Here is a 115,343-nt window from a genome sequence, read left to right on the forward strand (position 1 = left end):
CTGGAGACGCACGGGCCCGAGCACCGGTCGGTCGCCAACCTGATCAGTGTCTGGGAGGTGCCGTTCGGTGTAGGTGCGGCTCAAGTGATGGATGCCTGGCTGCAGTTGGTGGCGGCACACGAATCGCTGCGGACCACCTACGACCTGAGCGGGCCGGCTCCGACCCAGACGGTCCACCGATATCACCCGTCCCGGGTGGCAGCGGTGGAGCTGGCCGAGGACAACTTCGGGGAGGCCCTCCGGCTGGGTGCGGAGGCGGCCGCCGAGCCGATCGACATCGAGGCCGAGCTGCCGTGGCGCGCGTTCGTCACCACCCATCAGGGGGATGCCCTCCACCTGGTCACGGTGATCCACCACGTGGCGGCCGACAACGGTGCGCTACGGGTGCTGGAGGAGCAGCTCGGCGTCCTCTTGGAGGGCGGGACGCTCGGGTCGGTGGTGCAGCCGCTGGAAATGGCGCAGGAGCAGCAGGAGGAGCCGGGCACCCGGAGCATCCGGCACTGGACCGAGGTCTGGGACCGACTCGTCCCGGGGGACCGGGATCCGGGGGACGCCAGTGAGCGCCGCCGGGCCTCGCTCTACAGCCTGGAGGGACTGACCGCCGCGCAGGAGCTCTCCGATCGGCTGAAGGTCTCGGTTCAGTCGGTGGTGCTCGGCGTCGGCGCGCTCGCGCTGTCCCGTCTCATGCGGACCGAGCAGGTGACCTTCGCGCTGATGGCCGCCAACCGGCTCACCACCCGGTGGGTGCCGCTGGTCAGCTCGCTCAACCAGTTCGCCCCGGTGACCATCACGGTCGACGAGGAGGCCGATCCGCTGGAATACCTGCGGGCCTGCTACGTCCAGTGCATGACGGCGTACATGAATGGCTGCTACGACGTCGACGCGCTGAAGGAGGGCCTCCGGGAGGCCGGCCTGCCGGAGGCGGACCCCACCGCCTTTGCCAAGCACTACAACTTCCTCGGCGAGGTGGACTCCGAGCCGGCCGCCGGATCGGCCCTGCGCACCGGGATCGAGTGGCGTCCGTCCACCCAGCGGTCAGGGCCGAACTTCCACCTGGCGGTGGCCACGGGGAAGGGAATCCTCATCGGAGTTGGCGCGAGCCGCGACTATCTCGAAGGGAATCTCCCAGCCGTTCTCGCGGCCTCGATCGAGGCTGGCCTGATCAATATCTCCAAGGGCTCCGAGAGAACCCTGGCCGATGTTTCGCTGGATAACCTCTGGCGGATTTTCTGAGGGTCAGCAGTTGCGGGGGGAATTTCTTCTCCCCCCGCACATCGGCTTCTTGAAAATGGGTCGCGCCAGTTCTAGAAGCCTGCGCAGATTCCGCGAAGCTGCTTCTTCATGATTAACACCTCCTTGTCTGTGGCGACTATAGCCACAGGCGCCCGGGACGTGGAAGAAAATTCTGGACAGGGCCTAGGAAAAGACGGTTAGGGTTTCACTCATGACGGATTCTTATGCCGACCCGGGAAATCCGGATCACCGGAGCGCCGCCCGCTACCTGTGGTGGCTGACCATGAGCCAGCGCCGACGGGTGGCGGCCGGTGCGGTGATTGGCACCCTCTGGATGGTCTGCCTCATGCTGCCGCCGTACCTGATGCAGCGTGCGATCGACGACGGGCTCCAGCCAGGGAAGACCGGAGTCCTGGGCGGCTGGGTGGCCGCACTGGTCGGTGCCGCGCTGCTCAACGCCTGGCTGGGCATCATGCGCCACCGCACCATGACACGGGTCCGGATGGACGCGACCTTCCGGACCATCAAGGTCGTGGTCGCGCACTCCACCCGGCTGGGCGCCGAACTGCCCCGCAAGGTGTCGGTCGGCGAGGTGGCCAACATCGGGGTGGGTGACGTCGCGCAGATGAGCCAGACGCTGACGATCACCGGCCCGGGCGTCGGCGCAGTCGTCGCATACCTGGTGGCGGCCGCGCTGCTGCTGTCGGTCTCCGTCCCACTCGCCCTGGTGGTCCTGCTGGGGGTGCCGTTGCTCGTGGTGGTGGTCGGGCCGCTGCTGGAGCGCCTCCAGGGCGCGGAGTCCAAATACCGCGAGCAGCAGGGATCGCTGACCACCCGGCTCGGGGACATAGTCGGCGGCATGCGCGTGCTCAACGGCATCGGTGGCAAGGAGCTGCTCGCCGGCCGCTACATGCGCGGATCGCAGGCCCTGCAGGACGAGGGCTACCGGGTCGGCGCCGTGACCAGCTGGATCCAGGCGCTCTCGGTCGGCCTCCCCGCCCTCTTCCTCGCGCTGGTGACCTGGCTGGCCGCCCGGATGGCCGCCGAGGGAACCATCACGATCGGCACGCTGGTCGCCGTCTACGGTTACGTCGCTGTCCTGGTGGTGCCGGTCTCCAACTTCATCGAGGGCGGATACGACCTCACCAGGGGCCTCGTGGCCGCCCGGCGGGTGGTCCGGATGCTCAGCCTGAGGCCCGCCGTCGAGGACGTCGCGACGCTCCGGCCGGCACCTGACGCCCCATCAACCCTGCACGACGCCGACACCGGTGTGGAGCTGGCCCCGGGCCGGCTGACCGCGATCGTGAGCGCCCGCCCTGCCGAGTCCGCAGCCGTCATCGACCGGCTCGGCCGGTACAGCGGATCGGCGGCGACCTGGGGCGACGTGCCGCTCGCCGAGATCGCCCTGGCCGAGATCCGCAGTCGGATCCTGGTGGCGGACAACGACGCCGACTTCTTCTCCGGCGCGCTGCGCACCGCGGTCGAAGGCAAGTCCGAGCACACCGGCCCGTCCATCGCCCGAGCCATCCAGGACGCCGCCGCGGAGGACATCGTGCAGGCGATGCCCGACGGCCTCGACACCACGATTCAGGCCCAGGGCAGCAACCTCTCCGGCGGCCAGCGCCAGCGACTGCGGCTGGTCCGTGCCCTGTTGGCGGCCCCGGAAGTGCTCCTGCTGGTCGAGCCCACCTCCGCCGTGGACGCTCACACCGAAGCCGCCATGGCCGCCGGGCTGCGACGGGCACGGGCCGGGCGCACCACCGCCCTCACCTCGACCTCCCCTGTCCTGCTGGAACAGGCCGACACCGTCTGCTACCTCGTCGACGGCCGTCTGGCGGCGGCCGCCCCGCACCGGGAACTGCTCGCCTCGGAGCCCGGCTACCGCGCACTGGTGGCCCGCACCCAGGAACCCGCCATCGAGTCCACGCCCGCCGAGGAGACCGTCCGATGACCGCTCAGACCGAGGCCGCCCCGGGGCGGCTCCCGATCGCCGGCCCGGCCGACGTCCGCCGGGCCGCCGTGCGCCTGATCGGCCAGGACGGCCGCGCGGTCATCACGATGCTGACCCTCAACGGACTGGCCGCGGCCGCCAGCCTGGGTGGCCCTTGGCTGCTCGGCCGGATCATCGACGACGTCCGGGGCGGCGCCGGGGTGGGACACGTGGACCGGCTCGCCCTGGGCATCCTCTGCTTCGCGGTGGCGCAGCTGCTCCTCGGCCGCTTCGCCCGCTACGCAGCCCATCGCTTCGGCGAGCGGACCCTGGCGCGAATTCGCGAGCGGTTCGTCGACCGTTCCCTCGCCCTGCCCGGCTCAGTGATCGAGCGCGCGGGCACCGGTGACCTGCTGACGCGCGGCACCGCAGACGTCTCCACCGTCGGCACCACCCTGCGCGACGCCGGGCCCGAGGTCTCCGTGGCGCTCGTCCAGGTCCTCCTGATCCTGGTCGCCATGCTCGTGGTCAACCCGTTCCTCGGCATCTGCGGGATGCTCTGCCTCTCCGGGATCTGGTTCGCCGCCCGCTGGTACCTACGCCGCGCCCACACGGGCTACCTTGCCGAGGGCGCCGCCAACTCCGAGCTCGTCGAGATCCTCACCTCCACCGCGGCGGGAGCCCGCACCGTCGAGGCGCTGAGCCTCCAGGACCGCCGGATCGCCGCCACCGCCGAGGCGGTCGAGCACTGCCGGGTCACCCGTACCTACACCCTCAACCTGCGCACCGTGCTCTTCCCGGTGGTCGAGTTCTCGTACATCGCCCCGGTCGCCGGCATCCTGCTGCTCGGCGCCGCTCTGCGCGACAGCGGCGCGGTCACCACCGGAGCGGTGGTCGCCTGCGCTCTCTACTTCTGGAAGCTCTCCGAGCCGCTGGACAAGGTCCTGCTCTGGCTCGACCAACTCCAGCGCAGCAACGCCTCCTTCGCGCGGGTCGAGGGCATCGGCCAGGTGGGTGCCCCGGCCGTGTCCGGTGGCGGGCAGCCCGAGGACGACCGGATCGACGTGGTCGGTGTCCGGTACGCCTACCAGGGCGAGCGGGACGTCCTGCACGGTGTCGACCTCACCATCCGCCCGGGCGAGCGGCTGGCGGTGGTCGGCCCGTCCGGAGCCGGCAAGTCCACCCTGGGCCGCCTGCTGGCCGGGGCGGAGGCACCCCGGACCGGACAGGTGACGGTGGGGCAGGTGCCGGTCACCGAGCTTGACCCGATCCAGTTGCGCCGGCACGTCGTCCTGGTCTCCCAGGAACACCACGTCTTCCTCGGCACCGTCCGGGACAACCTCCTGATCGCAGCGCCCGCCGCGACCGACAAGGACCTGCACGCGGTACTGGCCGCCGTCGACATCGACTGGGTGGACGAGCTGCCGGACGGGCTGGACACCAAGCTCGGTTCCGGCGGGCACCGCCTGGACGCCCAGCAGGCCCAGCAGCTCTCACTGGCCCGGGTCGTCCTGGCCGATCCGCACACGCTGATCCTGGACGAGGCGACCTCGCTGCTCGACCCGACCACGGCCCGGCACACCGAGCGCTCGCTGGCGGCCGTGCTCAAGGGGCGCACCGTGATCGCCATCGCCCACCGCCTGCACACCGCCCACGACGCGGACCGGGTGGCGGTCATGGACGGCGGCCGGGTGACCGAACTGGGCAGCCACGAGGAGCTCTTGGCGGCCAACGGCGGCTACGCCGCGCTGTGGAAATCCTGGCACGGCGCCTGAGCGCGCCCCATCCCCCTCGACCCCTCTCGACCAGTAGGAGCGGAACCCCATGCACTCGGCACCACCGCAGACGGCCCAGAGCTGGGTCCGGCCGATTCCCGGCCGGACCGAGCCCGGCGCCCTCCGGCTCTTCTGTTTCCCGTACGCCGGGGCAGGCGCCTCGGCCTTCCGGGGGTGGGGCGCCGGACTCCCGGAAGGAGTGGAGGCATTCGCCGTGCAGCTGCCGGGTCGGGAGGACCGGTTCTTCGACCGGCCGATCGCGGACCTGGAAGAGCTGCTGGACGTCCTTCTCCCCGCCCTGCTGCCCTACCTGGACCGGCCGTTCGCCTTCTTCGGGCACAGCATGGGCGCCATCGTCAGCTGGGAGCTCGCCCGCAGGCTGCAGCGTGAGCAGGGGCTGGAGCCGGTCCGGATCATGGTGTCCGGCTGCCGGGCGCTACCGGCCCACGAGTCCAGGAAGCTGAGTGAACTCGACCTCTCCGACGAGGGGCTGATCAACGAGCTCCGCCGTCTCAACGGCACGCCGGAGAAGTTGCTGCAGAACCCGGACTTCGTCACCTTCATCCTGCCGACCTTCCGGGCCGACCTCTCGCTGTTCGCCGGCTACGTCTACCGGCCGGGCGAGTTGCTCACCTGCCCGGTCTCGGTCTTCGGTGGTGACGCGGACCCCAGGGTCGCCGAGGAGCACCTTGAGGGCTGGGCCGATCTGACCACCGGCCGGACCGAGGTGGAGGTCTTCCCCGGTGGCCACCTCTTCCTCAATGACGAGCGGGAGGCCGTGCTCCGGAGCGTGTCCCGGGCGCTCCCGGTCGTCGGCCACTGACCAGTACTTCCTTTCGAACCTAGGGGGCTCGCGTGGAGACAGTGTGGAATGTCGTCCAGGCTCAGGTGGAGCGGACGCCCGAGGCCGTGGCCGCGCGGACGGCACGCACGTACACCTACCGTGACGTCGCCGCGCTGGCCGCAGACCTCGGCGAGCGGATAGCGGCGAAGGTCCGGCCGGGCTCCGTCGTGGCGCTCGACGCGTCCAGCCGGTTCAGTGGGGCCGTCGGCATCCTCGCCGCGAACGCCGCGGGCTGCGCCGTGCTGCCGCTCGACCGGCAGAGCCCGCCGGCCAGGCGGGCCCGGGTCCTCGACGACGCCCGCCCCGCCCTGCTGCTGCGCGAGCTGGCCGAGGGCGAGTTCGCCCTGGAGAGGAACGGACTTCCGTCGCCGCCGAGGGAACCGGACCTGGGTGAGATCGCCTACATCCTTTACACCTCCGGCTCGACCGGGCAGCCCAAGGGCGTGATGGTGGGCCACGAGGCCCTGATCGACCGCCTCGCCGCCCTGGCTGAGCGGCCGGGGCTGGCGGCCGGCGAGAGCGTGCTGGCGATGGCCGCGCTGTCCTTCGACATCTCGCTGGTGGAGCTGCTCCTTCCGCTGACCGTGGGGGCCTCCTTCACGGTAGTCCCGGAGGAGATCCGGGCGGATCCACTCGCCTTCGCGGAGCTGGTGGCGGGGGCCGCGCCGGACATCGTCCAGGCCACCCCCAGCTTCTGGCGGATGCTGACGGCCTCCGGCTGGACGGGTGCGCCCGGTAGCCGACTGTGGACCGGCGGAGAGACGCTCACCCCGAGCCTCGCCCGGGAGCTGCTGCCGCGGTGCGGTGAACTGTGGAACGTGTACGGCCCGACCGAGGGAGTCCTCTGGGCCACGGCGGCGCGGGTGGAATCCGCCGAGCGGATCTCGCTCGGCGAGCCGGTGGCCGGGGTGGGCCTCTTCACCGACGAGAGCGGTGAACTCCTGCTCTACGGGCAGGGGCTGGCGCACGGCTACCTCAACCGAGAGGAGCTGACGGCTGAGCGTTTCCTGCATGGTGACACCCCCGACGGCCGCCGCCGCGTCTACCGCACCGGGGACCGGGTCGGACGGGGGCCCGACGGCGCACTGGAGTTCCTCGGCCGCCTGGACAGCCAGGTCAAGCTGCGCGGACACCGGATCGAGCTGGGCGAGGTGGAGGCCGTTCTGGAGGAGCACCCGGAGGTCTCGCAGGCCGTCGTGTTGGTCCAGGACGCCGACCGGCCCGACGCCGCGGCGCTGGTGGCCTTCGTGGTACAGCGCGCCGAGGCGGACCTCCAGGGCTGGTTGAAGGACCGGCTGCCGTCGAGCCACCACCCCGCCAGGATCACTGCCCTGTCCGCGCTGCCCCGCACCACCACAGGAAAGGTGGACCGGATCGGGTTGGCGGCCGGCCTGGCCGTCGGCGACCAGGTGGTGCAGGCTGCCAAAGCGCCCGCCGCAGCGCCCTCGGGGGACGTCCGGGCACGCGTGGCCGAGGCGTGGCGGCAGACGCTCGCCGCGGACTCCGTCGACGAGGACACCAACTTCTTCGACGCCGGCGGGAATTCGGTCCTCCTGACGGTGCTCCAGAAGCGGCTCACCGACGGCCTCGGCATCCGGGTGCCGATCAAGGAGATCTTCCGGTACCCGACCGTCGCCTCGCTGACCGACTACATCCTCCGTACGGAGATGCCCCATTGAATCTCTACTGCATTCCTTACGCCGGGTGCTCGGCACGCGTCTACGACCCGTGGCAGCGCCACCTGCCGGACTTCGTCACCGTCGTGCCGCTGGAGCTCCCCGGCCGGGGCTCACGCTGCGTGGAGGAGCCGATTGACGAGCTGGCAGCCCTGCTCGCGGACCTGTACCAGCAGCTCGACCCGGGCTCGCCGTACGTGCTGTTCGGCCACAGCTACGGTGCTGTGATCGCCTTCGAGCTGACCAAGTTGCTCCGCTCCAAGGGTGCTCCGGAACCGTCGGCGCTGCTGGTCTCGGCCAGCCGCGCACCCCGGCTGCCGGCCGCCGACGCGGACAGCCACCGACTCTCCGACGCCGAACTCATCGAGCGACTGGCCGCGGTGGGCGGGACTCCGAAGGAGCTGCTGGAGAACGAGGAGCTGATGGAGATCTACCTCCCCGTCATCCGCGCCGACTACCGGATCCTCGGCGAGTACGGCACCGGCACCCCAGGTACGGTCGGCTGCCCGGTGGTGGCGTTCTACGGGGACACGGACCACGAGGCGGACCTGTCTTCGGTCGAGGCGTGGGCGGACTACACCGATGGTCCCTTCCGAGTGGAGCAAATCCGCGGCGGCCACTTCTTCCTGCACTCCGCCGAGCGTGAGCTCGTGGCCGCCGTCGAGGCGGTCTGTACGAAGGGGGAGCCTTGTTGAGTCCGGCCGTCGCACCGGTGGCCCTCGGCCAGTTGTCGGTCATCCGCGACCCGGAGCCGTCCGCGCCGGACGAGCAGAGCGACGGGATCCTGACGCAGTCCACGCGCTGCCGGCCACGGACCACCGCCGCCGAGGTCACGGCCGCCCGGTCGGCATTGCCGCTCCTGGACGGCATCGAACGGGCGCCGAACACCCTGGACGAGATCGAGTACGCCCCGCTGCGCCGGGTCGACCAGAACCCGGAGAGAACCAAGTGACCGTGACACAGGCCGCACGCTGCCCCTACCGCGACGACGACCGTCCGGCGGCCGACCCCTGCGCGGACTACCTCCCGCTGCGGGAGGAGGAGCCGGTCCGCTGGGACGAGGACCTGGAGGTGTGGATCGTCTCCGGGTTCCGCGAGACGACGGCCCTGCTGCGGCACCCCGCCCTGTCGGCTGCTTGGCCGCAGCGGGGCACCACCACCCTGCACCGCGAGGGAGAGGGCGGGGGGCGGGCCGCGGAGGTCGTGCGCAGGTGGTTCATGTTCAACGACGACCCCGAGCACGCGGCGGCCCGCCGGGTCGTCGCGCCGCTCTTCGCGGCCGACCGGCTCGCCGCGATGCGTCCCGTCGTCGAAGAGCTGGTCGACGAGCTCCTGGCGGGGCGGACGGACGGGCTGGAGGTGATGGCGGAACTCGCCGTCCCGCTCTCCAGCCGGGTCATCTGCCGGCTCCTGGGTCTGCCCGCGGAGGTCGCGCCCCGGCTGCACGACTGGTCTCCCGACATCGCGGCGCTGCTGATGGCGGACTACCTGCCGGAGGTCAGGACCAGGGGTCATCGCGCCTTGCGGGAAATCGCGGACGTGGTGGACGAGGCCCTGCGCTCGGAGGTCCGCGAGGGCACCGGGCTCTGGCTGCTGCGCAACGCCCGCGAGGAAGGCGTCATCGAGGCCGCCGACGTCTGGGCCACAGCGAGCCTGCTGATCTACGCCGGGTTCGAGACCACCTCGACCTTCATCGGCAAGGCCGTTCGGGCCGCGCTGCACGCCGATGCCTGGGCCGACCTGCGGAGCGGTGAACCGGGCTCGGTGGTCGACGAGCTGCTCCGATTCGACACCTCCGTCCAGCAGGTGGCCCGGGTGGCCACCGCGCCGGTGGAGGCGGCCGGTCACCTGATCGCGGAGGGGGACCTCGTCCTGCTGATGCTCGGCGTGGCCAACCGCGACCCGGCCGTCTTCGCCGACCCGGACCTTCTGGACTACGACCGCGAGATCAGGCGGCACCTCACCTTCGGCTTCGGCGCGCACTACTGCCTGGGGGCGGGGCTGGCGCGGATGGAGTCCGAGATCGTACTGGAGCGCCTCGCCGGCAGGTGGGCGGACCTCGCCCTCGACGGGCCGCCGGTGACGAGGCAGCACTTCGGCGTCACCGTCCTGGAACGCCTGGCCGTGCGCGGCACGGCCTCTTGACGGCCGACCGCACATCCCTGAAAGGAGAGTTTGATGCAGGGCATCGTGAACGAACGGACGGTGGTCCGGATGCTCGGCGCGATCGTCGACGCGCATCCGGACGTGGTTGCGGTCGAGTGCGGCGAGCAGAAGCTCACCTACCGTCAGTTCTGGGACGCGGCTGCCGCGGTGGCCGGACGCATACGGCAGGCCGAGGGGCACCGGAGCGGTTGCCTCGTCGGTCTGCTCTTCGAGCGCGGCATCGAGGGCATCGTGGCGCAGCTCGGAAGCTGGCTCGCGGGTGCCGCGTACCTGCCGCTCGATCCGGCACTGCCGGACGGCCGGGTGGAGGCGATCCTGCGAGACGCCCGGCCGGTGGCCGTGCTCGCGCAGGAGGGGCTCGCCGGACGGGTGCCCGCGGGTGTTCCGGTACTCGACAGCACCGGGGCGGCCCCGGCGTCGGTGTCGCCGGCCCCGCTGGCCTACGTCATCTACACCTCCGGTTCGACCGGTACGCCCAAGGGCGTCGAGGTCGGCCACGCGGGCCTGGCGAACCTGGTGTCCTGGCACCGGGAGACCTACGGCACCCGGCCCGGGGTGCGGGTCGGAGCCTTCGCCGGGCTGGGGTTCGACGCCACGGTCTGGGAGGTCTGGGCGGCGCTCGCGAGCGGGGCGACGCTGGTGCTGCCGACCGAGCGGCTGATCGTCGACAGCGCGGTGATCGCCGAGTTCATCGAGCGGAGCGCCATCACGCACTGCTTCCTGAGCACCCCGCTCGCCGAGCAACTGTTCGCCCTCCCGGCCCCGCCCGTCGGCCTGGCCGTCCTGCTGACCGGCGGGGACCGCCTTCGGGTGAGCCCGCCGGCCGGCTTCCCCGCCGCGGTCTTCAACCACTACGGGCCGACCGAGGCCACCGTGGTGACCACCGCCAGCGCGGACCTGCGCCGCTGCCCCACCGAGGGCGCGCCGGTGATCGGACGCCCCATCGCCGGCGCGAAGGTCCGGCTGGTGGATGCCGACGGGGTCGAGGTCGCCGAGCCCGGTGTGCCCGGGGAACTGCTGATCGGAGGCGATGTCCTGGCCTTCGGCTACCGGGGCGACCCGGAGCTCACCGGCAGCAAGTTCGTCGCCGACCAGGACGAGAACCGCTGGTACTCCTCCGGCGACCTCTGCCGCTGGACGGCCGACGGCGAGCTGGAGTTCGTCGAGCGGCGGGACGCCCAGGTCAGCATCCGCGGTCACCGGGTGGAGCCGGCCGAGGTCGAGCAGGAGATCCTGGCTGTTCCCGGAGTGGACCAGACGGCCGTCGTCCACGTGCCGGACCAGGACGGCGGATCGCTGCACGCCTTCTTCTGCGGCGAGGCCGAGCCGGGCGACATCCGCGCCGCACTGACCGGTCGGCTGCCCGCGTACATGCTCCCCACCGGGCTGCACCGGCTCGTCGCGATGCCGCTGACATCCAACGGCAAGATCGACCGGAAGGCCCTGCCGGACACTCCGGTCGCAGCCGCGGCCGAGCCCTCCCCCCTCGGCGCCACCGAGGCGCGGATCGCCGAGATCTGGTCTGAGCTGACCGGGAACCTCCCCCGCTCCGGGGACAGCTTCTTCGAGATCGGTGGGCACTCGCTGATCGCCGCCCGGGCGGTGTCCCGGACGCGTGAGCAGTTCGGCATCAAGATCGGGCTGCAGGCCATCTTCAACCATCCGGTCCTCGCGGACTTCTCCGCCGAGGTCGACGAAGCCGTCAGGAGTGCAGAGTGATGCAGGACCAACGGCCCCTCGTGATAATGGAGTTCGGGAACGAGGTGCCCCGCAGGACCTTCGGCGGCATCCTGCCCGACGGTTGGCGGGAGCGGACCCTCAGGATCGACCCGTTGCGCTACCCCGGCCTCGCCGACGGAGTCGTCGGGACGGCTGAGCAGGCCGCCCACTGGGCCGAGCGGATCACCGCCGCCGGGCCGCTCCCGGTCGCGGTGCTGGCCTACTGTTCGGCCGTCGGCCTGGCCTCGGCGCTGGTGGAGGCGCTGCCCGGGCCGGACGTCCCGCTCATCGTGCTCGACCCGGCACCGGGCGATCCCAAGGCGCCTCAGGAACTGCTGGACGACCTCGCCCTGGCGATGGACGAGTCCGCCGAGGTGCCCACGATCACCGGCCTGCCGTCCGGTGACGCGCTCACCCTGGCCGGCTCCTTCCTGCTCTCGGTGATCGTCGGCTGCTCGCCCGGGCTCGACGAGGAGATCCTGGTCGAACTCACCGAGGGGCAGCGGGCCTGGCTCAGCTTCACCCTGACCGCGGCGGTGCCCCCGCAGGCCCCGCCGGCTCCCACCCACGTCCTGCTGAGCGAGGCGCTCGACTGGCCGGGCTCCGGGGCGGTGCACCGGGTCGATGTGACGGCGGAGGAGCTGTTCCACGCGCCTGCCGTGAAGGTCCTGCTCACCAACCTGCTGGCCACCGGGGGGAAGGAGGAGCCGTGCAGCCTGCCCTCGTAGAGCGTGACGCCGTCGACCCCCTGGCGGCGGCCCAGCCGGCCGGCGCCGTGCGGGACGACCCCGCCGGCATCGCCCGCGCCCCCGGACCGGCGGCCGACTGGCCGGAGCTCGGCCTGCCGGACTACCGCCAGTACGCGGTGCCCGTCGGTCACTTCGAGATGATCGACCACGTACCCACCCTGGAAGCGGCGGAAGCCGTGATGGCCGAACTCGACGGGGCCGCCTCGTGATCACCCTCCTGCCGCCCGGCGTTGAGGTCGAGGAGGCGTACGGTGATCTGCCCGACGCCCCGCTGCAGCCGGGGGAGGCCGAGGCGGTTGCCCGGTCACCGGTCGCCAGGCGCCGCGAGTTCGCCACCGTCAGGCACTGTGCCCGAACCGCCCTCGGTCGGCTCGGCATCCCCCCGGCCCCGATCCTCCGGGGCACGGCGGGGGCACCGCAGTGGCCGTGCGGCGTGGTCGGCAGCATGACCCACTGCTCGGGCTACCGGGCGGCCGTGGTCGCCCGGGCCGGGGCATTCCGCTCCCTCGGCATCGACGCGGAGGTCCACCAGCCGCTGCCCGACGGGGGCCTGCGCCTGATCACGTCGCAAGCCGAACGGCGCCACCTCGCGGAGCTCCTCCGCCGGGACGCGGAGGTGCACTGGGACACGCTGCTCTTCGCCGTCAAGGAGAGCGTTTACAAGGCGTGGTACCCCCTGGGCGGCGTCGTGCTCGACTTCGTCGACGCCGAAGTCGTCCTCGACCCGGAGAACGGCACCTTCACCGCCCGGCTGCTGGCTCCGGAGGCGACGGCTGACGGGGCCGGCCCGGTCTTCTTCGAGGGGCGGTGGCGGGTGGCGGACGGGCTGGTCCAGGCCGCGAGCGCCGTTCCGGGTCGGATGTGCGCTTCCGGCCCGTCCCGTGAATTCCGGTAAACGGGAATCTTGACAGAGCGAAGGGAATCGAAAGAATGTGTGAGTCGCGGTGTGTGAATTGATTCATCTGTCGGGTGCTGTCCACGCCTGTTGAAGTCCTCGGAAGCGGTGGAAAGCCTCTCTGAATTGGTCTCGTCGGTCCGGGCATTTTGTAAACCATTGATTTGAAGATTGGCTGGCCAAGTGGAAGACCCCTACGATTTCGAGGACGATGGGGACTGGTTCGAACTGTGGAACGGTCAGAGGGGGATGTGGCTCCAGCATCAGCTGGACGAGAGCAGGGCGGATTCCAATCTTCCGCACTGGCAGCACTTGTACGAGGCGGTGGACATCGTCGCCGTGCGCCGCGCCGCAGCCTTCCTGATGGACCGGCACCAAGCGCTGCGGCTGTCCTTCCGGGACACTCCAGAGGGTCCGCGCCAGCGTGTCCTGTTTGATTTCGACCTGGACGTGCCGCTCGTCGACCTGACCGGCGCGGCTGATCCGACGGCCGAACTGAATCGGCGCGTCCGGGCCGAGGCCGCGACCCCCTTCGACGAACTCGCCACCCCGCCGGTGCGGCTCAAGGTGTTCAAGCTGGCCGCCGACCACCACTGCCTCTTCGTGAACGTGCACCACATCATCACGGACGGCACCAGCATGCGCATCTTCATACGCGAACTGCTGCTCTGTTACCGAGCTTTCGCCGCGGGCGGAGAGCCTGAGCTGCCCCCGCTCGCGACGACCTACGACGCCTTCGTGCGGGGTCGGCGGCAGTGGCTGGCGAGCGACCAGAGCAAGGCCATGGAGGTGTACTGGCTCGACCAGCTGGCCGCCCCGCTGCCGCGGCTGCGCATCGGGGACTACGATGCGCCCGCCGATGCGGTGGTGAACGAGACGCTGGAGTTCGACGTCGAGGCCGACACGGCCGCAGGGCTGGCGGCACTGGGCAAGAAGCTGCGCGTCACGCCGCACATCCTGTTGCTCAGCGCTTACGCGGTCGCGCTGCGAGACATCAGCGCCGACGACGACATCGTGGTCTGCGTCCCGTTCTCCGGCCGGGACACCAAGGAGCTCGACGGCGTGTTCGGCAGTTTCGTCAACCCGCTCTCCGTCCGGGTGCGGATGTCGGGTGCGGATCCCTTCGAGGAGGTCGTGCGCCGGACCAGGGCCGTGAGCGTCGCCGCCTATGCGCACAGCCGATATCCGTTCACCCTGCTGCTCGACAAGCTCGATGTGGAGTCCCGACCCGGCCGGAACCCGGTCTTCTCGACCTCCTTCCAGTTCGCGGACTTCCTGCCCCCGGCCCGGCAGACCTCGCAGCTCGACCTCTGCCTGTTCGGTAGGCCCGACGGGGACCGGCTCAGGCTGCGGCTCAACTACAACTCCCGGCGGCTGGCGAAGTCCGAGGCCGAGGAGGTCCGGTCGGCCTTTCTGGCTGTCCTGCGGACGGTCGTCGAGGACGTGACGGTCTCGCTGGCCGCCCTGGCGGAGCCGCTGGCGCGGGCCCGGCGGGCGACGCGGACCGTACCCGCCGGCCGTCGCCGCCTGGGGGCCCTGCGAGCTTCCCGGCCCGGGACGCCGAACGCCTGAGCCGGTATTGCGCCATCTCACCGAAAGGAAGGACCCATGGACGGACAGCGTGACGACGACGGCTATGTCGTGGTGATCAACTCCGAGGAGCAGTACTCCATCTGGCCGCAGGGTCGCGAGCTGCCCGCCGGCTGGCGGGAGACGGGCGAGCGGGGCTCGAAGGAGGCCTGTCTCGCGCACGTCGACGAGGTGTGGACGGACATGCGTCCGCTGGCCCTGCGCCGGGAGATGGCGCGCGGGACCGGCCGATGAGGGTGACGGTCAGGCCGCTCGCCGAGCGGCCACAGGCGGCCACGCGGCTGTTCTGCTTCCCGTACGCCGGCGGCGGTGCCTCGGCGTTCCGCGGCTGGGCCGCTGCCCTGCCCGCCGACATCGAGCCGTGGTCGGTACAACTTCCGGGCAGAGAAGACCAGTTGGGTGCTCCGCTGTTCGACCGGATGGGCGCCGTGCTCAACGTCCTGGTGCCCTCGGTCATCCCGCACCTGGACCGTCCGTTCGCATTCTTCGGGCACAGCATGGGCGCCTTGGTGGCCTGGAGCCTCACCCGTGCACTACAGCGGATGGAGATCGGCTCACCCACCCGGCTGTTCGTCTCGGGGTGCGTACCGCCCCAAGCCCGGGAGGAGACCGCGTACCACGCCGGTCCGGAGAAGGAGCTGATCGGGAAACTGCGCTCCTGGTCCGCGACACCGGAAGCGGTGCTGGCAGACCCGGAACTGATGCGCCTGATGCTCCCGGTGATCCGGGCCGACCTCGCGGTGGTCGAGACCTACCGGTTCACCGGCGGGCCGCTGCTGACCTGCCCGGTCACGGCGTTCGGCGGGACCGAGGACGATCCCGCGGGCACTGCGGTGATGCCGCGCTGGGGCGAGCTCACAGCCGGCGGCTTCGACCTGCGGATGTTCCCCGGCGGCCACTTCTTCCTGCACTCCGCCCGTCCGGCCGTGCTCGCCGAGATCGCCGGACGGCTCGCTGCCGTGCCCTGGCAGAACCGTCACTGACCCGAAGCCCTTCGAAACAACATCCTCTCGATTGACGGATTTAGGTGGAACGACATGTCGCAGCGGTCCGTGATGGACGTCGTCTCGGATGTGTGGACGGCTGTCCTGCACACCGAGATATCCGGTCCTGACGCCAATTTCTTCGCGCTGGGCGGGAATTCACTGAAAGGTGCCAGAGCGATCAGCCGGCTGCGCGAGGAGCTGGGCATCCGGATTCCGCTCAGCGTGCTCTTCGACGCGCAGACCCTCGCCGAGCTGACCGCGGCCATCGAGGCGATGCGGGAGACGGAGCCGGGGGCGGAACAGACCATCGAGCCGTTCGAGGGGCGCTCGGGCGAGGTTTTCCACGCGCCCACCTCCTTCGCCCAGCAGCGGCTGTGGGTCGACGAGCACGTCCAGGGGCCGAGCTCCCGCTACAACATCCCGGTGGCGAACGAGCTCGTGGGCCCGCTCGACATCACGGCCCTGGGGCAGGCCGTCCAGGCGCTGGTCGACCGGCACGAGGTCTTCCGCACCACCATCAAGGCGGTCGACGGCATCCCCGAGCAGGTGATTCAGGCCAAGGCCGAATTGCCGCTGACCGTGGTCGACCTCCGGGACGAGCCGGAGGAGAAGCAGGAGCAGGTTCTGGCCGGTCTGCTCCTCGACTCCGCCCAGCGGCCGTTCGACGTGGAGCGGGGGCCGCTGCTCCGGGTCGAGCTGTACCGGCTGGACGAGGACTGGCACGTCCTGCTCATCAACCTGCACCACATCATCACCGACGTGTACTCCTTCGAACTCGCCATGGCCGAGCTGCTGGAGCTTTACGCCGCCGCCGACGACGGCGGGATCCCGGCGGCCGTGAAGCCGCCGGTGCAGTACGCCGACTACGCCGCCTGGCAGCGGCGCACGGTCACCGGGACCACGCTCGAACGCCAACTCGACTACTGGAAGGACCGGCTGCGCGGCCCGCTGCCCGTGCTGGACCTTCCGACCGATCTGCCGCCCCGGGAGACCACCACGAGCCGGGGGGCGTCGGTGGACATCGAGCTGCCCCGAGCGGTGTCGCGCAGGATCCGCGAGCTGTCCAGGGAGCACAACGCCACTCCGTTCATGACCATGTTCACGCTGCTCAACGTGCTGCTCGGCCGGTACAGCGGCCAGACGGACATCGTGGTCGGCATCCCCAGCGCCAACCGTGATCTGCCGGAGCTCGACTCCATGCTCGGGTGCTTCCTCAACACCCTCGCCGTGCGCAGCGACCTGTCCGGCGACCCGACGCTGGCAGAGCTGCTCGGCCGGGTCCGGGGCAGGATCCTGGAGGCCTTCGCCCACCAGGACGTCCCCTACGAGCGGGTGGTCAACGCGGTCTCGACCGACCGTTCCTCCCGGCAGGGGCCGTTCCGGGTCATGCTGGCGTACCAGCACCAGGTGCCGGCGCCGGAGCTGGTCGGGATCGGCGTCAACGACGTCGAGTTGGGCCTGAACCTGAAGGCGGTCAAGTTCGACCTGGTGTTCCGGGTCGTCGAGACCGAATTCACGTACCGCCTCGCGGTCGACTACAACACCGACCTGTTCCTTGAGGACAAGGCCTGGCGCATCCTCGACCACTTTGCCGTGCTCGCGGCCGACGCGGTGGCCGCTCCCGCCAAGCGCCTCTCCGAGCTCACCATCCTTCCCGAGGAGGAGCGTCGTCAGCTCGAGGAGTGGTCCACCGCCGGCTGCGGCCCTTACCCCACGGACCTCTTCCTGCACCGGATGTTCGAGGCGCAGGCGCTCAGGACCCCGGACGCGGACGCGGTGGAGAGCGGCGACGAGCGGGTCAGCTACCACGAACTCGACGGCAGGGCATCCCGGTTGGCCGACGAGCTGACGGCGCGCGGCATCGGCACCGACGATCTGGTCGGCCTGTGCGCGGACCCGTCGGTGGACCTCATCGTCGGCATCCTCGGCATCCTGAAGTCCGGTGCCGCCTACGTGCCGATCGATCCGCTCGCCCCCGTCGACCGGATGTCGTACGTCGTCGCGGACAGCGGGATGAAGGTCCTGGTCACCACCCCGGAGCTGCGGGACCAGCTGCCGACGGCCCTCTTGGAGGGCGTGGACGTGGTGAGCGCCGCGCAGGACGGCGCGGGGGGCGGCGCCCCGGGGTCCGCGCTGCATCCCTCGCAGCTGGTGTACCTGATGTACACGTCCGGGACCACCGGCCGGCCCAAGGGCGTCGGCCTGCCGCACACCGCGATCACCCCGTGGATCCAGTGGGCCCAGGACATCCGTCCGATCGGGCCCGGCACCCGGGTGGTGCACAACCTCTCTTACCACTTCGACTGGTCTGTCGAGCAGATGTTCCACGCGCTGACCGCGGGCGCCTGCCTGGTCATGCTGCCCCGTGAGGTCAAGGCCGACGGCCGGGCCACCGCCCGGTTCATCAACGAGCAGTCGATCCACATGCTGTACCTGACGCCGACCCAGATGCGCGGCATCACCGACGCCGGCCTCGACATGCCGACGCTGCGGCACGTGTCCATGGGCGGCGAGAACCTGGACGCCGACCTGGTGGCGCGGACCCGTGCGGTCGTCTCCGCCGGGTGCGAGATCTGGAACGAGTACGGGCCGACGGAGACCGCGGGCGCGGCCCTGGTCGGCCGGATGGGCGACGAGCCGCTGGAGCGCAGCTCCATGCCGCTGGGTGAGCTGATCGCCAACGCCTCCTGCGCGGTGGTCGACCGCTGGGGGAACCTGCAGCCCATCGGCGTACCCGGCGAGCTCTGGATCGGCGGTGACGGCGTCGCTCGCGGCTACCGCAACCAGCCCGCCCTGACCGCCGACCGGTTCGCCCCGGATCCGGCCCGGCCCGACCGACGCCTCTATCGCACGGGTGACCTGGTGCGCCGCCTGCCCAATGGGGAGATGGAGTTCCTGGGCCGGGTCGACAATCAGGTCAAGATCCGCGGCGTGCGGGTCGAGCTGGAGGAGATCGAATCGGTGCTGCGCGGTCACCCCGAGGTGGCGAACGCCGTGGTGGTCCTGGAGCCCGACCAGCGGCTGGTCGCCCACGTGGTCAGGACACCGGGCAGCGGGCTCGACGAGGCCGCGCTCCGTGCCCACCTCGCCCCGAAGCTGCCCATCGTCATGCAGCCGGCCGTGTTCACGTGGCTCGAGGCCATGCCGCTCTCCCCGACCGGCAAGGTGGACCGCCAGCGGCTGCCCCGACCCGAGCCGATTCCCGTGCTTCCGACGGCCGTGACGCCGCCGAGCACGGAGACGGAGCGCACCGTCGCGGCGGCCTGGGCGGAGGTGCTCGGGATCGCCGAGGTGGACGTGCGGGCCAACTTCTTCGAGGCCGGCGGGGACTCGTTCTCCCTGCTGGCGGTCGTCAGCCGACTGCGGGCCGAGCTCGAGCTGGACATCCCGGTGCGCGCCCTGGTCGACGCGCCGACCGTGGAGACGCTGGCCGAGCACATCGAGGCACTGCGCCGGGCGGCCCTCCGTCCGGCCGCAGCGCCCCTTCCGCAGCCGACCTCAAGAGAGGACGATCCGCGTGAGTGGACACCCTGAGAACAGGCGTCACGGCGAACGAGGCCGGAGCGGTGGACTTCCTCGTTCCTCCGGGTGACATCCACGACGTCCGGAACTCGGCCAGTCACACCAGCGTGTCCATCCACGTGTAGGGAACCGGCCCGCGCAGGAGCGCTTCCGGCATCAGGCGCACCTACGGTCTCCCGGTGCGGGCGACGAATCTTTCTCGGCCTCGTCGGTGCCTGTCCCGGTCCGACGGTCAGTTCGACAACGATGGGAAGTGACGTCATGAGCGACACCGCGGCTCACGACATGGCGGCAGAGACCCTGCCCGATCTGTTTGCGGCCCAGGTGGCCCGTACCCCTGACGCCGTCGCGCTCGTCGGCGCCGACGCATCTCTCACGTACGCCGAGCTGGATGCCAGGGCCGGCCGACTGGCGCGGTTGCTCATGGCCAAGGGGGCGGGGCCCGAAACGATCGTGGCGGTCGCGGTGCCGCGATCCGTGGAACTGCTGGTCGCCCTCTACGCGGTGCACAAGGCCGGGGCCGCGTACCTGCCGGTCGATCCGCTGCTGCCCGCCGAGCGCGTACGGGAGATGACCGAGGATGCACGGCCCGTGCTGATGCTCGACGGCGAGGACGTCCGGCGGATGTCGGAGGAGGGCGCGCCCGAGGCAGACGAGACCGGGTGGCCCTCGCTGCACCCGTCGAACACCGCCTACGTCATCTTCACCTCGGGATCCACCGGCCGGCCCAAGGGGGTGGCCGTGTCCCACGAGGCCATCGTCAACCGCCTGCGCTGGATGCAGGCGGAGTATCCGCTGGGCCACGACGACCACGTCCTGCAGAAGACCCCCGCCGGATTCGACGTCTCCGTGTGGGAGTTCTTCTGGCCGCTGTGCGTCGGTGCGCGCCTCGTCCTGGCCGGGCCGGACGAGCACCGGGATCCCAGCCGGATCGCCGAGCTGATCCGGGCGGAGCGGATCACGACCGTGCACTTCGTCCCGTCCATGCTGCGGCACTTCCTCGAAGAGCCGACGGCGGCCCAATGTGATTCGCTGCGCCGGGTGTTCGCGAGCGGCGAGGCGCTCTCGGCCGATCTGCGGTCACGGTTCCTCCGCCTCCTGGACGCCGAACTGCACAACCTCTACGGGCCCACCGAGGCCGCGGTGGACGTGTCCTACTGGCGCTGTGGGCCCGGCGACCCACCCGGCCCGGTGCCGATCGGTGCGCCGGTGCGGAACACCCGGCTGTACGTTCTGGACGAGCAGCTGAACCAGGCCGCGCCCGGGGTGGCCGGCGAGCTCTACATCTCGGGTGTCCAGCTGGCCCGGGGGTACGTCAACCGACCGGGGCTGACAGCAGAGCGATTCGTCCCCGACCCCTACGGCCCTGAAGGCAGCCGGATGTACCGAACCGGGGATCTCGCCCGGCGGGACCCTGACGGCGTCCTGCACTACCTGGGCCGCAACGACCACCAGGTCAAGGTGGGAGGCGTGCGCATCGAACTCGGCGAGATCGAAGCGACGTTGGCCCGGCACGCCGCGGTCGCCGACGCGGTGGTGGCCGCGAGGCCCGACGAGGCCGGCGAGACGCGGCTGACCGCCTACCTCGTACCCGACCCCGTCGAGGCCGCCGCGCTGCGGAACCTGTGCCGCCTTGAAGAAGCCGGGCTCCTCGACCGGAAGGACCTGCAGACCCTGCCGAACGGCATGGCCGTCGTCGCGTCCAACCGGTCGGAGGCGGACTTCCTGTACCGCGAGATCTTCGAAGAGGGCGAGTACCTGCGGCACGGGATCACGCTGCCCGACACCGGGGCCTGCGTCTTCGACGTGGGCGCGCACATCGGGTTCTTCTCGCTCGCGGTGGCCCGCTCCCGTCCCGGCAGCGTGGTCCATTCGTTCGAGCCGATTCCGCAGCTGTTCCGCATGCTCGAACTCAACACCCGGCTGCACGGAGTCGACGCCAGGCTGTTCCCGTGTGGCCTCGCCGAAGCGGCGGGTACGGCGTCGTTCACCTACTACCCGCAACTTTCGATCATGTCGGGGCGATTCGGTGACATCGCCGAGGAGCGCGGTGTCCTGGAGGCCTTCGTCCGCAACGAGCAGCCGATGCGGGAAGCCCTTCCGCAGAGCGGTGCGGCGGATCTCGACGGTCTGCTCACAGAGCGGCTGCAACACACCGACGTGACCTGCGAGCTGCGCACGCTGTCGGACGTCATCGACGAGACCGGTGTGGAACGGATCGACCTGCTCAAGATCGATGCGGAGAAGAGCGAACGCGCGGTGCTTCTGGGGCTCCGTGAGGAGCACTGGAACCTGGTCCGCCAGCTGGTGATCGAAGCGCACAACACCCCGGGCCGGATCGACTGGATCCGGGGCCAACTGGAGGAGCGGGGGTACCGGGTCACCGTCGACGGGCTGGCGATGCTCTCGGAGACCGGCCTGGTCACCCTCTACGCAGTCCGCGGCGGGCAGCCGGCCTCCGGTGGCGGGGAGAGTGCCGCACCGGCGGACCGTGGGTCGGGTTGGTCGTCTCCGGATCTGTATGTCGAGGACGTGCGGCGAGAAGCGGAGCTCCGGCTCCCGCCACAGATGGTTCCGGACGACTTCGTGATCGTCGACGCGCTACCCCTGACGGCCAACGGCAAGCTCGACCGGGCGGCACTCCCTGCGCCCCGGCGCCGAACGACCGGGAGACCTTCCGCTCCGCGCGACACGACCGAGGTGCTGCTCTGCTCCTTGTTCGCCGACGTGCTTGCCGCACCCGACATGGGGATCCATGACGACTTCTTCCGTCTGGGCGGCAACTCGTTCGATGCGATCCGCCTGGTGGCCCGGATCCGTGAGGCGCTGGGTATCGGAGTGACCGTCCCGATGCTGTTCAAGGCCCCGACCGTGGCCGCCTTCGCCGAACTGCTGGCCCATGGATCCGAAGGAGCCCCGTTCTCGCTGGACGCGTAACCCTTCCGCGGTGCCGCACCGCCTTTCCGACTACGCGACGTGCCATGAAGGGCTTCGGCCCCACCACACCCGACACACGGTCAGGCACTCACACACTCAACAACCTGACAGCGGGGTCTGCTGCACCTCGGCGCCGTCCCCGTCGATGAACTGGCCGGAAGTACCGCTTGAATTGCCCCTCCCGTCCGGGCAGGGAGGGGCTCGCAGCACGGCGGACTCCTGGAAGCTGCCAGGGCCGGCACATCAACGTGGTGGTCATGCGGGAGCTTCCGAGGAGAAAGAGTGAGGCGGGGCCGACGGGGCGATTTCGGCGAGTTGGCTGTCGAAGGCGCGCAGCAGATCAGGGAGCCGTTGCGGCCAGGAACCGGTCAGCGGAGCCTGGACGATGCATTTCAGGGTCCCGTCGGGCAGTTCGCACACCTGGAGCTGTACCTCGGCGACCGCGCCGACCGGCGGCACCGGAACGGTGTGCATCCGCACCGGACCGGCCGAATGCTCGACGCGCCGCCAGTTCTCGAAGGCGAACAGCGCCTGGTAGACGGGCATCCGACCACCGGCGACAGTATGTACGGCCCGGACGATTTCGTAACGGGGCAGCGCGGAGCCCATGATGCTCTCCCGCACGGCACCCCAGACCCGCTCGACCACCCCGGGCGCGGACAGCTCGGGCATCCGCACCGGCAGGACGTTGATCAGGCAGCCGAGTTCGTCCTCCTGCCCTGCCGAGCGGGTGGCCACCGGTGTGCCGACGCAGAAGTCGGAGCCGCCGGTGATCTCGGCCAGAGCCCGGCCGTACGCGGCCAGCAGCACCGCGAACGGTGAGCAGGCGCTGCGCCTGGCCTGGTCGCGCACCGCCTGCGAGGTGGTGGGCGGACAGGTGGTTCGGAGCTCGGCCGACCCACCCACAGCGAGCTCGTGCTGGTTCGGCGCCGGGCCGCCGTCCGGGGTGGGCAGGTCGGCCGCCCCAGCCAGCAAGGTGCGCCAGTGTGTGGTGAGGTCGGCGTGTTGCGCCGGCGTGAGTTCTGCGGCCTCCACTCGTTCCAGTACGGGCAGATCGGTTGCGACGTCGTCGACGGCTCGTGCGTAGGCGCACGCCAGATCGGTGGCGAACACCTCCTGGGAGAGACCGTCGAAGGCGATGTGATGGACCGCCAGGAAGACGGTGGCACCCTGTGCGTCCGGGGCGACTGCGGCCCTGTAGACGCGGCCTGCGGCGAGATCGAAGGTGTCAGCGTTCAGCAGGGTGGCGGCCGCCTCCTCGAAGCCGGTGCCGGCCCCGAGGCGCAGCAGCGGCTCTGCGACCGGCTCCGCGAGGACCTTGCGGACCACCTGCTCATGCTCGAAGACGTAGGCGGTGCGCAGCGCCTCCTGGCGGCGCGCCACTGCCGACAGCGCTGCGTCGAGGGCAGGGAGATCGAGCGGGCCGTCGACGCGGACCTGGGCGAGGACCCAGCCGGCGTGGCTCGCCGGGTCGATCTGCTCACCGAGCCAGAACTGCATTTCCAGAGCGGAGGCCAGCTGAACCCGCACCGTCGCGTGGTCAGTCACAGGAAAGCTCCTTGCCCGCGCCTGCGGGGTTGTTGGTGCTGATCGGAACGTCTATGTCGCGCAGCTCGCGCTTGCGCAGGGCGATGAGGGCCAAGACGAGGTAACTGGCACCCAGGCGAGAAGGGGCCAACGCAGGCCGATGCCGTGGATCGCCCAGACCGCCACCAGGACGCCGACCGGTGCGGCGCTCATCGAGTTGCAACTGCAGCAGCCGGGCGAGGCGGTCGATGGTCCCGGGCTCGAACAGTGAGGTCCGGTCTCCCCGAGGTGTCGGCCGCGAGCAGGCGGGCGATCGCACCGGTCCCTGCGGCCTTGAGTGTGGCTGGATGTGCGACCTTCTGGCCGGTCGGCTCCGTCCAGTTTTCACGATCGCAGGATGCATGGCCTGCCTCAACGGTCTTCTCTACGCTACAGCGTTACAGGGAAAACGATCAATGTGACGCGGGCCACATTGTCCGGCTGTTGCTGCTTTTCTTAATTCCCCTCCTTTTCTTCTTGAATGTGGCCTCCGTGAAATTTCCCTGATCGAGATCAAAACGCCTTCAAGGCCTGACTCGACGAGTTCTGACGGGGGCTCACTCGGAGGGGCCCAGGCCTCCGGAAGCGGTCTCGGACGTACGCCGTCGCAACGCGGCGCTCATACGTTCCAGGGTCTCTTCCAGGACCTGCGGGGACGTACCGAAATTGAGCCGTACGAATCCATCGCCGCCAGCTCCGAAGGCCGGACCGGAGAAGAGGAGCACCTTGGCCTCGTCGCGGAAGAAGGGCATGGGGTCCGGACCGATCCCTAGCTGCCGGCAGTCGAGCCAGGCAAGAAAAGTGGCCTCCGGAGTCCGACAGCGGATCCTCTCCGGGAGCCGCTCGGCCAGCAGCCGCCGGTTCCGGTCCAAGATGGCCAGCACTTCGTCCAGCCAGGCATCGCCCGAGGTCCAGGCGGCCTTCAGTGCCTCGACCGCGAGCACTCCTACTTGGCCGAAGAGCAGCCCGCGCTGGGCGTCGACGGCATCCCGTACGGCCTGCGGCCCTATGTGTGCCAGCGCGCAGCGGATCCCGGCGAGGTTGAATGCCTTGCTCCCCGAGGTGAGGGTGACGGTGCGGGCAGCGATTTCCGGGCTGAGCGAGGCGAAGGGAATGTGCTGGTGCGGGGCATGGGTCAGATCCGCGTGCACCTCATCGGAGATCACCAACAGGTTGAACTTGAGCACGAGTTCCGCGAGTGACTCCAACTCGTCACGGCGGAACACCCGGCCGGTGGGGTTGTGGGGGTTGACGAGGAAAAGCACACGGCAGCGCCCCGAGCCCTCGTCCGCCGCGGTCCGCTCCATGAGCGCGGGATCGAACTCCCACCCGCCCTCGTCCTCCTGGATCGGAACGGTCAGCGCCCTGCGGCCGATCCTCTCGATGACATCGACGAACGGCGGGCAAACGGGGGTGTGCAGAAGTACCGCATCGCCGGGGTCGGTGGCGACCTGGAGCGTCGCGAGCATCGCCTGGTTGATGTCCGTGAACAGCCGGACGTGCGTGGGATCGGGCCTATGGCCATACCGGTGCCGCGTCCGCTCGGCGAACACCTCGCCGAGCGGGCCGCCGCGGCTCTCGTCGAACCATGGGGGATAGCCAAGATCGCCGTCGGCGCGGCGCAGCAGGGCCTGGCGTATCGCGGGTGCGGTCGGAAAGTCCATGTCCGCGACCCAAGAGGCCAGCATGCCGTCGCCCGCGGTGGCCCACTTCTCCCCGTCCCGCTGTGACAGGCGGCTCAGATCGAGGGAGTCGAGAGCAGCTAACGAAGTGTCGGCGTTCATAGTCCTGTTCCGTGTTGGTTGGATGGCGCGGCGCTGTGCGCACCAATGTCGGTGCGGTGCCGCACGACGGAGAGGAGGCCGGTACGGAAAGCCTGCGGCAGGAAACCGATCGCTCGGCAGAACTCCTGCGGGTCCCCTAGCCCTCCAGTCGCATCCCCACAGTCCTGTTGTCCTGTTGGGCCACAGGGGGAGTTCCCGAGTACGTCATGGTTGCCCTATGAGGGGAGCACACAAGGTTATGCGGCAGCCTTCGGCCGCGACGTGTGACGTCAGCCACATTGCGGCGTTCGCAACCCGCCGATACTGTCGCCAACAGCGCCTTCCTCGGCCCGGATTAGACGCTGAGGCTGGTCGCTCGCAATGCTTGGAGCTTCCTGGCCCGGCAGTCGGTGCGCATGTGCGCCCATCCGATATTCGCAGTCGAATTACATCTGCGATGTCGAGAATCTGTGACAGGAGACAGGAGACTGGAATTGTCCTCCCATGCCGCCCAAATCCCTGCGGACCGGCCGCGTGGCGTCGACGCACCCCGTTGCACGGGGGTAGTACGCCTAGACATTCCCGGTCTTTACGCCAGCGCCGTCAGGGATGTGGCGGTGTCCTGTGTGACCGCCCCGGAGAGTGTGCTGCTCGCTGGCTTCGCCGCACTGCTGTACCGGTATTCCGGCCAGAACCAGGTTGAGTTCCACGTGCGCCGCGAAGGAGGTGGGGACTCGCTGCTCCGCTTCTCCGTCACCGGGGAGAGCACGCTCCGCGAACTGACCAGTGCGGCCAGAACCGTGGCGGCCCCCGGGAAGGAGCCCGCGCGCATCGGCTTACGTTTCGGTGCGGATCGTGCCGCCGAGGGCGATCAGCCGTACGAGGTCGAGCTCGTGCTGCCTGTGGCCGAGGCGGCGTCCCGGTCGGTCGCTCTCCACTTCGACGAGCGACTCTTCGAAACGGCGACCGGCGACCAGCTGCTTGCCCACTTCCAGAACCTGCTTGAGGACGGCGCGAACCGGCCGGACCAGGCGCTGGCGGATCTCGTGCTTCTCACCGGGCCCGAGGTGCACCGGATCCTCATGGAATGGAACGACACCGCTGTCCAGCTGTCCCGCGAGGAAAGCTGTCTGCACGAGGTGTTCGAGGAGCGGGCCGCGCGGTCACCCGAAGCCGTCGCCGTGATCCAAGGAGCGACCCGGCTGACGTTCCAGGAGATCAACGTCGCGGCGAACCGGCTGGCACACCATCTGAGGGACCTGGGCGTCGGCCCCGACGACCGCGTCGGCCTCTACCTTGAGCACTCGCCCGATCTGCTGATCTCGATGCTCGGGGTACTCAAGGCCGGCGGGGCCTATGTGCCACTCGACCCCGGCTATCCGCAGGCCAGGGTGTCCACCATGATCACCGGTGCTTCCTGCGTGGCTCTGATCAGCCATGGCAAGCTCGCTGCGGCTCTGACCGGGGAAGACTCCGTACGGCAGGAACTCCTGGTGTTATTGGACCGCGAGACCGCCGCCCTGTCCGCTCAGCCCGATCACGATCCGAAGGCCCAGGCCGGGCCGGACAACCTCTGCTACGTCATCCATACTTCCGGTTCCACCGGAAAGCCCAAGCCGATCGCGCTGCGCCACCGGGGCGTGATGAACAACATCGAGGACCTCAACTCCCGCTTCGCCGTGGGCATCGGCGACAGCGTCCTCGGCCTGTCATCCCCGAGTTTCGACATGTCGGTCTACGAATACCTCGGGATGACGGCGGCAGGCGGCACTCTCATCCTTCCTGCGCCCGGCCGGGCCAAGGATCCGGCGCACTGGGCCGAACTGGCGGCGGACCACGGCGTCACGGTGTGGAACACCGCACCGGCGCTGCTGGAACTGGTACTCGATCATGTCGAGCGCGGCGGGGGTGGCGGGCCCTCACCGGTGAACGCACTGCGGCTGATCATGATCGCCGGAGACTGGATCCCGCTGAAGCTGCCCGGACGCGCCCGCGGAGCCGCGCCCGATGCCAGGTTCATCTCCCTCGGTGGGGCCACCGAGGCCTCGATCTATTCGACGATATTCGAGGTCGAGGCCACCGAACCTACCTGGAGGAGCATTCCGTACGGGCGCCCGATGGCCAATCAGCGCACATACATCCTGGACGAGTCACTCCAACCCGTTCCGCCGGGTGTAACAGGCGAGTTGTACCTCGCCGGCGTCGGCCTCGCGCTCGGTTACTTGGACCGGCCCGCCCTCACCGCCGAGCGATTCATCGAGTGGTCGTATGGCACTGTGGCCGACGAGCGGCTGTATCGCACCGGCGACTTGGCGAGGTTCGGTGCCGACGGACTGATCGAACTGATCGGCCGGGCCGACCTTCAGGTGAAAATTCACGGCCTGCGGGTGGAGCTGACCGAGATCGAGTCCGTGCTCCGCGACCATCCTCAGGTCAAAGAAGCGGCGGTGACCGCACAGACCGATACCGTCGGCGTCCCGGTCCTGGTCGGATATGCCGTGCCGCGCGACGGCGAAGTCCTGGACCCGGAGGACATCCGCAGGACCCTCGCGGCCAGCCTCCCGGCTCACATGGTCCCCGGCACTGTGCTCGTGTTGCCGGCCATGCCGCTGACCCCCAACGGGAAGCTGGACCGCAAGTCGCTTCCCACGGCCCCCTCACCGCAGGAGGAGCGCCGTGGCGGCACCCTGCCCGTGGATGCCGAGCCCAGCAATCCGTGGGAGAAGCGGATCGCCGCGGCATGGCAGGAGGTTCTGGGTATCGATGCGATCCGGCGTGACGACGACTTCTTCGCCCTGGGCGGCGACTCGATGAAGGCCATGCGCGGCATGGCGCAGGTGCCCGAGCTGACGTTGGTGGCTCTGTACCGCCATCCGACGCTGCAGAGCCTGGCCGCGTATCTCCAGGCCACGGCCGCTCTGCCCGGGGCGGGGAACTCTGACCCCGGGCAGAGCGGCGCCGCGTAACGGGACGGTCCTGGAGCCCTCGTCGGCCAGGCCGGTCGGCAGGTGCGGAGCGGTGCGGGCCACTTCTTCCGGCACGGCACGGCACGGACGGCTTCGGTGACCAGTTCCAGCCGGGTCGGGTCGCGCACCGCGGCCAGGACGTGGGTGGAGTCGGTGCGCTGCGTGGTGCGCGCGCACGAGTCCTCGTCGCACCACAGCCCGTCCCGCCGGTCTCTCACCCACATCGCCGTCGTACCGCCCGGGTTGCTCGCCCGCGCGATCTGCGCGGTCAGAGAAGGGACTTACTCACCGGAACGGGCACGGAGCGACAACGGACACCTCGACAACTGCATCGGTCTTCGAAACAGCCACGAACATGCCTGCTGATCATGCTGGCGCACCGGGAAGCCCCGAGATCCCCGACTGTGAGAGTGCGGAACGTGAGCTCTTGTCCCTTTCGTGGTTGAGGTGGGGGAAGGACCACTGGTCGCGGGTGGGTGGGGTGGTCCGGGTGCGTCGAGCCCGCCGAGCCGCCGGGTGAGTTCTTCGATGCGGGCCCGGAACTGCCTGGCTTGGTGGGCCAGTTCGCGTTCGCGGAAACCCCGGTCGAAGCCCTCGGGCCGGCGCGCGCACGTGAATGATTGAGGACTGATATTGACGTGACATTTGAAGTCACGACCTAGTAGGGTCGAGGAAGATCACGGATGAATTCGAGGTCGTGCCGGGTGAGGCCTCGATTGAAGAGTTGCTGGACCGGGAATGTCCATCGATGGCCCGCCGGAATGATTGCTTCATCGATGTCCGTGTTCGGGGATAAGACCCTGGAAGAACCAGAATCCGGAGGACTGATGGCCACGCACGCTATTCAGAAGATACACTCGGGGGGCGGCGGCATTCAGATGCATCGCCCGGGGGAAGTGTCCGATCTGGACGCGTTTCGGGAACGGCGTCTGACGCGCAGACGCCGGCTGTCAGAGGACCTGGCGAGTGCGGGAACGGACACCCGCTATTTCCCTGTGCTGTCGGTACTGGCGCCCGTCATGACCCAATCCGAGGGTGAAATCACCTATCCGGGCGACCCGATGTGTCTCTATACGGCGCTGAGCGCTGCCGTGCACCGTGCCGTGGCGGACGCCGGCCCGCTAGAGGACGCCGTGCACTACAGCGACCTCGCGCCCGAGTGGACCCGGTTCCCGTCCAAGGAGTACCGGCTCTCCGCCAGTGACGACGGATACCGGGCCTACGGCACGTCACCCAACACCGACCAGACGGTGTTCGACCCCCGGGTCTGGGACGACGCGGCGCGCACGAGATGGCTGCGGCTACTGCGCGAGGTCCAGCCCAGGGTCGTGCTCATCAGCGCCGTGTCACCCGCGCACCGCTACGCGCTCGAAATCGCGAGGTTGGTCAAGTGCGAGGTCCCGGACGCCTTCGTCATACTCGGAGGCCGTCATGTGGACGAGACCGTCACCTGCACCCCCGACGGCCAGGCCCTCGTGCTCCAACCCAGCAGCACGGTGACGGTCATTCAGGAGGGCAAGGTTCCCAGAGTGGTCGACGCCGTCGTCGGCGGCGAGGCCTACTTCGCTGTGGACCTGCTGATGCGGGCCCTCGCCCTTGCCACCGATCTCGACCGGCGTTGGGTGGACCGTGACCAGGTTCTGCCGTGCCTTCAGGGGCTGCTCGCCGAAGAGGGTCCCGTGCCCGGCACGTCGGTCGTCGTCCTGGCGGCGGGGGAGACCTTCGACGCCGTTCCGCTCCGTGGCCGAACGCTCGACCTCGCGTCTTTACCCTCGCCGTACGAGGCATTCGCGATCCGATCCCGATTCCCCATCTTCACGCGCCCCGGGACGGGGGAGGTGATGCGCACCGCGCACTTCATGGTATCCAACGCCTGTCCGTATCGATGTAATTTCTGCTCCGAGTCGTCGCAACTTGGCTCTGGGCTCAAGCGGTTCAAGGAAGATGCGATAGGTGCGGCGGCGGAGCGGGTCTGTGAATACGTCAGCTACGGCGCCGAGTCGCTCTTCTTCGACGACTCCGTCTTCTGGAGCGGTCGGTATCGGGACATTGAGAATTTCTGCGAAGAGCTCAGCCGGATCCGCCGGGACGAGAGCGGTTCACTCGAACCGCGTTACCGCAGGTTCGTTCGCGAGGAAGACGACGTCCAGCGGCTGCGCGACCTCCAGTGGGGTGCTCAGCTGACCGTGGACACCCTCGTCGCGCTGCATTCGGCTGAAGAGTCGTCGAAAATCCTGCGAAAGATGAAGGATGCCGGATGCAGCTACATCTACATCGGCATCGAGAGCATGTCGACGCAAGTCATGAACAACATTCACAAGAATATCCGCCGGGACGAACGGAAGCCCTGGGGGGAAAAGGTCAGGGAAGCTGCGGCCCTCGTCAAGGCGCTGGACCTGCAGCTGGGAACTTCCGTTCTTTTCGGCCTCGACGGTGAGACACGGGACAGTATCGACGAGACCATCCATGAGGTGGGCCGTCTCGTCGACGACAAGCTGATCGATCTGGCCAGCCCGAATATACTCACCTATCACCCCGCGACACCGGTCACGCGCCAGCACGGCATGCAGGACGAACTCGACTACCACTCCCCGCGCATCGACAACCGGAAGCCCTATATCTATTTCGAGGAAGCTTTTCCCGGTGTCGTCTCCGTCCTCCTCACCGAGGACGACATCTGGCACATTCACAGGGAGACCGAGAAGCGCTGGGGTGGGGCCCGCAATGATGCTGCCGTGGTCACTGTCCAGGAAGAGCAATCCGACAGTCCTCAGCATGTCCCCGCCGGACTATGACGAAGGCGTCGTGGAGTTCGGTCCGGCGTTCCCATCGGACGGCGAGGCGTTTGAAGTGGTTCGGGTTGGAGTCGTAGCCCTTGTCGCCGCCAGCATGCGTGGACCGGGTGAGTGGCGTGGCGGTCCGGGGGGCCTGTCTGGACGTGGAGCCCCCTCGGGCCGCCCGGCCGGCAGGTGCCGGCGTGCGCTGACCTTCGCCCCTCGCCGTGGCTCCGGTCACAGTGAGGGTGGTCCAGGACGGCTGTTGAAGGTCGTTGCGTAGGCTGGCGTTGTCGTCGTGGCGAGGGAGTGGGCGAGGCTACTCGATCCCACCGAAGCTAGCTGACGATCAGTCGGAAGAGTCGGTGATTGGTCAGCATCAATCCTGAAAAACTTGGAGAAAGCTGACCGAACTTACGACTCGTTGTAGGGTAGGGAAATCGCACTTGACCTGCAAAAATGCAGGCAGGGAGCCTAGATCCAGGGGTACCTCGATGATGCGCACCATGTTCAAGTCGAAGATCCACCGGGCGACCGTCACTCAGGCCGATCTGCATTACGTCGGGTCCGTGACCATCGACGCCGATCTGCTCGACGCGGCCGATCTGCTGCCCGGGGAGTTGGTGCACATCGTGGACATCACCAACGGGGCCCGGCTGGAGACCTACGTCATCGAGGGCGAGCGCGGGTCCGGGGTCATCGGGATCAACGGGGCCGCCGCGCATCTCGTGCACCCCGGGGATCTGGTGATCCTCATCAGCTACGCGCAGGTCGAGGACGCCGAGGCGCGGGTGTTGAAGCCCCGCGTCGTGCATGTCGACGGCGACAATCGGATCATCGAGCTGGGCGCGGATCCGTCCGCGCCGGTTCCGGGCACCGATCAGGAGCGCAGTCCCCACGCGGTGGCCGTCTGACGTGGTGGCGGCCCTGGTGCTGCTGCACACCTCGCCCGTGCACGTCCCGGTCTTCGAGGCGTTGCGCGACCGGGACCACCCGGGGGTCGTCCTGCGGCACGTGGTGGTTCCGGAACTGCTCGACCGGGCTCGGGCGGAGGGCCCGGACGCAGTGGCCCCGGCCCTGCGCGGGCTGCTGGCCGACGCCGGGGACGTGCCCGTGCTGGTCACCTGCTCGACCATCGGGGCCGTCGCGGAGTCCCTGGCTCCGGAGCGGGGCGCCCCGGTGCTGCGGGTGGACCGGCCGATGGCGGCCGAGGCCGTGCGCCTCGGCGAACGGATCGTCGTCCTCGCGGCCCTGGAGTCCACCCTCGCCCCGACCCGGGAGCTGCTGGCCGAGGAGGGCGCGGGGCGGCGCGTGTCCCCGCGTACGCAGGTGGTCGCCGGGGCCTGGGAGCGCTTCGAGGCGGGGGACACCGCCGGCTACCTCCGCCTCGTCGCCGAGGCGGCGGACGCCGTGACCGACGCGGACGTCATCGTCTTGGCCCAGGCCTCCATGGCCGACGCTGCGGACCTGGTCAGGACCCGTGTCCCGGTGCTGTCCAGCCCGGCCGCGGGACTGGCGGCCGCCCTGCGTGGAGCCCCCGCGTAGTCGTTCCTCGCTGGTCCGCTCGGGCGCCGACGGCACGCTCCGCTCCTTCCGGTCTCCGATGGCTGATCCGGTCGGCTGATCCGGAGGGCGTACCCGGCGGGATCCGGGGAAGGTGGGGCGTATGGTGCGAAACGTAGAGCAGACGCAGCCGCCCGTACCCGGACCGGGCCCGACCCCGGACCCGACTCCGGGCCCCGGACCGGCTCCCGGCCCCAACCCGTTCCCGTCTCCCCAGCCCGTCCCGCGGCCGGTGCCGCCCGAGCCGGCGCCGGTACCCGAGCCCGACCCGGTGCCCGCGCCGCCCGGGCCCGCTCCGATCCCGCAGCCCGGGCCCCTGAGCTGAGGCGGGGCGGCGGGCCGGGGTGAGCCCCGCACGGGACGCCGGCGTGCGCCCCGTGTGCCGGGTGTGCGACACCGGCCCGGAGCGGTCCGCCGTACGGCCGCCGGCCCATGAGAGAGCGTCAACTCCCTCACGTGTGCGCCCTGTTGTGCCCCTTGTCATGAACTGATCGCAGCGTTAGGTTGTGCGGTTCCTGATGTCTTCACTGGGGGCTCCCATGGGTGTACGGGGCCGGCACCGCCGGTACCAGCCGAGCAGCATCAACCGGGCGTCGCTGGCCGTCACCGCCGGTGGCGCCGGAATCGCGCTCCCTCTGATCGGGGCCGGCGTCGCCCACGGCGCCTCGGTGGACACCTGGAACAAGGTCGCCGCCTGCGAATCGACCCACAACTGGCACATCAACTCCGGCAACGGCTACTACGGCGGGCTCCAGTTCAGCCAGAGCACCTGGCGCGCCTTCGGCGGTACCGCGTATGCCGCGCGGGCCGACCTGGCCACCAAGGACCAGCAGATCGCGGTCGCCGAGAAGGTCCTCAAGGGGCAGGGCCCGCAGGCCTGGCCCGCATGCGGCAAGGAGGCCGGACTCAGTCGCGGCGGCCCGGCACCCGCCGCCGTCCCGCAGCAGAAGCAGGCGCCGCAGCCCACCGCGCAACAGGCAGCGGCGCAACAGCCCGCGGCGCTGCGGACCGAAGCCGAGCAGACCACGGCCGAGCAGCGGCAGAACGCACCGCGCCCCACCGGGACCTCGGTCCTCCCCAATCCGTACGTCGTCGCCCCCGGCGACTCGCTGTCGGCCATCGCCACGGAGCAGCACGTCGAGGGCGGCTGGCAGGCGCTGTACGAGACCAACCGGGCCACCATCGGCGGCAACCCCAACCTGATCTTCCCGGGCCAGCGGCTGACCCTGCGCATCACCGCGGCGCCGCCCGCGCAGAATCCGGAGAAGCCCCCGCGCACCGCCGAGCCGGTCAAGCCCGGGGAACCGGCGGCTACCAGGCCCAGGCCCAAGCCGGAGCAGGCCAAGCCCGCGCCCGCCAAGCCGGCCCCCGCCAAGCCCGCCCCACAGCCCGCCTCAGCGCAGCAGCAGCCGGCGGCCGGTGTCTTCTCCGCCCCCGTCGACGCCGGACTCGGCACCTCCTACCGCGTCGCGGGCTCCTCCTGGTCCAGCGGCTATCACACCGGGGTCGACTTCCCGGTGCCCACCGGCACGACCGTCAAGTCCGTCGGCTCCGGCCAGATCGTCTCGGCCGGCTGGGCCGGGGCGTACGGCTACCAGGTCGTCATCCGGCACTCCGACGGCCGCTACTCCCAGTACGCGCACCTCTCCGCGCTCAGCGTCAAGGCCGGCCAGCAGGTCTCCGGAGGCCAGCGGATCGGCCGCTCCGGTTCCACCGGCAACACCACCGGACCGCACCTGCACTTCGAGATGCGCACCGGCCCCGGCTACGGAACGGACATCGACCCGCTCGCGTATCTCCGCGGCCACGGCGTCCGGATCTGACCCGCGCGCGTGCGGCGGCACGGCCATGAGCAGGACGAGGCCGGCCGCCGCCACCGCGGCGCTCGCCAGCGCCGCCAGCGCGCCCACCGTCCCGTACCGGAAGCCCTCCTCGAAGAACGTGAGGCCCACCGCCGCCGCGACCACCGGGTTCACCACGGTCACCGTGGCCAGCGGAGCCGTCAGCCCCGCACCCCGGTAGGCCGCCTGTGACAGCAGCAGCCCGCCGACGGCCAGTACGGCGATCGCCCCGAGCTGCGGCCACAGCGCGCCCGCCCCGCTCGGCTGGTCCAGCCGGAAGTCCTCGGCCACCGACTTGGTGAACACGGAGGCCATGCCGAAGGAGGTGCCCGCCGCCGCGGCCAGCAGCACGCTGCGCAGCACCGGCCGGCGCATCCGGTGGGCCGCCAGGAACAGCAGGGCCACCCCGGCCCCGGTCGCGATCAGCAGCAGGCTCTGTTCGCCGCCCGCCAGCCCCTGCTCCGTCTCCCCGTCCCCGCCCGTCAGCGCCAGCAGCCCGGCCAGGCCCGCCGTGGCGAGCAGCGCCCCGCGCCAGGCCGCCGCGCCCGCCCGGCGCCGTACGAACACGGCCGACAGCGGGAGCGCGAAGACGATGGTGAGCGCGCCCAGCGGCTGGACCAGGCTCAGCGGCCCGTAGGCCAGCGCCACCACGTGCAGCAGCGCGCCGAGGCCGTTCAGCCCCACCGCCACCCACCACCCGGCGCGGTGCAGCGGGGCGTACGGGCGGTCCGGGGAGGTCGCGGCGACCCGCTCCTGGAAGATCGCCCCGCCGGCATAGGCGAGCGCGGACACCAGGCACAGGACGACGGACAGGGCCAAGGCACTCATGAATCCCACAATGCCCCACTCACCTGCACAATTCCTCCGCCCACAGGAGGTCACCGGTCGTACTCCGGGCGTAGTACGGGAGGAGGGGCCGCGGGCTCGCGGGCCCCGAGCCGCTCCCCGGAGTGACCCGCTCCTCGCGGTACGTGAACCCCGCGCACACGGGTTTGGACCCCGGCGTGTCGAATCCGTACACTCGCCCTTTTGGGGACTTCCGCAGCAGCGGGCGCGGACGAGTGATCAAGGAACGGGCAGCGGCCATGACGGTGACCGAAGACAACCACGTGACCGGGGAAGAGGACGCCTTCGGGCCGGGCATCGACCCCGACCGGCTGGCCCTCTGCCTCAGCGTGATCGACGAGCTCGACAAGCTCGACGTCGACCACCCGGACGCCATCACCGTACGCCGCGCCACCGCCGGCCTCTACCGCACGGTCAAGCAGCGCCGCCGCCAGGAGCGCCGCGCCGCCAAGACCGCCAACGACAAGGCCGTCACCGAGGCGACCGCGACCGGCTCCGCCGAGCGCATCGACGACGAGACCCAGGGCAACGCCCTGACCGCCGCCACCAAGGGCCCGATCGCCGGGATACTCCAGCGCCCGCGCTCCTGCTACATCTGCAAGACCCGCTACGTCGAGGTCGACGCGTTCTACCACCAGCTCTGCCAGGACTGCGCCGCCTTCAACCGCGCCCGCCGCGACGCCCGCACCGACCTGACCGGCCGCCGCGCGCTGCTCACCGGCGGCCGCGCCAAGATCGGCATGTACATCGCGCTGCGGCTGCTGCGCGACGGCGCGCACACCACCATCACCACCCGCTTCCCCAACGACGCGATCCGCCGCTTCAAGGCGATGCCCGACAGCTCCGAATGGCTGCACCGCCTGAAGATCGTCGGCATCGACCTGCGCGACCCGGCCCAGGTCGTCGCGCTCGCCGACTCGGTCGCCGCCGAGGGCCCGCTCGACATCCTGATCAACAACGCCGCGCAGACCGTGCGCCGCTCCCCGGGTGCCTACAGCGAGCTCGTCGCCGCCGAGAACGCCCCGCTCCCGGCCGGTGAGCTGCCGGCCGCCGAGGTCATCGGCACCTTCGGCAGCGGCACCGTCGACCGTGTCGCCGCGCTGCCCACCGGCCAGGGCGAGAAGCTCACCGCCCAGGACGTCACCGAGCTCGCGCTGGTCTCCGGCTCCGCCTCCCTGGAGCGGATCGCCGCCGGTACGGCCATCGACGCTGGCGGGCTGGTCCCGGACCTGCACGACACCAACAGCTGGATCCAGACGGTGTCCGAGGTGGACCCGATCGAGCTCCTCGAAGTGCAGCTCTGCAACTCCACCGCGCCGTTCATCCTGATCAGCCGGCTCCGCCCGGCCATGGCGGCCACCGAGGGCGGCCGCCGCTACGTCGTCAACGTCTCCGCGATGGAGGGCGTGTTCAGCCGCGGCTACAAGGGCGCCGGCCACCCGCACACCAACATGGCGAAGGCCGCGCTCAACATGCTGACGCGCACCAGCGCCCAGGAGATGTTCCAGAAGGACCAGATCCTGATGACCGCCGTGGACACCGGCTGGATCACCGACGAGCGTCCGCACCCGGACAAGATCCGCCTCGCCGAGGAGGGCTTCCACGCCCCGCTCGACCTGGTCGACGGCGCCGCCCGGGTCTACGACCCGATCGTCCGAGGCGAACTCGGCGAGGACCTGTACGGCGTCTTCCTCAAGGACTACGCGCCCGCCAACTGGTAGGCAGCTCAGGGCCTGTCTTTCGGATCATGCCGGGCTCGCCCGGCCGCGCGCCCCGGTCCCTCTTCGGAGGGGCCGGGGCGCGCCGCGTTCACGGCGTGCGCGCGTACGCCCCCGCCGCCACCCGTTCCAGAACCGGGCGCCAGTCCTCCATCACGCCCGCGTCCAGTCCGGCCACCTTGCCCGCGTCATCGGCCTGACGAAGCGTCACCGCGGCTTCCGCTTCGGGATCGGCCGCGAAAGCGCGGACCTCGCCCGCGCCCATCACCCCGCCCTGCGCCCGCAGGGTCAGCGCGCTCTGCGGTGACAGCGCCCGGGCCGGCTCGACGGCCGCCAGGTAGCGCTTCGCCGGCACGTGCAGCCGTACCAGCCGGGCCACCCGGTCGCCCAGCAGCGGGCGGAGCGCCCGGGCCGCGTGGTCGGCGTGGCCCGCGTCGTCCCCCGGGCACAGCAGGTGGCCCAGGTCGTGCACGAGGCCCGCGACTTGGAGCTCCTTGTCCGCGGGGTGCGAGCGGCGCAGCAGGGCCGCCGTCTGGAGTCCGTGGTCGTGCAGGTCGACCGGGTCGCCGCTGCGGTCGGGGGTGTCCCAGGCGCCCCGGCAGGCGCGCAGCAGATCCATCAACTCGTCGACGCTCCGGACCTCCGCCGCCCTGGACCTCGCCACCGCGTTTCCCTCCGTAGCCCGCCCGTCGCCCGTGTGTTGCCCGTCGAGCAGATCAGCCCGCACCGTCCGTCTGTCGGACGAGTGACTGAACTCGGGGCGAAAAACAGCGGTCCAGTGCGGATTTTACCGTTCCATCGAGCGGGGGTCCGCTCATATGTGTACTCTAAACCGCATGAGAGCCCCACCCGGGCCCTCGCTCCACCACGGCGCCACCGCGTCCGGAAACCTTTATTCCTGCCCGGCGCGGCGCTCCGCCCACCGGGTTACGCGACACTAAGGAGTGCGCGGTGACTGAAATGACGACGACCGAACCGAAGCTGCTGGAGCACCCCAACGGGCGAACCAAGACCCGTTCGGACGAGCTCGGCACGCTTGAGGTGTGGGCCCGATCCGCTCCCATCCGTCTGGCCGGGTACGAGGACGACCTGGCGGAGCCGCACATCCTGCCCGGTATCGACTGAGCCCCGGCAGTAGCTCCCCCCGCGCCCCCGCGCCGACACAGCGGCGACGGGGGCGCGGCATGTGCGGGCCGCCCCCCTCACCGCGCGCCGACCGCGCGCCGTACGCCCGCGGTTCCCGAACGGGCTAAGCCGTCAGCGTCATCGCTCAGGGCGATCAAGCCTTCCGGCGCCACCCGTCCCCGGGCAGGGTGAACGGCATGAGACTACTGATGCTGGGTGGGACCGAATTCGTCGGGCGCGCGATCACCGAAGACGCCGTGAGCAGGGGCTGGGAGGTGACCGTCTTCCACCGGGGCCGCCACGCGCCTCCGCCCGGCACCACCGCCGTGCACGGGGACCGGACGGCTCCCGGCGGACTCGCCGCCCTCGCCGACGGGGAGTGGGACCTCGTCGTCGACACCTGGGGCGACGCCCCCACCGCCGTGCGCGACAGCGCCCGGCTGCTGGCCGGCCGCGCCGGACACTACGCGTACGTCTCCAGCCGCTCCGTCTACTCCTACCCGGCCCCGGCCGGCCTCGGCGAGGACGGCCCGCTGGTCGAGGGCTCCGCCGACGCCGATGCCGTGGCCTACGCCCAGGACAAGCGCGGCGGGGAACTCGCCGCCGTCGAGGCCTTCGGGGACCGGGCCCTGCTGGTGCGCGCCGGCCTGATCCTCGGCCCGTACGAGAACGTCGGCCGGCTGCCCTGGTGGCTGAACCGCGCCGCCCGCGGCGGGCCGATGCTCGCCCCGGGTCCGCGTGACCTCCCGATCCAGTACATCGACGTACGCGACCTCGCGGCCTGGACCCTCGACGCCGCCGCGGCCGGACTGGGCGGCCCGTACAACCTGGTCTCCCCGGTCGGCCACGCCACGATGGCCGGTTTCCTGGAGGCCTGCGTCGCCGCCACGGGCAGCGACGCGGAACTGCGCTGGACCGACCCGGCCGTGCTCCTGGAAGCCGGCGTCGCGCCCTGGACCGAGCTGCCGGTGTGGACCGGGCCGGGCGAGGCCCACGACTACATGTACGGCGGCGACGTGACGAAGGCCCTGGCGGCGGGCCTGAACTGCCGCCCCGTGGCGCGGACGGTCGCCGACACCTGGGACTGGCTCCGCTCCCTCGACCGGGTCGCCCCGCAGCGCCCCGACCGGCCCGCCCCCGGCCTCGGCGCCGAGCGCGAGGCGGCGCTACTCGGCCTCTGACCCGGACACCCCGGAGAGACGGGTCGGCGGCAGGTACTCGCGCAGCAGCCGGCGGTGCCACCAAGCGCCCGTCTCGCGCAGCTCCCGCCAGGTAGTGAACCGGTACCGGTACAGCCTGGCCCGCACGTACACCGGCGGGGCGTCCGGGAACGGGTTGTGGCGCAGCAGCCGCAGCGTGTCCCGGTCGCCCGCCAGCAGCCGCTCCACGAACGGCCCGAACCAGTCCCGGGCGTAGTCGGGGGAGAGCGCGGCGAACCACATCAGCCAGTCGAGCCGCAGGTGGTACGGGGCGAACTGGCGCGGCATCCGGCCCGGTTCGCCGGGTTTGCCCTTGAACTCGTACGCGTACCACGCGCCGTCCTCGCGCGGCTGCCGGTCCGCGGTGCCCTCCACCACCACCTCGTCGCGGATCCGGCCCACCGTGCCGAAAGCCCCGTACGTGTTGACCAGGTGCAGGGAGTCGAAGGAGCGGTTCATCACCTGGCGGCGCGAGATCATGTTCAGCACCGGATGCCGGCTCAGCACCAGCACCAGCGCGGTCACCGCGCACACCGGTACGACGTACCAGAGCGGCGCCTCCCGGTAGGCCGCCGCCGGCGGGGGGCCGGCGAGCCCGGTGAAGTCCACCGCCGACAGGACGACCGTGATGGTGATCCAGTTCAGCCAGGCGAAATTGCCCGACAGCACCAGCCACAGCTGGGTGGCCACGATGATCCCGGCGGCGTACGAGGCCACCGGCTGCGGAGTGAACAGCAGCACCGGCACCACCAGTTGCGTCACGTGGTTGGCCGCGCACTCCACCCGGTGCACGCGCTTCGGCAGGTGGTGGAAGAACCAGCTCAGCGGCCCGGGCATCGGCTGCGTCTCGTGATGGTGGTACAGGCAGGTGAGCCGGCGCCAGCAGGGGTCGCCCCGCATCTTGATCAGCCCCGCGCCGAACTCCACCCGGAACGCCACCCACCGCAGCAGCCACAGCACCAGCACCGGCGGCCCCACCCGGGCGTTGCCGAGGAAGACCGCGAGGAAGCCCACCTCCAGCAGCAGCGACTCCCAGCCGAACGAGTACCAGGTCTGCCCCACGTTCACGATCGACAGGTAGAGCAGCCACAGCACCGCCCACATCCCCATCGCCGCGCCCAGCGGCACCGCGTCCCCGGCCCCCGCCGCGAGGGCCGCCGCCAGCAGCGCCCCGGCCCGGGCGCAGCCCGCGAAGAGGCCGTCGGAGTAGCGCAGTTGGAACAGGCTCGGGGCCTGCCGGAACGGCACGTACCGCACGTAGCGCGGGACGGGCAGCATGCCGTGCGCCCCGATCAGGGCCCGGAACTGCAGGGCGGCCCCGACGAAGGCGAAGAGGTAGACCCCGGCGAGGGCCCGCTGGAAGACCAGCCGGCCCAGCCAGTAGCCCGGCGCCGTGAACCAGTCCATCCCCTCCAGTATCAGGCCGGCCGGGCGGCGGCGGCCAGCCTGCGCAGGCGGTGCCCGAGCCAGCGCGCGTAGCGCAGCTGGAGGAAGGGGACCACCGGGCCGGCGAGCCGGGTGTACCAGGTGGCCGGGCGGCTGAAGGCGGTCACCTCGAACCAGACCGCGCCGTCCGGGTCGATGTCCACGAGGAAGGACTCCTCCCCGCACTCGGGGTGCCCGGCCAGCGTCCCGTACGCGAAGCCGATCCGGCGGGGTTCGTAGGCGGTCCAGACCACCTCGCACGGGGCCTCGATCCGCAGCGGCCCGATGCCGATGCCGATCACCACCCGGCTGCCCGGGCGGACGGCGCCCGCGTCGGCGCGGACCCGCACCCCCGAGGCCCGGTGCGCGTGGAAGGTGGTGACCGCGACCCCGGCGGCCTCGAAGGCGGCCCGGCCGTGCCCGATCCGGGTGCGGTGGCGCAGGTGGTGGTACCCGGCGGGCAGCGGCCGCCGCCGGGTCGCGCCCCGGTCGGGGTAGCTGACGGTGTCACGGCCGGCGCTGATGAGGCGGGTCATGGCGTGGTCTCCAATCGGCCGACGTCAGTCGGCGGTCAGCCGGCGCCAGGCCAGCACCGAGCACAGGGCGAAGCCGAGCGCGTTGCCGAGGCCGTGGGTGGCGGCCATCCAGGTCAGGGTGGGGTGGGTGATCCCGGTCGCCTCGCCGGCCGCCCACCACAGGGCCAGCAGCATGGTGGCCACCAGGACCGCGGCGGACGTGCCGAGCAGCGCCCCGGTGGTGCGGTCGCGGGCGCCGGGGCGGATGTCGCGCCAGGTCAGCAGTGCCACCGCCCACATCCCGGTGGTGAGCACGACCGCGCCCGCCAGCTCGGCCCAGTCGTCGACGAAGTAGCCGAGGAGCACCAGCAGGGTGCCGCCGGGGACGCTGTACGCGGCCCAGCGCGACAGCGTCGCGGCGCCCGGCGCGGTGGCGCCGGCCCGGCACACCAGGCCGGCGACCAGGGCGGCGGTGAACCCGGCGAAGTGGAAGTGGGGCACGGTGAGCGCCAGGATGTCGAGGTCGAAGCCGAAGAGCCGGTATCCGGCGCGCTCGGCGACCAGGGCGGTGCCGGCGATCGAGGGCGACACCAGCGCGGTGCACACGGCGACCTCGGCCGGGCCGGACGCGGTGGTCCGGGGCGGGGCTCCGCCCGCGTTCCCGCCCGCCCGGCCCGCGCTCCCGTGGGCCCCGCTCCTACGGCGGGCCGCCGGCAGCCGGGCCGGGGCCCGGGTCGCGAGGGCCAGGGCGGCCGCCGCGTACAGCGCGGCGAGCACCGTGGCCGGGATCCCGCGCGGCAGCCAGAGGCAGAGCGCCCCGAGGGCGGCCGGTACGGGCCAGAGGCGGGCGGCCGTACGCAGCCCGACCGGATCGATCAGGCGGAGACCGGCGGGGACCACGTAGAGCATGCCCAGGGTGACGATCAGGTTCACCAGTACCGTCACCGCGGACTCCCCTCCCAGGCGCGCTCGAACGCATTGAACGCGTTCAACTCACGGCCTGAGCCTACGTGCTTCCTTGAACATGTTCAAGACTGCTCAGGGGCTGCCCGACGCACCGCCGTCGCTCCGGTTGCGGCCGCCCCCGACATACGGCAGACAAGGAGGAGGAACCGGGGCCGAAAGGGAGATCCACGTGCACGCACCGACACCTCCGACACCTCGTCAGTCGCCGCGTCGTCACGCACCGGCCCACGCCGCCCTCTTTACCCTCCTCGGCCTGCTCGCCGCGGCCTGCGGGAGCTCCGAGCCCTCCGGCGGAACCCGGGGAGCGGGCTCCGAGAGCCAGGAGGTCCACCTCCAGCCCGTGGCCTCCGCCGGCCCCGAACCCTTCACCGCCTCCTCCGCCACCCACGAGTCCGCCCCCGTTCAGCCCCCGCTGCCCAATCCGACCGGCCAGGGCATCCGCACCGTCAACGCGGCCACCCCCGGCCTGTACGGAGGAACCCAGCGGCTCGGCAGCTGCGACGTGGAACAGCAGCTCCGCTCGCTCTCCGAGGACAGCGGCAAGGCCCTTGCCTTCGCCGAGGCCGCCGGCATCGAACCGGAGAAGACCGCGGACTTCCTGCGCGGCCTCACCCCCGTCGTGCTCCGCGCCGACGCCCGGGTGACCAACCACGGATTCCGCGACGGCCGCCCGGCCGCCTTCCAGTCCGTCCTCCAGGCCGGGACCGCCGTCCTCGTCGACGGCCACGGCATGCCCCGGGTCCGCTGCGCCTGCGGGAACCCGCTGCTCGCGCCGCGCGCCGCCAAGGGCTCCCCGGTCTACAAGGGCGACGCGTGGAACGGCTACCAGGCCAACCAGGTCGTGGTCATCGAGCCGACCATCCAGGCCATCGGCAACCTGGTCATCGTCAACATCGCCGACAACACCTGGATCGAGCGCAAGGCCGGCGACGACGGCGCCCAGGACCGCGTCCCCCAGGCCCCGCCCCCGTACGACCCGGCCGACGGCATCCCGGACGGCTCCGTCACCCCCGACTCGCCGGGGCAGGGCCGGCCCTGTACCCCGCCGGTCGGCAACAGCCTGGCGCGCACCGCGCCGCCCACCGCGCGCCCCTCCGCTCCCGACGGCCGCACCGGCGTCCCGGGCCCCGAGGCCACCGACTGCCCGCCGAGCCCGTCGTCCGCCCCGGCCGATCCGAGGGACCGGCAGCCGGACGCACCCGACGCGCCGAGCCTGCCGAACAGCCCGAACAGCCCGAACAGCCCGAACGCGCCGAGCACCCCGAACCTGCCGGACGGCCCGGCGGCCGTGCCGCCCGCGCAGCCGGGCGATCCCACGCAGCCGCTGCCCGACGCCCCCTGGATCCCACCGAACGACCTCCCCGCCGACCCCGTCCCGCAGGACCCCGGCGGCCCGGGGCTCCAGCCCGGCGACCCGGGGCTCCAGCCGGCGCCCGACGGCTCCCCGGCCCCGCCGCCCGGCCCGTACGACCCGGGCGCTCCGTACGACCCCTTCACCGTCCCGGGGCAGGACCCCGGGGCCTCCGATCCGGGGGTGTACCTGGAGAGCGCCTGACCCGCCGGTGTGTCATGGTGGATCGGTGCCGACCGCCGTATCGCTGCCGGACGACTGGCCCGCACACCCGGACCGGTCGCTCTCTCTGAACCGCATGGGCAGTTTCGACTGGGACCTGACCACGGGGCTCATGCACATGGACGACGCTGCCCTCGACGTGTTCGACACGCGCCCGGCCGAGTACGACGGGCGGCCCGAGTCGCTGGGCCCGCGCGTGCCGCCCGCCGAGTCCACCCGCCTCGACGCCCTGGTCTCCAGCGCCCTCAAGAGCGGCGTGGACAGCTACGGCGCCTACTTCCGGATCCGCTGCCGCGACGGCCGGCTCCGCTGGACCCACACCCAGGGCCGCGTCATGCGCGGTACCGACGGGCGCCCGCACCGGATCATCGGCATCGTCCGCGACGCCACCGAGGAGCTCAGCCACTCGGCGGAGCGGCTCGGCCTCGACGAGGAGCGGCGCCGCCAGACCTCGGTGGTCGAGAGCACCACCGCGGCCCTCGCGCACGCCCGTACCGTGCGGGACGTCATCGACGTCATCGGCGACGCGCACGGCCTGGAGCGGCTCGGCTCCATGGGCATGGTGATGGGCCTGGTCGAGGCCGGCCGGATCCACCTCGTCGCCGAGGGCCCGGCGGGCAGCTTCGTCCCCGGCACCCGCTACACCCGCATCGACGACCAGTACCCGATGAGCGAGGTCGTACGGTCGCTCCAGCCGCGGTTCCTCGACTCCGCGGCCGAGTTCGCCGCCGGGTATCCCGGCCTCTGGGCGAGGATCTCGTCGATGCACATCTCGGCGGCCGCGTACCTGCCGCTGATCGCCCAGGCCCGCCCCATCGGCGCGATCGGACTGCTGTACCAGGACAAGGACGGCTTCACCCAGGACGAGCGGAACCTGCTCGTCGCGCTCGGCAGCAGCATCGCGCAGAGCCTTCAGCGCGCCATGCTGCTGGAGCAGGAACACGATCTGGCGGAAGGCCTCCAGCAGGCGATGCTGCCGCGCCGGATCCCCTCCGTCCAGGGCGCGGAGATCGCGGTCCGCTACCGCTCCGCGCGGATGGGCCAGGACATCGGCGGCGACTGGTACGACGTCATCCCGCTGCCGGGCGGCCGGGTCGGGGCCGTCATCGGCGACGTCCAGGGCCACGACACCCATGCGGCGGCGGTGATGGGACAGCTCCGCATCGTGCTGCGGGCGTACGCGGCCGAGGGGCACTCGCCGGCCACCGTCATGGCGCGGGCCTCGGTGTTCCTGCACGAGCTGGACACCGACCGCTTCGCGACCTGCACGTACGTGGAGGCCGACCTGGCGACGGGCGTGCTCCAGGTGGTCCGCGCCGGGCACCTCGATCCGCTGGTGCGCGGGAGCGACGGGAGCTGCCGACGGCTGCTGGTGGACGGCGGGATGCCGCTCGGACTCTCGGCGGAGTTCGGCCCGCTGGAGTACGCGGTCACCACCCTGGAACTGGAACCCGGGGAAACGCTTCTGCTGTGCACCGACGGGCTGGTCGAACAGCCCGGCGCCGACCTGGACGACGGCATCAGGATCCTCATGGGGCTGATCTGCAGCGGCCCGGAGGACCTCCAGCAGCTGGCGGACCAGGTCTGCGGGGTGATCGACGACCGGGGCGGCGACGACGACATGGCCCTGCTGTTGCTGCGCCGCGACGCGGGGGAGACCCCGCAGGGCGGCGGCCGCCTGCAACAGCACGTGGCACCGGGCGACCCCGAGGCCCTGGTCGCGGCCCGGCACATGATCGGCACGGCGGTACGGGCATGGGGCGCGCGCGGCCGGGCCGACGAGATCGAACTGGTGGCGGACGAACTGATCGTGAACGCGCTGATGCACACCGACGGCCCCGCGATCGTGACCCTCCGGGTCCTGGCGGGCCCGCAACGCCGCCTCCGGGTGGAGGTCGAGGACCGCTCCAGCGCGCTTCCGCGCCGGCGCGAGGCGGGGGACTCGGGGGTCTCGGGACGGGGCCTGATGCTGGTGGACCGGCTGGCGGACGTCTGGGGCGTGGAGCCGCGGGGGAGCGGCAAGTGCGTGTGGTGCGAGTTCGTCGTGGACTGACCCGTCCGCCACGCCCGCCGGCGGGGCCGGGTCGCGCCACGGGCGGGGGATTGGCAGGCTGGGGGCATGCCCGAGTTGCCGGAGGTCGAGGCGCTGGGGGAGTTCCTCGACGAACACCTCACCGGGCGGGTGGTCGAACGCGTCCACCCGCTCGCCGTCAGCGTGCTGAAGACGTACGAGCCCCCGCTCACCGCCCTCGAAGGGCAGGCCGCCGGGACCACCGCCCGCCACGGCAAGTTCCTCGCCCTGCGCGTCGGCGAGCTCCACCTCGTCACCCACCTCGCCCGCGCCGGCTGGCTGCGCTGGCAGGACTCCTTCCCCGAGCAGCCCCCGCGCCCCGGCAAGGGCCCGCTCGCGCTGCGCCTCGTACTGGAGGGCGGCGGCGGCTTCGACCTCACCGAGGCGGGCACGCAAAAGCGCCTCGCCGTGTACGTCGTGCGCGACCCGCGGGAGGTGCCCGGGATCGCCCGCCTCGGCCCCGACCCGCTCGCCGACGCCTTCGACCGGGACGCCTTCGCCGCCCTCCTCGCCGGCGAGCGGCGCCAGATCAAGGGCGTGCTCCGCGACCAGGGCGTCATCGCGGGCATCGGCAATGCGTACAGCGACGAGATCCTGCACCGCGCCAAGGTCTCCCCGTTCAAGCTCGCCGCCTCCTTCGACGAGGAGCAGGTGACGCATCTCTACGGCGCCGTCCAGGACACCCTCCGCGAGGCCGTCGCCCGCTCGCACGGGGTCGCCGCCGGACGGCTCAAGGCCGAGAAGAAGAGCGCCCTGCGGGTGCACGGCCGCGACGGGGAGCCCTGTCCGGTGTGCGGGGACACCGTCCGCTCGGTGTCCTTCGCCGACTCCTCCCTCCAGTACTGCCCCACCTGCCAGACCGGCGGGAAGCCACTGGCCGACCGGAGGCTCTCGCGGCTCCTCAAGTGAGCTCGTAGACTCCCGCGCATGGCCGAGGAGCAGCAGGCACCGCCGCGGCGGGAGGTCGTCACCGGGGTGCCGCGCGGTACCCGCCGCCGGCCGCCCCCGCACACCCCCGCCCGATCGGAGATCTCCGAGCAGACCACCCTCGGCGCGACGTACGTCCGTGCCCTGATGCGCAGCCAGCTCCGGGCGGGCGCGGTGGCGCTGGCCGCGATGGCGCTGCTGATCGGCCTGCTGCCGCTGGTGTTCGTCGTGGCGCCGCGCGGATTCTCGGGCCCGCTGGTGTGGGTGGCGCTCGCGCTGGCGGTGTACCCGGTGATGTGGCTCATCGCCCGCTGGTACGTACGCCGGGCCGAGGCCAACGAGGCCGCCTTCACCGGGCTGGTCACCGACCCGGCCGAGTCGCCCCGCCCGCGCTGCCGCTAGGAGGCCCCGGGGGCCGTCCTCAGAACAGGTGCATCGCCAGGTGCCCCAGCGGCAGGCCCAGCTGCCAGGCCGGGGTCCACACGCGGACGTTCTCGTCGAGTCCCGGCGGGATGTCGTCGTCGAGGCCGGGCCGGCCCGGGTCGAGGTTCGTGGCGAACAGTTCGGTGCGGTCCAGCCAGCGCCACGCCGCCCGGGCCAGCTCCAGGTCCGGGTCCTCGCCCCCGCCGCGCTCGTGGGCCTCCTCGCCCAGCGCGAGGAACCGGGTGTGCACCCAGTCGCGCCAGGGGTGTCCGTACGCCGTCAGCGACAGCCACTCGTCGAGCTGCGAGACCACCCGGATCCCGGAGAGCTCGCCGGCCGCGTCGGAGAGGTAGATGGTGAGCGCGAGGGTGTCCCGCCCGGCGCGGAACTCCAGGGTGCCGGCGGGGATCAGCCTCCCCGTGCGCAGCAGTTCGTCGGCGATGTACTCCGCGTAGAGCCATGCCATGGGCACCGCGAGCCCGCCGTCACTGGTGCCGTTCATACCCTCGGGCTGCACCGTTCCACCTTCTCCCGCGCGTTCGAACCTGCCGCCGTCAGCCCTGAGCCTTCCGCGAGCGGCCGGCGGAGCGGGGAGTGTTTACTCAATTTGAACGGTCTGGTGCCGGATTTCATGCGCCAAGCGTCCGTTCCGTGCCCATTCGGGGCGTTCGCTGAGTGTTTCACGGTGGCGCCCCGGGGGAAACGAGTCTCCCGTCCCGTCCTGTCCCTCAGGCGCCGAGCCCGTACCCCTGGAGGCCCTTCTTCAGGGCGCGCAGGGCGTAGTAGGTCCGGGACTTGACGGTTCCGGCCGGGATCCCGAGTTCGGCGGCCGCCTCGGCCACCGAGCGGTCCCGGAAGTACACCTGCATCAGCACCTCGCGGTGCTCCTGCCCCAGGCTCCCCACCGCCCGCCGGACGTCGATCGCCGTGACCGAGCCGGCCACCGCGTCGTCGGGGGCGGGGGCCTGCTCCAGGCCCTCCGGGTCGACCTCCTGCGGCCGCGACAGCCGGGCCCGGCGGGCGTCGATCGCGAGCCGTCGCGCCACGGTGAACAGCCAGGGCCGCATGGACTCGTGACCGCTCGCCAGCACCTCCGGGTGCTGCCAGACGCGTACGAACGTCTCCTGTACGAGGTCCTCGGCGCGCTGGGCGTCCCCCGCGGTGAGGCCGAGCAGGAAACCGAACAGGGCCCGGCCGTGCTCGCGCTGGAGATCGGCCAGCGCCTCGGGGTCGGTGCGCTGGAGGGTGGGGGAGAGCGGCACGAGGGGCTCCTTCCGAGGTCCGGTCTGGTCCGACGCCCTCACCCTCACCTGCGCGGCGCCACCCGGGAACCGTCGTGCCGCGCCGGTGCGCCGAGCGTCCGGGGTCGTCCGGTGGGCGGGCGCGCGGGGCGGTGAACGGTCGAACGGCACGGCGAACGGCAGCGCCGCCATCGGGGTGGGGCCGGACAGCGGGGCGGCGCGGCTCCTTGACGCGCAACGCCTCCTTCTGTCAATTCATGAATTCAGATGATCCGATAGTCGTACTAATAGGGATGGCGCCATGACCCAGCGCACCCAGCGCACCCGGCGGGCCCTCGGGATCCTGTCGGCCGTTCTCCTGCCGGCGGTCGCGGTCGCCGGCTGCTCCGCCGCGGACGGACCGGGGAAGTCCGCACCCGCACGCCTCGGGCGGTCGTCCACCCCGGCCCCGTCCAGCGCCGCCGGGCCCACCGCGGCCCCCGCCGCGTCCGCCGGGGCCACCGCGTCCGCCGGGTCCGGCAAGGGCTTCACCCTGGTCGCGAGCGGAGACGTACTGCCCCACACCTCCGTCATCAGCCAGGGCGCGGCCGACGCGGGCGGCGACGGCTACGACTTCAGGCCGATGTTCTCCGGGGTCAAACCGGTGGTCTCCGCCGCCGACCTGGCCCTCTGCCACATGGAGACCGTCTACGGGGAGGAAGACGGCCCGTTCAGCGGCTACCCGGCGTTCACCTCGCCGCCGCAGATCGCCGACGGGCTGAAGGACGCCGGATACGACGGCTGCTCCACCGCCTCCAACCACACGCTGGACGACGGGGCCGAGGGGATCAAACGCACCCTCGACGCCTTCGACAAGGCCGGCCTGGGACACGCGGGTTCGGCCCGCAGCGCCGCCGAGGCGGCCAAGCCCACGGTGTACACGGCGGGTTCCGCGAAGGTCGCGCACCTCGCGTACACCTTCGACACCAACGGCTACCCGATGCCCGAGGGCCGGCCGTGGGCGGTCAACCTGATGCGGGAGGAGAAGATCGTCGCCGACGCCCGGGCCGCCCGGAAGGCGGGTGCGGACGTGGTCCTGGTGAGCCTGCACTGGGGTACCGAATGGCAGACCGAGCCGGACGAGAAACAGCTCTCGCTCGGCAAGGCGCTGACCGCCTCGCGGACCGGCGGCCGCCCCGACATCGATCTGATCCTGGGCACGCACGCGCACATCCCGCAGGCCTACGAGAAGGTCAACGGGACCTGGATCATCTACGGCATGGGCGACCAGGTCGCGGGCCAGATGTTCAACCACTCGGGAGCGGAGGACCCGCGCGGCGGCTACGGATCCATCGGCCGCTTCACCTTCGCCCCGCCGGCGGCCGCCGGCGAGCGCTGGCGGGTCACCAAGGCGGAGTACATCCCGCAGTGGATGGACCGCGGCGCGGGCCGGGTGGTCAACCTCTCCGAGGGCCTCGAACGGCACCCCGACCGCGAGGACTACGAGAGCGCGAGCGAGGCCATCAGCGAAGCCGTCCTCAGCCGCGGCGCCGCCAAGGACGGCCTGACCCAGGGCACCTGACCCACCGGCCGTCGGCCCGCCGCGACGGGCGGCGCGGGCCGTCGGCCCCGTTCCGCCCGTCGCGGGGATCCCGCCGGGCCGGCCGGGCCGCCGGGGCCGGCAGACCGCGCCGTCCCGTCCGGCCATTGGCCCCCTACGGCACCACCGTGACGGGCCAGCGGCCCGCCTTGACCAGGCGGACCGCCACCGAGCCCACGATCCGGTGCCCCGCCTGCTCGGAGGCGCCCACCACCACCGCGTCCGCCGTCAACTCCTGCGCCGCGCTCACCAGCCCCGCGTACGGATCGCCGCGGAAGGTGTGGAACTCCCAGCGGACGTCGAAGATGCCCTTGAGCCGCTCCGCCGCCTCGCGGATCCCGGTCACGATCTCCTCCGCGACCTCCCCGGTGGCCTCCGCCACCGGCGCGCCCAGCGAGGCGCCGGCCGTCATCACCGGCTGGACGTACACCAGCGCCAGCAGCGCGTTCTGCCTCCGGGCCAGCCCCGCCGCGTACGCCACCGCCCGCAGCGAGGACTCCGACCCGTCGACCCCGGCGAGGATCACCTTCGGGCCGTCCGTACCGCGTTCGAACCCCGTGTTCACATGCTCCGTCACACCCGCGAGGCTATCCGGCTCGACGCGCGGACCGACGCCGCCCTCCCTACAGTGCGAACCATGAGTGTGACCGTGGAGCAGACGCGCGGAACCAGGAACCGCTTCCTGAAGCGGGTTCCCGACGCGTTCGGCGCGTTCTTCGCGGCGCTCGGCGTCCTCTGCGTCCTGCTGTCGGTCTCGCCGGCCCTGCGAAGGCTGCTGCGCCACATCGTCCGCTTCCTGGACCTGTACATCGTCCCGGTCAGCGCGAACCTCGCGTACGCCGTCTTCCTCTTCCTGCTCGCCGCCGCCCTCGCCGCCTGCAAGAAGGTCGCCTGGTGGATCGTCGTCACCTATCTGGCCCTGCTGATCCTGGTCGACGTACTGATCATCGCCGACGAGGACTACTGGATCGGCTTCCCGTCCATGGCCATCTCGGTCGCGGCCCTCGGCATCCTGATCGCCGCCCGCGCCGAGTTCTACGCCGCCTCCCGCCCCGGCGCCCTCTGGCGGGCCCTGCTCGTCCTGGGCCTCGGCCTGCTCGCCGCGGTGCTCCTCGGCTGGGGCCTGGTCGCACTGTTCCCCGGCACCCTGCCCAAGGGGCAGTGGCTGGACTGGGCCGCCAAGGAGGTCTTCGGCGGTCTCTTCTCGGACCGCGAGTTCGACGGCCGCCCGCCCCGCCCGCTGTCCTTCCTGTGCGGCCTCTTCGGCGCCCTCGCCCTGCTGAACGCGGCCGCCACCCTCTTCCGGTCCCAGCGGCTGACCGCCGCCCTGCACGGGGACGAGGAACCCCGCATCCGCGCCCTGCTCGGCGCCTACGGACGCCACGACTCCCTCGGCTACTTCGCGACCCGCCGCGACAAGGCCGTCATCTTCGCCCCCAACGGCAAGGCCGGCGTCACCTACCGCGTCGAGGCCGGAGTCTGCCTGGCCAGCGGCGACCCCGTCGGTGACCCGGCGGCCTGGACCCCCGCCGTCGACGCCTGGCTGGCCGTCGCCCGCCGCTACGGCTGGCAGCCCGCCGTCATGGGCGCATCCGAGGAGGGGGCCACCGCGTACGCCCGCTCGGGGCTCAGCGCCCTCCAGCTCGGCGACGAGGCGATCCTGCACGTGGCCCACTTCGACCTCGACGGCCGCGACATGCGCGTCACCCGCCAGGCGGTCAACCGGGTCAAGCGGGCCGGCGCCACCACCCTCATCAGACGCCACTCCGCCCTCACCGACGAGGAGATGCGGCACATCGTCGACCGGGCCGACACCTGGCGCGACACCGAGACCGAACGCGGCTTCTCCATGGCCCTGGACCGGCTCGGCGACCCCGCCGACGGGGACTGCCTGCTGGTGGAGGCCTTCGACGACGAGGGTACGCTGATCGCCCTGCTCTCCTTCGTCCCCTGGGGCAAGGACGGCATCTCCCTCGACCTGATGCGCCGCGACCGCGCCGCCCCCAACGGGATCATGGAGTTCATGGTCGCCCAGCTCTGCGCCGCCGCCCCCGGCCTCGGCGTACGGCGGATCTCCCTCAACTTCGCCGTGTTCCGCTCCGCCTTCGAGGAGGGCGGCCGGATCGGCGCCGGCCCCGTACTGAAGCTGTGGCGCCGGCTGCTGCTGTTCTTCTCCCGCTGGTGGCAGCTGGAGGCCCTGTACCGCTCGAACGTCAAGTACGGCCCCGAGTGGTACCCGCGCTTCCTCTGCTACCAGGACGCCGGCTCGCTCGCCCGCGTCAGCCTCGCCTCCGGCATCGCCGAGGGCTTCGTCTCCGTACCCAGCATGCGCAAGCTGTGGGGCAAGGGCCACGCCAAGGGGCTCACCGCGCCCGTCACCACCGAGGGGCTGCCCTCCATCGACTCCCTCGGGCTGGACCTCGTAGCCGACGAGGCCGGGGGCGCGCCCGCCGAGAGGCTGCCCGAGCAGGTCCGGGTCCGGCACGACAAGCTGGAGCGGATCCGCGCCGCCGGCACCGACCCGTATCCCGTCGGCATCCCGCAGCGGACCCACACCGTCGCCCAGCTCAAAGCCGCCCACCCCGGGCACCCGCCCGGCACCCGGACCGGCGAGGAGGTCACCCTCGCCGGGCGCGTGATGGTCGTACGGGACCTCGGCGGCGTCGTCTTCGCCGTGCTGCGCGACTGGTCCGGCGACACGCAGCTGATGCTCACCCGCGAGGAGGCGGGCGCCGACGTCCTTGACTCCTTCACCTCCCAGGTCGACTTCGGCGACCACGTCCTCGCGCGCGGCGAGGTCGGCGCCAGCAGGAGCGGCGAGCTGTCCCTCGTCGTCCGCTCCTGGCAGCTCACCGGCAAGTGCCTGCGCCCGCTCCCCGACAAGCGCAAGGGGCTCGCCGACCCGGAGGCGCGGGTCCGGCGCCGCTACCTCGACCTGGTCGCGAGCCCCGAGGCGCGCGACGTCGTACGGGCCCGCTCGGCGGCCGTGCAGGCGCTGCGCCAGGGGCTGCTGGACCGCGGCTACCTGGAGGTCGAGACCCCGATGCTCCAGCAGATTCACGGCGGGGCCAACGCCCGGCCGTTCCGCACCCACATCAACGCCTACGACCTCGACCTGTACCTGCGCATCGCCCCCGAGCTGTACCTGAAGCGGCTGTGCGTCGGCGGGATGGAGAAGGTCTTCGAGATGGGCCGCACCTTCCGCAACGAGGGCGTCTCCTACAAGCACAACCCCGAGTTCACGATGCTGGAGGCGTACCAGGCCTTCGCCGACTACGACGTGATGCTCGACCTGACGCGCGAGCTGATCCAGGGCGCCGCCACCGCCGCCTACGGCTCGCCCATCGCCCACAAGGCCGGCCCGGACGGCAAGCTCGTCGTGCACGACATCTCCGGGACCTGGCCGGTCAAGACGATGTACGGGGCGATCGGCGAGGCCCTCGGCGAGGAGGTCGACGCCGACACCGCCGAACCCGTGCTGCGCCGGCTCTGCGACCGGGCCGGCGTGCCGCACGGGCGCGAGGACACCCGCGGTGACGTGGTGCTGGAGATGTACGAGCGGCTGGTCGAGGAGAGGACCAAGCTGCCCACCTTCTACAAGGACTTCCCCACCGACGTGTCCCCGCTGACCCGGCAGCACCGCAGGGACCCGCGGCTCGCCGAGCGCTGGGACCTGGTGGCCTTCGGGACCGAACTGGGCACGGCCTACTCGGAGCTGACCGACCCCGTCGAACAGCGGCGCCGGCTCACCGCGCAGTCGCTGCTGGCGGCGGGCGGCGACCCGGAGGCGATGGAGCTCGACAACGACTTCCTGGACGCGCTGGAGTACGCCATGCCGCCGACCGGCGGCCTGGGCATCGGTGTGGACCGGCTGGTCATGTTCCTCACCGGTCTGACGATCCGCGAGACGCTTCCGTTCCCCCTGGTGCGGCGCGGCTGATCGGGTGAGGGGCACAAGGAGCGTCCGCGCCTCCCGACATCCGCGGGGATGTCGTTGATACGTAGTAATAATGAAAAACGACGAACCGACAGTAGGGCGGCGCGTGCTCCTGCGCACCGCCGTCTTCCTCGGAGTCGCCGCCGCCTCGGGACTGCTCTCCGGGGGCGAGACCGGCGCGCCCGGACCGAGCGCGGCCGGGGGCGGCCTCCCGGGTGCCCCGGGCACCCCGGGTGCCCCAGGTGGCGCGGCCGGAGCGGGAGCCGGGGCCGCCGGGCCGGGCGGGGGAGCGGCGGGAGCCGGCGGAGCGCCCGCGATGAGCCTCCAGGGTCCGCCCCCCACGGCGTACCGGCTCCAGCCCATGACCTCCGAGGCGCCGGCCCGGCAGGCCGCGGCGAAACCCGCCGTCCGCACCCGGCCCATCCTGGAACTGCCCGCCGGCACCACCCCGGCCCACGCGATGACGCTCACCTTCGACGACGGCCCCGACCCCCGCTACACCCCCGCCATCCTCGACACCCTCGCCCGCTACGGGGTGCGCGCCATGTTCTTCGTCTGCGGGGAGATGGCCACCGAACACCGCGACCTGCTGCGCCGGATGGTCGCTGAGGGCCATGTCATCGGCAACCACACCTGGACCCACCCGCACATCCCGGGGCTCAGCCGGCCCGCCCTCGCCTCCGAGATCGGCCGCACGAGCGACGTCGTACACGAGGCCGTCGGAGAGGCGCCCGTCTGGTTCCGCGCGCCGTACGGGGAGTGGAACAGGGCCACGTTCGAGATCGGGGCCGAGCTGGGCATGGAGCCGCTCGCCTGGACCGTGGACACCCTGGACTGGAAGGAACCCGGCACCTCCGCCATCGTCTCCCGGGCCCTCAAGGGGGCCGCGCCCGGCGTGATCGTCCTGTCCCACGACGCGGGCGGCGACCGGTCACAGACCGTCCAGGCCCTCGGCACGTACCTGCCCCAACTCATCGGGCGGGGCTACCGGATGACCCTGCCGACCCTGCCGCCCCGCTGAGGAAACGCTCCCCGGCGGGGCGGCGGCGCCGTCCTCAGCGGGTCGCCACCATCCGGGCGAAGACCACCACGTTGCCGTCGTAGCCCTTCGCCTTCGAATAGCCGCCGCCACACGTGATCACCCGGAGTTCGGCGTGCCCGGTGTCCCCGTACACCCGGGCTCCGGGGAAGGACTCCTTCGAGAAGACCTCCACCCCGTACACCTCGAACACCGCGGTGCGCCCGTCGTACCGCTCCACCTCGATGTGGTTGCCCTTGCGGACCGACCCGAGGCCGTAGAAGACCGCCGGGCCCTGCGCGTTGTCCACGTGGCCCACGAGCACCGCCGAACCGCGCTGCCCCGGCGAAATGCCGTTGAGGTACCAGCCCGCCAGGTTCGGGTCCTGCGGCGGCGGGGCGTCGATCCAGCCCTGCGCGTCCAGCCCGACCGTCATCACCGGCGCGTCCACCTTGATCGCCGGGATCCGCACGCGCTGCACCGACGAGTGCTCCAGCACCTCCATGTCCTGCGGCGGCTCGGGCGGCTTCACCGGCAGCTGATCGGAGCTCACCGCGACCGCCGCGGCCGCGGCGGGCTGCGGCGGACCGTCCTGCGCCATCGCCCCGTTGCGCATCATGGCGAGGCCGCTGAGCATGACCAGCGCGAGCACACCCCAGGGGGCGCGTCTTCTCGGTGGCTGCTCGCTCTCGTCCTCGGTCATGGCTCTCCCTTCCCGACGCGGGGGTCCCGACCCGCGTTCCAGTCCCACCCCTGTACGCCCTTCCTCCCGCACGTTAAGCGCGCGCGGTGGGTCCGGCGATCGGTGAGGGGCGAACGGGTGGTGCGCCCGGTTGGGGTGCGCCCATCCAGGTATTCGTCACATAAATGCCTGACGGGTCGTGACCTGCGGATCCGTCAGCAAACGCGAACGCGCTTCGGCGTGTCGCTCAACCGGGCGGCCCAAAGCCGGACATGCGCCGGTTGCACCGCGCCCTGAGGGTTCGACGTGGGAGGCGTTCTCGTCGATCATCCCGGGCGACCGCTCCGGGGCGCTTCCCGTTGGAGGTTCCACCATGCGTGTTCTCCGCGCCCTCACCGTGGCCGCGGCGACCTGCGTCGCCCTCGGCCTCAGTACTACGCTCGCCGTCGCGGACGCGGCGGGTGGCCCGCCACCGGGCAACGGCCGCGGCGGCAACGGCTCCGGCAACGGGCCCAGCAACGTCACGGTCAACCCGTACTCCGTGCACCAGGGCGCCACGATGCAGGTCAGCGCGGCCGGCTGCGGCCACGGCGGCACGGTCTGGTCGCACGGCAACTTTCCGCAGACGAACCTGTCCGCCGGCTCCATCGGGTTCGCGACCGTGCGGATCTTCAACCACGCCTCGCCGGGCAACCACACGCTGTCGGTCAAGTGCCACGACAACAGCCTGGTCGCCACCCACCGCTTCACGATCCTGCGGGGCAACGGCGCCCAGGGCGGCATCGGCGGATCCATCGGCCCGTCCGCCGCCGAGACCGCCATCGGTGCGGGCCTCGTCGGTACGGCGGCCCTGGGCGCGGGCATCCACGTGATGCGCCGTCGCCGCCCGGCCGGTGCCACGGGCTGACCGGCCGACCTCCCCGGGCAGCCCCGAAACCGCCGGTCGCCCCGAGTCCTGGCCAGGACTCGGGGCGACCGGCGATTGAGCGGCGGTGCGTACGCGGGGACGGGCGCGGAAGGGGAGCCCGCGCGGCCCCGGGGTGCGCACGGGAAGCGGGAGCGTGCCGGCCGCGCTCAATGGCTGCGGGCGGTTCCGCGCCGCCGGACCACGTACGCCGTACCGGCGGCCGCGGCGAGGAAGAACGCGGCGCCCGCGCCGAGTTCCAGGGGATCCATGCCGGCCACGCTGCCGCCGAGTCCGCCGCGCACCCCCAGGGCGCCGCTGCCGGATGGCGCGGGAGCGGAGGGCGCGGGCGCCGAGGCCGCGGGGACGGAGGGCGCCGGGACGGAGCCGCGCGGGACCGGGGCCGTGGAGTTGCGCGAGACGCCGGCCGTGGAGCTGGTGGTCGGCCGGGTGGTGCCGCCGGCGATGGTGACATCGGCCGAGCCGGTCTCGCCGTTGCAGGTGAAGGAGACGGAGTACACGGCTCCGCGCCGGGCGTCCCGGTCCACGGTCACCCGCGCCGTCTGGCCGCGCGCGATGCTCACGGTGTCGAAGATCCCGGAGGAGGCCGTCGCGTAGGCGGCGTTGCAGCCGCTCACGGAGAGGACCGCCTGACCGCCGGGGGCCACTGTCGACGGGGTGACGGTGAAGCCGAACGAGGCGACGGCGGGCTGGGCCTCGGCCGCCGTCGCGGAGGGCATGCCGAGAGCGCCGAGCGCGAGAGCGGCGCCCGTGGCGCCGGCGCTCAGCAGGGCTGTGGCGGAGCTGCGTATCGCACCCATGGTTGATTCTCCGGATCCCCGAGGAGCAGCCGCGGAACGTTTTCCGCACGTGGGAGGTCGTGCGCCTCGATGTCCGCCACGCTAGGTGCGGGCCCGGTCACCCGCGATCAGTAACGGGCGAATGGGGCATGGCCGTAGGCCGAACCGGGGACGGGAGGCCCGCCCCCGGTTTGCCGGGCCGCCGGGACCCGGCTCAGTCGCCGAGGCCGAGGTGCGGGAATTGGCTGAGGAAGGGCTCGGCGGTCGCCGAGAAGCCCCGGCCGAACGGGGCGTCGAAGTCCCAGATGAGGAACAGCAGGAACGCGATCAGGGCACTGAACAGGCCCGCCAGCAGCAGCTCGCGGAACGAGCGCCGGATCTGCAGGGTGAAGATCAGGCCGACCGTCACCAGCGCCCCCGCGATCAGCCCGAACCAGACCACCCCCGGCATCGTCGCCCCCGCGCCCGCGCCACGGGCGCTACGGGCGTCGTCCACCGCGGCGACCTGGTCCACGAGGGGCTGGTAGGCCTGCCCCTCGTGGTCGGTCTGCGGGTCGTAGTCCGTCACGTCCCGTCGGATGCGTTCCAGCAGTTCCCCGCCTTGGTCGGTGAGAGTGCCGCTCTCCGCCATCTCCGCCCACTCGGTGCGCACCACGTACGTCACGTACGCGTCGACGTCGGCGCGGATCTTCTTGCGCACCTCGACCGGATAGACCTCGGAACGGACACTGACCTCGTGCAGGGCCTGCGCCTCCTGGCGCACGTACTCCTGGGCGGCGCCGCGGCCCTCCCAGACGCCCGCGATCGCCAGGCCCAGCACGATCGCGTAGATCACCCCGATCATCATCGTCATGTACTCGATGACGTCCGGGGTTTCGTTCGGATCGTCGTTGTCGCCGATCCGCCGGTGGTTGAAGAAGGCGATGGACAGCACCACGGCGCACGCGGCTGCCATCGCGATGGAAAGGACGAGCCATTCCGACAAGATGACTCCAAATCGGTCGGACGGGCGCTGACCGCCGCGGGGCAGGGCGGCGGTGGCGCGGCTAGCGCGGGCGCAGCGCGACGATCGCGAGCACCGCGGGGGCCGAGGTCAGCAGGGTGAAGGTGACGGGCGAGATGTGGTGCTCGACCGGCTTGCGGGCCGGCGCGTGGTACGTCGGGCGCGCCACCGGCTTGGGCGGTGGCGGCGGGGTCACCACCGGGGCGGGGGGTGGCGGTGGTGCCGGTGGTGGTGGCGGTGCCGGGGCCCGCTGGACGCGGAGCGGGGCCGGCTTCGGTGCGGGCGGTGCGGGCGGCGTGGGCCGGGGCTTGGGCGGCGGCGCCGGAGGCGGCGCGGGCTCGGGCGGCGGTGGCGTCGGCTTGGGGGGCGGCGTCGGTTTCGGCGGGGTCGGCTTCGGGGTGGGCGTGGGCGTGGGCTTCGGCGGCGTGGGCGTGGGCGTCGGTGTCGGCTTCGGTGGGCACGGCGGGGGAGGCGGCGGCGGGCAGTGGGGGTGGCCGTGGCCATGCCCGCTGCCGTGGGCATGGCCGTTCCCGTGGGCGTTTCCATGACCGTTTCCATGACTGCCGCCGTGATGTCCGCCACCCCGGAAGGCTCCGCCCCCGCCATCGGCGACGGCCGCGAGCACCCTGGCGACGGTCGCTTCGTCGCCGGTGTCGATCGTCGCGTAGGCACGGCTGTCAGCCACGGCCGGTGTGGTGGCGAGCGCCGCCCACAGCAGGACCGGGACCGCCAGCAGGCGCCGGGCACAGGCTCTGTTCACCCGGGGAGCATGGGCCCGCGCGCGCCCGCGCACGCTCGGCCCCGCCTCGGTTCGCCTGAACGGGCGGAGTTGGGACCCTATGGGTTTGAGCCAGTCTTCGATGGGGTTCGGTCACGAGTCGATCAATCCGCAAAAGGGATGTGTCGGATTCGCTCATAGGTGGTGCGGAGTGCCTCGCCCGCCTTTGATGTGTGACCAAGAACGGATCGCCAATTTCCGCTTTGGCTCGCTCCGTTGGTCAATGATCAGTACATTCGGCTCGGACAGGAGTCCGACACGAGTCCGACACGTCCGGACCACGGAATCACTACGGCTTGGAGACCCCGATGGAGCGCCCCGCCTGGGCCCCGCCAGGCATCGACATATCGGTGCCGAGCGTGTCCCGCATCTACGATTACTACCTGGGCGGCTCGCACAATTTCGAGGTCGACCGCCAGGCCGCCCGACGCGCCATGGAATTCATGCCGGGACTCCCCAAGATCATGCAGGCGAACCGGGCATTCATGCGCCGCGCCGTCCGCTACGCCGTCGGCCAGGGCGTCACCCAGTTCCTCGACATCGGCTCCGGCATCCCCACCTTCGGCAATGTCCACGAGATCGCCCGGGCCGCAAGCCCCGGGGCGCGCGTGGTCTACGTCGACCACGACCCGGTCGCCGTCGCGCACAGCCGCGCCGTCCTGGCCGGGGACGACCACGCCGACATCGTCGCCGCCGACCTGCGCAAGCCCCAGGAGATCCTGGCCGCCCCCGAGGTCGGCCGGCTCCTGGACCTCGGCCGCCCCGTCGCGCTCCTGCTCGTCGCCGTCCTGCACTTCCTGGAGGACGCGGACGACCCCTACGCCGCCGTCGCCGGACTGCGTGACGCGCTCGCCCCGGGAAGCCTGCTGGTCCTCACCCACGCCTCGTACGAGGGGATCCCGCTCACCGAGGAGGTCGCGGCCGGCACCGTCGGCGTCTACCGCGACATCCGCAACCCGCTCGTCATGCGCAGCGGAGCGGAGATCACCCGGTTCTTCGACGGCTTCGAGCTGGTCGAGCCCGGCGTCGTGGCGATGCCGAACTGGCGGCCCGACGGCGCGGCCGGCGCCGCGGACGGCGACCCGGCGGACGGCGAGGCGGCGGAAGACCCGTACGCCTTCTCCGGCTTCGGTGCTGTGGGGCGCAAGGCGTGAGACTCTCGGCCGCGGTGCCTGCCGGCACGCCGACACCCGACCCGGACTGCGCGCTGGAGGACCGGATCGGGCGGTTCGCCACCATCTGGGGGCGCGCCATCTTCCCCGTCACGGCGACCTCGCTGACCCGGCCCGAGTTCGAGCGCCACCTGGTGCCGCTCACCCGGACCCTCGTCGACGCCCTCCACGCCCGGCCCTTCGACGCCGCCGTCGCCCAGCGCGTCGGCGCCGACCTCGTCGCCGTGCACTGCACCGACCCCGAGGCGCTCGCGGGCACCCTCGGCGTGGTCGAGTCGTACCTGGTGCTCTACTGCGGGCCCGACGGCTCCGACGCCGAGGGCACCGAGGAGTACCGCTCCCGCTGCGCCCGCCTCCAGCACGGCATCGCGGCGGGATTCGCCCGGGCCCTGCGCGAGCGCACCCTGGGCGAGCAGGAGGCGATCGCCCGCTCCGCGCAGACCGCGCGCACCGATGCCCAGCAGGCCCTGCACGCCAGCGAGGCCCGCTTCCGCGCCGTCTTCGAGGGCGCCGCCATCGGCATCGGCATCGCCGACCTGGACGGCAACGTCCTGGAGGTCAACGACACCCTGCTGCAGATGTTCGGCGGCCTCGGCGGACACGTCCGCAGCCGCAACGTCAGCGAGTGGGGACACCCCGACGACACCCCGCACGTCTGGCAGATGTACGCCGAACTCGTACGCGGCGAGCGCGAGCACTACCGCGTGGAGAAGCCGTACTACCGGCACGACGGCACCGTGCTCTGGACCAACCTGACGGTCTCGCTGCTGCGCGACGCCGAGGGCCGGCCGCAGTACCAGCTGGCCCTGATGGAGGACACCACCGAGCGCCGGCTGCTGAACCTCCGGCTGCGCTACGAGGCCACCCACGACGCGCTGACCGGACTGCCCAACCGGACGCTGTTCTTCGAACGCCTGGAGAAGGCCCTGGGCGGCGCCGGCGGAAACCACTTCGGCCTGTGCTACCTGGACCTCGACGGCTTCAAGGCGGTCAACGACAGCCTCGGCCACTCGGCGGGAGACCGGCTGCTCGTCGAGGTCGCGGACCGGCTGCAGAGCTGCGCGACCGGCCCCGGCGAGGTCGTCGCCCGGCTCGGCGGTGACGAGTTCGTGGCGCTCACCACCGGCTCCGACACCGACGAGAAGGCGACCGAACTCGCCGTCCGCATCCTGTCGGCGCTCTCCACCCCGATCCGGCTGGACGGCCGGGAGCTGACGGTCCGGGGCAGCATTGGCATCGTCGAGGGCCCGGCCGGCGAGCGGACCCCGGCGGAGGTGCTGCGCAGCGCCGACATCACCATGTACCGCGCCAAGGCGGCAGGCGGCAACCGCTTCGAGTTCGCCGACGCGGAAGCCGACGCCCGGGCCATCACCCGGCACGGCCTGACCAACGCCCTGCCCGCAGCGCTGGAACGCGGCGAGTTCTTCATCGAGTACCAGCCGCTGGTGCACCTGCACGACGGCAGCGTGCACGGCGCGGAGGCCCTCGTCCGCTGGTCCCACCCGCAGTACGGGGTGCTCGGCCCGGACCGCTTCATTCCCCTCGCCGAACGGACCGGGCTGATCGTGCCGCTCGGCCGCTGGGTCCTGGAGGAGGCCGTCCGCCAGGCCCGCAACTGGCAGCGCCAGCACGGCGGCTCCGCCCTGCGGGTCAACGTCAACCTCTCGCCGACACAGCTGCACCACCCCGGCCTGGTCGCCGACACCGTCGCCGTCCTGGAGAACTCGGGCCTGGCCCCCGGCGCACTGTGCCTGGAGGTCACCGAGTCGGCCCTGATAGGCGCCGACGACGAACTCCTGGAACCGCTGCGCCGGCTCGCCGCCCTCGGGGTGGACATCGCGCTCGACGACTTCGGCACCGGCTACTCGAACCTGGCGAACCTGCGGCGCCTGCCCGTCAGCGTCCTGAAGCTGGACCGCTCCTTCACCCAGGGGATGCAGCAGCAGCCGGCCGACCCCGTCGACGTCAAGATCGTGGAGGGCATCGTCGCCCTGGCCCACAGCCTCGAACTCGCCGTCACGGTCGAGGGCGTGGAAACCGGCGCCCAGGCGGCCCAACTCCGCGAGCTGGGCTGCGACACCGCCCAGGGCTGGTACTACGCCCGCCCAGGCGCCCCGGACCGAATCCACACCCTCTCCCTCTCAGACGCCGTCCCCACCTCCTAACCCGCCGCCCCTGACCAGGGCCGCCCCCCCCGGGACCGGCCGGGGTCGGCTCCGGGCTGGGGTCGGACGGGTCGGAGTCGGCCCGGGTTAGAGATGGACTGGGTCGGAGTCGGCCCGGGTCGGAGTCGGCCCGGGGCAGAGACGGACCGGGGCAGAGACGGACCGGGGCAGAGACGGACTGGGTCAGAGATGGACTGGGTCAGGTGTGGGCCTGGCCAGATGTCGGCCTGGTCAGGGGTGGCCCTCGGGTCAGTCCAGGCCCGCCTCCGTGCCTCGGCCGGGTTCGCGGACGGCCGCAAGGACTCGTTCGTAGCGCCGCGCCGTGTCGGCCAGGAGTTCGGCGGCGACCGGGAGGCGCTCCGCCTGGTACGCGTCGAGCGCTTCCTCCCCGGCCGGGCCGGTGAGGGCGGCCGCCAGCGACCGGCCGAGGGCGGCCGCGTCCTGGATGCCGGTGTTCATGCCCAGCCCGCCGGCGATGGGGTGGACGTGTGCCGCGTCGCCCGCGAGGAAGGCCCGGCCCTCGCGTATCCGGGTGGCCATGCGGACGTTGACCCGCCAGGAGGAGAGCCAGGTGGGGTCCGCGAGCCGGATCTCCGGCATCCGGGCGTGCCGGTCGAAGAGCCGCTGGAAGCTCTCCAGCGACGGCGGTAGCGACGCGCCCCGCTCGTCCGCCTCGGGCGCGGCCTGCAACTGGAAGGTGTCCGTCCCCGGCATCGGGCAGAGGAGTATCCCCGTCCCGTCCGAAGAGAACCACTGGTGCCAGAACTCGCGGCTGAGCCCCGGCGCCTTCACGTCACCCAGCACCATCGCGGGCTCCTCCTCCCCGGTCCCCTCGAAGGGGATCCCGAGGAGCCGGCGGGTGGTGCTGCGCCCGCCGTCGCACCCCGCGAGATAGCCGGCCGCGATCACGGCGCCGCCCTCCAGCTCCACGCGCACCCCGGCCGGGTCCTGGGCGATCCCGGCGATTGCGCTCCCGTACTCCACGCGCACGCCGTACTCGGCCAGGCGGTCGCGCAGCACCTCCTCGATCTGCCACTGCCCCACGAGCACGCCGCCGTCGGTGACGGTGTCGTTGATGTGCCGCCCGTCGAAGTACTTGCGCAGCACCACGCGTGCGCTGCCCCGGGCCGCCACGGCATCGGCCACGCCGAACTCCTCGAACACTTCGAGACTGCCCGGGCGGAGCCCCTTGGCGCGCGACTCTCGATGCGGAGCGGAGCGCTGTTCGACGATCCGTACGGCGATACCGCGGCGGGCCAGGTCACAAGCGAGCGTCAGGCCGGTGGGGCCGGAGCCCGCGATCAGTACATCGGTCATCGGAAGTCCTCCGCGTCTGTCTGTCGATGGCTCAAGGAAAGCGGCTTTCGGGGAAAAATGCAACCCGGTTAAAAAATTTACCTGGTTACGATCCCGTGTTAGGGTGTGTGCATGGAGAACACGACGGGTCTGCGCGAGAGCAAGAAGCTCCGTACGCGCCAGCAGTTGGCGGGCACGGCGCTGGAGCTCTTCCTGGAGCGGGGGTTCGATGCCGTGTCGGTGGCGGATGTCGCCGCCGCGGCCGAGGTCTCCAAGCCCACGCTGTTCAGGTACTTCCCGAGCAAGGAAGACCTGGTGCTCGACCGCTTCGCCGATCATCAGGACGAAGCGGCGCGCATCGTGCGCGACCGGGCCGCCGGTCAGACGCCGGTGGGCGCGGTGCATGCGCACTTCCTCGCCGCGCTCGCCGAGCGCGATCCGATCACGGGGCTCTGCGACCACCCGAACGTCGTCGCCTTCGAGGGGCTGATCTACTCCACCGCGAGCTTGGAGACCCGGCTCGCCCACTACACCGCCCGCGAGGTCGAACTGCTCGCCGGCGTACTCGAAGCGGAGTCGGTCGACCCGCTGGCTGCCCGGCTCGCGGCCACGCATGTGGTGGCGGTGCGCCATGAATTGGGGCGGGAGAACTGGCGGCGGATCGACTCCGGCCTGACCGCCGACGAAGCCCACCCGGCCGCCGTCGCCGACGCCGACCGAGCCTTCGCCATGCTCGCCTCCGGCTTGGATCGGGCGCTGTCCATACGCCCGTCCTGACTGCCTTGGCCGCCGGGGTTCGCGGTCCGGGGGCCGGGGCCTGGGGCCTGGGGCGAACGGGGTGCTGATGCGTTGGCTTGCGAGTCGGAGCAGGGCCTGTGTGGGTCTTTCTGTGGGTTCCTTGCCGGTTGAAGTAGGTGCGGGCAGCGGCGGCGGTGTTCATGCAGGCGAAGGCGAAGGGGGCTGATCCTCTGCGGTTCCAGTGCCCGCCACTGGTCGTGGACTGCGGTGAGCGAGGCGGCCGGCTTCCGAAGAGCGGCTGGGGATCTGCATCGCTTGAGGAGGTGGCGGCCCGATGGCCTAGTCACGGGCCCAGAGCAGTATCAGGTTGCTGGTGCGGGTCGCCTCGGCTGCGAGGTTCTGGTCGAAGCCGGTCGGCACCGTGGAGTCGGCGGGAGCTCGGCGGTCGGCTTCAGCGAGCGCGTCCGGGCCGCGTCTGCGATCGCCGCTGCGTCCTTCGCGTTCGTTTTTGCCTCGCCCGGATACGGAGCGGCGGTCCGTCGTATCGAGAGCCAGGGCGGCCGGGTAACCTCGCAGCTCGCGTTACCGGTCACGGTCAGGGGAAGGGCGTCGATCGAGGCGGGCTGGGCCACGATCATCAGCGCGGTGCCGAACCTGGCTTCGAGGTTGTCGAAGACGACCCGTCGCTTGAGTGCGCTGTTGGGCATCGGCTTGTCGAAGACCTTCTTTCCGGCCGGGGGCGTGGTCGTAGTGAGCCGTCTTACCGACGTCCATCCCGAGAGAGGCGTCCACGCCTTCGATGTCGGACAGCGCACCTCTTGCGAGAAGTTGACCTTGCCCGCTGCCCGCAGGCTGCTCGGCGTTGCGCCGGACCGGGCGGTGGCCGGGTCTCTCACCTCCCGGGCCGGCCCGGTGGCATCACCCCCCAGGCCATCCGCTCGATGGAGGGGGCGCGGTCATGCCGGGTCTGGAGGCCAGCGGCTCCATTGCAGGACCGCGAGTAGCGCAATGGGGGGAGTCGCGGGGTGGTTTCGGGTGGAGGGAAAAGGCGTCAGTCCTCGGGATTCCTTGTGTGTCCGGCCTTCCGCCAGATCACTCTCATTCCGAGAGCCAGGACGGCCAGCGCCACGATCACGATGGAGACCTCGATCGCGCGGTGCAGCAGTAGATGTCCGATGAGGTCCGACGACATTGCGGTGGGACCGGTCATCATCGCCCGCCCCGGTCCCGCGAGCGGGGCGTCGCGGGCTTTCGTCCTTCGAGTCGGCGGGCGGCTGCGCGCAGGCCGGCCTTCACGGCGGGATCCGTGTAGCGGCGGACCTCGTCGAGCTTGCCTCGGCGCTTGAGCACCAGGGCGACGGTGAAGAGCAGCAGCGCGGCTACCACCAAGCAGCCCGCCAACACGGCGAACCGGATGAGCATGATGTTGAGGAGTGTCTCCACGAGAGGACCGCCTTCCGTTTTATCACGACTGTGATACATCCTTTCTAGCACACCCGTGATAGAACGGCTCCATGCCCAAGTACGTGGACCCGGACGCCCGCCGTCAGCTGGTCGTCGACGCGCTGTTCCGGGTCGTCGTCCGCGAAGGCCTCCACCGCACCTCGCTGCGAGCCGTGGCTGACGAGGCGCAGCTCAACATCGGATCCCTGCGCCACTACTTCGCCAGCCAGCAGGATCTGATGCGGTTCGCGATGCAGTCGATAGTCGACCGGGTGGGCGGCCGACTGCTCGAACGCGTCGAGCAGATCGGCGACTTGGGCAGCCGCCCCGGCCCCGAGCGGCTACGGATCGCGGTCGATCTCCTGGCGGAGCTCCTTCCGCTCGACGAGCGACGCAGCGCCGAAGTCGCCGTCTTCCTGGACTTCAGCGCCGCCGCCCGCACCGACCCCGCCTTTGGTGACCTCGCGCGGAAGGTCGCCGAAGGCACGAGGTGGCTGTTGCGCCGCATCCTCACCCGGCTCGACACGGCCGGCAGTCTGCGCCCCGGCCTCGACCTCGACATCGAGGCCGAGCGGCTGGCAGCGCTCGTCGACGGACTGGGCCTCAGCGGCGTCCTGCACCCCGACATGCTGCCCCCGCAGACGTCTCTGGACGTGCTGCGCACCCACCTGGAGGGCCTGGCACTGCCCTCGTGAAGCAGCCGCGCCGTCCGCTCCGGGCTCCCGGCCCGGCTGCGGACCGCAGGCGGGCAGGGAGCCTGGTGCGGGGGTGTCAGCCGGTCAGGATGCGTTGGAGTTCGCGGGCCGCGCGCGGGGGAGCGACATCCGTGCGGTGGGCCAGGGCGATGGTGCGGCGCAGCGGGGAGCCGGCCAGCGGGGTGGTGCGCAGGCCCGGGCCGGCGTGGTCGACCACCATCGCCGGGACCACCGCGATGCCCAGGCCCGCGCGGACGAAGCCGAGTACGGCGTCCATCTCGCCGCCCTCCACCGTGAACACCGGCTCGAAACCCGCCGCCCGGCAGGCGGTCACCGTCAGGTCCCGCAGGTCGTAGCCGTGCCGGAACATCACCATCGGCTCCTCGCGCAACGCGGAGATCGTGAGGGGGCCGCCGCCCGCCGGCGGTGGCAGCTCCGCCGAGGACACCACGACCAGGTCCTCCGTCAGCAGCTCCACGGTGGTCAGCGCCGGCGCCGACGGCGGCAGCGGCAGCGCGATCAGTGCCAGGTCCAGCGCCCCGCGCGCCAGCTCCCGTACCAGGTCGAGCGACCCGCTCTCCTCGATCAGCAGCTCGATCCCCGGGTGCGCGGTGTGGAAGGCGCGTAGCACGCCCGGCAGCAGGCCCGTGCACACGCTCGGGGTGGCTCCCAGCCGCACCCGCCCGCGCCGCAGCTGCGCCAGCTCCTGCACCTCCAGGCGCGCCGTGTCCGCGTCCGCCAGGATCCGCCGCGCCAGCGGCAGCAGCGCCTCGCCCGCGTCGGTGAGCGCGATGTTGCCCCGCGCCCGGCTGAACAGCTCAGCCCCCAGTTCCCGTTCGAGCGCCTTGATCTGCTGGGACAGCGACGGCTGGGCCACATGCACCCGCTGCGCGGCGCGCGTGAAGTGCTGGGTCTCGGCGACGGCCACGAAGTACAGGAGCTGCTGGAACTGCATCGTCCCAGCGTAGCGCCCTGCATAGGGATGCCCTATCGATATCAGCTCCATCATGTCTTGGACCTTTCGGGGTCCTGGTCCCTAGCGTGTTGTGCCATGGCTCTGGCAACGCGGACGGGCCGACGGCCGTCCACCACGCGCACGCTCTGGGACTCCACCGTCGGCAAGAAGTCCGTGATGGCGGTATCCGGCGCGATCATGCTCGGCTACCTCGTCGCCCACATGTTCGGCAACCTCAAGATCTTCTTCGGTCCGGGCGACTTCAACGGCTACGCCCACTGGCTGCGCGGCATGGGAGCCCCGCTCCTGCACCACGAGTGGGCCCTGTGGATGGTCCGGGTCGTCCTGATCGCCGCGGTCATCGCACACGGCGTTTCCGCCTACCAGCTCAGCCGCCGTGACATCAAGGCGCGCCCCGTCAAGTACGCCCACAAGCGGCGCCGCGCCAGCTACGCCACCCGCACCATGCGCTGGGGCGGCATCATCCTGGCCCTGTTCATCGTCTGGCACCTGCTCGACCTGACCACGCTCACCGTCAACGAGCGCGCCTGGGCCGGCCACCCCTACCAGAACGTCCTCGCCACCTTCTCCACCTGGTACGGCAACACGATCTACATCGTGGCGATGGTCGCGGTCGGCCTGCACGTCCGGCACGGCTTCTGGAGCGCCGCCCAGACCCTCGGCGCGGGCAACGCCCGCCGCGACCGCACCCTGAAGTTCCTGGCCAACGCCCTGGCCCTCGTCCTGTTCGCGGGCTTCGTGTCCGTCCCCGTCGCCGTCATGACCGGAGTGGTGAGCTGACCATGAGCGAGTACGCCAACTACACCACCGGCGAGCCGATCTCCGACACCAAGGCGCCCGAAGGCCCCATCGCCGAGCGCTGGGACCGCCGCCGCTTCGAGGCCAAGCTCGTCAACCCGGCCAACCGCCGCAAGCACACCGTGATCGTCGTCGGTACCGGCCTGGCCGGCGGGGCGGCCGGCGCCACCCTCGCCGAGCAGGGCTACCACGTCGTCCAGTTCTGCTACTCCGACTCCCCGCGCCGCGCCCACTCCATCGCCGCCCAGGGCGGCATCAACGCCGCGAAGAACTACCGCAACGACGGCGACTCGGTGCACCGCCTCTTCTACGACACCGTCAAGGGCGGCGACTTCCGCGCCCGCGAGTCCAACGTGCACCGCCTCGCCCAGATCTCCGTGGAGATCATCGACCAGTGCGTGGCCCAGGGCGTCCCCTTCGCCCGCGAGTACGGCGGCCTCCTCGACACCCGCTCCTTCGGCGGCGTCCAGGTCTCCCGCACCTTCTACGCCCGCGGCCAGACGGGCCAGCAGCTGCTGCTCGGCGCCTACCAGGCACTGTCCCGGCAGATCGCCGCCGGCAACGTGGAGATGCACGCCCGCACCGAGATGCTCGACCTGATCACGGTCGACGGGGTGGCCCGCGGCATCGTCGCCCGCGACCTGATCACCGGCAGCATCGAAACCCACTACGCCGACGCCGTCGTCCTGGCGAGCGGCGGCTACGGGAACGTCTTCTACCTCTCCACCAACGCCATGAACTCCAACGCGACCGCCATCTGGCGGGCGCACCGGCGCGGCGCCCACTTCGCCAACCCCTGCTTCACCCAGATCCACCCCACCTGCATCCCGCGCACCGGCGACCACCAGTCCAAGCTCACCCTGATGAGCGAGTCCCTGCGCAACGACGGCCGCATCTGGGTCCCCAAGGCCAAGGGCGACACCCGCCCCGCTGCCGAGATCCCCGAGGCGGAGCGGGACTACTACCTGGAGCGGATCTACCCCTCCTTCGGCAACCTCGTCCCCCGCGACATCGCCTCCCGCGCCGCCAAGAACGTCTGCGACGAGGGCCGCGGCGTCGGCCCCGGCGGCCAGGGCGTGTACCTCGACTTCGCCGACGCCATCCGCCGCATGGGCCGCGATCAGGTCGCCGAGAAGTACGGCAACCTCTTCGAGATGTACGAGCGGATCACCGCCGAGAACCCGTACGAGGTCCCCATGCGGATCTACCCCGCCGTGCACTACACGATGGGCGGCCTGTGGGTGGACTACGACCTCCAGACCACCGTCCCCGGCCTGTTCGCGATCGGCGAGGCAAACTTCTCCGACCACGGCGCCAACCGCCTCGGCGCCTCCGCGCTGATGCAGGGCCTCGGCGACGGCTACTTCGTCCTGCCGTCCACCATCAACGACTACCTGGCCCGCCATCCGCACCAGGATTCCGTCGACGACGTCCACCCCGAAGCCGCCGCGGCGATCCGCGAGACCCGCGACTGCCTGGCGAAACTCCTCGCCGTCGACGGCGACCGCACGCCAGACTCCTTCCACCGCGAGATCGGCGAACTCATGTGGGAGTACTGCGGAATGGCCCGCACCGACGCAGGCCTGCGCAAGGCCCTCGCCCGGATCCCCGAGATCCGCGAGGAGTTCTGGCGCCGCATCAAGGTCCCCGGCAGCGGAGCGGAGTTCAACCAGTCGCTGGAGAAGGCCAACCGCATCGTCGACTACCTGGAACTCGCCGAGCTGATGTGCCTCGACGCCCTCCACCGCGCCGAATCCTGCGGCGGCCACTTCCGCGAGGAGTCCCAGACCCCGGACGGCGAAGCCGCCCGCCGCGACGAGGAGTTCGGCTACGCGGCCGCCTGGGAGTACCAGGGCACCGGCGCCGCCCCCGTCCTGCACAAGGAAGACCTCGTCTTCGAGTACGTCCACCCCACCCAGCGGAGCTACGCATGAAGCTCACCCTGCGCGTCTGGCGCCAGCACAACGCCGACGCCCCCGGCGCCATGGCCTCCTACGAGGTCGAAGGCATCTCCCAGGACATGTCCTTCCTGGAAATGCTGGACACGCTCAACGAGGACCTCATCCTGCGCGGCGAGGACCCGGTCGCCTTCGACCACGACTGCCGCGAGGGCATCTGCGGCGCGTGCAGCCTCGTCATCAACGGCGACGCCCACGGCCCCGAGCGCACCACCACCTGCCAGCTGCACATGCGGTCCTTCGCCGACGGCGACACCATCGACGTCGAACCGTGGCGCGCCTCGGCCTTCCCCGTCGTCAAGGACCTCGTGGTGGACCGCAGCGCCTTCGACCGGATCATCCAGGCCGGCGGCTACATCACCGCGCCGACCGGCGCCGCGCCCGAGGCGCACGCCACGCCCGTGCCCAAGCCGGCCGCCGACCACGCCTTCGAGCACGCCGAGTGCATCGGCTGCGGTGCCTGCGTGGCGGCCTGCCCCAACGGCTCGGCGATGCTCTTCACCTCCGCCAAGATCAACCACCTCAACGTGCTGCCGCAGGGCTCGCCCGAGCGCGAGTCCCGGGTCCTCGACATGGTGGCCACGATGGACGGCGAGGGCTTCGGCGGCTGCACCCTGACCGGCGAATGCGCCACGGCCTGCCCCAAGGGCATCCCGCTGCCCTCGATCGCCGCGATGAACAAGGAGTGGCTGCGCGCGCTCCGCAAGGGCTGACCCGCCACCGGGAACCATCCCGGCTCCCCGACCCCGTACGAGCGCCCGCCGGCCGTCCGTGACACCGGCGACACCGGCGGCTTCGGTACCCCCCGTCCCGTGGGCCGATCGGCTGACCCGATCCGCCGACCGGGCGCTCGTACGGCCCGATCCCCGCGCCGCGCCCCGGCGGGGTCCGGGCCATCGGCGACAGTGGGCCCCATGCCACACGCCCCCGCCGGGACCGGACCGCGCCGCCGCACCCTGCTGGCGGCCGCCGCCCTCGCCCCGCTGGCAGCGGCCGGCTGCACGGCGCAGGACGGCCCCGGCACCCGGGCCCACGGCCCGCAGGCCCCGCCCAAAGACGCCCTGATCATGGTCATCCGGCACGCGGAGCACCCGTACGCCGGGGCCACCGGCGAGGACCCCGAGGGCAACGAGGACCCCGGGTTCCTGGCCGGGCGCGGCTGGCGCCGGGCCGCCGAACTGCCCCGCCTCTTCCCGCCCGGCCGCCGGAGCTCGCTGCCCCGGCCCGCCGCCATCTTCGCGGCCGGCGGGAAGGCGCGCGCGGCCCCCGCCCACTCCCGCCAGACCGTGGAAGCACTGGCCAAGGCCCTGGGCACCCCGGTCCGCTCCCAGTTCGCGATCGGCGCCGAAGCGGCCCTGGCCCACAGCGCCCTGGCCGCGCCGACCCCCGTACTCGTCTGCTGGGAGCGCGCCGGCATCCCCCGCCTGGTCCGGGCCCTCGGCGCCCACCAGGTGCGCGGCGTCCCCGCCGCCTGGCCCGACCGGCACGACCTCGTCTGGACGTTCACCCGCACCCGGGGCGTGTGGAGCTTCCGCGAACTCCCGCAGCACCTGCTCCCCGGCGACGCCTGAGCCCCGACCCCGGGGGACCGGGGGACCGTCAGACCCCGAGGGCCCGCGCGAGGTAGCCCGCCGTCCGGCTGCCCGGCGTACGCGCCACCTCGGACGGCGTGCCCGACGCGACCACGCGGCCGCCCTCCGCGCCACCGCCCGGACCCAGGTCGATGACCCAGTCCGCGCCCGCCACCACATCCATGTCGTGCTCCACGACCACCACCGAGTGCCCGGCCTCCACCAGCCCGTGCAACTGCCGCAGCAGCACCCGCACATCGGCCGGATGCAGCCCCGTCGTCGGCTCGTCCAGCAGGTACAGGGTGTGATCGCGGCGCAGCCGCTGCAACTCCGTCGCCAGCTTGATGCGTTGCGCCTCGCCACCCGACAGCTCCGTCGCCGGCTGCCCCAGCCGCAGGTAGCCCAGCCCGATGTCCTCCAGCGCGCGCAGGCTGCGCGCCGCCGCCGGTACCTCCGCGAAGAACACGGCCGCCGCCTCCACCGTCAGCGACAGCACCTCCGCGATGGTCAGCCCCTCGTACCGCACCTGGAGGGTCTCCGCGTTGTACCGCGCCCCGCCGCACTCCGGGCACGGCGCGTACGTGCTCGGCAGGAACAGCAGCTCCACCGAGACGAAACCCTCGCCCTGGCAGGTCTCGCAGCGCCCGCCCGGCACGTTGAAGGAGAACCGGCCCGCCTTCCAGCCGCGCGCCCGCGCCTCGTCGGAGGCCGTGAAGAGCCTGCGCACCACGTCGAACAGCCCCGTGTACGTCGCCAGGTTGGACCGCGGCGTCCGGCCGATCGGCTTCTGGTCCACCTCCACCAGGCGCCGTACGGGGAACCCGGGCTCCGCCAGTCGCCCGGTCACCTCACCGGCGAGGGCCTGACCCACCAGCGTGGACTTCCCGGAACCCGACACCCCGGTCACCGCGGTGAACACCCCGAGCGGGAACTCGGCCGTCACCCCGCGCAGGTTGTGCCGGTCGACCCCGCTGAGCCGGACCGCACCCCGCGCCTCCCGGACCGGGCGCGGGCGCGGGCGCTCCGGCGACGCGAACAGGTGCCGGGCCGTCGCCGACTCCGCCACGTCCGCCAGCCCCGCCGGCGGCCCGCTGTGCAGCACCCGCCCCCCGTGCTCCCCGGCCAGCGGCCCGACGTCCACCAGCCAGTCCGCGTGCCGCACCACCTCCAAGTGGTGCTCCACCACGAACACCGTGTTCCCCGCCGCCTTCAGCCGGTCCAGTACGGTCAGCAGCGCCTCGGTGTCGGCCGGGTGCAGCCCCGCCGACGGCTCGTCCAGCACGTACACCACCCCGAACAGGCCCGACTTCAGCTGTGTCGCCAGCCGCAGCCGCTGCAACTCGCCCGCCGACAGCGAGGGTGCGGTCCGGTCCAGGCTCAGATAGCCGAGCCCGAGCTCCGTGACGGGCGCGATCCGCGCCCGCAGGTCCTCGGCGAGCACCCGGGCCGCCTCACCGCCCGGCGGCGCGGAAGCCAGTACGCCGTCCAGCTCGGTCAGCGCCGCCGCCGCCAGCTCCGCGATCGTACGGCCCGCGAACGTCACGGCCAGGGCCTCGGGCCGCAGCCGCCGCCCCTCGCACGCCGGACACGGGGAGTCGGTGAGGAACTTCTCCGCGCGGGCCCGCAGCGACGCGCTCTTGCTGTCGGCGAAGGTCCGCATCACATAGCGGTGGGCGCTCATGTAGGTGCCCTGGTACGGCCGCTGGATCCGCTCGGCCTCCCGCACCGGGTGCACCGTGACCACCGGCTGTTCCTCGGTGAACAGGATCCACTCGCGGTCCCGCGCGGGCAGCTCCCGCCAGGGCGCGTCCACGTCGTGGCCGAGCGCCTCCAGGATGTCCCGCAGGTTCTTGCCCTGCCAAGCCCCCGGCCAGGCCGCGATGGCTCCCTGACGGATCGACAGGTCCGGATCGGGTACGAGGAGTTGCTCGTCGGTGCGGTGGATCCGCCCGATGCCGTGACAGGAAGGGCAGGCGCCTGCGGCGGTGTTGGGGGAGAAGGCGTCGGAGTCCAGGCGCTCCGCCCCCGGCGGGTACGTCCCGGCCCGCGAGTACAGCATGCGCAGGGAGTTCGACAGCAGGGTCACCGTCCCCACCGAGGACCGCGAGCCGGGCGTCGAACGGCGCTGCTCCAGCGACACGGCGGGCGGCAGCCCGGTGACGGAGTCGACCTTCGGGGCGCCGATCTGGTGGATCAGCCGGCGGGCGTAGGGGGCGACGGACTCGAAGTAGCGGCGCTGGGCCTCGGCGTAGAGCGTACCGAAGGCCAGCGAGCTCTTCCCGGAGCCGGAGACCCCGGTGAACACGGTCAGCGCGTCGCGCGGGATGTCCACGTCGACGCCGCGCAGATTGTGCTCCCGGGCGCCCCGGACGCGGACGTAGGGATCGGTGGACTGGTGCATTCGCCCTAGTTTAGGGCGCCGGCCTCGGCGCCGCCGCGAGCGGCCCGGCGGGCGGCGTCGCGGGCGCCGTCGTGCGCGCGAGCCCGGCCAGGCGGGCCAGCCGGCCGAAGGAGTCCAGCAGGGCCGTCCGGTCGTACGTCGAGGTGGTGACCAGCAGCTCGTCCGCCCCCGTCGCCGCCCGGACCCGCTCCAGCTCGGCCGCGACCTGCTCCTCGGTACCGAAGACGTGCCCGGCGAGCGCGCCCTCGTACAGCTCCCGCTCCTTCGCCGTCATGGCCAGCGCCTCCACCTCCTCGGCGGGGCGCAGCGGCGGGAAACTGCCCCGGGTCCGGGAGTACGCGAGCGCCCACGCCTCCGGGACCAGGATCCGGCGGGCCTCCTCCGCCGTGGCGGCCACCGCGACCGTCCCGGAGACCACCACGTACGGCTCCGCGCCCCGGGCCGAGGGCCGGAACGCCGCGCGGTACCCCTCGATGATCTCCATGACCCTGGCACGGGCCCGCAGGTCACCCACCACCAGCGGCAGCCCGGCCCGCGCGGCGATCCCCGCGCCCTCGCCGGTCGCCAGCACGTACGCCGGGATCCGCAGCCCCTCCGCGGGGCGGGCGTGCACCTCGGGATGCGCCCGCTGGGTGCCGTCGATCCAGCCGAGCAGTTCGGCGAGCTGCTCCTCGAAGGCGTCGGCGTCGGCGGTGTCGCGGCCGAGCGCGCGCCGGATGCCGCCCGTGAAGCCCACGGACCGGCCGAGCCCCATGTCGATCCGCCCGGGGAAGAGGGCCTCCAGGACCCCGAACTGCTCGGCGACGACCAGCGGCTGATGGTTGGGCAGCATCACCCCGCCCGTGCCGACCCGGATCCGGCCGGTCGCGCCGGCGACGGCGGCGGCCAGCACGGTGGGGGCGGAACCGGCGACCCCGGGGACGCTGTGGTGCTCCGAGACCCAGAAGCGGCGGTACCCGAGCCGGTCCGCGGCGCGGGCCAGTTCGACGGTGTCGCGCAGCGCCCCGGCGGCCGGGTGCCCTTCGCGGGTGCGGGAGCGGTCGAGGACCGAGATTTCGCGGAACACACCCTCCTCAACGCCCCGGGGCGGCGGGCATTCCCGGGCAGCCGGACCGGGCCCGTTCCCCGTGCTTAGGCTGGCCGCATGAGCGAGATCAACGAGGGACGGCCGCTGGCCGTGTTCGACATCGACAACACCCTGGCCGACACCGACCACCGCCAGCACTTCCTGGAGGGCCGGCCCCGCGACTGGGACGGGTTCTTCGGCGCGGCCCCGGCCGATCCGCCGCTCGCGCGCGGTGTGGAGCTGGCGGTGGAGAGCGCGGCGGACTGCGAGGTCGTGTACCTGACCGGCCGTCCGGAGCGGTGCCGGGCCGACACCGAGGAGTGGCTCGCCCGGCACGGGCTGCCCGAGGGGCGGCTGTGGATGCGCGGCAATCAGGACCGGCGCCCGGCGCGCACGACGAAGCTGGAGGTGCTGAAGCGGATCTCGCGGGGGCGCCAGGTGCGGATGCTGGTGGATGACGACGAGCTGGTCTGCCAGGCGGCGCGGGCGGCGGGCTTCCGCGTGGTGCTCGCGAACTGGGCGGCGGACGCGCCCGAGCTCAAGTCCGCCCAGGAGGGCGAGGGCCGCACCTGAGCTGCGTACGCCCCGCGCCCCGCTCTCGCGCCCGGCGGGCTCCGCCTCGAAGGCGGGGGCCAGTGGGGGTCAGTCCTCGCCTTCGAGGCGGAAGCCCACCTTGAGGCCGACCTGGTAGTGCGCGATCTCGCCGTTCTCGATGTGCCCGCGCATCTGAGTGACCTCGAACCAGTCCAGGTTGCGCAGGGTCTGGCCCGCCCGCGCGAGCCCGTTGCGGATGGCCTGGTCGATGCCCTCGTCGGAAGTGCCGACGATCTCGGTCACCCGGTACGTGTGGTTGGACATGGGGCCTCCCGACCGTGGTCTCTGTTGCCTTGTTCCACGGTGCCCCAGTACGTCCGAGTCCGCGAACTATGGGTGGACGATGCCGGCCGGAAGCCCCTTGACCCGCCCATTGGTCTATGCCAATTTCAAGCCATCTCATCCGTCCCCGGAAGGTGACCTACGTGAAGATGCGCTTCCTTGCCGTGTGCACCGCCCTCGCGGCCGCCACCGCCCTCACCGGCTGCGGCCGGCTCGACGATCCGGCCGGGGGCTCCAGGAAGGTGACGCTCTGGCTGATGAAGGGGAGCGCCTCGGAGGACTTCGTCACCCGGTTCACCGCCGACTTCGAGCACCGCCACCCCGGCGTCGATCTGGAGGTCAGGACCCAGGAGTGGACCGGCATCGGCGAAAAGGTCAACGCCGTCCTCGACGGCACGAGCGGGGAAGGCGCCGACGTCATCGAGGTCGGCAACACCCAGGTGGCCCAGTACGTCGAGGCCGGCGGCCTCTCCGAGCTCACCCTGGAGGGCCTGCGCGAGTGGGGCGGCAAGGACTGGCTCAAGGGGCTCTCCGACCCGGGGAGCGTGGGCGGAGCCCAGTACGGCGTCCCGTGGTACGCCGCCAACCGCGTGGTGATCTACAACAAGGACCTCTTCGCGGACGCCGGGCTGAAGAACCCGCCCAAGAACCGCCAGGAGTGGCTCCAGGTCACCCAGAAGCTGGACAAGGGCGACCACCAGGGCATCTACCTCCCCGGCCAGAACTGGTACGTCCTCGCCGGGTTCATCTGGGACGAGGGCGGCGAACTCGCCGTCGAGAGCGCCGGCCAGTGGGTCGGCGCCCTGGACGACGAGAAGGCGCTCGCCGGAATGCGGTTCTACAAGCAGCTCCAGGCCCTCGGCGACGGCCCCAAGGACGCCGACGAGGAGACGCCCCCGCAAGCGGACGTCTTCGCACGCGGCCGGATCGCGCAGATCATCGCCCCGCCCGGGCAGGCCGCCCAGATCGAGGCCGCCAACCCCGCCCTCAAGGGCAAGCTCGGCTTCTTCCCGATCCCCGGCAAGACCTCCGACAAGCCCGGCGCCGTCTTCACCGGCGGCTCCGACCTGATCATCCCGGAGAAGACGCGGAACCGGCGCGAGGCCGTGGACGTGATCACCGCCCTGGTCAGCGAGGAATGGCAGACCGAACTCGCCCGCACCATGAGCTACGTCCCGAACAAGACCACCCTCGCGCACGTGGTCGAGGGCAACGAGGGCGCCGCCGCCATGGCCCCCGGCGCCGCCCAGGGCCGGGCCACCCCGAACTCCGCCCGCTGGGCCGAGGTCGAGGGCAAGAACCCCATCAAGCCGTACATGACGGCCGTGCTCACCGGCCAGGACCCCCGCCCGGCGGCCCGGACGGCCTCGGACACGATCAGCAAGGTGCTCAGCTCCGACCGGTGAGTTCAGCGTCCGCACATCCAACTGCCGCTGCGAGGTCATGTCGAATCCAGCCGGTCACGGAAGAAGTAAAGAGCCAGGCCGCACACCTGTCGGCCCGGCCATCCGTGTCCGGATCAGGAGCCGCCATGACCATCGCCCCCCTGTCCCCGTCCCGCACCACGCTCCCCACCCCGTCCCGCACCACGCCCCCCACCGCGGCCCCGGTCGCGGCCCCCGCCACCGCGCAGGGCGTCCCCACCGCCCCCCGCTACGCGGTCCGCCTCGCCCGCGACGAGGCCGAGGTCCGCGCCGCCCAGCGGCTGCGCCACACCGTCTTCGCCGGAGAGCTCGGCGCCCGCCTCGACGGCCCCGAGCCGGGCCTCGACTCCGACGCCTTCGACGCGTACTGCGACCACCTCCTCGTCGTCGAAGAAGAGACCGAGCAGGTCGTCGGCACCTACCGGCTGCTGCCCCCCGAGCGCGCCGCCGTGGCCGGCCGCCTCTACTCCGAGGGCGAATTCGACCTCTCCGCCCTCGCCCCCATCCGCCCCGACCTCGTCGAGGTCGGCCGCTCCTGCGTGCACCCCGACCACCGGGGCGGCGCCGTCATCGCCCTCGTCTGGGCCGGCCTCGCCCGCTACATGGACCGCTCCGGCCACAACTGGCTGGCCGGCTGCTGCTCCATCCCGCTCGCCGACGGCGGTGTGCTGGCCGCCGCCGCCCGCGCGAACGTCCTCACCCGCAACCTCGCCCCCGAGGAGTACCGCGTCACCCCGCACAACCCCTGGAACGCCGAGGGCATCACCTTCCCCGACCGGGTCGAGCTGCCCGCGCTGCTCCGCGGCTACCTGCGCCTGGGCGCCTGGGTCTGCGGCGAGCCCGCCCTCGACGTCGACTTCGGCTGCGCCGACCTGTATGTCCTGCTCTCGCTGCGCCGCACCAACCCGCGCTACCTCAAGCACTTCCTCTCGCTCACCCCGGGCGCATGAGCGTCTGGCTGCCCACCTCGCCCTGTACCCCCGCGGCCTGCGCCGGCCACGAGGGGCCGGTCGCGAGCGTCCCGCACGCGGTCCTGCGGCTCACCGTCGCCGTCGCCGTGGTCCTGCTCGGGATCCTGGGCGCCCAGCCGGTCCGGCTGCTGCCCGAGCGGCCCCGGCGGGCGCTCGTCCGGGCCTGGGCGACCGCTCTCGTACGGGCCTTCGGCATCCGGCTCACCGTCCACGGAAGCCCCGGCCCCGACGGCGGCCGCCTGATCGTCGCCAACCACATCTCGTGGCTCGACATCGCGCTCGTCGCCGCCGTCACACCCAGCCGGATGCTCGCCAAGAGCGACATCCGGACCTGGCCCGTCCTCGGTCCGCTCTCCCGCCAGAACGGCACCCTGTTCATCGAACGCGACCGGATCCGGGCCCTCCCCGACACCGTCGCAGCCGTCACCCGGGCCCTCCTCGACGGCGACCGGGTCACCGTCTTCCCCGAGGGCTCCACCTGGTGCGGACGCGCCCAGGGCCCCTTCCGGCGCGCCGCGTTCCAGGCCGCGCTGGACGCGCGGGTCCCCGTCCAGCCCGTGCGGATCACGTACCTGCTGGACGGGCGGACCCCCGCCGGGGAGCACCCGGCAGGGGCGCACCCGGCCGGGGCGCCCGCCTTCGTCGGGGACGACCCGCTGACCGCCTCGCTGTGGCGGATCGTCCGGGCCCGCGGGGTGCGGGCCGAGGTCCGGCTGCTGCCGCGGATCCCGCCGGGCCGGTACGCGCACCGTCGGGACCTCGCGGCCGCCGCTCAGGGGGCGATCGTCCCCGGACCGGCGCCGGCGCCGCCCTCACTGCCGGGGATCCCCTCCCAGCCCGGACCGCCGTCCGCCACGGACAGGGACAGCGCGAAACGGCCCTCGGAATCCGTCCACCACCGGCTCAACTCCAGTCCTGCCGCCAGGAGTTCCTTCCGGACACCCTCCTGACGGAACTTCGCGGACACCTCCGTCAGGATCTCCTCACCCGCCGCGAACGGCACCACCAGATCCAGCGACCTGATCTTCACCAGAGCCTCGGACCGGGCCCGCAGCCGCATCTCGATCCACTCCTCCTCCCGATTCCACACCGCCACGTGCGCGAAGTCGGCGGTGTGGAAGTCCGCGCCCAACTCCCGGTCGATGACGGTCAGCACGTTCTTGTTGAACTCGGCCGTCACCCCCTGCGCGTCGTCGTACGCCGCCACCAGCACGCCCTCGTCCTTCACCAGGTCCGTACCCAGCAGCAGCGCGTCCCCGGGCGACAGCATCGCCCGTACCGACGCCAGGAACCGGGCCCGCTCCGCGGGCAGCAGGTTCCCGATCGTCCCCCCGAGGAAGACCACCAGCCGGGGCCCGGGGGAGTCCGGCAGCTGCAACGCCCTGGTGAAGTCGGCCAGCAGCGCGTGCACCCGCAGCCCCGGATGCTCCGCCAGCAGGACCTCCGCCGCCCCCCGCAGCGCGCTCTCGCTCACGTCCACCGGGATGTACGTGTCCAGCGCGGGCATCGCCTCGATCAGGTGCCGGGTCTTCTCCGAGGACCCGGAACCCAGCTCCACCAGCGTCCGGGCCCCGCTCGCCGAGGCGATCTCCCCGGCCCGCGCGAGGAGGATCTCCCGCTCCGCGCGCGTCGGGTAGTACTCGGGCAACCGGGTGATCTCCTCGAACAGTTCACTGCCCCGCGCGTCGTAGAACCACTTGGGCGGCAGCGCCTTGCGGGCCTGGGTCAGCCCGCGCAGCACGTCCTCCCGCAGCGCGGCGTCCGCGGTGTGCTCGTCGAGGGTTCGGGTCAGCTGGAAGTCACTCACCGGGCTTCGTCTCCTTGTGCGGGGACTCCCCGAGGGGAGGCGCCTTGAGCGGGGTCAGGTCGACCCGTGTACGGGTGGCGGTCAGCAGGGTCCGGTCGGGCACTTCACGCCACCGGGTGTCGTCGTCGTACGGCTCGGACGCCACCACCGTGCGCTGCGCGGGTACGTCCGTCAGGTACCAGAGCGAATCCCCCCAGGCCGTCGCGGCGATCTCGGATCCGTCGGTCAGCAGCAGGTTCAGCCGCGAGCCCGGCGAGGCACCGGCCACCGCCCGCACCGGCCCCGCGAGCGACTCCCCGAGGCCGCGGCCCTCCCGCAGACCCCGCAGCACCAGCGCCCAGATCAGCGCCGAGTCGGTGCGCGCCGCCAGCGAGAGCAGCTCCTGCGGCGGCAGCCCGGCCGTCAGCGGCGCCACCGCGTCCGGCCAGTCCCGCACCGCGCCGTTGTGGCTGAACAGCCAGGGCCCCGACGCGAACGGCGCCGCCGCGGCCTCCCCGTCGGCCCCCGGATCGGTGGCGTCGCGTACGGCGGCCAGCGCGGCCTCGCTGCGCACCACGCGGGCGAGGTCGGCGAAGGTCATGTCGCCCCAGATCGGCCCGGCCCGCCGGTAGCGGGCGGGCACCGGATCGCCCTCCGCGTACCAGCCGACGCCGAACCCGTCGGCGTTGACGGTGCCGTACCGCTGCCGGCGCGGCTCCCAGGACTGCCGCACCAGCGAGTGCTCCGGGTCGGTCAGCAGCCGGCCCAGGGGTATCTCCGGTCCCACGTAAGCGAGGTGACGGCACATCAGGCATCCCTCGCGGTCCGGAACCCGGAGAAGATCTGGCGGCGCACCGGCAGGTCCCAGTTGCGGAACGTGCCCCGGCAGGCCACCTCGTCCACGGCGAAGGAACCGCCGCGCAGCACCTTGTGACCGGGGCCGAAGAACACCTCCGAGTACTCGCGGTACGGGAAGGCGCGGAACCCCGGATACGGCAGGAAGTCCGAGGAGGTCCACTCCCACACGTCCCCGATCAGCTGCCGCACCCCGAGCGGAGAGGCCCCGGCGGGGTAACTGCCCGCGCGGGCCGGGCGCAGATGGCGCTGGCCCAGATTGGCGTGCGCGGGCGTCGGGTCGGCGTCACCCCACGGATAGCGCGTCGAGCGGCCGGAGGCCGGGTCGAACCGGGCCGCCTTCTCCCACTCCTCCTCCGAGGGCAGCCGCCGCCCCGCCCAGCGGGCGTACGCGTCCGCCTCGTACCAGCTCACGTGCAGCACCGGCTCGTCGCCGGGCACCGGCTCGGTCACCCCGAACCGGCGCCGCAGCCACTGCCCGGCCTCCCGGTGCCAGAACAGCGGAGCCTCGATGTCGTGCGCGCGGATCTGGTCCCAGCCCTCGGCCGCCCACCAGCGGCGCTCGCCGTAGCCGCCGTCCGCGATGAACGCCTCGTACGCGGCGTTGGTGACCGGCACCGTGTCGATCCAGAACGCCGCGGTCTCCCGGGTGTGCGCGGGCCGCTCGTTGTCCAGCGACCACGGCTCGGCCGACGTCCCCATCGTGAACGGGCCTCCGGGCACCAGGACTTCGGCGGCGGCGGGCGGCGGACCCAGCGGCGGATCCGGATCCGGCGCGGACAGCACCGGCGCGCCCCGCCTCAGCTGGTGGGTGATCAGCATCGTTTCGTCGTGCTGCTGTTCATGCTGGGCGATCATCCCGAAGGCGAAACCGTCGTCGAGCAGACCCGAACCCTCCAGCGGGGTGCGCTCCAGCAGGTCGAAGACCCGGCCGCGGACCTCCGCCGCGTACCGCCGGGCCTCCCGCGGCCCCAGCAGCGGCAGCTTCGGCCGCTCCGAGCGGGGATGCTCGAACGCGTCGTACAGCGAGTTGATGTCCGGGCGCAGGAACTCCTGGCCGGCCACGTTGCGCAGCAGCCACAGCTCCTCCTGGTTGCCGATGTGCGCCAGGTCCCAGACCAGCGGCGACATCAGGGGGGAATGCTGCGCGGTCAGGTCCGGCTCGCTCACCGGGTCGGTGAGCGCGGCCGTACGGGCCCGGGCGGCGGTCAGCGCCGCGAGCGCCCGCTCGCGCAGTGCCTCGGGACGGGATGCGGTGGTCACGGGCGGGTCCCCTTCCCGGAGAGCTGCTGGCGAGGGTGCGCGTGGTCATCGGCCGGGGACCGGCCCGCGAGCACATGGCGTTCGGTGAACTCGGCGACCGTGTCGCGGACCAGGTCCGAGGCCCCGAGCCGGGGCAACGCCTCGGCCGCCGCCAGGAAACAGGCCGTCGCGGCCGAGCGCAGCTCCGGATCCGCGAGCCCCGCCCGGGCGGCGGACCTCCACAGCGGATTGCGCGGAGCGGGACGCGGACCGTAGGAGTCCGCCAGCGCCTTGGACACCCGGTACGCCGTCTCGGCGGCCTCCGGATCATCGAACAGGGCATGGACCACGGCCACGGGGACCAGCCAGCCGTCGTCCCCGGGCTGCGCGTCGATCATGCGCAGTTCCAGGTGCCCGCGCGGCCGGACCGGCGGGAACAGCGTGGTCAGGTGGTACTCCAGATCCCCGGCCGTGGCCGGCCGAGGCCCTCCGGTACGGATCCAGTCGCGGAACGTCAGCCCGTTCGGGACCGTCCACGGCGTGTCTTCGGGCGCGCCTTCCGGGGCCCGCACGCACATCACCCGGGTGTCGAGCGCGTGCCGCGTCCACGCCGCGCGCGGCTCGGTGTCGAGCGGCGGCGCGAGGGAGCGCCCGGTGTCGAGGTCCTCCCAGACGCCCTGGCGCGCACACCGCCAGCCCGCGTACGGGCCTTCGGCGGCGGGGGAGTTGGCGAACGCGGCCACCAGCACCGCGCCCAGCAGGTGCGCGAGCCGCCACCGCCGGCCGTGACCGAGCGGCCCCGGCTCCTCGTGGCCCGCGTCCACGCAGACCTGGACGGAGGCGGAGGCGCACATCATCGCGCGCCCGGCCGGCCCGGCCCGGTCGAGGTACCGCTCCATCGCCTCGTAGCGCGGGTCGGTCAGCAGCCGCCGGTAGGGGCGGCGCGGATCCTGGCCGAGGCCCCGCAGGACGAGGCCCTGGGCGCGCAGGGTCTCCCGGACGGCGGTCAGGTCGGCCTGGAGGCCGTCCACGCAGGCGGAGAGGGAGTCGGCGGGAGCCGAACTCAACTCCAGCTGGCCGCCGGGTTCGACGGTGAGCCGGGAGTGCAACGGCAGGGCGGCGGCCGCCTCGTGCGCGGCGGTGAGCCGCTCGGGGGCCAGCGGCAGCCCGGGCCGCTCGGCGTCCAGCACCAGCCATTCGAGCTCGGCCCCGAGGACCCGGGGCGGGCCCGTCTTGAAACAGATGCCGTGGATCAGCTCTTCGGCTTCGGTTTCGCTGATCGGCTCGGGTGGGGCGGGGGAGGGGGGCGGGGCGAGCGAGGCGGGTAGGGCGAGTGTGCTGGGTGGGTTGGGTGTGCTGGGTGGGTTGGGTGAGCTGGATGAGGTGTGAGAGGTGGGTGCGTCAGGGGGCATGACCGGATCCTCATCTCCTGTCGTGGACCGGGGCCAACACCCGCTCCTACCCGTCAGGGTGACAAACACTCCATAAACCCGTTGTCACCAGCAGTTGTGGTGGCCAAGGATGGCCGACGTGAGCAGCAGATTGCGCGAGATCGCGCGGGAGAACGCGGAGATTGTGGCGGCCGGCGCGTACCGGACGCGGTCGGGGCGGCAGATCTCCCTCGCCGCCGCCGTGGCGGAAGCCAAGGCAGGAACCAGGATATATGGGCCCAAGCCAGTCGTTCCAGACGACAAGCTCACCGCGAGGACCGACCGGACCGCGGTGGAGGTCACCGGGGAGAGCAGCACGGTCGCAGCCCGTAGGCTCGCCACCGCGGATCCGGAGTCGCCCGAGGCGACCTCCACCGCCGTCCTGAACTTCGCCTCGGCCCGGAATCCCGGGGGCGGCTACGTCCGCGGGGCCAAGGCGCAGGAAGAGGCGCTCTGCCGCGCCTCGGCCCTGTACGAGACGCTGCTGCTGGCCCCCGAGTACTACGAGGTGCACCGCGCGGGCCGCAGCACCTTCTACACCGACCGGGTGATTCACTCGCCCGGAGTGCCCGTCTTCCGCGACGACAGGGGCGAGCTGCTGGAGACCCCTTTCCGCGTCGGATTCCTGACCTCGCCCGCGCCGAACGCGGGCACCATCCGCCGCCAGGAACCCGAGCGGACGCACGAGATCCCCGCCGCCCTCGCCCGGCGCGCGGAGCGCGTCCTGGAGGTCGCCGCGCTGCACGGGTACCGGCGGCTGGTCCTCGGCGCCTGGGGGTGCGGGGTCTTCCAGAACGACCCGACACAGGTGGCGCAGGCCTTCCGGAGCCTGCTGACGGGGCGCTTCGCGGGAGTCTTCGAGCGGGTGGTGTTCGCCGTCCTGGACCGCGCCCCGGGGCCGCGGCAGGCGTTCGAGCGGGCGTTCGGGGTGGCGGAGGCGCCGGCGCCCGGGGCGGCGGGGCAGGACGGCGTCCGGCCGGGCGGCGGTTACTCCCAGCCGTAGCGCTCGCGCAGCCGGTTCACCACCAGCTGGAAGCGCCCCCGGTCCAGCGCGCACGCCTCGCGCCGCATGCCGGACTCGTGCACCCGCAGCACCCGGTCCACGTCGACCCAGGACTCCCGCCCGGCGCTGTCCCACGGCCCGGTCCCGATCGGCACCCACTCCCGGTCGTGATCGTGCCGCTTGCTGGACAGCTGTACGGCCAGCAGCGTCCGCCCGCCCGCCTCCCGGGCCACCACCAGCACCGGCCGGTCCTTGCCGCGGCCGTCGTTCTCCTCGTACGGCACCCAGGTCCAGACGATCTCGCCGGGATCGGGATCCCCGTCGGGATCGGGGGCGTACGAGGTCCGCACGGGCCCGATGGCACGCGGATCGGCCTCGGTGGTCGCGGAGTACCCGCCGCGCCCGGGCTGCTCGATGTCGTCGGAACCGTGGTGAGAGAGTGCCGTCATCCGGGTGAGGTTAGTAGCTCGCACGGCCCCGCAGGAGGAGGGGGTGCCGGTCGGGCGGGATGGAACAGTGCTGGGGGCTTCCCGCCAGTCTCACTGTCCTTCCGGTTCGGTCCGACCTGTCAAGGGCGCTCCTCCTCGTTCCTCGTCGTCGCGTCGCTTCGCGATGGCCTTCGGCCACCCTTGACAGCCCGGCCCGCCCCGGAATGCCAAAGACTGTCGGGAAACCCCCAAAGAACGGTCAGGGGGGAGCACAACCACCGAGCCATCGCGAAACGCCTGGACGGGGGCCCTGCGTAGCGGAAACGCCGCCCGCACCCCAGCCTCGCCGGCGTTTGAGACGCGGGGTTCGGGGCGGAGCCCCGAGCACAGCAAAGGGGGGCCCACCGCGCAGCAGATCGCTACCCGCCTACCACTCGGCTCAGCGGCTGCGGACCGGCCGTGGCTGGACACAAGCCGCCCACACTCGCCACACAGCGCGGACCGGCCGGCGGCCACCGGCTCGTCTCGGGTTGGGCTGATAAAATTGGGCGATTCCACTCAGAGTGGAGGCAACGGTGGTGGTGACCTCACGCTCGGCCCGCAGTACCCCTGCCCGGAGGGCTGTCCTCGTAGCCTGTGCGGCCCTTGCGATCGCAGGCGGCGCCATTCCCCTCGGTTCGACCGCCTCGGCACTCGTGGAGCCCACGCCCGCCGCGACGGCGACCCCCGTTCCGTCGGCCTTGAAGCCGATCGATCCGGCCGCCTTCCAGGCCGCCGTGGACCGTGCGGCGAAGAAGTTGATGGTGCCCGGCGCGGTCGTCCTGCTCCGCACCCCGCAGGGGACCTTCCACGCGACCGTCGGCACGACGGAACTCGGCGCGGCCAAGCCGCCGGACGGAGGCGACCATTTCCGGATCGCCTCCAACACCAAGACGATGACCGGCGCACTGATCACGCTGCTCGCCCAGGACGGCAAGCTCCGGTTGAGCGATCCGGTCTCCGCGTACGTCTCGGGGGTGCCCAACGGAGGGAACATCACCATTAGCCAGCTGCTGAAGATGCGCAGCGGGCTCTACAACTACACGATGGCTCCCGAACTCTCGGCCGCCCTGGACGCCGACCCCGGGAGGGCCTTCACCCCACGGCAGGTGCTGGACATCGCGTTCCGGCACCCACCGAACTTCGCGCCGGACGCGGCGTACGAGTACTCCAACACCAACTTCGCCCTCCTGGGCCTCGTCGCCGAAAAGGCCGGCGGCCGCCCCCTGGCCCAGCAGTTCCAGGACCGGCTGTTCGCCCCCCTCGGGTTGAAGGGGACCTCACTGCCCGGTCTGCACGACCGGTCGCTCCCCGCCCCCTTCTCACACGGCTACATGTACGGAGGGACCTCGTACGCCCTGGCCGACGAGCCCTACCCCGCCGCGATGAGCGAGGCGGCACGGACGGGCAAGCTCAAGCCCACCGACTACACCCATCAGAACCCCTCCTACGCCACCGCCGCCGGTGGAGTCATCTCCACCGCAGACGACCTGGCCACCTGGATCAAGGCGCTGGTGACGGGCAAGGTCCTGAACGCCGCCTCCCAACGGCAGTGGCTCGCCAGCCCCCAGGCCGAGGACCCGGCGGCGCCCGAAGGCCAGAAGTACGGCTACGGGATCGCCTACCAACGCTTCGCCCCGCACGCCTCGATGTACTACCACGGCGGTGAACTCCCGGGCTTCAACTCCTTCATGGGACACGACACGGAGAACGACGTCACCCTCGTGATCTGGACCAACCTGACGCTGTCCCCCGACAGCCACACCACGGCCCAGGCCCTGCTCCCCACCGTCCTCAACCAGATCTACACCGGTCTCAACCTCCCCACCGCCTAAAGGGCCTCACCGGTGCGCGAAGGCGGATCACGGCGACCGCAGCCCGAGACGAGCCGGTGGCTGCCGGCCGGTCCGCGCCATGTGGCGAGTATGAGCGGCTTGTGTCCAGCCACGGCCGGTCCGCAGCCGCTGAGCCGAGTGGTAGGCGGGTAGCGATCTGATGCGCGGTGGGCCCCCTTTGCTGTGCTCGGGGCTCCGCCCCGAACCCCGCGCCTCAAACGCCGGCGAGGCTGGAGTGCGGGCGGCGTTTCCGCTACGCAGGGCCCCCGTCCAGGCGTTTCGCGATGGCCTGGTTGGACCCTCCCCCCTGACCGTTCTTTGGGGGTTTCCCGACAGTCTTTGGCATTCCGGGGCGGGCCGGGCTGTCAAGGGTGGCCGAAGGCCATCGCGAAGCGACGCGACCGGAGGGAGCGCCCTTGACAGGTCGGACCGAACCGGAAGGACAGTGAGACTGACGGGAAACCCCCAGCACTGTTCCATCCCGCCCGACGAAAACCCCTCAGGCCCCCGCCTCCACTCCCACTCCCACTCCCGCCCCCGCAGGCCAGTGCCGACCCCACGCCTCCGCCGCCTCCACCTGTGCCGCCAGTGACAGCAGCAGCGGCTCCGAGTGGCCCGGGCCGAGGAGTTGGGCGCCCAAGGGGAGGCCGTCCGGGGTGAAGCCCGCGGGGATGTTGATCCCCGGCCAGCCCAGGACGTTCCACGTCCAGGCGTACGGGCACGCGGCGATCATCGCCCGGTCGGTGTCCAGGGCTCCGAGTCCGGCCAGGGCCCCGATGCGCAGCGGTGGTGTGGCCGTCGTCGGCGTGAGGACCACGTCGAAGCGCCCGAAGATCTCCCCGACCCGGCGGCGCAGTGCTCCCTCCGCCCGGCGGGAGATCCGCAGGGGCAGTCCGCCCAGCAGGCGCCCCGTACGCACCGCCTCCCGCGTGCGGGGGTCCAGCAGGGCGGGGTTCGGCACCCGGGACGCGAGGTCCCGTACGCCCGCGGTGGCCCGAGGGGTGAAGGTCAGCCCGATCGGACCGTACCGGGGGTCCTCCGGGACCACCTCGTGGCCCAGTGCCTCCAGCCGCCCGGCGAGCCGTTCCACCGCCGAACGGACCACGGGGTCCAGGCTCTTGGCCGTCGCCGTGAAGGCCATGCCGAAGGACAGCGCGATGCGCAGGCGGCGGGGCGCGCGCCGGGCGGCCTCGACGGCGGACACCTGCGGCGGGCGGTGCAGGTCGCCGGGGTCGGGGCCGCCGGCGGCGTCCAGCAGGAGCGCCGCGTCCGCGACGGTACGGGCCAGCACGCCGTTGACCGTCAGCCCGTGGAACGACTCGGGTTCCGGCCAGGTGGAGATGCGTCCCCGCTGCGGTTTCACGCCCACCAGGTGCGTCCAGGCCGCGGGGATCCGTACCGAACCCGCCCCGTCGGACCCCAGCGCCGCCGGGACCAGCCCCGCGGCCACGGCGGCCGCCGAACCGCCGGACGAACCGCCCGGGGTGTAGTCCGGGTTCCAGGGGTTGCGGGTGTCCCCGAAGGCCGGGCCCTCGGTGAACGGCCACTGCCCCAGCTCCGGCGTCTGGGTCTTGCCCAGCACCACGGCGCCGGCCGCGCGCAGCCTGCGTACCGCCTCGCTGTCGGCGGACTTGGGCGGGAACTCCCCGGCGCAGCCGAAGGAGGTCGGCTCCCCGGCCACGTCCATGTCGTCCTTGACGGCCAGCGGAACCCCGAGCAGCGGCAGTCGCTCGCCCGCGGCCAGCCGCCGGTCCGCCGCGTCGGCCTCCGCGAGCGCGGCCTCGGCGCGTACGATCCGGAAGGCGTTGAGGGAGGGCTGCGCGGCCTCGATCCGGACCAGGGCGTCCTCGGTCAACTGGCGCGCGGACACGGCTCCTTCGGCGAGGGCGGTCGCCATCTCCACCAATCCGGCGCGTGTGGAAACAGACGGAACCGACATCGGACCTCCCCAGTTACCGATCGGTAGGAAGACAGTAACGGGGGAGGGCCGGCCCTGACTAGATCCGGCCCTCCAACGAGGCCGTGAACCCGTCGAAGTCGCCCCGGTGGACCTCGTGTCCGACGGCCGCAGAACCCTTGCCGTGAGCGGTCGCGGGCGCCGGACACCGGGTCGAAGAGGGTGGCGGAGATCGCGGAGACCCCCGCGATCAGGCCGAAGTTGGAGACCTGTTCGCGGGGGCGATGTGTTCGACCTGGATGCAGGCTGCGACGAACGCGACGGGGCGACGGCACGGCGGGTCACGTGCGCGCGCACTTCGGTGAATGAGCTGCGACAGCGAGATTACACGTGTCAATGACTCGTGTAATCACTGCGCGGTATCCGTTTCCGGCCATCCGTCAGCCCCAGGGTGCAACGGGTCTGGAAGGATGCCACGGCAATGTCTCAGTCATCGAAGCCGCCGAAGCCGCAGAAGCCGTCGGATTCGCCCAAGTCGCCGAAGTCGACGCAGCGGCGGAACACCCCGCCGGCACCCGCCACCCCGCACCCCGCGCCGTCCCCCGTGCCGACCAGCGCCGACGTGGCACGCCTCGCCGGCGTCTCCCGCGCGACGGTTTCGTACGTCCTGAACAACGCGGAAGCCGTACGCATCAGCGAGCCGACCCGGCGCAAGGTCCGAGAGGCCGCCGAGGAACTCGGGTACGTCCCGCACGCCGCCGCCCGGAGCCTGCGTGCCGGGCACACCCGGATCGTGCTGCTGCCGATCTCCCACGTGCCGATCGGCCCGCTCTACAGCGCCTTCCTCAACGAGCTCCAGTGGGCCCTGCGCCGCCTCGACTACACCGTCGTCCAGTACGGCAGCCTCGGGCTCAGCGGGGACGAGGCCGCGCGCGCCTGGGCCGAGCTGCGACCCGTCGCGGTGATCTCCCTCGGCGAGATCGGCCTGTCCGCGCACAACGTCGCCACCCTCAAGCGGGCCGGGGCGCGCGCGGTGATAACCCTGGGGCCGGTGGGAGTGCCGGGTGCGCACGCGCTGGGCATGGACCAGACGGAGGTGGGCGCGCGGGCCACGGAGCACCTGATCGGGCGGGGACACCGCCGGATCGGCGTGGTCGTCCCGGAGGAGGCCGGTCTGGAGCCGTTCTCCGCGCCGCGGCTGGCGGGAGCCCGGTCCGCGGTGACCGCGGCCGCCGAAGCCACTGGTATCGACATCGGCATCGAACCGCTCGCCATGTCCTACACCGAGGAGTCGGCCGCCGGGCTCGCGGCCCGCTGGCGTTCGCTCGGACTGGACTCGGTGTTCGCGTACAACGACGAGTACGCGATGCTGCTCATGCGGGCCCTCCAGGACGAGGGGCTGCGGGTGCCCGAGGACGTCGCCGTCATCGGCGCCGACGACCTGCTCATCGGGCGGCTGCTGCGGCCCCGGCTGAGCACGGTGCAGATCGAGATGCCGACCGGTGACCACCTGGCCTCGCTGGTGGACCGGGCGGTCCGAGAGCCGTCGGAGCTCACACAACGGCACGACCTGATGACGGCCGCGGCCCTCCACCGCGACTCAACCTGACCCGCCGGACCCCCACCGCCGGCGGCCCCCCCGGGCCCCGCCAGGATCCACCCGGCCCGACGGTGAACCCCGCCCGGCGGCTGCCCGGGCTCGCCCCCGGGCCGGGAGGCGGGCCGCCCCTGGCGGTTCGTTGCGACCCGGCCTCCCCGCGGCTCCCGACCGGCGGCTGGCTCGTAGGCCGGGATCGGTTCCCCGGGTCGGCTCCGGGGAGCGTTGACAGTCGGTCGTCGGCGGACGGAGACTTCGGGCGCGCCCTACCGGGCGTCCCGGCGTCGTCCCCCGGTGCCCACCCCGGCACCGGCCGCGCCGCCGCCCGTACGGATCCGCCCAGGAGAGCCCCGATGAGCATCCGCACCGTCCGCGACGTGTACGTCGTCGACGCCGTCCGCACCCCGATCGGCAAGTTCGGCGGCGCCTTCGCCAAGGTCCGGCCGGACGACCTGGCCGCGCACGTGGTCCGCGCGCTGGTGGACCGTACGCCCGACCTCGACCCGGCCCGCATCGACGACGTGGTCTTCGGCGACGCCAACGGCGCGGGCGAGGACAACCGTGACGTGGCGCGGATGGCCGTACTGCTCGCCGGGCTCCCGGTGACCGTCCCCGGTGTGACCGTCAACCGGCTCTGCGGTTCCGGCCTCGAAGCCGTGATCCAGGCGGCCCGCGCGATCGCGCTCGGCGATGCCTCGGTGGCGATCGCGGGCGGGGTCGAGTCCATGACCCGGGCCCCCTGGGTGGTCCAGAAGCCGGAGCGGGCGTTCCCCGCCGGTCACCAGGAGATGTGGTCGACCACCCTCGGCTGGCGGATGACCAACCCGCGGATGCCCGCGGAGTGGACGATCTCCCTCGGGGAGAGCGCCGAGCTCATCGCCGAGAAGTACGGGATCAGCCGGGAGGCGCAGGACCGCTTCGCGCTGGAGAGCCACCGCAAGGCCGCCGACGCCTGGTCGGCGGGGCTGTACGACAAGGAGGTCGTGCCGTACCCGGGTGTGGACCTGGTCCGGGACGAGTGCGTCCGGGAGGGTTCCACCCCTGAGGCACTGGCCCGGCTGAAGCCGGTCTTCCGGACGGACGGCACCGGTACGGTCACGGCCGCGAACTCCTCCCCGCTCAACGACGGCGCCGCCGCGCTGCTGTTGACCGACGAGGCGGGCCTGGCGGCCACCGGCCGGGAGCCGCTCGCCCGGATCAGCGCCTCCGCGGTCACCGGGATCGAACCGCAGTTCTTCGGGCTCGGTCCGGTCGAGGCCGTCCAGAACGCGCTGGCCAAGGCCGGCCGCAGCCTGGGCGACCTCGGGGTCTTCGAGCTCAACGAGGCCTTCGCGGCGCAGGCGTTGGGCTGTCTGGAGGCATGGCCTGAGCTGGACCGCGCGGTCCTGAACCCGCGTGGCGGGGCCATCGCCATCGGTCACCCGCTGGGCGCGTCGGGCGCCCGGCTCGCGGGGTCGGTCGCGCACCAGCTGGCGGCGGCGGGCTCCGGTACCGGTATGGCGGCGCTGTGCATCGGCGTCGGGCAGGGCATCGCGCTGGTCCTCGAACGCTGACCGGCGCTGACCGGCGCTGACCGGCGCTGACCGGGGCGGAGCGGAGGCGCGGACCGGAGGCGCGGATCTGAGCGGGCGCGGGGCCGGGTTCGGGCCCCGCCGCCCGCCCGCGCCGGTCGATCGTTTCCGGTCACCGCGTTCCGTCAACTGCCCAATAACTGAACAGAAGTGGTGCCCCCGTTCTGGCACGATGGCGCGTGCTGCGGCCCGCCGCCCCACCGCCCGCCGCCCCGCCCGCCCCCCGCCGATCCCCACCGGAGGCCCCGCGCCATGCCGCTCCTCGACCCGACGCTCTGGCAGGACGGACCCACCCTCACCGGCGGTACCGCCCCCGTCGTCGAACCCGCGACCGGGCGTACCCTCGCCACCATCGGCCTCGCCGCGCCCGCAGACGTCGCGGAGGCCGGCGTACGCGCCCGGGCCGCGCAGGACGGCTGGGGGCGGGCCACCCACGTGGAGCGCGCGGCGGTGCTGCGCCGCGCCGGGGACCTGTTCGCCGCGCACGCCGACGAGCTGCGCGAATGGATCGTGCGGGAGTCCGGCTCGATACCCGGCAAGGGCGACTTCGAGCTGCACGTCGCCGCCCAGGAGTGCTACGAGGCCGCCGCCCTGGCCTCGCGCCCGGTCGGCCAGGTGCTGACGAGCGAGGCGCCCCGGCTGTCCTTCACCCGCCGGGTCCCGGCCGGGGTGGTCGGCGTCATCGCCCCGTTCAACGCCCCGCTGATCCTGTCGATCCGCTCGGTCGCGCCGGCGCTGGCGCTCGGGAACGCGGTCCTGCTCAAGCCGGACCGCCGTACCGCCGTCTGCGGCGGGCTCGCGCTCGCCGCCGTCTTCGCGGCCGCCGGGCTCCCGGCCGGGCTGCTGCAGGTGCTGCCCGGCGGCGGCGAGACGGGGGCCGCCGTGGTCGCGGACCCCCGGGTACGGGTGGTGTCCTTCACCGGCTCCACGGCCAGCGGCCGCGCCGTCGGTGAACTGGCGGGCCGTCACCTCAAGCGCGCGCACCTGGAGTTGGGCGGCAACTCCGCCCTCGTCGTACTCCGGGACGCGGACGTGGAGGCCGCCGTCGCCCAGGCCTCCTGGGGCGCCTTCTTCCACCAGGGCCAGATCTGCATGACCGCAGGGCGCCACCTCGTACACGCCTCGCTGTACGACGAGTACGTCGAGCGGCTCGCCGCGCGGGCCGAGGAGCTGGCGGTGGGGGACCCCTACCGCGAGCGGGTGCACCTGGGACCGCTGATCGACCGCGCCCAGCTGGAGCGGGTCCACGCGCTGGTGGAGGCCAGCACGGCGCAGGGCGCCAAGCTCGTCGCGGGCGGCACCCACCGGGACCTGTTCTACCGGCCCACCGTGCTCGCCGGGGTCGCCGACGACACCCCCGCCTACGCGCAGGAGGTCTTCGGCCCGGTCGCGCCCGTACGGTCCTTCGCGACGGAGGAGGAGGCGGTCGCGCTGGCCTCGGCGGGCCCGTACGGACTCTCCCTCGGCATCGTCACCCGGGACACGGCGCGCGGGCTGGCCCTCGCGGACCGGATCCCGACCGGGATCGCGCACATCAACGACCAGACGGTGAACGACGAGGCCGTGGCCCCCTTCGGCGGTGTCGGCGCCTCCGGTACGGGCGCGCGGTTCGGCGGCGAGGCGAACCTGGACGCCTTCACCGAACTGCGCTGGACCACGACCCGCGCCACGCCGGCCGGCCACCCCTTCTGAGGAATGCTCCGGGCGCGTACGTCGTTCACCGAGCACAGGAACCACTCAGGAGGTCTGGAGAACCGTGGCAACAGTCGAGCTCACCAAGGAGAACTTCGACCAGACGGTCAGCGAGAACCCGTTCGTGCTGATCGACTTCTGGGCCGGGTGGTGCAGGCCCTGCCTGCAGTTCGCCCCCGTCTACGAGAAGGCCGCGACCGCCAACCCGGACCTGGTCTTCGCCAAGGTGGACACGGAGGCCCAGCAGGAGCTGGCCGCCGCCTTCGACATCACCTCGATCCCCACCCTGATGATCATCCGGGACCAGGTGGCCATCTTCGCGCAGCCCGGCGCCCTGCCCGAGGCCGCGCTGACGGACCTGATCGGCCAGGCCCGCGCTCTCGACATGGACGAGATCCGCGCCAAGATCGCCGCCGAGCAGGACAAGGCGGCATCGGCCGGCGAGCCCGGGTCCGGCACGCCGGAGGCCTGAGATTGCGCGACACGGCGCCCGGCCTGCGGTGACACTGGTCCGTATGACCGAAGCCGTGTTCTAACGGATCCGGCTTCTTCACAGATCAGAGGCTGTTTGTCGATCCGCTGGAGAGCGGAAATCTCACCCGGGGGTCGGAGGCGTCGCCTTCGACCCCCAAAAGTGCGTTCACGAACTGCGCGGCCCCAACGGCCAGCTCATCGCCGGTCTGCGTCGATACGGGTGGTCACCAGGCACCTCCCGCGCGGAGCGTTGTCAGCCGGTCGGCGAGGCCGCGGATCAGGGCCGCGTGTGTCACGAGCGCGGCTGCGAACTCCCGCAGACCGGAGGGGTCCAGTGTCGCGCCGGGCTCGATGATCTCGATGTAGATGCTGGCGGGCACGGGGACGGTGCCGAATGGGAAGCCGACGAGCTCGGCGTGCAGGTCGATGAGACCGTCGGGGACGGGCACGGGTACCGAGTGGTGGATATCCACCCGGTACCCGGGGTGCTCGTCGGCGTGGCCGGCGCACCAGGGCGGTTCGGGGAGGGTGACCGACCCGGCGTCGATGGTGGGCACCGTGACAGTGCGGGCCGCGGTCACTGGCCACCGCCGGCGGCCTGTCGGAGCTTGGCGGCGGACCGGCTGCGGATCATGGCCGTCTCGACGGCCGGCTGGGCAGCGATCTGCTGGAGCAGGCCGCGGGTGTCCGCGCCGGGCTCGTGTGTAGCGTCGCGCATAAGTCTGGACTCCTTGAAAAGAAGAGTTCCGGATCGGATCAATGCCCCGGCTGAGTCGTCGCCGCACCACGCCGGGGCCGCCCGTCATCTCCCGCGTGTCTCACAGACCCCACGTACAGTGACGGGATATGAGCCCCTGACCGGGATTCCTGCGGGTCCTGGTGGACCTCTTGGAACCCTTGGAAGGTGTCTATGTCGGAAGCCGTGGAGTACGACGTCGTAGTGCTCGGCGGGGGCCCGGTCGGCGAGAACGTCGCCGACCGGACCCGCGCCGCCGGGCTCAGCACCGCCCTCGTGGAGGGCGAGCTCGTGGGCGGGGAGTGCTCGTACTGGGCCTGCGTGCCGAGCAAGGCCCTGCTGCGCCCCGTGCTCGCGCGGGCGGACGGGCGCCGGGTTCCCGGCCTCGCGGGGGCCGTCGGGGGCCCGCTGGACACCGCCGCGGTGTTCGCGCACCGCGACTACTGGACCAACGACTGGAACGACGACGGCCAGCTCGACTGGCTCGGCTCGATCGGCGTCCACCTCTACCGGGGACACGGACGGCTCTACGGGTCCCGGAAGGTCGCGGTCACCAGCCCCGAGGGGGAGCACCACGTACTGTCCGCCCGGCACGCGGTGGTCGTCTGCACCGGCAGCCGGGCCGTGATCCCGGACGTGCCCGGGATCGCCGGGGCCCGGCCCTGGACCAGCCGCGAGGCGACGTCCGCCCGGGAGGTTCCGGGGCGGCTGCTCATCGTCGGCGGTTCGGTGGTGGCCGCCGAGATGGCCACCGCCTGGCAGGGCCTCGGCTCGCAGGTCACCGTGCTCGCGCGGGACTCCGGGCTGCTGCCGCGGATGGAGCCCTTCGCGGGCGAGCTGGTCGCCGAGGCGCTGCGCGAGGCCGGCGCGGTGGTCCGTACGGGGGTCTCGGTGGAGGCGGTCGTACGGGACGGCTCGACCGGGCCCGTTCAGGTGGTGCTGCAGGGCGGCGAGACGCTGGAGGGCGACGAGCTGCTGATGGCGACGGGCCGGGCGCCGCGCACCGAGGACATCGGGCTGGAGACGGTCGGCCTGAAGCCGGGGGACTGGATCGCGGTCGACGACAGCTGCCGGGTGCCGGGGCACGACTGGCTGTACGCGGTGGGCGACGTCAACCACCGGGCGCTGCTCACCCATCAGGGCAAGTACCAGGCCCGGATCACGGGCGCCGTCATCGCCGCGCGCGCGGCGGGGTCCGGCGAGCTCGACACCTCGCGCTGGGGAGCGCACGTGGCGACCGCCGATACGGAGGCGCTTCCGCAGGCGGTGTTCACCGACCCGGAGGCGGCTGCCGTGGGACTGACCCTGGCCGGGGCGGGGCGGGCCGGGTACCGGGTGCGGGCGGTGGACTACGACCTCGGCAAGGTGTCCGGCGCGGGGCTGTACGCCGACGGGTACCGGGGGCGGGCCCGGATGGTCGTGGACCTGGACCGCGAGGTCCTGCTCGGCGTGACCTTCGTGGGGCCGGGCGCGGCCGAGCTGGTGCACGCGGCGACGATCGCGGTGGCGGGGGAGGTCCCGATCGCGCGGCTGTGGCACGCGGTGCCGTCGTTCCCGACGGTGAGCGAGATCTGGCTCAGGCTGCTGGAGGCGTACCGGGGGTAGACGAGCCGCCGGTTCCGCGGCGCGGGCGTGGGCGCGGGGGCGGCGGGGCGGCGGGGTGGCTGTTCGCGGCGTCGCCGGACCGCGGGGCGGGCTGCCGGGCCGCCCGGTCCCGGGGCCGCCGGATTTCCGCGGCGTGCCGGCGGGTTCCCGGGCCGCTGGGCTCGGGCGGGCCTCGGCGTCCCGCTCGTGGGCGGGTGGGGTGCGGAGCTGGGGCGGTTGCCGGGTGGGTGGTGGTGGGGGTTTCGGCCATATCGCGGGGGCGGGGGACGCGCGCCTCGGCGGGCCTTCGGGGCGTCGCGTGCCGCGCGAAGCCGCTGTGTGGCCCAGCTGTGTGGCGCCCAGGGTGCCCGACGGCGATCCACGCGGCGCCCGGCAGCGGGCGCCGGTATCCGGCCGCGGTGACGGCGCGGGGTTCAGCGAAGATCACGCTTAGGTTAGCCTTGCCTAAGTTGATCGAGCTTCCCCATCGGAGAGGTGTCTTCCCATGCGCGCCGCCCACCTGCCCCGTACGCCCCGCACCGCCGCCCGCCTCGTGGCCCGCGCCGCCTTCGCCGCCACCGCGGCCGTCGCGCTCGCGCTCGGCGTGGCCGGTTCCGCCTCCGCCGCCACTTCCACCCGTACCGTCACCGACGGCGGGACCACCTACCAGCTCAGCCTCACCGCACCCGGCACCGCCGCCGCGGCCGGCGAGAACATCACGGTCACCGGCAGCGGCTACAACACCGGGCAGGGCATCTACGTGAGTCTGTGCGCGGTCAGCGGAGCGCCGGGCTCCGCCAAGCCGACGCCCTGCCTCGGCGGTTCGGACCAGGCGGGCACCACCGGCGCCTCGCACTGGGTCTCCAACGTCCTGGGCGGCACCCTGCCCAACACCTCGCGCTTCGGCGCGGGCGGCACCTTCAGCGTGACGATCCACGTCAAGGCCGACCTCGGCAACGGCCAGATATGCGGCGAGACGGTCGAGTGCGCGGTCGTCACCCGCGCGGACCACTTCAACTCGGGCAACCGCAAGTACGACGTCCACGTCCCGGTGGCCTTCAACTAGGGCCTGTCTTTCGGATCATGCCGGGCTCGCGGGGTCTGGCACGCACGCTCGCCGCGTTGTCGTCGGTCGCCAACGCTCCGCGTTGGCTCCCTCCTCCGCCTTGCGATCGCACGCACCAGGCCCCGCTCCCTGATCCGGCCTGATCCAAAAGACAGGCCCTAGCCCCGTTCCGCCCTTGCCCTGCCCGCAGCCGCCCGCCGTCCGTCCTCGCGAGGAAGTCATGAAACCCCACGCCCCGCGCGTCACCGGAGCGCTCGTGTTCACCACTGCCACCGCCGCCGCGCTGATCGTGGCCGTCACGGCCGGTGGCGCCGGAGCGGAACCGGCGGCGCCGTCACCGCAGGCCGCGCCCGGCGCCGTCACCTATCGGGAGGCGGGACGTTTCACCACCGCCGGCAAACCCCGTGACCTGCTGCTGCACCCCGAGTCGAAGAACCTGTACGTCGGCTCCGAGGACCTGGCGGACACCGCCGACGTCAACGAAGGCGGGCTGTACGTCCTGAACCCCGCCGACGGCTCCGTACGCAGCACCGTCACCCGGATCCCGGGCCCCACGGGCGCCCTCGGCCGCCGCGCCGTCACCCGGATCGGCGCCGCGCTCCCGGGTGACGGCGTCGTGTTCGGCTACCCGCTGCGCGGCATCGGCACGGCCAGGACCGGCGACGAGACGGCCGCCGGGGCCTGGGTGGCGGGCGCGACGGTCACCGACCTCGGCCCGGGCACCGGCCCCGGCACCGCACTGGTGGCGCAGGGGCCGGTGCTGGTGGAGGTGGACCTCGCCACGGCGGCGGTACGGCGCTCGCTCACCCTGGAGGGCGGCGACTCCTTCGCGGTGGACGCCGCGCGCAAGACGGTGTGGTTCACGGACTTCGCCAACCGCCGCCTGTACAAGGTCGATACGGAGCGGCTGGCGGTCGTGGCGACCGTGGAACTCCCGGCGGGCGAGGGCTTCGGCGGGTTCACCGAGGTGGATCCGCAGACCGGCGCCGTGTGGGTGGGGCTGGACGACTCGGTCGTCGTGTACGCGGCCACCAGCACCCGGCTCGGGGCTCTGAGCGGCAAGGACCTGCCCCGCGCGGCGCGGTTCGACTCCGTGACCGGGCAGGCGTTCGTGGTCTGGCAGGACGCCGGGGACCCCTCGCTGCCGGGCAGCGACAACGACGGCACGCTGACCGTGCACCGGTCCGCCGATCTGACCGAGCTCGTACGACCCGTCGTACTTCCGGGCAATCACGTCCAGTTGGGGGTGGCGAGCCTTGCCGTGCAGCCCGGGGCGGAGGTGGTGCTGGTGAGCAGCCCCGCGCAGGGGACGATCACCCGCCTGGAGCGGTTCGTAGCGCCTGAGCCCTCGCCGGACCCGTCCTCGCACCCCTCGCCTTCGCCGGATCCGTCCGCGTCGGCCCCGTCGCCGGGGGCTTCCGCCGGTACGCCGGCCGGTCCCGGTTCGGCGACGTCTCCCGCCGCCTCACCCGTTCCCGCCCCGGCCGGCTCCACGGCGGCGCCCGGCGCGGTCGTCGGAGGCACCGGAGGCACCGGAGGGCAGCCGCCGGCGGCCGGTCCGGCGCCCGCTCCCGCCCCGCACGGCTCCCTCGCGTCCACCGGCACCACCGCGCTGTCCCTCGCCGGGACCGCCGCCGCCCTGACCCTGGCGGGGTGGGCCCTGATCCGGTTCCGCGCAGGCCGCTCCGGCCGTATGGGCCCTGGCTGAGCAGACGCCGGCCGGGCCGCGGAAGTGCTGCGCGAAGAAGGGTGGCTGACGATCCGTTACGAGGTGATCGTGGCCCGCCGGTAGCTGCTGCCGTCCCGGGTCCGGGTGAGGAGGCCCGAGGTGATCAGGTAGCGCCGCAGCGCCGAGCAGTCCTCGTGCACGGCGCGCAGCGCGTCGTTGACCTCCGGCTCGGTGTAGTCGCGGTCCCGCGCGAACAGGGTTTCGGTGAGGTGCGCGAGCAACTGCTCGCGGCGGGCGGCCCTGCGGGGGATGGCGATGAGCCGCCCGTCGGAGGAGAAGAGGTCACCGACCCCTCGCTGCGTCGTACGGTCTGCGGCCTGCGGTTCAGCGGTGCTTTGCGACATCCCCCGACCCTCCTCCGCCCCCTCCCGGCGCGCAACGCATTTTCCCCACCCGGCGCGGCCGCCACGGCCGTCGCGTACGCGCGCGGGCCCGCCGCCCCGGGTGGGTGGGGGCGGCGGGCCCGGTGGTGCGGGGTGGGTCAGGGGCCGACGGTGATCTGCTGCGTCGGGTCGGTGGTGTCGGTGACCTTGTAGACGGCGTTGAAGGTGGAGGAGGTCGCGCTCGTCGGGCAGCCGAAGGTGCCGGTGACCTGGACGGGGACGGAGGCGTTCGTGAAGGTCAGGCTCGGCGGGGCGCCGTTGACCCAGGTGCCGCCGACCGCGCCCGGGGCGGTGGGGGCGGCGGTGACCGTACAGGTGGCCAGGCCGGTCGTGTGGACGACGAGGCCGCCCACCGGCACCGTCATCGTGGCGGTGATCGGGGAGCCGTTCTGCATCGACACCGTCCAGGCGCCGCTCGTCGTCACGGTCGGGGTGACGCCCGGAATGCTGGAGCCACAGGAGCTGTACGTGGGCGGCGAGATCGGTGAGGACACCGCCCCGGCCGGGTTCTGGTTGCCGGGGGCCGCCGGGACGGTTCCGGTGGAGACGGAGACGTTGCAGGTCACCGTCACCGAACCGGCCTTGAGGGTGGCCTTCCCGCTCAGGGTGGCCTTGAAGGAATGCCCGGCCGGGGTGACGGTGGTCGACCCGGCCTGCGGTAACGGAGTGGCGGTGGCGGTGACCGAGGCCAGCGACAGGGCTCCGGCCGCGGCCATCCCGAGGGCGAGCGCGGTGCGCGTACGGCTCATGGCTGTGCTCCTTGGGGATCGTGGTGCGGGGTGGGCGTGGGGGTGGGGGTGCGGGGCTCGCCGTCGGCCGGGGGCGAGGCGGAGCCTCCGGCGGTCCGGTCCCCTGCGGTCTGGTTCCCGCCGGGTCGGTTCCCGGTGCGGCGGTCCGCGTACGGCTGCCACGCGAACATCAGGCCGCCGCCGAAGATGCCGAGCAGGGTGCCGATCAGGAACCCGCCGAGGTTCGACAGGACCAGCGCGGCGGTCGCGATGAGGGTGGTGAGGATCCCGGCCAGGACGCGTTGCGGGGGAGCGAACCAGCCGGTGAGGCCGAGCACGATCATGACGGCTCCCATCAGGACGGACGGGATCCCCGCCACGCCCTGCTGGAGCATGATCTTCAACGGTGCCAGCGGGAGGACGCAGATCCAGGCCCCGGAGAGGAGGGTGAGGAGCCCGCCCCAGAACGGCCTGCTGCGCCGCCACCGCCTCCAGCGCTGCCAGGACCAGGACCGGGACCGCGACTCGGACCGCGACTGCGACCGCGACTCGGACTGCGACCGCGACTCGGACCGCGACCGCGACCGGCGGCGGCTCAGAAGCATTCCTTCTTGCCCTTGCTGATGTTCATGCTCAGCCCGGAGAGCTTGAAGGTTCCGGCGTTGGTCGCCCACGCCGTCTGGTGGAGACCGGTGATGCTGACGGTGTCCGCCTGCTGGGCGAACAGGTCCTGCATGCCCTGCGCCTCGGCCGGCCCCTTGTCGAGGGTGGAGGCGTCGCGCGCGATCTCGATGTTGCTGAAGACCGCGTCGCCGGAGAGCTGCGTCGCGTCGACGAACAGGTTGCTCGCCTCGACCGGCGTCTTGCCGCCGGCGGTGAGGTTGAGCGAGATGTCACCGATCACCGGGAGCGTGGTGACCACCGACTGGCACAGGTCGTGGAGCTTGGCCTCCCGGATGGCGGTGACCGCCACCGGGATGAGCTCGTCACGGGCGTTGACGTCCACGCTGCCGTACTGGGCGAAGCCCTCGCCCTCCAGGCTGCTGGCCGACACTTTGAACTGCTGCCCGGAAACGGCGAACGAGGCGGCCAGTGCCCCCTGCGCGAGGGCGATGCCGAGGCCCGCGGTCACCGCGATGGCGGGTACGGCCAGAAGGGCGAACCGGCGCCATCGAACACCGCCGGCTCCGCTTTCGGGTGTGGACAACTCGCCTGATAAGTGCGGGGAATCTGCCATGAGATCGTCCCTTATATCGGCTGTGCACCGTTGTTACCGACGAGTTGAATGTAAGAGTGCCAATGGTGGTTGGCAAGGTTGTGCGAGCGCTGCTTTTCGGCCGACTCCTACTCGCGGGTCACCGCTCCCCGCGCAGCAGTTCGGCGACCTCCGCCTCCACCCGCTGCCCCATCGCCCGTGCGAATTCGGTGGCCACGACCTCGCCGGCCACCGGCCGCAGCGCCGCCACCGCCGAGGAGATGTGATCCAGCTCCATGGCCGAAAGTCCCTCCAGCCCCTCCGCGCCGATCACATGCCGCCGGAACAATCCGACGAACCGGTCCGCGAGTGCGGCGGCCTGCGCCTGTACGAAGTCCCCCGCGTCCAGGATCTCCGCGAGCGGCACCCCCTGGCGCACCAGCGCCAGCGTCGCCTCCAGCAGCCGCCGGCTCCGGTGCGTGATCCGGTCCCCGTCGATCCGTACGTAACCCAGCTCGGCCGCCCGCCGGGTGTCCTCGGCGGTCGCCGTCGGGCCGAACAGCTCCCGCAGCTCGGCCCGGGTCATGGTGACCGGGTCCTCCTGGATCCAGTCGCGGGTCATCTCCCGCTCCAGCCCCAGCAGTTGGGACAGGCCGCCGCCCTCTTCCCAGGCGCGCAGCAGCTCGGCGATGCCGTTGACGGTGTAGCCCCGCCCCAGCAGCTCGCTGATCAGCCGCAGCCGGGCCAGGTGCTCGTCGGAGTACCAGGCGATCCGGCCCTCGCGACGCGGCGGCGGCAGCAGCCCGCGCTCCTGGTAGTAGCGCAGGTTGCGGACCTTGACGCCCGCCGCCCGCGCCACGTCCTCCCGGCGGTAGCGCCCGGAGCCGCTGCTTGCGTCCTGTTCCACCTGGCTGCCCACGCGGCCGAGTGTAGGACGTACCGGCAGGTCACATGGACCGCTGGCGCTGCTCCCGCTTGACGGCCCGCAACACCACGAACTTCGGCTCGCTCGCCGCGACTTCGCAGTTCCCGAACAGCCGCTTCAGGTGCGTGTGGTAGCCCATGTGGCGGTTGGCCACGACCCACAGCTCGCCGCTCTGCCGCAGCACCTTGCGGGACTGGGCGAACATCCGCAGCGCCGTCGCGTCCGTCGTCGCCTGGTGCGAGTGGAACGGCGGGTTGCACAGGACCAGGTCCACCGAACCGGGGTCCAGCATGGCCACGCCGTCACCGACGAGGAAGTCGGCCCGCTCCCGCTCGTGCGTGACGTTCGCGCGGAAGGTGGCCTTCGCCGAGGCGACCGCCTGGTACGACTCGTCCGTGAACACCACCTCGGCGTTCGGGTCGGCGACCGCGACCGCCGTGCCCACGATGCCGTTGCCGCAGCCCAGGTCCACGACCCGGGCACCGTCGGTGTTGGTCGGGATGCTCTGCAGGAAGAAGCGGGTGCCGACGTCGAGCCGGTCGGCGCAGAAGATCCCGGCGTGGTTGACCACGGTCAGGCCCGCGCCCGAGCCGGCGTCCTCGTCCGCCGTGTACGTCAGCGGCCAGGGATCCGCGGCCGCCGGGCGGGCGGCGGCGGGGGAGCCCGGCGTACAGAAGATCAGCCGGGCCTTCTTCTCGGCCAGCGAGGTCTTGGTCGGGCCCAGGATCCGCTCGAACAGGCGCAGCGTGGAGGTGTGGATCTCCTTGACCATGCCGGTGCCCACGATCACGGTGCCCGCGTGCACGTGCGGGGCCAGCCGGTACAGCTGGTCCTCCAGCAGAGCCAGGCTCTTGGGCACCCGAACCAGGAGCACGTCGATCCGCTCCGGCGGGGCGTCCTGCGTGGTCAGCAGCGTCACCGTGCGCTTGGAGGTCCCGATCCCGGCGCGGTCCAGGTTCGCCGCGGTGGCGGACCGGGTCAGCGAGGAGTCGGTGATCTGCGTCGGGTGGTGGGCGGCGAGCGCCGTCGTGAGCGCTCCCCATCTGTCCCCGAGTACGGTGATCTGCCGGCCGGCCAGGTCCACCGGCCCGCGGTCCCCCGTACCGGAGTCGAGGTGGTGCAGGAGGTACTCGTCGGCGGCGTCCCAGGCGCGGAGCCGGTCGCGCGGGTCCTCGGGGAAGCGGGTGAGCTCGTAGGAGCCGAAAGGCGTGGTCAGACGGTTCATCGTGTCCCCAGGCTAACCGAGGGCGGGGCCCGGCCACGCACGAACGGCCCGGGTGGCGCCGCTCAGCCCTCGTCCTCGGGAAACTCCCCGGCCATGGCGGCGGCGATGCGCAGGTACCGGGCGGCCTCGGCGGCCCGGCCCTGGCGCTCCAGGGTCCGGCCGAGCATCAGCTGCGCGTAGTCCTCCACCGGCCAGCGCTCCAGGATGGCGCGCAGCTCGCCCTCGGCGCGGGTGAGCTGCGCGGAGTGGTAGTAGGCGCGGGCCAGCAGCAGCCGGGGCGCGAGCTGCTCGGGGGCCTCGCCGGCCAGCGAGTCCAGGACGCGGGCGGCGGCCGTGTACTCCTTCGCCTCGAAGAAGAGCCGGCCCCGCTCCCAGCGCTCTGCCGCGGTGCCCTGCTCGTAGTACGCCGTCGGCGTGTTCATGGCGTCCCTTCCGCCGTTCGGGTGGTGTGTCCGCTGCCTCCAACACGGCCGCCCGCCCGGACATTCCACGCAACGGAACCGGCCCCCGGTACTAAGTTGTGCGGTATGAGCAATCTCGAACACCAGCCCGCGCTCTCCACCTGCGGCGGCCGCGGCTTCGTCGTGGCCGAGCCCGTGCGGGAGCTGCTGAGCCCGCGCACGGTCAAGCTCGGTGAGTCCACCGAGGTCCGCCGACTCCTGCCGAACCTGGGCCGCCGCATGGTGGGCGCCTGGTGCTTCGTGGACCACTACGGCCCCGACGACATCGCCGACGAGCCCGGCATGCAGGTCGCGCCGCACCCGCACGCGGGGCTCCAGACCGTGAGCTGGCTCCACGAGGGCGAGGTCCTGCACCGCGACAGCGTGGGCAGCCTCGCGACGGTGCGCCCGCGCGAGCTGGGCCTGATGACCTCCGGCCGCGGCATCAGCCACTCGGAGGAGAGCCCGCGTCCGCACGCCCGCTTCTTGCACGGCGCCCAGCTGTGGGTGGCCCTCCCCGACGCCCACCGCGACGTGGAGCCCCACTTCCAGCACCACGCGGAGCTGCCGCACGTGACGGCTCCGGGTCTGACGGCGACGGTCATCCTGGGCACCCTGGACACGGCGACCTCGCCGGGCACCGCGTACAGCCCGATCGTGGGCGCGGACCTGACCCTCGCGTCGGGCACCGAAACCCGGCTCCCGCTCGACCCGGACTTCGAGTACGCGGTCCTGTCGATGTCGGGCGAGGCCCACGTCGACGACGTCCCGGTCCTGCCCGGCTCGATGCTCTACCTGGGCTGCGGCCGCACCGAACTCCCCCTCAGGGCAACCTCGGACGCGAGCCTGATGCTCCTGGGCGGCGAGCCGTTCGAGGAGGAGATCGTGATGTTCTGGAACTGGATCGGACGGTCCCAAGAGGATATCGCGCAGGCCCGCGAGGACTGGATGAACGGGTCCCGATTCGGCGAGGTGAAGGGCTACGACGGTGCTCCGATTCCGGCCCCGGAACTCCCTCCAACTCGCCTGAAGCCCAGGGGAAGAGTGCGCTGAACTGCGTGTATGTCCTGAGGGTGAAATCAGGGTAGTGGCCGCGCTGTCGCTCCGCTTCTGAAGGTCCGTCGTATGTCTGCGAGGCCTCTGGGGGCTTCTCCCGATCTTGAGGTTGAGTCTCATGTGAAACAGGCTGTGGTCAGGTCAGGTCAGGTCAGGTCTGGTCGGACGAACGCTGACCCGTTGCCGACTCTACTGAGTAGTAGTTAGATGTCGAGGGAGAGAGTCCGGGCGCGCCTCCCGGCAGAGGAGCGTCGTGCCGAGGGGCCTGGTCCAGGGCTCTTCGGCTGCCGCGGGCAGCTCCAGGTGGGCTCTCGTTCGGGACCGCGGCTTGCTGTCGGTGTGTCGCGGAAGTTCGTGTGCAGCGTTATGGACAGTCGACAAAGCGCGGAGTCGAAGCCGCCGCTGTCGCTCGGTTGGGGCCATGCCTCGTCGAGTGTCGAGGGGGTGCCCACTCCATGGATCAAGCCCCGTAGGGCGTTTGCGGACATGGTCTGGCTGGTTGGGCCCCCAACAGAGTGGCATCGAAGCCCGCGCCGTCGAATCGGTGAGCCTTCCAGGCCGTCCTCCGGAGCGGCAGCGGCTTGGAGGTGTCCCTGGCCGCGTGGATCTGGCCATGGTCCGCCCGGGCCGCCAACGTAGGGCAGCGCGGCGGGGCCGGAGCTGTGCGCTGGACCCAGCCCGTTCCGGTGAGCCCGGTGCAGGCCCTCCACGAACTGGCACGCGACCGCGAGCAGACTCGCCCCATGCAGGATCCCTTGCTGTCGCATGAAGGCTCCTAGATTCGGTGCTGGTTCGGGCGTGCCATCCAACGCGCATTCCACCGCGAGCCAGGGCCGGTCAACGCTGATGTCCCAGGCCACCAGTCGAGGTGCGTGGTAACTGTCGGGGCGGGGTGTGACGGGGCCGAACCACCGGGGGAGGTGGGTGAGGAGCGCCTACCCTCGACGCCCGACTCAGCCAGGCCCACCGCGGCAAGCTCGGCCACCACAGGGGCTGTCGGCAGCCTCTCGGCCGAAGGGGTCCGCGAACCCGCGGGGCGGGTGCATTCCCAACCTGCCCGGGAGCGGCCCGGAGGCTCGCCCAGGGCGCAATCGAGGTGATTCTCCGGCCTGCTGGGCAGCCGGGTCTCGGTCGAACGCCCACGGCTGCCTGAAGGAGCTGGCAGCCGAGACGCAAGTGGGTTGGCCGGCCGGGGTGGTCGTATCACCAACCAAGCACACCGGGTTCGTGCCTGGGCTACGGCCGTTGGGTCGTTTCGGCCGTGGTTGCGAGTGTGTCGATGCAGTCCACCGCGGTCACCCTTGCTACTGTCCGCTTCGCCCAAATCGCCCGCAAGTGAATAATTCGCGCCCGCTGGTGGCCGAGAGGAAACGGACCATGAACGACTTTTCCCGTCGTAAAGTGCTCAAGGCGACGGCGGCCGCCGGTGTCGGTGCGGGCGTCGCGCAGGGCTTCGCGGCCACCGAGGCCCACGGCGCGAGCGCCGTGAACGAGGCGTCCGCGAAACCGAACTGCCCGCCGGCGAAGCTGACCGGCCGCATCGTCCGCCCCGACGACGCCGGGTACACGGACGCCCGCCTCGGCTGGGACCAGCTCATCTCTCGCTATCCGCTGGTCATCGTCTTCGCCCAGAACACCCAGGACGTGGTCAACGCCCTTACATGGGCACGGCAGAACGACGTCGCGCTACGGGTCCGCAGCGGCCGCCACAACACTGAGGGCTGGTCGAACATCGACAACGGCCTCGTGATCGACATCAGCGAGCTGAAGTCGGTCCGCATCGACAGCGCCGCCCGTGTCGCGACGGTCGGCGCCGGACTCAACCAGCTGGAAGCGGTGACCACGCTCGCGGAGCAGAACTTCGCGGTGACGACCGGGACCGAAGGCAGCGTGGGCCTGGCCGGGGCGACGCTCGGCGGCGGTCTCGGCTTCCTCACCCGCTGGATCGGCATGGCCTGCGACAGCCTGATCGGTGCCGAGGTCGTCGTTGCGGAAGGCACCGAGTGCGCCAAGGTGGTCAAGGCCGATCTGCACACCAATCCGGACCTGCTCTGGGCGCTGCGCGGAGCCGGGAACGGCAACTTCGGGATCGTCACCTCACTCACCTACAAAGTGGCCCCACTGAGGAGCGTCACGTATTTGCAGGCCACTTGGGACGGAATCGGCGACCTGCCCAGGCTCTTCGACGCCTATCAGCGTACTGCGCCGTACACCGACGACCGCCTCGGCACCCAGCTCGAAATTCACCGGAACCAGATCCTGCTGTTTGCGGTCCTGGCGGAAGGAACACCCGCGGAGGCGAAGAAGCTGCTGGCCCCGATCCTGTCGGTCGACAGCCCTCAGGTGTCGGTGCAGGTAGGGAACTGGGGCGACGTGTACGCGGGCTTCCAGATCCCGACCGCGGACGAACCCGCGAACTGGAAGTTCTTCTCGCAGTTCACCAGAAAGCCGTTCCCGAGGAAGGCGATCGATGTGATCTCCTCGTTCATGCGGGACGCGCCCACGGACGACAGCAACTTCTTCGTGCAGGCGTTCGGCGGGGCGGTCAGGAAGAGCCCCCGCGGCGGCACGGCGTTCCCGCACCGCGACGCGCTCTTCTACTCCGAGCCCGGCGCCGGCTGGGGGACCCGCTCCGACCAGCCGGGCGTCTGCGACCCGCTCACCCCGCAGGCCCAGGCTTGGATCGCCGAATTCAGCCAGGCGCTGCGCCCCTACGTAGACGGTGCCTACGTCAACGTGCCGAACATCGGCATGCAGGACTGGGAGACCGCCTACTGGGGATCGAACTTCGACCGACTGCGCAAGATCAAGGCGGAGTACGACCCCCGTAATGCCTTCAAGTACGAGCAGAGCATCCCGCCCGCGTCCTGCTGAACGAACAGGCCTGAGCCCCCTTCCGACCGGCGAGGGGGCTCAGCCACGACCTACCCGTCCTGATGGAGAGGTCACGCTGTTGCAGGACGCCTGTAAACCTCATTGAAATGGTTGGTTCAGTCAGGCAGGCGCCATTGCCGCAAGACTTTCCTGCCAGTGCGGAGCGCAGGCGATCGATGGCCCGGGGGCGGTAGCGGACGAGGTCGGTGCGGCGGATGGTTGAGGATCTCCAGCCCAAAGGGCCTCATCGGCCGACCGCATGAGCCTGCGGTCCCTGCGAATGCCGACCTCGTCGGCGATCACGAAGGCGTCACGGGCGTCGGTCTTGCCCTCGCGGCAGTATCCGTTGCCGGCTCGGTTCACGACGCGGCCGGCAATCTAGAGTCTCGTGTCCAGCCAGCAGTCAGGAGGAGTGCAAGTTCGCCGTCCTCGCTGTCGCCCGCTCGGAGGTAGTAGGCGAGGTACGGCTTGGTGGGGTCCATGGGGTGGCGGATGAGGTAGCCGTCGACCGTGCCGTGTTTGTCGGCGTACCACTCGATGGTTTCGCGGATGCGGGCCGGGAGTGGGACGTCGCGGTAGTCGGTGGGCTTGCGGTGCCTGAGGCGGCCGTAGGTCTTGGTGGTCTGGTTGACCTGTTCGAGCTGGTCCACCGCTGCTCCTCAGGATCGTACGGCTGCCAGAGGCACAGGGCGTCGTCCGTGCCGTGCCGTGCCGGTGCCCTGGTGGTCGGCGACGACCCATTCGATGCCGCCGCCCTCGGGGCGCAAGAAGACGGCTTCGGGGATGAAGTAGCAGCCCGCTCCGCGTAGGTGATCTTCCGCAGAGTCGCACGTGCGACAGGGTGATTGCGGACCAGTTGGGGAGCGATCCGTTCGGCGGTCTCCAGTTCGGTCAGGGCCTGGTCGCGGTTGCCGTCCCACAGCCACGCGCGGGCAAGGTCCATGTGGTGGTGACCGAGCCGGGAATTCGGCAGGACCGCGATGTGCGCGGGGTCCGCCTCGCGGTTGAGCCGGAGCGCCTTCGTCTGGTCACTCATCTCCAAGGGGGCGCTGACTCCGTGGATGACGACGTTGCCGAGGCTGAACGTGACGGAGTGCCGGTCGTGGATCTCGGGCCCGACGTAGGAGTTGACCCGCTCGCCCGCCGTACGGGCCAGCGCGAGCCGCTCATCGGACCCGGCGGCGTTCCCGCCGCGCGCGGACGAGATCGCGGCCCGCAGGTGCAGGGCGCCCCACATGCGCAGAGCGAGGGGGTCGCCGGCCTCGTACTCGGCTTCGATGCCGGCGAGGGCCTTGTCACCGAGGGCGAGGGCGTCGTCCCAGTCGGCCGATGCCCACGTGTCCCACATGCGCATCCACAGCGCCATCGCCGGCATCACCGGGTCACCTGAGAGCTGCGCGGACCAGGTGGTCCGTTCGCAGGCCATGGCAACCAGCTCGGGATGCCCGAGGGCATGGGCCGCCGTGTGGGCGAACTTGCAAGCCACCGCATAGATCGCGAACGCCTCTTCACGTTCGTGGCCGGTGGACGCCTCAGCGAGGGCGCGGGCCTCGCGCAGCATGTCCGGCAGCTCCTTCAATACGGCCGCGTTCGCCGCAGCGTCGCGCAGGCGGAGCAGGCGCTTCATGTCGTGCCACAGCACCTCGGACGGCCGGGGGGTGCCGTCAAAGACAGGAACCAGGTCGTAGCGGCGCAGCTCCCGGATGATGGAGGCCGCGGAGACCTGCCACTTGGTCTCGGCTCCCCCACCTGAATACGGGCGCTCGATCAAGGTGTTCGGATGACAGTGGAGCGCGGCGGCCACGGCGTTGATTAGACCCGCCCGGTCCAGCTCGATCCGGCCCTTCTCCAGCCTGGATACCCAACCCTGAGTCCGTCCCACTGCGGCGGCAAGGTCGGCCTGAGTCATCTCGACCGAGAGCCGCTGACGCCGGACCCGTTGTCCGATCCGCTCTTGCTCCTCGATGCACCCGCTCACACCCACCACCCCGATCTGCGATCGCTTCTGACGCGACGGGTACCGCTGGGGCGCTCCAGAAGGTGGGCCTTGGCCAAGGGATCTCAACATGCAGAAGCCGTCCGCGACGAGTCGGTGGTTCGCCCTGAGGCAGTGTCAGTGGGGGCCTCAATGCCGGCTGGGGGATGTTTCGGCCTCGGCCAGGGACCCCGACTCCCATACTCTCCTCGTCGCCTCCGAGCGAGACGGCAGCCCCGGCATCCTGGTGAACAACGCCGGTTCCTACCCCCGCGTCCCCTGGCAGGACACCGACGAGGCGGCCTGGAACTACTCTCTCGACGTGAACCTCACCGCCCACTACCGCACCTGCCACGCCGTGACCCCCGGCATGATCAAACGCCGCTGGGGCCGGATCGTGAACATCGGCAGCGTCAACGCCCGCGCCGGCCGGGCGAATCTCGTCGCGTACAGCACCGCGAAGGCCGGGCTGCTGGGCCTGTTCCGCTCCCTCGCCCGCGAACTGGGCCCGTACGGCGACTGCGTCAACACGGTCATGCCCGGCGCCATCCAGGTCGAGGCCGAGAACGCCATCCCCGCCCAGCACCTCGCGCGCCCGGAGGACCAGATCAAGCGCCAGTGCGCCCCTCGCCGTGGTCGCCCCGAAGACGTCGCGGCCCTGGTGGCCTTCCTCGTGGGCCCCTCCGCCTCCCTCATCATTGGCCAATCCGTCCACGTCGACGGCGGCTGGCTGATGCACTGAGACCAACATCAAGCAAGGAGAGAGACCGAAATGAAAGAACGAGTCCGCGCCGTCCTCGTCACCTCTGAAGACACGATGCTGGTCATCCGCCGCACCAAGCCTGACATCCCCGAGTACTGGGTGCTCCCCGGCGGGGGCGTCGAGCCCAGCGACGAGTCCCGGGAGGCCGCTCTCCACCGGGAGATCCACGAGGAGATCGCGGGGAAGGCCGACATCGTCCGGCTCCTCCACACGATGGAGTCCGACGACGAACGCCAGCTCTTTTACCTCGCCCGCATCGCCACCTGGTCCTTCGAGGACCGCACTGGTCCCGAGTTCAGTGCCGAGGGCCGCGGCGAATACGCGCTGGAGGAGATCCCGCTGACCGTGGAGGGGCTCGACGGCATCGACCTCATGCCCGAGGAGATCGCCCACGTCCTCCGGGGCGCCATCGGAACTGGCACCCTTCGGGCAGAGGATGCGAAGTAGCTGGCGTCACTGACCTGAACGTGTGTCAACGCCTGGACATAGCATCCGGAGCGATGCCGCGTCGTTGCGGGCCGACACGCGATTCCTTGGGGTCGGCTGGCCAAGGCGATGGGGAGGTGCCCCAATGGGGTGGGAGTCCTTGCTGGTATCGGAGTTCAAGCGACTCCAGTCCACTTCGGACGCGCATCGACGCAGGAGCAGCGCGCCAAAGCCATGGGCGAGGCCTCGTTTCTGAGGCATGGCTGCGGAGGGGGTGGCGCCACTCGTTGTATCCGTCCCAGGCCGCGGAGGCAGCCCGTTGAGGTGGCCGTGGTCTGGGAGATCCAGGGGCGTTTTCAGATCCGGGGTTTGGCGGGCATGGGTAGTTGGTCTGGATATACGAAGATCCGGATGACCTCGCAGGTGCGGATTCCTGGTACGGGGCGGAGGCGCCATCGCTGACAGATGACCGCCACGGCAGCAGCGATCTCCGCGAAGGCGAGATCCTTGCCGATGCACTTGTGGGCTCCTGCGCCGAAGGCACGTCGACCGCGTTCGGGACTTGCCCGCGCCGCCGTCCGGCTGGGCGGGCCGGGTGTCGGTGTCGGGTCTTAGGGTCGTGTTGACCGGATGCTTGGTCCGGCGCTTCTGGAAGGGCTGCCAGGACCCGTGACATCGCCAACCGCCGCCGACCACGGGATCGCGCTCACCGAACGCGCCATCGCCGCCGTGGAGGCCGACCCGCACCGGCTCGTCCTCGACTACAACCGGTTCGTGGGGCCGTGGGTCGACGGGGAGCCGGAGCCGGTGCCCAGCGAGGTGCTCGACGGGGCGGTCTTCCCCAGCGGGCGGCCGCTGCCGCCCAGCCTGCGGCGTTGGCTGGCGTACGACAGCAGCCTGCTGCGCCGCTCCGGCTGGTTCCGGCCGGCCGAGGAGTCGGTTCGGTCCTGGGAGTTCGCGCCCGTGCCGCTCGGCGAGCTGGCCGTGCTGGCCCTCGGTGAGGGCTGGGGCGCGCCGTTCGGGGCGCTGTCGGAGCGCTTCGACGAGTGCTTCCTGCTGCCCGGCGGATCGGACTCCCGGCGCGTGCTGGCCACCGGCGAACCCGACGCGTACGGCGAGTACCCGGTGTTCGCGCTCGACGTGGACGACCTGCCGTGCATCGAGTTGATGTACCCCGGGCTGGACGTCTACCTGGCGGACACCGCCGGGGTGATCGGCTTTTCGGGGAACGGCTATTCCGCGCTGGTCGGGGATCCGCGCTACGGCCGGCGGATGCGCACCCACGCGCGGCGCTACCTGGCGGGGGAGCTGTACGAACTCTGCCTGGACTGGCCGGAGTAAGGCGGCGGCGCGGTCCGACACCCGTTGTGTGCCGGGGGCGCCCGACCCGGCCCCTGTTTTCCGCATCCTGGTCGCCTCACCTCGACACAGCAGGTGGACCACGGGCGCCTTCGAACCCCGTCCAACACGAAATCTAGGCGGGGACGGCCGGGCCCAGTGCACGGGCCAGGGCGGTGCGCGAGGAGACGCCCAACTTGCGGTAGGCGCTGCCCAGATGGGAATCGACGGTGCGGTGGCTGAGGAAGAGGCGTTCGGCGATCTGCCGGGAGCGCAGTCCCGCGGCGGCCAGATCGGCGACCTCCCGTTCGCGCTCGCTCAGCGCGGACCAGAGATCCACGGCCCGAGGGTCGGAGGACGGGCGATCTGCGACCCGGGGGGCCGCGCTCGGGTGGGCGCCGAGGCCCGGCCCAGTGTCCGCGGAGAGCCGGCCGCGAACACGTTCCGCTTCCTCCACGGCCAGGGCCGCCCCGCAGGACCGGGCCAAAGACTCGGCCCGCGCCAGAACGTCCAGCGCGGCGCCCGGACCGCGTACCACCGCGGTCGCCGGTGCCGCGGCGATGAGCGTCCACGCGTGCTGCACGGGCAGGCCTCCACCACGGAAGCCCTCCGCGGCCCGCTCGAACAGCTCCAGCGCCCCGGCGTGCTCCCCGCGTGCCGACCGCAGCTGGGCGCCGGCCCGGTGGACGCACGCCCACTGCAACGGCAGACCGAGCCGGCCGGCGTCCGCCTCCGCGTCGGCGAGCAACCCCTCGGCGCCCACGTCGTCCCCGCCGGCCAGCGCGGCGGTCGCCATCAGGGCGAGGAGCGAGGGCCGGAAGGCGGGCTGCACCTGCGGTAGGCCAGCACCGCCCCCGCCGTCCAGCAGCGTCCGCAGGCAGCCGGTGGCGTCCCCGCCGAGCAGCTGCGCGTGCGCCAGCAGGCTGATCGCGGAAGTGGCCCACCAGCCCCGGCCGAGAGCCGCGACGTCCACCGCCCGCGCCGCGAGCGCGACCGCCTCGCCGGCGTACCGCCGCCCCCGGGCCCAGACCAGCGTCATGGCGCGCATCGCCGTCGCCAGCGTCACCACGTCGGGCGCGCCGACCGCGCGGGCCAGTTCCTCCGCCTCGGCGGCCCGGCGCTCCGCCTCGTCGAGCCGGCCGGCCCACTGGTCGATCATGGTCAGACCCAGCAGCTGGTGGGCGCGGATGTGCTTCTGCGTCCCGCCGGTCGCGGCGTCCAGACCCCGCTGGAGGTGGCGGCGGGCGTCCGGGAACCGCTCCAGGTACAGCTCCGCGCAGCCGAGGAGGGCGAGGACGTCCGGGGTGTGGCCGGCCACCCCGTCCGGCAACGCGTCCACCAGCGCGGCGCAGCGGGTCACTTCGGGCGCTCCCCGCGCGATGTCGCCGGAGAAGACGTCGCAGAAGGCGATGAGGACGCCCAGGGCCGCCGAGGCGGAGGGCCCGGCCTCGGTCCGCGCCCGGGCGGCCTCCCGCAGCAGCGGCCGGATCCGGTCGTGGGTGCCGCGCAGGACGTGCACCAGCCCGTACTCGTAGATCAGCTCGGTGGCCTCGGGGGACAGCACGGCGGGCAGCGGCCGGGGCAGCAGCGCCATCCCGGTGCGGGCGATGGCCTCCGCCTCCTCGTAGCGGCACAGCAGCCGCTCCGCGTCGGCGCAGACCGCGTACGCCCGCAGCAGCAGCCGCGGGGTCAGCCGCGCGCCCCCGCCGCCGGCCCGCCCGGCAGGCCGGGGGTCAGCAGGCCGGGGGCCGCCCTCGGCGAGGAGGTCATGGGCGAGGGCGCGGGCCTCCCGGAGGTGTCCGGAGGCGATGAGCGCCCGGCAGTGCGCGAGCTCCCAGGCAGCCCGCTCCTCGACCTCCCGGCCACGGGCGGGCAGCGCGTCCAGGGCGAGCCGCAGCCAGCGGGCCGCGATCGCGGGTGCCCGGGTGACCGCCTCCGCGGCCCCTTCGGCGAGGACGCGAGCCGCGGCGGCCCCATCGGTGTGCACCAGGTGCTCGGCGTGCCGGGCCCGCTCCACGGCCGGGGCGCCCCGCTCGGCGGCCATCCGCAAGGCCCGCCGGTGGGCGTCCAGCAAGAAGGGCAGCTCGCAGTCGGCGTGGGCGACCTGCCCGACGACCGGATGACGGAACGCCAGCCGCTGGCCGTGGCCCGCCGGACGCACCAGGTCCGCGCGGACCAGCTCCGCGCACGCCGCCAGGCCGTCCCGCGCGCCGAGCCCGGCGATCCGGGCGGCGTCCGCCGGCCGGAACGTCCCGCCCAGCACGGCCGCCGCCCGC

Annotated in this window: 95 protein-coding genes and 5 pseudogenes (2 of these 100 cut by a window edge); 59 read left to right on the top strand and 41 right to left on the bottom strand. The window is 72.0% G+C overall.

The genetic code is table 11. The features are described from left to right. The 17 genes from EES41_RS30860 to EES41_RS30935 all read left to right on the top strand — a co-directional run. Positions 1-1,233, top strand: the 3' portion of a protein-coding gene (locus EES41_RS30860; RefSeq protein ID WP_123081255.1) for a condensation domain-containing protein. Its footprint begins 57 nt before the window's first position; 1,233 of the gene's 1,290 nt are visible here — the last part of the coding sequence; the start codon falls outside the window, past its left edge; it ends in the stop codon at positions 1,231-1,233. 211 nt (positions 1,234-1,444) lie between these two features. Then, positions 1,445-3,184: an ABC transporter ATP-binding protein gene (locus tag EES41_RS30865; RefSeq protein WP_164495984.1), complete on the top strand. Its 1,740-nt coding sequence runs from the start codon at positions 1,445-1,447 to the stop codon at positions 3,182-3,184. Next, a complete protein-coding gene (locus EES41_RS30870; RefSeq protein WP_123081257.1) occupies positions 3,181-4,938 on the top strand; it encodes an ABC transporter ATP-binding protein in 1,758 nt (585 codons plus the stop codon). Before EES41_RS30865 ends, EES41_RS30870 begins: the two co-directional genes overlap by 4 nt. Before the next feature lie 49 nt (positions 4,939-4,987). Beyond that, positions 4,988-5,761 carry a thioesterase II family protein gene (locus EES41_RS30875; protein ID WP_123081258.1) on the top strand — a complete coding sequence of 258 codons (774 nt, stop codon included), beginning with the start codon at positions 4,988-4,990 and terminating at the stop codon, positions 5,759-5,761. A 32-nt stretch (positions 5,762-5,793) separates the two neighbouring features. Beyond that, positions 5,794-7,461, top strand: coding sequence for a non-ribosomal peptide synthetase (locus tag EES41_RS30880; RefSeq protein WP_164495985.1), 1,668 nt, complete (start codon positions 5,794-5,796; stop codon positions 7,459-7,461). Then, positions 7,458-8,153: a thioesterase II family protein gene (locus EES41_RS30885; protein ID WP_123081259.1), complete on the top strand. Its 696-nt coding sequence runs from the start codon at positions 7,458-7,460 to the stop codon at positions 8,151-8,153. The genes EES41_RS30880 and EES41_RS30885 overlap by 4 nt, the downstream gene beginning before the upstream one ends. After that, positions 8,150-8,410, top strand: a complete 261-nt coding sequence (locus tag EES41_RS43215) for a hypothetical protein (RefSeq protein WP_250568681.1) — start codon at positions 8,150-8,152, stop codon at positions 8,408-8,410. Before EES41_RS30885 ends, EES41_RS43215 begins: the two co-directional genes overlap by 4 nt. Before the next feature lie 2 nt (positions 8,411-8,412). Next, the gene (locus EES41_RS30890) at positions 8,413-9,603 is read left to right on the top strand and encodes a cytochrome P450 (protein WP_254211620.1); all 1,191 of its coding nucleotides are present in this window, start codon (positions 8,413-8,415) and stop codon (positions 9,601-9,603) included. A gap of 33 nt (positions 9,604-9,636) precedes the next feature. Beyond that, positions 9,637-11,343, top strand: a complete 1,707-nt coding sequence (locus EES41_RS30895) for a non-ribosomal peptide synthetase (RefSeq protein WP_123081260.1) — start codon at positions 9,637-9,639, stop codon at positions 11,341-11,343. Next, positions 11,343-12,071: a hypothetical protein gene (locus EES41_RS30900; protein WP_123081261.1), complete on the top strand. Its 729-nt coding sequence runs from the start codon at positions 11,343-11,345 to the stop codon at positions 12,069-12,071. Before EES41_RS30895 ends, EES41_RS30900 begins: the two co-directional genes overlap by 1 nt. After that, complete coding sequence (locus EES41_RS30905; protein WP_123081262.1) at positions 12,053-12,301, top strand: hypothetical protein; 249 nt, start codon at positions 12,053-12,055, stop codon at positions 12,299-12,301. Before EES41_RS30900 ends, EES41_RS30905 begins: the two co-directional genes overlap by 19 nt. Further along, positions 12,298-12,987: a 4'-phosphopantetheinyl transferase gene (locus EES41_RS30910; protein ID WP_123081263.1), complete on the top strand. Its 690-nt coding sequence runs from the start codon at positions 12,298-12,300 to the stop codon at positions 12,985-12,987. Before EES41_RS30905 ends, EES41_RS30910 begins: the two co-directional genes overlap by 4 nt. 183 nt (positions 12,988-13,170) lie before the next feature. Next, on the top strand, positions 13,171-14,559 hold the full coding sequence (locus EES41_RS30915; RefSeq protein ID WP_123081264.1) for a condensation domain-containing protein: 1,389 nt from the start codon (positions 13,171-13,173) through the stop codon (positions 14,557-14,559). 36 nt (positions 14,560-14,595) lie between these two features. Beyond that, complete coding sequence (locus tag EES41_RS30920; RefSeq protein WP_123081265.1) at positions 14,596-14,811, top strand: MbtH family NRPS accessory protein; 216 nt, start codon at positions 14,596-14,598, stop codon at positions 14,809-14,811. Continuing rightward, positions 14,808-15,560, top strand: coding sequence for a thioesterase II family protein (locus tag EES41_RS30925; protein ID WP_123081266.1), 753 nt, complete (start codon positions 14,808-14,810; stop codon positions 15,558-15,560). The genes EES41_RS30920 and EES41_RS30925 overlap by 4 nt, the downstream gene beginning before the upstream one ends. 54 nt (positions 15,561-15,614) lie before the next feature. Further along, positions 15,615-19,097, top strand: a complete 3,483-nt coding sequence (locus EES41_RS30930; RefSeq protein WP_123081267.1) for a non-ribosomal peptide synthetase — start codon at positions 15,615-15,617, stop codon at positions 19,095-19,097. A gap of 249 nt (positions 19,098-19,346) precedes the next feature. Further along, positions 19,347-22,022, top strand: a complete 2,676-nt coding sequence (locus tag EES41_RS30935; protein ID WP_254211621.1) for an amino acid adenylation domain-containing protein — start codon at positions 19,347-19,349, stop codon at positions 22,020-22,022. 255 nt (positions 22,023-22,277) lie between these two features. Here the strand turns inward: EES41_RS30935 and EES41_RS30940 are convergent, their stop codons facing one another. The 3 genes from EES41_RS30940 to EES41_RS30945 all read right to left on the bottom strand — a co-directional run bounded on the left by EES41_RS30940 (position 22,278) and on the right by EES41_RS30945 (position 25,372). Continuing rightward, a complete protein-coding gene (locus EES41_RS30940) occupies positions 22,278-23,570 on the bottom strand; it encodes a condensation domain-containing protein (protein ID WP_123081269.1) in 1,293 nt (430 codons plus the stop codon). Next, the gene (locus EES41_RS41640) at positions 23,563-23,700 is read right to left on the bottom strand and encodes a hypothetical protein (protein WP_164495986.1); all 138 of its coding nucleotides are present in this window, start codon (positions 23,698-23,700) and stop codon (positions 23,563-23,565) included. The genes EES41_RS30940 and EES41_RS41640 overlap by 8 nt, the downstream gene beginning before the upstream one ends. A gap of 445 nt (positions 23,701-24,145) precedes the next feature. After that, a complete protein-coding gene (locus EES41_RS30945) occupies positions 24,146-25,372 on the bottom strand; it encodes a MalY/PatB family protein (RefSeq protein ID WP_123081270.1) in 1,227 nt (408 codons plus the stop codon). Between the two features lie 605 nt (positions 25,373-25,977). Between EES41_RS30945 and EES41_RS30950 the strand changes: the two genes are divergently transcribed. From EES41_RS30950 to EES41_RS30980, 5 genes are all read left to right on the top strand, one after another. Next, positions 25,978-28,317, top strand: coding sequence for an amino acid adenylation domain-containing protein (locus EES41_RS30950; RefSeq protein WP_164495987.1), 2,340 nt, complete (start codon positions 25,978-25,980; stop codon positions 28,315-28,317). Positions 28,318-29,093: 776 nt separating this feature from the next. Continuing rightward, positions 29,094-31,112, top strand: a complete 2,019-nt coding sequence (locus EES41_RS30960) for a radical SAM protein (protein WP_216827273.1) — start codon at positions 29,094-29,096, stop codon at positions 31,110-31,112. Positions 31,113-31,585: 473 nt separating this feature from the next. Next, positions 31,586-32,005: an aspartate 1-decarboxylase gene (gene panD / locus EES41_RS30965; RefSeq protein ID WP_123081272.1), complete on the top strand. Its 420-nt coding sequence runs from the start codon at positions 31,586-31,588 to the stop codon at positions 32,003-32,005. 4 nt (positions 32,006-32,009) lie between these two features. Further along, positions 32,010-32,636 (top strand): aspartate/glutamate racemase family protein, encoded by a 627-nt coding sequence (locus EES41_RS30970; protein WP_123082799.1) that lies wholly within the window; start codon positions 32,010-32,012, stop codon positions 32,634-32,636. 557 nt (positions 32,637-33,193) lie between these two features. Further along, positions 33,194-34,477 (top strand): transglycosylase family protein, encoded by a 1,284-nt coding sequence (locus EES41_RS30980; protein ID WP_123081274.1) that lies wholly within the window; start codon positions 33,194-33,196, stop codon positions 34,475-34,477. 27 nt (positions 34,478-34,504) lie between these two features. On the opposite strand, the pseudogene EES41_RS42180 reads toward EES41_RS30980, so the two are convergent. Further along, positions 34,505-35,323, bottom strand: a pseudogene (locus tag EES41_RS42180) (DMT family transporter); the annotation flags it as partial. Positions 35,324-35,580: 257 nt separating this feature from the next. On the opposite strand from EES41_RS42180, the gene EES41_RS30990 reads away from it, so the two are divergent. Next, positions 35,581-37,062, top strand: coding sequence for an SDR family oxidoreductase (locus tag EES41_RS30990; protein ID WP_123081275.1), 1,482 nt, complete (start codon positions 35,581-35,583; stop codon positions 37,060-37,062). An 88-nt stretch (positions 37,063-37,150) separates the two neighbouring features. On the opposite strand, the gene EES41_RS30995 is transcribed toward EES41_RS30990, so the two are convergent. After that, complete coding sequence (locus EES41_RS30995; RefSeq protein ID WP_123081276.1) at positions 37,151-37,678, bottom strand: inositol oxygenase family protein; 528 nt, start codon at positions 37,676-37,678, stop codon at positions 37,151-37,153. A gap of 332 nt (positions 37,679-38,010) precedes the next feature. On the opposite strand from EES41_RS30995, the gene EES41_RS41655 reads away from it, so the two are divergent. After that, complete coding sequence (locus EES41_RS41655; RefSeq protein ID WP_008740241.1) at positions 38,011-38,184, top strand: hypothetical protein; 174 nt, start codon at positions 38,011-38,013, stop codon at positions 38,182-38,184. Between the two features lie 197 nt (positions 38,185-38,381). Then, positions 38,382-39,365, top strand: a complete 984-nt coding sequence (locus tag EES41_RS31000) for an NAD-dependent epimerase/dehydratase family protein (protein ID WP_123081277.1) — start codon at positions 38,382-38,384, stop codon at positions 39,363-39,365. Here EES41_RS31000 and EES41_RS31005 read toward each other — a convergent pair. From EES41_RS31005 to EES41_RS31015, 3 genes are read right to left on the bottom strand one after another with little or no spacing between them, the layout of a single operon-like run. After that, positions 39,351-40,790 carry a lipase maturation factor family protein gene (locus tag EES41_RS31005; protein ID WP_123081278.1) on the bottom strand — a complete coding sequence of 480 codons (1,440 nt, stop codon included), beginning with the start codon at positions 40,788-40,790 and terminating at the stop codon, positions 39,351-39,353. The two genes, EES41_RS31000 and EES41_RS31005, sit on opposite strands and share 15 nt — an antisense overlap. 11 nt (positions 40,791-40,801) lie before the next feature. Continuing rightward, positions 40,802-41,344: a DUF1990 family protein gene (locus EES41_RS31010; RefSeq protein ID WP_123081279.1), complete on the bottom strand. Its 543-nt coding sequence runs from the start codon at positions 41,342-41,344 to the stop codon at positions 40,802-40,804. A gap of 24 nt (positions 41,345-41,368) precedes the next feature. Further along, entirely contained in the window at positions 41,369-42,268 is a 900-nt protein-coding gene (locus tag EES41_RS31015; protein WP_123081280.1) for a YndJ family protein, read from the bottom strand. 190 nt (positions 42,269-42,458) lie between these two features. Between EES41_RS31015 and EES41_RS31020 the strand changes: the two genes are divergently transcribed. From EES41_RS31020 to EES41_RS31035, 4 genes are all read left to right on the top strand, one after another. Continuing rightward, positions 42,459-43,844 carry a DUF6777 domain-containing protein gene (locus EES41_RS31020; protein ID WP_216827274.1) on the top strand — a complete coding sequence of 462 codons (1,386 nt, stop codon included), beginning with the start codon at positions 42,459-42,461 and terminating at the stop codon, positions 43,842-43,844. Between the two features lie 7 nt (positions 43,845-43,851). Further along, positions 43,852-45,915, top strand: coding sequence for a SpoIIE family protein phosphatase (locus tag EES41_RS31025; RefSeq protein WP_123081281.1), 2,064 nt, complete (start codon positions 43,852-43,854; stop codon positions 45,913-45,915). 66 nt (positions 45,916-45,981) lie between these two features. Continuing rightward, positions 45,982-46,842 carry an Fpg/Nei family DNA glycosylase gene (locus EES41_RS31030; protein ID WP_123081282.1) on the top strand — a complete coding sequence of 287 codons (861 nt, stop codon included), beginning with the start codon at positions 45,982-45,984 and terminating at the stop codon, positions 46,840-46,842. Between the two features lie 18 nt (positions 46,843-46,860). Next, positions 46,861-47,262 carry a hypothetical protein gene (locus EES41_RS31035; RefSeq protein ID WP_123081283.1) on the top strand — a complete coding sequence of 134 codons (402 nt, stop codon included), beginning with the start codon at positions 46,861-46,863 and terminating at the stop codon, positions 47,260-47,262. Positions 47,263-47,281: 19 nt separating this feature from the next. Here EES41_RS31035 and EES41_RS31040 read toward each other — a convergent pair whose 3' ends face one another. Both EES41_RS31040 and EES41_RS31045 read right to left on the bottom strand, forming a co-directional pair. Next, positions 47,282-47,785: a hypothetical protein gene (locus EES41_RS31040; protein ID WP_164496140.1), complete on the bottom strand. Its 504-nt coding sequence runs from the start codon at positions 47,783-47,785 to the stop codon at positions 47,282-47,284. A gap of 226 nt (positions 47,786-48,011) precedes the next feature. After that, positions 48,012-48,545 carry a sigma-70 family RNA polymerase sigma factor gene (locus EES41_RS31045; RefSeq protein WP_073772823.1) on the bottom strand — a complete coding sequence of 178 codons (534 nt, stop codon included), beginning with the start codon at positions 48,543-48,545 and terminating at the stop codon, positions 48,012-48,014. 280 nt (positions 48,546-48,825) lie between these two features. Between EES41_RS31045 and EES41_RS31050 the strand changes: the two genes are divergently transcribed. Then, entirely contained in the window at positions 48,826-50,085 is a 1,260-nt protein-coding gene (locus EES41_RS31050; RefSeq protein ID WP_123081285.1) for a CapA family protein, read from the top strand. A 133-nt stretch (positions 50,086-50,218) separates the two neighbouring features. On the opposite strand, the gene EES41_RS31055 is transcribed toward EES41_RS31050, so the two are convergent. After that, entirely contained in the window at positions 50,219-50,680 is a 462-nt protein-coding gene (locus EES41_RS31055; protein ID WP_123081286.1) for a universal stress protein, read from the bottom strand. Between the two features lie 60 nt (positions 50,681-50,740). Here EES41_RS31055 and lysX point away from each other — a divergent pair, with 60 nt between their 5' ends. Then, complete coding sequence (gene lysX, locus EES41_RS31060) at positions 50,741-54,043, top strand: bifunctional lysylphosphatidylglycerol synthetase/lysine--tRNA ligase LysX (RefSeq protein WP_123081287.1); 3,303 nt, start codon at positions 50,741-50,743, stop codon at positions 54,041-54,043. Positions 54,044-54,113: 70 nt separating this feature from the next. After that, complete coding sequence (locus EES41_RS31065) at positions 54,114-55,061, top strand: polysaccharide deacetylase family protein (protein WP_123081288.1); 948 nt, start codon at positions 54,114-54,116, stop codon at positions 55,059-55,061. A gap of 34 nt (positions 55,062-55,095) precedes the next feature. Here the strand turns inward: EES41_RS31065 and EES41_RS31070 are convergent, their stop codons facing one another. Continuing rightward, the gene (locus EES41_RS31070; protein WP_123081289.1) at positions 55,096-55,761 is read right to left on the bottom strand and encodes a class F sortase; all 666 of its coding nucleotides are present in this window, start codon (positions 55,759-55,761) and stop codon (positions 55,096-55,098) included. A 352-nt stretch (positions 55,762-56,113) separates the two neighbouring features. Between EES41_RS31070 and EES41_RS31075 the strand changes: the two genes are divergently transcribed. Next, entirely contained in the window at positions 56,114-56,647 is a 534-nt protein-coding gene (locus EES41_RS31075; RefSeq protein ID WP_123081290.1) for a hypothetical protein, read from the top strand. A 167-nt stretch (positions 56,648-56,814) separates the two neighbouring features. On the opposite strand, the gene EES41_RS31080 is transcribed toward EES41_RS31075, so the two are convergent. The 3 genes from EES41_RS31080 to EES41_RS43895 form a co-directional block, all read right to left on the bottom strand. Next, positions 56,815-57,465 carry a hypothetical protein gene (locus EES41_RS31080; RefSeq protein ID WP_123081291.1) on the bottom strand — a complete coding sequence of 217 codons (651 nt, stop codon included), beginning with the start codon at positions 57,463-57,465 and terminating at the stop codon, positions 56,815-56,817. Between the two features lie 193 nt (positions 57,466-57,658). After that, positions 57,659-58,429: a DUF4239 domain-containing protein gene (locus tag EES41_RS31085; RefSeq protein WP_123081292.1), complete on the bottom strand. Its 771-nt coding sequence runs from the start codon at positions 58,427-58,429 to the stop codon at positions 57,659-57,661. Positions 58,430-58,490: 61 nt separating this feature from the next. Further along, positions 58,491-58,616 (bottom strand): hypothetical protein, encoded by a 126-nt coding sequence (locus EES41_RS43895; protein ID WP_256382841.1) that lies wholly within the window; start codon positions 58,614-58,616, stop codon positions 58,491-58,493. A 917-nt stretch (positions 58,617-59,533) separates the two neighbouring features. Between EES41_RS43895 and EES41_RS31095 the strand changes: the two genes are divergently transcribed. Beyond that, entirely contained in the window at positions 59,534-60,379 is an 846-nt protein-coding gene (locus EES41_RS31095) for an SAM-dependent methyltransferase (protein WP_123082800.1), read from the top strand. After that, positions 60,376-62,562 (top strand): bifunctional diguanylate cyclase/phosphodiesterase, encoded by a 2,187-nt coding sequence (locus EES41_RS31100; protein WP_123081293.1) that lies wholly within the window; start codon positions 60,376-60,378, stop codon positions 62,560-62,562. Before EES41_RS31095 ends, EES41_RS31100 begins: the two co-directional genes overlap by 4 nt. A 249-nt stretch (positions 62,563-62,811) precedes the next feature. Here the strand turns inward: EES41_RS31100 and EES41_RS31105 are convergent, their stop codons facing one another. After that, positions 62,812-63,879: an FAD-dependent monooxygenase gene (locus EES41_RS31105; protein WP_123082801.1), complete on the bottom strand. Its 1,068-nt coding sequence runs from the start codon at positions 63,877-63,879 to the stop codon at positions 62,812-62,814. A 111-nt stretch (positions 63,880-63,990) separates the two neighbouring features. Here EES41_RS31105 and EES41_RS31110 point away from each other — a divergent pair, with 111 nt between their 5' ends. Next, a complete protein-coding gene (locus EES41_RS31110; protein ID WP_123082802.1) occupies positions 63,991-64,635 on the top strand; it encodes a TetR/AcrR family transcriptional regulator in 645 nt (214 codons plus the stop codon). Positions 64,636-64,686: 51 nt separating this feature from the next. Here the strand turns inward: EES41_RS31110 and EES41_RS43220 are convergent. The 3 genes and pseudogenes from EES41_RS43220 to EES41_RS31120 form a co-directional block, all read right to left on the bottom strand. Beyond that, a pseudogene (locus EES41_RS43220) lies at positions 64,687-64,810 on the bottom strand (IS110 family transposase); the annotation flags it as partial. A gap of 132 nt (positions 64,811-64,942) precedes the next feature. Then, positions 64,943-65,406 (bottom strand): annotated as a pseudogene (locus EES41_RS43225) (transposase); the annotation flags it as partial. A gap of 399 nt (positions 65,407-65,805) precedes the next feature. Then, positions 65,806-66,039 carry a hypothetical protein gene (locus tag EES41_RS31120; RefSeq protein ID WP_123081294.1) on the bottom strand — a complete coding sequence of 78 codons (234 nt, stop codon included), beginning with the start codon at positions 66,037-66,039 and terminating at the stop codon, positions 65,806-65,808. A gap of 71 nt (positions 66,040-66,110) precedes the next feature. On the opposite strand from EES41_RS31120, the gene EES41_RS31125 reads away from it, so the two are divergent. Next, entirely contained in the window at positions 66,111-66,734 is a 624-nt protein-coding gene (locus EES41_RS31125) for a TetR/AcrR family transcriptional regulator (protein ID WP_123081295.1), read from the top strand. Between the two features lie 76 nt (positions 66,735-66,810). On the opposite strand, the gene EES41_RS31130 is transcribed toward EES41_RS31125, so the two are convergent. Beyond that, a complete protein-coding gene (locus EES41_RS31130) occupies positions 66,811-67,689 on the bottom strand; it encodes a LysR family transcriptional regulator (RefSeq protein WP_123081296.1) in 879 nt (292 codons plus the stop codon). 96 nt (positions 67,690-67,785) lie between these two features. Between EES41_RS31130 and EES41_RS31135 the strand changes: the two genes are divergently transcribed. The 4 genes from EES41_RS31135 (at position 67,786) to EES41_RS43230 (ending at position 72,037) form a co-directional block, all read left to right on the top strand. After that, a complete protein-coding gene (locus EES41_RS31135) occupies positions 67,786-68,490 on the top strand; it encodes a succinate dehydrogenase cytochrome b subunit (protein ID WP_123081297.1) in 705 nt (234 codons plus the stop codon). Between the two features lie 2 nt (positions 68,491-68,492). Continuing rightward, positions 68,493-70,442 (top strand): fumarate reductase/succinate dehydrogenase flavoprotein subunit, encoded by a 1,950-nt coding sequence (locus EES41_RS31140; RefSeq protein ID WP_123081298.1) that lies wholly within the window; start codon positions 68,493-68,495, stop codon positions 70,440-70,442. After that, positions 70,439-71,179 carry a succinate dehydrogenase/fumarate reductase iron-sulfur subunit gene (locus EES41_RS31145; protein WP_123081299.1) on the top strand — a complete coding sequence of 247 codons (741 nt, stop codon included), beginning with the start codon at positions 70,439-70,441 and terminating at the stop codon, positions 71,177-71,179. Before EES41_RS31140 ends, EES41_RS31145 begins: the two co-directional genes overlap by 4 nt. Positions 71,180-71,380: 201 nt before the next feature. After that, complete coding sequence (locus EES41_RS43230) at positions 71,381-72,037, top strand: hypothetical protein (RefSeq protein WP_254211622.1); 657 nt, start codon at positions 71,381-71,383, stop codon at positions 72,035-72,037. A gap of 28 nt (positions 72,038-72,065) precedes the next feature. Here the strand turns inward: EES41_RS43230 and EES41_RS31155 are convergent, their stop codons facing one another. Both EES41_RS31155 and EES41_RS31160 read right to left on the bottom strand, forming a co-directional pair. Next, a complete protein-coding gene (locus tag EES41_RS31155; protein ID WP_123081300.1) occupies positions 72,066-74,438 on the bottom strand; it encodes an excinuclease ABC subunit UvrA in 2,373 nt (790 codons plus the stop codon). Positions 74,439-74,448: 10 nt separating this feature from the next. Next, a complete protein-coding gene (locus EES41_RS31160) occupies positions 74,449-75,504 on the bottom strand; it encodes an LLM class flavin-dependent oxidoreductase (protein ID WP_123081301.1) in 1,056 nt (351 codons plus the stop codon). Positions 75,505-75,582: 78 nt separating this feature from the next. Here EES41_RS31160 and EES41_RS31165 point away from each other — a divergent pair, with 78 nt between their 5' ends. Then, positions 75,583-76,077: an HAD family acid phosphatase gene (locus tag EES41_RS31165; RefSeq protein WP_123081302.1), complete on the top strand. Its 495-nt coding sequence runs from the start codon at positions 75,583-75,585 to the stop codon at positions 76,075-76,077. Between the two features lie 69 nt (positions 76,078-76,146). On the opposite strand, the gene EES41_RS31170 is transcribed toward EES41_RS31165, so the two are convergent. Then, the gene (locus tag EES41_RS31170) at positions 76,147-76,362 is read right to left on the bottom strand and encodes a dodecin (protein ID WP_037792278.1); all 216 of its coding nucleotides are present in this window, start codon (positions 76,360-76,362) and stop codon (positions 76,147-76,149) included. Between the two features lie 167 nt (positions 76,363-76,529). On the opposite strand from EES41_RS31170, the gene EES41_RS31175 reads away from it, so the two are divergent. From EES41_RS31175 to EES41_RS44260, 3 genes and pseudogenes are all read left to right on the top strand, one after another. Next, entirely contained in the window at positions 76,530-77,786 is a 1,257-nt protein-coding gene (locus EES41_RS31175) for an extracellular solute-binding protein (protein WP_123082804.1), read from the top strand. A 125-nt stretch (positions 77,787-77,911) separates the two neighbouring features. Beyond that, complete coding sequence (locus EES41_RS31180) at positions 77,912-78,754, top strand: GNAT family N-acetyltransferase (protein WP_123081303.1); 843 nt, start codon at positions 77,912-77,914, stop codon at positions 78,752-78,754. After that, positions 78,751-79,281: pseudogene (locus EES41_RS44260) on the top strand (lysophospholipid acyltransferase family protein); the annotation flags it as partial. The gene EES41_RS31180 and the pseudogene EES41_RS44260, both read left to right, overlap by 4 nt. Before the next feature lie 266 nt (positions 79,282-79,547). Here the strand turns inward: EES41_RS44260 and egtD are convergent. The 4 genes from egtD to egtA are packed head-to-tail and all read right to left on the bottom strand — an operon-like array spanning position 79,548 to position 84,070. Continuing rightward, on the bottom strand, positions 79,548-80,582 hold the full coding sequence (gene egtD, locus EES41_RS31190) for an L-histidine N(alpha)-methyltransferase (protein WP_123081304.1): 1,035 nt from the start codon (positions 80,580-80,582) through the stop codon (positions 79,548-79,550). Next, entirely contained in the window at positions 80,575-81,369 is a 795-nt protein-coding gene (egtC, locus tag EES41_RS31195) for an ergothioneine biosynthesis protein EgtC (RefSeq protein ID WP_123081305.1), read from the bottom strand. Before egtC ends, egtD begins: the two co-directional genes overlap by 8 nt. Beyond that, entirely contained in the window at positions 81,369-82,679 is a 1,311-nt protein-coding gene (gene egtB / locus EES41_RS31200) for an ergothioneine biosynthesis protein EgtB (protein ID WP_123081306.1), read from the bottom strand. The genes egtC and egtB overlap by 1 nt, the downstream gene beginning before the upstream one ends. Then, positions 82,676-84,070 carry an ergothioneine biosynthesis glutamate--cysteine ligase EgtA gene (gene egtA / locus EES41_RS31205; RefSeq protein WP_254211624.1) on the bottom strand — a complete coding sequence of 465 codons (1,395 nt, stop codon included), beginning with the start codon at positions 84,068-84,070 and terminating at the stop codon, positions 82,676-82,678. The genes egtB and egtA overlap by 4 nt, the downstream gene beginning before the upstream one ends. A 118-nt stretch (positions 84,071-84,188) precedes the next feature. Between egtA and EES41_RS31210 the strand changes: the two genes are divergently transcribed. Further along, positions 84,189-85,091 (top strand): TIGR02452 family protein, encoded by a 903-nt coding sequence (locus EES41_RS31210; protein WP_123081307.1) that lies wholly within the window; start codon positions 84,189-84,191, stop codon positions 85,089-85,091. On the opposite strand, the gene EES41_RS31215 is transcribed toward EES41_RS31210, so the two are convergent. Then, the gene (locus EES41_RS31215; RefSeq protein ID WP_123081308.1) at positions 85,076-85,540 is read right to left on the bottom strand and encodes a type II toxin-antitoxin system PemK/MazF family toxin; all 465 of its coding nucleotides are present in this window, start codon (positions 85,538-85,540) and stop codon (positions 85,076-85,078) included. The genes EES41_RS31210 and EES41_RS31215 overlap by 16 nt on opposite strands. 674 nt (positions 85,541-86,214) lie before the next feature. On the opposite strand from EES41_RS31215, the gene EES41_RS31220 reads away from it, so the two are divergent. Next, positions 86,215-87,393, top strand: a complete 1,179-nt coding sequence (locus EES41_RS31220; RefSeq protein ID WP_254211625.1) for a serine hydrolase — start codon at positions 86,215-86,217, stop codon at positions 87,391-87,393. A gap of 499 nt (positions 87,394-87,892) precedes the next feature. On the opposite strand, the gene EES41_RS31225 is transcribed toward EES41_RS31220, so the two are convergent. Beyond that, positions 87,893-89,332: an amidase gene (locus EES41_RS31225; RefSeq protein WP_123081309.1), complete on the bottom strand. Its 1,440-nt coding sequence runs from the start codon at positions 89,330-89,332 to the stop codon at positions 87,893-87,895. Positions 89,333-89,894: 562 nt separating this feature from the next. Between EES41_RS31225 and EES41_RS31230 the strand changes: the two genes are divergently transcribed. From EES41_RS31230 to EES41_RS31245, 4 genes are all read left to right on the top strand, one after another. Further along, the gene (locus EES41_RS31230) at positions 89,895-90,899 is read left to right on the top strand and encodes a LacI family DNA-binding transcriptional regulator (protein ID WP_123081310.1); all 1,005 of its coding nucleotides are present in this window, start codon (positions 89,895-89,897) and stop codon (positions 90,897-90,899) included. Between the two features lie 341 nt (positions 90,900-91,240). Further along, positions 91,241-92,440 (top strand): thiolase family protein, encoded by a 1,200-nt coding sequence (locus EES41_RS31235; RefSeq protein ID WP_073772850.1) that lies wholly within the window; start codon positions 91,241-91,243, stop codon positions 92,438-92,440. 270 nt (positions 92,441-92,710) lie between these two features. Beyond that, a complete protein-coding gene (locus EES41_RS31240; RefSeq protein WP_123081311.1) occupies positions 92,711-94,150 on the top strand; it encodes a benzaldehyde dehydrogenase in 1,440 nt (479 codons plus the stop codon). Between the two features lie 64 nt (positions 94,151-94,214). Beyond that, positions 94,215-94,622 (top strand): co-chaperone YbbN, encoded by a 408-nt coding sequence (locus tag EES41_RS31245; RefSeq protein WP_123081312.1) that lies wholly within the window; start codon positions 94,215-94,217, stop codon positions 94,620-94,622. Positions 94,623-94,848: 226 nt separating this feature from the next. Here EES41_RS31245 and EES41_RS31250 read toward each other — a convergent pair whose 3' ends face one another. Together EES41_RS31250 and EES41_RS41660 are read right to left on the bottom strand one after the other, a co-directional pair. After that, a complete protein-coding gene (locus tag EES41_RS31250; protein ID WP_164495989.1) occupies positions 94,849-95,181 on the bottom strand; it encodes a hypothetical protein in 333 nt (110 codons plus the stop codon). 20 nt (positions 95,182-95,201) lie between these two features. Continuing rightward, the gene (locus tag EES41_RS41660) at positions 95,202-95,342 is read right to left on the bottom strand and encodes a hypothetical protein (protein WP_164495990.1); all 141 of its coding nucleotides are present in this window, start codon (positions 95,340-95,342) and stop codon (positions 95,202-95,204) included. A 192-nt stretch (positions 95,343-95,534) separates the two neighbouring features. Here EES41_RS41660 and EES41_RS31255 point away from each other — a divergent pair, with 192 nt between their 5' ends. From EES41_RS31255 to EES41_RS31265, 3 genes are all read left to right on the top strand, one after another. Next, on the top strand, positions 95,535-96,965 hold the full coding sequence (locus EES41_RS31255) for an NAD(P)/FAD-dependent oxidoreductase (RefSeq protein WP_123081314.1): 1,431 nt from the start codon (positions 95,535-95,537) through the stop codon (positions 96,963-96,965). A 484-nt stretch (positions 96,966-97,449) separates the two neighbouring features. Next, positions 97,450-98,010 (top strand): hypothetical protein, encoded by a 561-nt coding sequence (locus EES41_RS31260; RefSeq protein ID WP_123081315.1) that lies wholly within the window; start codon positions 97,450-97,452, stop codon positions 98,008-98,010. A gap of 220 nt (positions 98,011-98,230) precedes the next feature. Beyond that, positions 98,231-99,718 carry a YncE family protein gene (locus tag EES41_RS31265; protein ID WP_123081316.1) on the top strand — a complete coding sequence of 496 codons (1,488 nt, stop codon included), beginning with the start codon at positions 98,231-98,233 and terminating at the stop codon, positions 99,716-99,718. 56 nt (positions 99,719-99,774) lie between these two features. Here EES41_RS31265 and EES41_RS31270 read toward each other — a convergent pair whose 3' ends face one another. From EES41_RS31270 to EES41_RS31305, 7 genes are all read right to left on the bottom strand, one after another. After that, entirely contained in the window at positions 99,775-100,083 is a 309-nt protein-coding gene (locus EES41_RS31270) for a DUF2087 domain-containing protein (protein WP_123081317.1), read from the bottom strand. 137 nt (positions 100,084-100,220) lie between these two features. Further along, positions 100,221-100,871, bottom strand: a complete 651-nt coding sequence (locus tag EES41_RS31275) for a hypothetical protein (protein ID WP_123081318.1) — start codon at positions 100,869-100,871, stop codon at positions 100,221-100,223. Beyond that, positions 100,868-101,455 (bottom strand): DUF6114 domain-containing protein, encoded by a 588-nt coding sequence (locus EES41_RS43235; protein WP_254211626.1) that lies wholly within the window; start codon positions 101,453-101,455, stop codon positions 100,868-100,870. The genes EES41_RS31275 and EES41_RS43235 overlap by 4 nt, the downstream gene beginning before the upstream one ends. Next, on the bottom strand, positions 101,446-102,057 hold the full coding sequence (locus tag EES41_RS31290; RefSeq protein WP_123081319.1) for a DUF6230 family protein: 612 nt from the start codon (positions 102,055-102,057) through the stop codon (positions 101,446-101,448). Before EES41_RS31290 ends, EES41_RS43235 begins: the two co-directional genes overlap by 10 nt. Positions 102,058-102,205: 148 nt before the next feature. Next, positions 102,206-102,964, bottom strand: a complete 759-nt coding sequence (locus EES41_RS31295) for a MerR family transcriptional regulator (RefSeq protein WP_254211627.1) — start codon at positions 102,962-102,964, stop codon at positions 102,206-102,208. Positions 102,965-102,992: 28 nt separating this feature from the next. Beyond that, the gene (locus tag EES41_RS31300) at positions 102,993-104,195 is read right to left on the bottom strand and encodes a methyltransferase (RefSeq protein WP_164495991.1); all 1,203 of its coding nucleotides are present in this window, start codon (positions 104,193-104,195) and stop codon (positions 102,993-102,995) included. Between the two features lie 62 nt (positions 104,196-104,257). Next, a complete protein-coding gene (locus EES41_RS31305) occupies positions 104,258-104,617 on the bottom strand; it encodes a tetratricopeptide repeat protein (protein ID WP_008741949.1) in 360 nt (119 codons plus the stop codon). 105 nt (positions 104,618-104,722) lie between these two features. Between EES41_RS31305 and EES41_RS31310 the strand changes: the two genes are divergently transcribed. Together EES41_RS31310 and EES41_RS31315 are read left to right on the top strand one after the other, a co-directional pair. Continuing rightward, positions 104,723-105,688, top strand: coding sequence for a pirin family protein (locus EES41_RS31310; protein WP_123081320.1), 966 nt, complete (start codon positions 104,723-104,725; stop codon positions 105,686-105,688). Positions 105,689-107,068: 1,380 nt separating this feature from the next. Further along, on the top strand, positions 107,069-108,565 hold the full coding sequence (locus tag EES41_RS31315; RefSeq protein WP_123081321.1) for an FAD-binding oxidoreductase: 1,497 nt from the start codon (positions 107,069-107,071) through the stop codon (positions 108,563-108,565). Between the two features lie 787 nt (positions 108,566-109,352). Here EES41_RS31315 and EES41_RS31325 read toward each other — a convergent pair. Then, a pseudogene (locus EES41_RS31325) lies at positions 109,353-110,543 on the bottom strand (helix-turn-helix domain-containing protein); the annotation flags it as partial. An 88-nt stretch (positions 110,544-110,631) separates the two neighbouring features. On the opposite strand from EES41_RS31325, the gene EES41_RS31330 reads away from it, so the two are divergent. Together EES41_RS31330 and EES41_RS31335 are read left to right on the top strand one after the other, a co-directional pair. Next, the gene (locus EES41_RS31330; RefSeq protein WP_123081322.1) at positions 110,632-111,282 is read left to right on the top strand and encodes an SDR family NAD(P)-dependent oxidoreductase; all 651 of its coding nucleotides are present in this window, start codon (positions 110,632-110,634) and stop codon (positions 111,280-111,282) included. 30 nt (positions 111,283-111,312) lie between these two features. Next, positions 111,313-111,750 carry an NUDIX domain-containing protein gene (locus EES41_RS31335; protein WP_123081323.1) on the top strand — a complete coding sequence of 146 codons (438 nt, stop codon included), beginning with the start codon at positions 111,313-111,315 and terminating at the stop codon, positions 111,748-111,750. 335 nt (positions 111,751-112,085) lie between these two features. Here EES41_RS31335 and EES41_RS31340 read toward each other — a convergent pair whose 3' ends face one another. Continuing rightward, positions 112,086-112,244, bottom strand: coding sequence for a hypothetical protein (locus EES41_RS31340; RefSeq protein ID WP_123081324.1), 159 nt, complete (start codon positions 112,242-112,244; stop codon positions 112,086-112,088). Positions 112,245-112,398: 154 nt separating this feature from the next. Here EES41_RS31340 and EES41_RS31345 point away from each other — a divergent pair, with 154 nt between their 5' ends. Beyond that, positions 112,399-113,070: a hypothetical protein gene (locus tag EES41_RS31345; protein ID WP_254211629.1), complete on the top strand. Its 672-nt coding sequence runs from the start codon at positions 112,399-112,401 to the stop codon at positions 113,068-113,070. Positions 113,071-113,203: 133 nt separating this feature from the next. On the opposite strand, the gene EES41_RS31350 is transcribed toward EES41_RS31345, so the two are convergent. Next, a protein-coding gene (locus tag EES41_RS31350; protein WP_164495992.1) for a LuxR C-terminal-related transcriptional regulator crosses the window boundary here: on the bottom strand, positions 113,204-115,343 show its 3' portion. 827 nt of this gene lie beyond the right edge of the window; the window shows 2,140 of its 2,967 coding nt (coding positions 828-2,967); the start codon falls outside the window, past its right edge; the stop codon is at positions 113,204-113,206.

The organism is Streptomyces sp. ADI95-16 (genome assembly GCF_003721495.1).
Taxonomy (GTDB): Bacteria; Actinomycetota; Actinomycetes; order Streptomycetales; family Streptomycetaceae; genus Streptomyces; species Streptomyces goshikiensis.

Excerpts from the sequence above, each read along its gene's own strand:
- EES41_RS30935 (WP_254211621.1), top strand. The coding sequence starts at position 19,347 with ATGAGCGACACCGCGGCTCACGACATGGCGGCAGAGACCCTGCCCGAT.
- EES41_RS31260 (WP_123081315.1), top strand. The coding sequence starts at position 97,450 with ATGCGCGCCGCCCACCTGCCCCGTACGCCCCGCACCGCCGCCCGCCTC.
- EES41_RS31170 (WP_037792278.1), bottom strand. The coding sequence starts at position 76,362 with ATGTCCAACCACACGTACCGGGTGACCGAGATCGTCGGCACTTCCGAC.
- EES41_RS31105 (WP_123082801.1), bottom strand. The coding sequence starts at position 63,879 with ATGACCGATGTACTGATCGCGGGCTCCGGCCCCACCGGCCTGACGCTC.
- EES41_RS30895 (WP_123081260.1), top strand. The coding sequence starts at position 9,637 with ATGCAGGGCATCGTGAACGAACGGACGGTGGTCCGGATGCTCGGCGCG.
- egtA (WP_254211624.1), bottom strand. The coding sequence starts at position 84,070 with ATGCCCCCTGACGCACCCACCTCTCACACCTCATCCAGCTCACCCAAC.
- EES41_RS30920 (WP_123081265.1), top strand. The coding sequence starts at position 14,596 with ATGGACGGACAGCGTGACGACGACGGCTATGTCGTGGTGATCAACTCC.
- EES41_RS30960 (WP_216827273.1), top strand. The coding sequence starts at position 29,094 with ATGTCCGTGTTCGGGGATAAGACCCTGGAAGAACCAGAATCCGGAGGA.
- EES41_RS31000 (WP_123081277.1), top strand. The coding sequence starts at position 38,382 with ATGAGACTACTGATGCTGGGTGGGACCGAATTCGTCGGGCGCGCGATC.
- EES41_RS31135 (WP_123081297.1), top strand. The coding sequence starts at position 67,786 with ATGGCTCTGGCAACGCGGACGGGCCGACGGCCGTCCACCACGCGCACG.
- EES41_RS31155 (WP_123081300.1), bottom strand. The coding sequence starts at position 74,438 with ATGCACCAGTCCACCGATCCCTACGTCCGCGTCCGGGGCGCCCGGGAG.
- EES41_RS31075 (WP_123081290.1), top strand. The coding sequence starts at position 56,114 with ATGCGTGTTCTCCGCGCCCTCACCGTGGCCGCGGCGACCTGCGTCGCC.
- EES41_RS31035 (WP_123081283.1), top strand. The coding sequence starts at position 46,861 with ATGGCCGAGGAGCAGCAGGCACCGCCGCGGCGGGAGGTCGTCACCGGG.
- EES41_RS30865 (WP_164495984.1), top strand. The coding sequence starts at position 1,445 with ATGACGGATTCTTATGCCGACCCGGGAAATCCGGATCACCGGAGCGCC.
- EES41_RS31070 (WP_123081289.1), bottom strand. The coding sequence starts at position 55,761 with ATGACCGAGGACGAGAGCGAGCAGCCACCGAGAAGACGCGCCCCCTGG.
- EES41_RS31335 (WP_123081323.1), top strand. The coding sequence starts at position 111,313 with ATGAAAGAACGAGTCCGCGCCGTCCTCGTCACCTCTGAAGACACGATG.
- EES41_RS30980 (WP_123081274.1), top strand. The coding sequence starts at position 33,194 with ATGGGTGTACGGGGCCGGCACCGCCGGTACCAGCCGAGCAGCATCAAC.
- EES41_RS31145 (WP_123081299.1), top strand. The coding sequence starts at position 70,439 with ATGAAGCTCACCCTGCGCGTCTGGCGCCAGCACAACGCCGACGCCCCC.
- EES41_RS31005 (WP_123081278.1), bottom strand. The coding sequence starts at position 40,790 with ATGGACTGGTTCACGGCGCCGGGCTACTGGCTGGGCCGGCTGGTCTTC.
- EES41_RS31330 (WP_123081322.1), top strand. The coding sequence starts at position 110,632 with ATGCAGAAGCCGTCCGCGACGAGTCGGTGGTTCGCCCTGAGGCAGTGT.
- EES41_RS31305 (WP_008741949.1), bottom strand. The coding sequence starts at position 104,617 with ATGAACACGCCGACGGCGTACTACGAGCAGGGCACCGCGGCAGAGCGC.
- EES41_RS31225 (WP_123081309.1), bottom strand. The coding sequence starts at position 89,332 with ATGTCGGTTCCGTCTGTTTCCACACGCGCCGGATTGGTGGAGATGGCG.
- EES41_RS31040 (WP_164496140.1), bottom strand. The coding sequence starts at position 47,785 with ATGAACGGCACCAGTGACGGCGGGCTCGCGGTGCCCATGGCATGGCTC.
- EES41_RS31050 (WP_123081285.1), top strand. The coding sequence starts at position 48,826 with ATGACCCAGCGCACCCAGCGCACCCGGCGGGCCCTCGGGATCCTGTCG.
- EES41_RS31080 (WP_123081291.1), bottom strand. The coding sequence starts at position 57,465 with ATGGGTGCGATACGCAGCTCCGCCACAGCCCTGCTGAGCGCCGGCGCC.
- EES41_RS31180 (WP_123081303.1), top strand. The coding sequence starts at position 77,912 with ATGACCATCGCCCCCCTGTCCCCGTCCCGCACCACGCTCCCCACCCCG.
- EES41_RS31310 (WP_123081320.1), top strand. The coding sequence starts at position 104,723 with ATGAGCAATCTCGAACACCAGCCCGCGCTCTCCACCTGCGGCGGCCGC.
- EES41_RS31240 (WP_123081311.1), top strand. The coding sequence starts at position 92,711 with ATGCCGCTCCTCGACCCGACGCTCTGGCAGGACGGACCCACCCTCACC.
- EES41_RS31270 (WP_123081317.1), bottom strand. The coding sequence starts at position 100,083 with ATGTCGCAAAGCACCGCTGAACCGCAGGCCGCAGACCGTACGACGCAG.
- EES41_RS31095 (WP_123082800.1), top strand. The coding sequence starts at position 59,534 with ATGGAGCGCCCCGCCTGGGCCCCGCCAGGCATCGACATATCGGTGCCG.
- EES41_RS30875 (WP_123081258.1), top strand. The coding sequence starts at position 4,988 with ATGCACTCGGCACCACCGCAGACGGCCCAGAGCTGGGTCCGGCCGATT.
- egtC (WP_123081305.1), bottom strand. The coding sequence starts at position 81,369 with ATGTGCCGTCACCTCGCTTACGTGGGACCGGAGATACCCCTGGGCCGG.
- EES41_RS31110 (WP_123082802.1), top strand. The coding sequence starts at position 63,991 with ATGGAGAACACGACGGGTCTGCGCGAGAGCAAGAAGCTCCGTACGCGC.
- EES41_RS43230 (WP_254211622.1), top strand. The coding sequence starts at position 71,381 with ATGCCACACGCCCCCGCCGGGACCGGACCGCGCCGCCGCACCCTGCTG.
- EES41_RS31300 (WP_164495991.1), bottom strand. The coding sequence starts at position 104,195 with ATGAACCGTCTGACCACGCCTTTCGGCTCCTACGAGCTCACCCGCTTC.
- EES41_RS30925 (WP_123081266.1), top strand. The coding sequence starts at position 14,808 with ATGAGGGTGACGGTCAGGCCGCTCGCCGAGCGGCCACAGGCGGCCACG.
- EES41_RS31165 (WP_123081302.1), top strand. The coding sequence starts at position 75,583 with ATGAGCGAGATCAACGAGGGACGGCCGCTGGCCGTGTTCGACATCGAC.
- EES41_RS30930 (WP_123081267.1), top strand. The coding sequence starts at position 15,615 with ATGTCGCAGCGGTCCGTGATGGACGTCGTCTCGGATGTGTGGACGGCT.
- EES41_RS30990 (WP_123081275.1), top strand. The coding sequence starts at position 35,581 with ATGACGGTGACCGAAGACAACCACGTGACCGGGGAAGAGGACGCCTTC.
- EES41_RS31065 (WP_123081288.1), top strand. The coding sequence starts at position 54,114 with ATGAAAAACGACGAACCGACAGTAGGGCGGCGCGTGCTCCTGCGCACC.
- EES41_RS31140 (WP_123081298.1), top strand. The coding sequence starts at position 68,493 with ATGAGCGAGTACGCCAACTACACCACCGGCGAGCCGATCTCCGACACC.
- EES41_RS31215 (WP_123081308.1), bottom strand. The coding sequence starts at position 85,540 with ATGACGGCACTCTCTCACCACGGTTCCGACGACATCGAGCAGCCCGGG.
- EES41_RS31265 (WP_123081316.1), top strand. The coding sequence starts at position 98,231 with ATGAAACCCCACGCCCCGCGCGTCACCGGAGCGCTCGTGTTCACCACT.
- EES41_RS43235 (WP_254211626.1), bottom strand. The coding sequence starts at position 101,455 with ATGCTTCTGAGCCGCCGCCGGTCGCGGTCGCGGTCCGAGTCGCGGTCG.
- EES41_RS30945 (WP_123081270.1), bottom strand. The coding sequence starts at position 25,372 with ATGAACGCCGACACTTCGTTAGCTGCTCTCGACTCCCTCGATCTGAGC.
- EES41_RS31255 (WP_123081314.1), top strand. The coding sequence starts at position 95,535 with ATGTCGGAAGCCGTGGAGTACGACGTCGTAGTGCTCGGCGGGGGCCCG.
- EES41_RS31175 (WP_123082804.1), top strand. The coding sequence starts at position 76,530 with ATGCGCTTCCTTGCCGTGTGCACCGCCCTCGCGGCCGCCACCGCCCTC.
- EES41_RS30995 (WP_123081276.1), bottom strand. The coding sequence starts at position 37,678 with ATGGATCTGCTGCGCGCCTGCCGGGGCGCCTGGGACACCCCCGACCGC.
- EES41_RS30870 (WP_123081257.1), top strand. The coding sequence starts at position 3,181 with ATGACCGCTCAGACCGAGGCCGCCCCGGGGCGGCTCCCGATCGCCGGC.
- EES41_RS31030 (WP_123081282.1), top strand. The coding sequence starts at position 45,982 with ATGCCCGAGTTGCCGGAGGTCGAGGCGCTGGGGGAGTTCCTCGACGAA.
- EES41_RS31125 (WP_123081295.1), top strand. The coding sequence starts at position 66,111 with ATGCCCAAGTACGTGGACCCGGACGCCCGCCGTCAGCTGGTCGTCGAC.
- EES41_RS31130 (WP_123081296.1), bottom strand. The coding sequence starts at position 67,689 with ATGCAGTTCCAGCAGCTCCTGTACTTCGTGGCCGTCGCCGAGACCCAG.
- EES41_RS31010 (WP_123081279.1), bottom strand. The coding sequence starts at position 41,344 with ATGACCCGCCTCATCAGCGCCGGCCGTGACACCGTCAGCTACCCCGAC.
- EES41_RS30900 (WP_123081261.1), top strand. The coding sequence starts at position 11,343 with ATGCAGGACCAACGGCCCCTCGTGATAATGGAGTTCGGGAACGAGGTG.
- EES41_RS41660 (WP_164495990.1), bottom strand. The coding sequence starts at position 95,342 with ATGCGCGACGCTACACACGAGCCCGGCGCGGACACCCGCGGCCTGCTC.
- panD (WP_123081272.1), top strand. The coding sequence starts at position 31,586 with ATGATGCGCACCATGTTCAAGTCGAAGATCCACCGGGCGACCGTCACT.
- lysX (WP_123081287.1), top strand. The coding sequence starts at position 50,741 with ATGAGTGTGACCGTGGAGCAGACGCGCGGAACCAGGAACCGCTTCCTG.
- EES41_RS31315 (WP_123081321.1), top strand. The coding sequence starts at position 107,069 with ATGAACGACTTTTCCCGTCGTAAAGTGCTCAAGGCGACGGCGGCCGCC.
- EES41_RS31235 (WP_073772850.1), top strand. The coding sequence starts at position 91,241 with ATGAGCATCCGCACCGTCCGCGACGTGTACGTCGTCGACGCCGTCCGC.
- EES41_RS31275 (WP_123081318.1), bottom strand. The coding sequence starts at position 100,871 with ATGAGCCGTACGCGCACCGCGCTCGCCCTCGGGATGGCCGCGGCCGGA.